The organism is Akkermansia sp. JRP_AM1, from assembly GCF_049262625.1.
GTDB classification, from domain to species: domain Bacteria; phylum Verrucomicrobiota; class Verrucomicrobiia; order Verrucomicrobiales; family Akkermansiaceae; genus Akkermansia; species Akkermansia massiliensis.
The window spans coordinates 1,313,852-1,429,194 of the sequence record NZ_CP118234.1 but is presented as its reverse complement, the minus strand read 5'-3'; the positions used below and the strand labels follow the sequence as shown (position 1 = coordinate 1,429,194).

Annotated in this window: 102 protein-coding genes and 5 pseudogenes (2 of these 107 running past the window's edge); 63 read left to right on the top strand and 44 right to left on the bottom strand. The window is 56.8% G+C overall.

The annotated features are described in order from the left end of the window. Window positions 1-682: the 3' portion of a PEP-CTERM sorting domain-containing protein gene (locus PVA48_RS06770; protein WP_022396325.1), read on the top strand. The gene continues 62 nt to the left of window position 1, outside the view; 682 of the gene's 744 nt are visible here — the last part of the coding sequence; its start codon lies beyond the left edge, outside the window; the stop codon is at window positions 680-682. 170 nt (window positions 683-852) lie between these two features. Here the strand turns inward: PVA48_RS06770 and asnS are convergent, their stop codons facing one another. From asnS to PVA48_RS06750, 4 genes are all read right to left on the bottom strand, one after another. Next, on the bottom strand, window positions 853-2,220 hold the full coding sequence (asnS, locus tag PVA48_RS06765; RefSeq protein WP_180971069.1) for an asparagine--tRNA ligase: 1,368 nt from the start codon (window positions 2,218-2,220) through the stop codon (window positions 853-855). Between the two features lie 107 nt (window positions 2,221-2,327). Further along, entirely contained in the window at window positions 2,328-3,533 is a 1,206-nt protein-coding gene (locus PVA48_RS06760; RefSeq protein ID WP_102721545.1) for a C39 family peptidase, read from the bottom strand. 298 nt (window positions 3,534-3,831) lie between these two features. Beyond that, on the bottom strand, window positions 3,832-4,149 hold the full coding sequence (gene trxA / locus PVA48_RS06755) for a thioredoxin (protein WP_022396328.1): 318 nt from the start codon (window positions 4,147-4,149) through the stop codon (window positions 3,832-3,834). A gap of 38 nt (window positions 4,150-4,187) precedes the next feature. Continuing rightward, window positions 4,188-4,907 (bottom strand): hypothetical protein, encoded by a 720-nt coding sequence (locus tag PVA48_RS06750; protein ID WP_102727961.1) that lies wholly within the window; start codon window positions 4,905-4,907, stop codon window positions 4,188-4,190. 189 nt (window positions 4,908-5,096) lie between these two features. Here PVA48_RS06750 and PVA48_RS06745 point away from each other — a divergent pair, with 189 nt between their 5' ends. The 8 genes from PVA48_RS06745 to PVA48_RS06710 all read left to right on the top strand — a co-directional run bounded on the left by PVA48_RS06745 (window position 5,097) and on the right by PVA48_RS06710 (window position 12,225). Continuing rightward, window positions 5,097-5,777 carry a hypothetical protein gene (locus PVA48_RS06745; RefSeq protein ID WP_102731255.1) on the top strand — a complete coding sequence of 227 codons (681 nt, stop codon included), beginning with the start codon at window positions 5,097-5,099 and terminating at the stop codon, window positions 5,775-5,777. Window positions 5,778-5,792: 15 nt separating this feature from the next. Continuing rightward, the gene (locus PVA48_RS06740) at window positions 5,793-6,389 is read left to right on the top strand and encodes a hypothetical protein (protein ID WP_423232426.1); all 597 of its coding nucleotides are present in this window, start codon (window positions 5,793-5,795) and stop codon (window positions 6,387-6,389) included. Between the two features lie 74 nt (window positions 6,390-6,463). Then, complete coding sequence (locus PVA48_RS06735) at window positions 6,464-7,000, top strand: HlyD family efflux transporter periplasmic adaptor subunit (RefSeq protein ID WP_423232425.1); 537 nt, start codon at window positions 6,464-6,466, stop codon at window positions 6,998-7,000. After that, window positions 6,993-8,219: a prenyltransferase/squalene oxidase repeat-containing protein gene (locus PVA48_RS06730; RefSeq protein WP_022396332.1), complete on the top strand. Its 1,227-nt coding sequence runs from the start codon at window positions 6,993-6,995 to the stop codon at window positions 8,217-8,219. The genes PVA48_RS06735 and PVA48_RS06730 overlap by 8 nt, the downstream gene beginning before the upstream one ends. Window positions 8,220-8,222: 3 nt before the next feature. Continuing rightward, window positions 8,223-9,476: a prenyltransferase/squalene oxidase repeat-containing protein gene (locus PVA48_RS06725; protein ID WP_022396333.1), complete on the top strand. Its 1,254-nt coding sequence runs from the start codon at window positions 8,223-8,225 to the stop codon at window positions 9,474-9,476. Beyond that, window positions 9,473-10,618, top strand: a complete 1,146-nt coding sequence (locus tag PVA48_RS06720) for a glycoside hydrolase family 43 protein (protein WP_102727960.1) — start codon at window positions 9,473-9,475, stop codon at window positions 10,616-10,618. The genes PVA48_RS06725 and PVA48_RS06720 overlap by 4 nt, the downstream gene beginning before the upstream one ends. 21 nt (window positions 10,619-10,639) lie before the next feature. After that, the gene (locus PVA48_RS06715) at window positions 10,640-11,749 is read left to right on the top strand and encodes a glycoside hydrolase family 43 protein (RefSeq protein WP_102721550.1); all 1,110 of its coding nucleotides are present in this window, start codon (window positions 10,640-10,642) and stop codon (window positions 11,747-11,749) included. Between the two features lie 20 nt (window positions 11,750-11,769). After that, window positions 11,770-12,225, top strand: coding sequence for a hypothetical protein (locus PVA48_RS06710; protein WP_102727959.1), 456 nt, complete (start codon window positions 11,770-11,772; stop codon window positions 12,223-12,225). An 18-nt stretch (window positions 12,226-12,243) separates the two neighbouring features. On the opposite strand, the gene PVA48_RS06705 is transcribed toward PVA48_RS06710, so the two are convergent. The 3 genes from PVA48_RS06705 to PVA48_RS06695 all read right to left on the bottom strand — a co-directional run bounded on the left by PVA48_RS06705 (window position 12,244) and on the right by PVA48_RS06695 (window position 14,554). After that, window positions 12,244-12,663, bottom strand: coding sequence for a hypothetical protein (locus PVA48_RS06705; RefSeq protein ID WP_102721552.1), 420 nt, complete (start codon window positions 12,661-12,663; stop codon window positions 12,244-12,246). 340 nt (window positions 12,664-13,003) lie between these two features. Next, the gene (locus tag PVA48_RS06700) at window positions 13,004-13,720 is read right to left on the bottom strand and encodes an ankyrin repeat domain-containing protein (protein WP_102727958.1); all 717 of its coding nucleotides are present in this window, start codon (window positions 13,718-13,720) and stop codon (window positions 13,004-13,006) included. Between the two features lie 15 nt (window positions 13,721-13,735). Further along, window positions 13,736-14,554: a hypothetical protein gene (locus tag PVA48_RS06695; RefSeq protein WP_146021063.1), complete on the bottom strand. Its 819-nt coding sequence runs from the start codon at window positions 14,552-14,554 to the stop codon at window positions 13,736-13,738. 158 nt (window positions 14,555-14,712) lie between these two features. Between PVA48_RS06695 and PVA48_RS06690 the strand changes: the two genes are divergently transcribed. From PVA48_RS06690 to PVA48_RS06655, 8 genes and pseudogenes are all read left to right on the top strand, one after another. Beyond that, the gene (locus PVA48_RS06690) at window positions 14,713-15,612 is read left to right on the top strand and encodes a LysR family transcriptional regulator (RefSeq protein WP_102721556.1); all 900 of its coding nucleotides are present in this window, start codon (window positions 14,713-14,715) and stop codon (window positions 15,610-15,612) included. Between the two features lie 121 nt (window positions 15,613-15,733). Next, entirely contained in the window at window positions 15,734-16,756 is a 1,023-nt protein-coding gene (locus PVA48_RS06685; RefSeq protein ID WP_102727956.1) for a YeiH family protein, read from the top strand. A 303-nt stretch (window positions 16,757-17,059) separates the two neighbouring features. Continuing rightward, window positions 17,060-18,131, top strand: a pseudogene (locus tag PVA48_RS06680) (pyridoxal-phosphate-dependent aminotransferase family protein). Between the two features lie 82 nt (window positions 18,132-18,213). Further along, window positions 18,214-18,657, top strand: a complete 444-nt coding sequence (locus PVA48_RS06675) for a hypothetical protein (RefSeq protein WP_146020055.1) — start codon at window positions 18,214-18,216, stop codon at window positions 18,655-18,657. Window positions 18,658-18,681: 24 nt separating this feature from the next. Beyond that, window positions 18,682-19,935: a DUF1015 domain-containing protein gene (locus PVA48_RS06670; RefSeq protein WP_102727954.1), complete on the top strand. Its 1,254-nt coding sequence runs from the start codon at window positions 18,682-18,684 to the stop codon at window positions 19,933-19,935. Window positions 19,936-19,954: 19 nt separating this feature from the next. Further along, window positions 19,955-21,526, top strand: a complete 1,572-nt coding sequence (locus tag PVA48_RS06665) for a 3-phosphoglycerate dehydrogenase family protein (RefSeq protein ID WP_180975129.1) — start codon at window positions 19,955-19,957, stop codon at window positions 21,524-21,526. A gap of 156 nt (window positions 21,527-21,682) precedes the next feature. Beyond that, window positions 21,683-22,732 carry a hypothetical protein gene (locus PVA48_RS06660; protein WP_102727952.1) on the top strand — a complete coding sequence of 350 codons (1,050 nt, stop codon included), beginning with the start codon at window positions 21,683-21,685 and terminating at the stop codon, window positions 22,730-22,732. A 131-nt stretch (window positions 22,733-22,863) separates the two neighbouring features. Continuing rightward, on the top strand, window positions 22,864-23,547 hold the full coding sequence (locus PVA48_RS06655; protein ID WP_102721563.1) for a 7-carboxy-7-deazaguanine synthase QueE: 684 nt from the start codon (window positions 22,864-22,866) through the stop codon (window positions 23,545-23,547). An 80-nt stretch (window positions 23,548-23,627) separates the two neighbouring features. Here the strand turns inward: PVA48_RS06655 and rho are convergent, their stop codons facing one another. The 3 genes from rho to PVA48_RS06640 all read right to left on the bottom strand — a co-directional run bounded on the left by rho (window position 23,628) and on the right by PVA48_RS06640 (window position 28,065). Beyond that, window positions 23,628-25,598 (bottom strand): transcription termination factor Rho, encoded by a 1,971-nt coding sequence (gene rho / locus PVA48_RS06650; protein WP_423232424.1) that lies wholly within the window; start codon window positions 25,596-25,598, stop codon window positions 23,628-23,630. A gap of 71 nt (window positions 25,599-25,669) precedes the next feature. After that, window positions 25,670-26,425 (bottom strand): YebC/PmpR family DNA-binding transcriptional regulator, encoded by a 756-nt coding sequence (locus PVA48_RS06645; protein WP_022396347.1) that lies wholly within the window; start codon window positions 26,423-26,425, stop codon window positions 25,670-25,672. 422 nt (window positions 26,426-26,847) lie between these two features. Next, window positions 26,848-28,065, bottom strand: a complete 1,218-nt coding sequence (locus tag PVA48_RS06640) for a hypothetical protein (protein ID WP_102727951.1) — start codon at window positions 28,063-28,065, stop codon at window positions 26,848-26,850. A 559-nt stretch (window positions 28,066-28,624) separates the two neighbouring features. Between PVA48_RS06640 and PVA48_RS06635 the strand changes: the two genes are divergently transcribed. Continuing rightward, a complete protein-coding gene (locus PVA48_RS06635; RefSeq protein ID WP_022396349.1) occupies window positions 28,625-30,043 on the top strand; it encodes a cation diffusion facilitator family transporter in 1,419 nt (472 codons plus the stop codon). 42 nt (window positions 30,044-30,085) lie between these two features. Further along, window positions 30,086-30,819 (top strand): annotated as a pseudogene (locus tag PVA48_RS06630) (class I SAM-dependent methyltransferase). Window positions 30,820-30,831: 12 nt separating this feature from the next. Here PVA48_RS06630 and PVA48_RS06625 read toward each other — a convergent pair. After that, a complete protein-coding gene (locus tag PVA48_RS06625) occupies window positions 30,832-32,574 on the bottom strand; it encodes a cation:proton antiporter (protein WP_022396351.1) in 1,743 nt (580 codons plus the stop codon). A 261-nt stretch (window positions 32,575-32,835) separates the two neighbouring features. On the opposite strand from PVA48_RS06625, the gene PVA48_RS06620 reads away from it, so the two are divergent. The 3 genes from PVA48_RS06620 to PVA48_RS06610 all read left to right on the top strand — a co-directional run bounded on the left by PVA48_RS06620 (window position 32,836) and on the right by PVA48_RS06610 (window position 37,773). Beyond that, a complete protein-coding gene (locus tag PVA48_RS06620; protein ID WP_146021062.1) occupies window positions 32,836-34,041 on the top strand; it encodes a hypothetical protein in 1,206 nt (401 codons plus the stop codon). Next, complete coding sequence (locus PVA48_RS06615; RefSeq protein WP_102727949.1) at window positions 34,005-36,791, top strand: autotransporter outer membrane beta-barrel domain-containing protein; 2,787 nt, start codon at window positions 34,005-34,007, stop codon at window positions 36,789-36,791. The genes PVA48_RS06620 and PVA48_RS06615 overlap by 37 nt, the downstream gene beginning before the upstream one ends. 304 nt (window positions 36,792-37,095) lie before the next feature. After that, window positions 37,096-37,773 (top strand): hypothetical protein, encoded by a 678-nt coding sequence (locus PVA48_RS06610; RefSeq protein ID WP_102727948.1) that lies wholly within the window; start codon window positions 37,096-37,098, stop codon window positions 37,771-37,773. A gap of 49 nt (window positions 37,774-37,822) precedes the next feature. Here the strand turns inward: PVA48_RS06610 and queA are convergent, their stop codons facing one another. Continuing rightward, window positions 37,823-38,812 carry a tRNA preQ1(34) S-adenosylmethionine ribosyltransferase-isomerase QueA gene (gene queA / locus PVA48_RS06605; protein WP_102727321.1) on the bottom strand — a complete coding sequence of 330 codons (990 nt, stop codon included), beginning with the start codon at window positions 38,810-38,812 and terminating at the stop codon, window positions 37,823-37,825. A gap of 94 nt (window positions 38,813-38,906) precedes the next feature. Here queA and floA point away from each other — a divergent pair, with 94 nt between their 5' ends. The 3 genes from floA to PVA48_RS06590 all read left to right on the top strand — a co-directional run bounded on the left by floA (window position 38,907) and on the right by PVA48_RS06590 (window position 41,739). Beyond that, window positions 38,907-39,956: a flotillin-like protein FloA gene (gene floA, locus PVA48_RS06600; protein WP_102721569.1), complete on the top strand. Its 1,050-nt coding sequence runs from the start codon at window positions 38,907-38,909 to the stop codon at window positions 39,954-39,956. A 54-nt stretch (window positions 39,957-40,010) separates the two neighbouring features. Continuing rightward, window positions 40,011-40,661 (top strand): hypothetical protein, encoded by a 651-nt coding sequence (locus tag PVA48_RS06595; protein ID WP_102721570.1) that lies wholly within the window; start codon window positions 40,011-40,013, stop codon window positions 40,659-40,661. Window positions 40,662-40,956: 295 nt separating this feature from the next. Continuing rightward, window positions 40,957-41,739, top strand: a complete 783-nt coding sequence (locus tag PVA48_RS06590; RefSeq protein ID WP_102727947.1) for a thiazole synthase — start codon at window positions 40,957-40,959, stop codon at window positions 41,737-41,739. A gap of 44 nt (window positions 41,740-41,783) precedes the next feature. Here the strand turns inward: PVA48_RS06590 and PVA48_RS06585 are convergent, their stop codons facing one another. After that, a complete protein-coding gene (locus PVA48_RS06585; RefSeq protein WP_257228327.1) occupies window positions 41,784-43,088 on the bottom strand; it encodes an APC family permease in 1,305 nt (434 codons plus the stop codon). Window positions 43,089-43,241: 153 nt separating this feature from the next. Between PVA48_RS06585 and PVA48_RS06580 the strand changes: the two genes are divergently transcribed. From PVA48_RS06580 to PVA48_RS06540, 9 genes and pseudogenes are all read left to right on the top strand, one after another. Continuing rightward, window positions 43,242-43,907 (top strand): HAD family hydrolase, encoded by a 666-nt coding sequence (locus tag PVA48_RS06580; protein WP_102727945.1) that lies wholly within the window; start codon window positions 43,242-43,244, stop codon window positions 43,905-43,907. Between the two features lie 59 nt (window positions 43,908-43,966). Continuing rightward, on the top strand, window positions 43,967-45,079 hold the full coding sequence (locus PVA48_RS06575) for an AI-2E family transporter (protein WP_102727344.1): 1,113 nt from the start codon (window positions 43,967-43,969) through the stop codon (window positions 45,077-45,079). 3 nt (window positions 45,080-45,082) lie between these two features. After that, window positions 45,083-46,371, top strand: a pseudogene (gene lysA / locus PVA48_RS06570) (diaminopimelate decarboxylase). 293 nt (window positions 46,372-46,664) lie between these two features. Continuing rightward, window positions 46,665-48,191, top strand: coding sequence for an amylo-alpha-1,6-glucosidase (locus PVA48_RS06565; RefSeq protein WP_180973724.1), 1,527 nt, complete (start codon window positions 46,665-46,667; stop codon window positions 48,189-48,191). Between the two features lie 191 nt (window positions 48,192-48,382). Then, entirely contained in the window at window positions 48,383-50,035 is a 1,653-nt protein-coding gene (locus PVA48_RS06560) for a beta-N-acetylhexosaminidase (RefSeq protein ID WP_102721575.1), read from the top strand. A gap of 87 nt (window positions 50,036-50,122) precedes the next feature. Further along, window positions 50,123-51,154: a class II fructose-bisphosphate aldolase gene (fbaA, locus tag PVA48_RS06555; RefSeq protein WP_102721576.1), complete on the top strand. Its 1,032-nt coding sequence runs from the start codon at window positions 50,123-50,125 to the stop codon at window positions 51,152-51,154. Window positions 51,155-51,553: 399 nt separating this feature from the next. Next, complete coding sequence (locus PVA48_RS06550) at window positions 51,554-52,624, top strand: hypothetical protein (RefSeq protein ID WP_102721577.1); 1,071 nt, start codon at window positions 51,554-51,556, stop codon at window positions 52,622-52,624. Further along, window positions 52,621-53,766 (top strand): hypothetical protein, encoded by a 1,146-nt coding sequence (locus tag PVA48_RS06545; protein ID WP_022396367.1) that lies wholly within the window; start codon window positions 52,621-52,623, stop codon window positions 53,764-53,766. Before PVA48_RS06550 ends, PVA48_RS06545 begins: the two co-directional genes overlap by 4 nt. A 28-nt stretch (window positions 53,767-53,794) precedes the next feature. After that, window positions 53,795-55,108 (top strand): hypothetical protein, encoded by a 1,314-nt coding sequence (locus tag PVA48_RS06540; RefSeq protein WP_146021061.1) that lies wholly within the window; start codon window positions 53,795-53,797, stop codon window positions 55,106-55,108. 43 nt (window positions 55,109-55,151) lie between these two features. Here the strand turns inward: PVA48_RS06540 and PVA48_RS06535 are convergent, their stop codons facing one another. Both PVA48_RS06535 and typA read right to left on the bottom strand, forming a co-directional pair. Beyond that, window positions 55,152-56,210: a polysaccharide pyruvyl transferase family protein gene (locus PVA48_RS06535; RefSeq protein ID WP_180972958.1), complete on the bottom strand. Its 1,059-nt coding sequence runs from the start codon at window positions 56,208-56,210 to the stop codon at window positions 55,152-55,154. A gap of 121 nt (window positions 56,211-56,331) precedes the next feature. After that, a pseudogene (typA, locus tag PVA48_RS06530) lies at window positions 56,332-58,165 on the bottom strand (translational GTPase TypA). Window positions 58,166-58,362: 197 nt separating this feature from the next. Here typA and ilvE point away from each other — a divergent pair. Then, window positions 58,363-59,229: a branched-chain-amino-acid transaminase gene (ilvE, locus tag PVA48_RS06525; RefSeq protein ID WP_102721580.1), complete on the top strand. Its 867-nt coding sequence runs from the start codon at window positions 58,363-58,365 to the stop codon at window positions 59,227-59,229. Window positions 59,230-59,638: 409 nt separating this feature from the next. Here the strand turns inward: ilvE and PVA48_RS06520 are convergent, their stop codons facing one another. Then, window positions 59,639-60,556: a glycoside hydrolase family 16 protein gene (locus PVA48_RS06520; RefSeq protein ID WP_102727942.1), complete on the bottom strand. Its 918-nt coding sequence runs from the start codon at window positions 60,554-60,556 to the stop codon at window positions 59,639-59,641. Window positions 60,557-60,702: 146 nt separating this feature from the next. On the opposite strand from PVA48_RS06520, the gene PVA48_RS06515 reads away from it, so the two are divergent. Beyond that, window positions 60,703-61,251 (top strand): methylated-DNA--[protein]-cysteine S-methyltransferase, encoded by a 549-nt coding sequence (locus PVA48_RS06515; protein ID WP_102727941.1) that lies wholly within the window; start codon window positions 60,703-60,705, stop codon window positions 61,249-61,251. A gap of 25 nt (window positions 61,252-61,276) precedes the next feature. Here PVA48_RS06515 and PVA48_RS06510 read toward each other — a convergent pair whose 3' ends face one another. After that, window positions 61,277-61,513: a hypothetical protein gene (locus PVA48_RS06510; protein ID WP_423232550.1), complete on the bottom strand. Its 237-nt coding sequence runs from the start codon at window positions 61,511-61,513 to the stop codon at window positions 61,277-61,279. Continuing rightward, window positions 61,429-61,875 carry an FHA domain-containing protein gene (locus PVA48_RS06505; protein ID WP_423232423.1) on the bottom strand — a complete coding sequence of 149 codons (447 nt, stop codon included), beginning with the start codon at window positions 61,873-61,875 and terminating at the stop codon, window positions 61,429-61,431. Before PVA48_RS06505 ends, PVA48_RS06510 begins: the two co-directional genes overlap by 85 nt. 275 nt (window positions 61,876-62,150) lie before the next feature. On the opposite strand from PVA48_RS06505, the gene PVA48_RS06500 reads away from it, so the two are divergent. The 5 genes from PVA48_RS06500 (at window position 62,151) to PVA48_RS06480 (ending at window position 66,140) form a co-directional block, all read left to right on the top strand. After that, window positions 62,151-62,615: a DUF805 domain-containing protein gene (locus PVA48_RS06500; protein WP_022396375.1), complete on the top strand. Its 465-nt coding sequence runs from the start codon at window positions 62,151-62,153 to the stop codon at window positions 62,613-62,615. Between the two features lie 129 nt (window positions 62,616-62,744). Then, window positions 62,745-63,797, top strand: a complete 1,053-nt coding sequence (gene obgE, locus PVA48_RS06495; protein ID WP_102727343.1) for a GTPase ObgE — start codon at window positions 62,745-62,747, stop codon at window positions 63,795-63,797. 31 nt (window positions 63,798-63,828) lie between these two features. Beyond that, entirely contained in the window at window positions 63,829-64,986 is a 1,158-nt protein-coding gene (locus tag PVA48_RS06490; protein WP_102727310.1) for a phosphotransferase enzyme family protein, read from the top strand. Window positions 64,987-65,115: 129 nt separating this feature from the next. Further along, window positions 65,116-65,826 carry a hypothetical protein gene (locus tag PVA48_RS06485; protein WP_423232422.1) on the top strand — a complete coding sequence of 237 codons (711 nt, stop codon included), beginning with the start codon at window positions 65,116-65,118 and terminating at the stop codon, window positions 65,824-65,826. Further along, a complete protein-coding gene (locus PVA48_RS06480; protein ID WP_423232421.1) occupies window positions 65,778-66,140 on the top strand; it encodes a hypothetical protein in 363 nt (120 codons plus the stop codon). Before PVA48_RS06485 ends, PVA48_RS06480 begins: the two co-directional genes overlap by 49 nt. Window positions 66,141-66,170: 30 nt before the next feature. Here the strand turns inward: PVA48_RS06480 and PVA48_RS06475 are convergent, their stop codons facing one another. From PVA48_RS06475 to PVA48_RS06450, 6 genes are all read right to left on the bottom strand, one after another. Next, on the bottom strand, window positions 66,171-67,226 hold the full coding sequence (locus PVA48_RS06475) for a glycosyltransferase (protein ID WP_102727939.1): 1,056 nt from the start codon (window positions 67,224-67,226) through the stop codon (window positions 66,171-66,173). Between the two features lie 583 nt (window positions 67,227-67,809). Continuing rightward, the gene (locus tag PVA48_RS06470) at window positions 67,810-68,352 is read right to left on the bottom strand and encodes a hypothetical protein (RefSeq protein ID WP_022396381.1); all 543 of its coding nucleotides are present in this window, start codon (window positions 68,350-68,352) and stop codon (window positions 67,810-67,812) included. Between the two features lie 311 nt (window positions 68,353-68,663). Further along, complete coding sequence (locus tag PVA48_RS06465) at window positions 68,664-69,194, bottom strand: hypothetical protein (protein ID WP_146021059.1); 531 nt, start codon at window positions 69,192-69,194, stop codon at window positions 68,664-68,666. Between the two features lie 20 nt (window positions 69,195-69,214). Further along, entirely contained in the window at window positions 69,215-74,251 is a 5,037-nt protein-coding gene (locus tag PVA48_RS06460; RefSeq protein WP_419002195.1) for an RHS repeat domain-containing protein, read from the bottom strand. Further along, window positions 74,236-74,919 (bottom strand): hypothetical protein, encoded by a 684-nt coding sequence (locus tag PVA48_RS06455; protein ID WP_423232420.1) that lies wholly within the window; start codon window positions 74,917-74,919, stop codon window positions 74,236-74,238. The genes PVA48_RS06460 and PVA48_RS06455 overlap by 16 nt, the downstream gene beginning before the upstream one ends. Before the next feature lie 515 nt (window positions 74,920-75,434). Beyond that, on the bottom strand, window positions 75,435-75,926 hold the full coding sequence (locus PVA48_RS06450; protein ID WP_102727935.1) for a low molecular weight protein-tyrosine-phosphatase: 492 nt from the start codon (window positions 75,924-75,926) through the stop codon (window positions 75,435-75,437). A gap of 192 nt (window positions 75,927-76,118) precedes the next feature. Here PVA48_RS06450 and guaB point away from each other — a divergent pair, with 192 nt between their 5' ends. Further along, window positions 76,119-77,570: an IMP dehydrogenase gene (gene guaB, locus PVA48_RS06445; protein WP_102727934.1), complete on the top strand. Its 1,452-nt coding sequence runs from the start codon at window positions 76,119-76,121 to the stop codon at window positions 77,568-77,570. A 12-nt stretch (window positions 77,571-77,582) separates the two neighbouring features. After that, entirely contained in the window at window positions 77,583-79,106 is a 1,524-nt protein-coding gene (gene guaA / locus PVA48_RS06440) for a glutamine-hydrolyzing GMP synthase (protein ID WP_102727933.1), read from the top strand. 210 nt (window positions 79,107-79,316) lie between these two features. Here the strand turns inward: guaA and PVA48_RS06435 are convergent, their stop codons facing one another. Further along, entirely contained in the window at window positions 79,317-79,850 is a 534-nt protein-coding gene (locus tag PVA48_RS06435) for a helix-turn-helix domain-containing protein (protein ID WP_016412723.1), read from the bottom strand. 189 nt (window positions 79,851-80,039) lie between these two features. Between PVA48_RS06435 and PVA48_RS06430 the strand changes: the two genes are divergently transcribed. From PVA48_RS06430 to PVA48_RS06380, 11 genes are all read left to right on the top strand, one after another. Beyond that, on the top strand, window positions 80,040-80,228 hold the full coding sequence (locus PVA48_RS06430; RefSeq protein WP_016412724.1) for a helix-turn-helix transcriptional regulator: 189 nt from the start codon (window positions 80,040-80,042) through the stop codon (window positions 80,226-80,228). Next, window positions 80,229-81,305 carry a site-specific integrase gene (locus PVA48_RS06425; protein ID WP_016412725.1) on the top strand — a complete coding sequence of 359 codons (1,077 nt, stop codon included), beginning with the start codon at window positions 80,229-80,231 and terminating at the stop codon, window positions 81,303-81,305. Further along, on the top strand, window positions 81,305-81,625 hold the full coding sequence (locus tag PVA48_RS06420; protein ID WP_016412726.1) for a plasmid mobilization protein: 321 nt from the start codon (window positions 81,305-81,307) through the stop codon (window positions 81,623-81,625). The genes PVA48_RS06425 and PVA48_RS06420 overlap by 1 nt, the downstream gene beginning before the upstream one ends. Before the next feature lie 7 nt (window positions 81,626-81,632). Continuing rightward, on the top strand, window positions 81,633-82,787 hold the full coding sequence (locus PVA48_RS06415) for a helicase RepA family protein (protein ID WP_019541683.1): 1,155 nt from the start codon (window positions 81,633-81,635) through the stop codon (window positions 82,785-82,787). Between the two features lie 320 nt (window positions 82,788-83,107). After that, entirely contained in the window at window positions 83,108-84,451 is a 1,344-nt protein-coding gene (locus PVA48_RS06410; protein ID WP_423232419.1) for a plasmid recombination protein, read from the top strand. A gap of 508 nt (window positions 84,452-84,959) precedes the next feature. Further along, window positions 84,960-86,879: a TetM/TetW/TetO/TetS family tetracycline resistance ribosomal protection protein gene (gene tet / locus PVA48_RS06405; protein WP_050625029.1), complete on the top strand. Its 1,920-nt coding sequence runs from the start codon at window positions 84,960-84,962 to the stop codon at window positions 86,877-86,879. A 509-nt stretch (window positions 86,880-87,388) separates the two neighbouring features. Next, window positions 87,389-88,195, top strand: coding sequence for a class I SAM-dependent methyltransferase (locus PVA48_RS06400; protein ID WP_423232418.1), 807 nt, complete (start codon window positions 87,389-87,391; stop codon window positions 88,193-88,195). Window positions 88,196-88,264: 69 nt separating this feature from the next. Next, a complete protein-coding gene (locus PVA48_RS06395; RefSeq protein WP_022396388.1) occupies window positions 88,265-88,867 on the top strand; it encodes a sugar O-acetyltransferase in 603 nt (200 codons plus the stop codon). Beyond that, entirely contained in the window at window positions 88,864-89,511 is a 648-nt protein-coding gene (locus PVA48_RS06390) for an HAD family hydrolase (RefSeq protein ID WP_102727932.1), read from the top strand. The genes PVA48_RS06395 and PVA48_RS06390 overlap by 4 nt, the downstream gene beginning before the upstream one ends. 54 nt (window positions 89,512-89,565) lie before the next feature. Beyond that, entirely contained in the window at window positions 89,566-90,552 is a 987-nt protein-coding gene (locus tag PVA48_RS06385; protein WP_022396390.1) for an AEC family transporter, read from the top strand. Window positions 90,553-90,774: 222 nt separating this feature from the next. Beyond that, window positions 90,775-91,257 carry a hypothetical protein gene (locus PVA48_RS06380; protein ID WP_102727931.1) on the top strand — a complete coding sequence of 161 codons (483 nt, stop codon included), beginning with the start codon at window positions 90,775-90,777 and terminating at the stop codon, window positions 91,255-91,257. 140 nt (window positions 91,258-91,397) lie between these two features. On the opposite strand, the gene PVA48_RS06375 is transcribed toward PVA48_RS06380, so the two are convergent. From PVA48_RS06375 to PVA48_RS06340, 8 genes are all read right to left on the bottom strand, one after another. Continuing rightward, the gene (locus PVA48_RS06375; protein ID WP_102727930.1) at window positions 91,398-92,465 is read right to left on the bottom strand and encodes a 3-deoxy-7-phosphoheptulonate synthase; all 1,068 of its coding nucleotides are present in this window, start codon (window positions 92,463-92,465) and stop codon (window positions 91,398-91,400) included. A gap of 158 nt (window positions 92,466-92,623) precedes the next feature. Beyond that, complete coding sequence (locus tag PVA48_RS06370; RefSeq protein WP_022396393.1) at window positions 92,624-93,265, bottom strand: type II secretion system protein; 642 nt, start codon at window positions 93,263-93,265, stop codon at window positions 92,624-92,626. 165 nt (window positions 93,266-93,430) lie between these two features. Further along, window positions 93,431-93,910, bottom strand: a complete 480-nt coding sequence (gene secG / locus PVA48_RS06365; protein WP_022396394.1) for a preprotein translocase subunit SecG — start codon at window positions 93,908-93,910, stop codon at window positions 93,431-93,433. Window positions 93,911-93,951: 41 nt separating this feature from the next. Further along, window positions 93,952-94,290, bottom strand: a complete 339-nt coding sequence (locus tag PVA48_RS06360) for an aspartate 1-decarboxylase (RefSeq protein ID WP_067569353.1) — start codon at window positions 94,288-94,290, stop codon at window positions 93,952-93,954. A 73-nt stretch (window positions 94,291-94,363) separates the two neighbouring features. Then, window positions 94,364-94,486 carry a riboflavin kinase gene (locus tag PVA48_RS06355; RefSeq protein WP_309557313.1) on the bottom strand — a complete coding sequence of 41 codons (123 nt, stop codon included), beginning with the start codon at window positions 94,484-94,486 and terminating at the stop codon, window positions 94,364-94,366. Continuing rightward, window positions 94,459-95,298 (bottom strand): bifunctional riboflavin kinase/FMN adenylyltransferase, encoded by an 840-nt coding sequence (gene ribF, locus PVA48_RS06350; protein ID WP_309557314.1) that lies wholly within the window; start codon window positions 95,296-95,298, stop codon window positions 94,459-94,461. Before ribF ends, PVA48_RS06355 begins: the two co-directional genes overlap by 28 nt. Before the next feature lie 4 nt (window positions 95,299-95,302). Continuing rightward, window positions 95,303-96,019, bottom strand: a complete 717-nt coding sequence (gene truB, locus PVA48_RS06345; protein WP_022396397.1) for a tRNA pseudouridine(55) synthase TruB — start codon at window positions 96,017-96,019, stop codon at window positions 95,303-95,305. Between the two features lie 14 nt (window positions 96,020-96,033). Further along, window positions 96,034-97,047 (bottom strand): DHH family phosphoesterase, encoded by a 1,014-nt coding sequence (locus PVA48_RS06340; RefSeq protein ID WP_146019302.1) that lies wholly within the window; start codon window positions 97,045-97,047, stop codon window positions 96,034-96,036. Between the two features lie 473 nt (window positions 97,048-97,520). Between PVA48_RS06340 and PVA48_RS06335 the strand changes: the two genes are divergently transcribed. Beyond that, entirely contained in the window at window positions 97,521-98,372 is an 852-nt protein-coding gene (locus PVA48_RS06335) for a metallophosphoesterase (RefSeq protein ID WP_102727927.1), read from the top strand. Between the two features lie 112 nt (window positions 98,373-98,484). Next, entirely contained in the window at window positions 98,485-99,519 is a 1,035-nt protein-coding gene (locus tag PVA48_RS06330) for an SIR2 family protein (RefSeq protein WP_180972956.1), read from the top strand. A gap of 13 nt (window positions 99,520-99,532) precedes the next feature. Here PVA48_RS06330 and PVA48_RS06325 read toward each other — a convergent pair whose 3' ends face one another. From PVA48_RS06325 to rfaD, 7 genes and pseudogenes are all read right to left on the bottom strand, one after another. After that, window positions 99,533-99,805 (bottom strand): hypothetical protein, encoded by a 273-nt coding sequence (locus PVA48_RS06325; RefSeq protein WP_423232417.1) that lies wholly within the window; start codon window positions 99,803-99,805, stop codon window positions 99,533-99,535. Further along, window positions 99,802-100,062, bottom strand: coding sequence for a glycosyltransferase (locus PVA48_RS06320; protein WP_423232416.1), 261 nt, complete (start codon window positions 100,060-100,062; stop codon window positions 99,802-99,804). Before PVA48_RS06320 ends, PVA48_RS06325 begins: the two co-directional genes overlap by 4 nt. After that, entirely contained in the window at window positions 100,053-100,514 is a 462-nt protein-coding gene (locus PVA48_RS06315) for a glycosyltransferase family 8 protein (RefSeq protein WP_423232415.1), read from the bottom strand. Before PVA48_RS06315 ends, PVA48_RS06320 begins: the two co-directional genes overlap by 10 nt. 21 nt (window positions 100,515-100,535) lie before the next feature. Continuing rightward, window positions 100,536-101,561: a glycosyltransferase family 2 protein gene (locus PVA48_RS06310; RefSeq protein ID WP_102727926.1), complete on the bottom strand. Its 1,026-nt coding sequence runs from the start codon at window positions 101,559-101,561 to the stop codon at window positions 100,536-100,538. Next, window positions 101,558-101,821 (bottom strand): hypothetical protein, encoded by a 264-nt coding sequence (locus PVA48_RS06305; RefSeq protein WP_309557315.1) that lies wholly within the window; start codon window positions 101,819-101,821, stop codon window positions 101,558-101,560. Before PVA48_RS06305 ends, PVA48_RS06310 begins: the two co-directional genes overlap by 4 nt. 14 nt (window positions 101,822-101,835) lie before the next feature. Continuing rightward, window positions 101,836-102,531: a glycosyltransferase family 9 protein gene (locus tag PVA48_RS06300; RefSeq protein ID WP_309557316.1), complete on the bottom strand. Its 696-nt coding sequence runs from the start codon at window positions 102,529-102,531 to the stop codon at window positions 101,836-101,838. A 21-nt stretch (window positions 102,532-102,552) separates the two neighbouring features. After that, a pseudogene (gene rfaD, locus PVA48_RS06295) lies at window positions 102,553-103,538 on the bottom strand (ADP-glyceromanno-heptose 6-epimerase). A 301-nt stretch (window positions 103,539-103,839) separates the two neighbouring features. On the opposite strand from rfaD, the gene PVA48_RS06290 reads away from it, so the two are divergent. The 7 genes from PVA48_RS06290 (at window position 103,840) to PVA48_RS06260 (ending at window position 112,011) form a co-directional block, all read left to right on the top strand. After that, window positions 103,840-104,994 carry a glycosyltransferase family 2 protein gene (locus PVA48_RS06290; RefSeq protein ID WP_102727925.1) on the top strand — a complete coding sequence of 385 codons (1,155 nt, stop codon included), beginning with the start codon at window positions 103,840-103,842 and terminating at the stop codon, window positions 104,992-104,994. Window positions 104,995-105,020: 26 nt separating this feature from the next. After that, window positions 105,021-105,827, top strand: a complete 807-nt coding sequence (locus PVA48_RS06285) for a hypothetical protein (RefSeq protein ID WP_102749373.1) — start codon at window positions 105,021-105,023, stop codon at window positions 105,825-105,827. A gap of 452 nt (window positions 105,828-106,279) precedes the next feature. After that, entirely contained in the window at window positions 106,280-106,543 is a 264-nt protein-coding gene (locus tag PVA48_RS06280; protein WP_423232414.1) for a hypothetical protein, read from the top strand. An 11-nt stretch (window positions 106,544-106,554) separates the two neighbouring features. Next, a complete protein-coding gene (locus tag PVA48_RS06275) occupies window positions 106,555-107,553 on the top strand; it encodes a glycosyltransferase (protein WP_418390790.1) in 999 nt (332 codons plus the stop codon). A 122-nt stretch (window positions 107,554-107,675) separates the two neighbouring features. Next, window positions 107,676-108,674, top strand: a complete 999-nt coding sequence (locus tag PVA48_RS06270; RefSeq protein ID WP_102727922.1) for a glycosyltransferase family 10 domain-containing protein — start codon at window positions 107,676-107,678, stop codon at window positions 108,672-108,674. Window positions 108,675-108,766: 92 nt separating this feature from the next. After that, window positions 108,767-110,821, top strand: coding sequence for an acyltransferase family protein (locus PVA48_RS06265; protein ID WP_423232413.1), 2,055 nt, complete (start codon window positions 108,767-108,769; stop codon window positions 110,819-110,821). Between the two features lie 158 nt (window positions 110,822-110,979). Beyond that, window positions 110,980-112,011 carry a glycosyltransferase family 10 domain-containing protein gene (locus PVA48_RS06260; RefSeq protein WP_022396411.1) on the top strand — a complete coding sequence of 344 codons (1,032 nt, stop codon included), beginning with the start codon at window positions 110,980-110,982 and terminating at the stop codon, window positions 112,009-112,011. Here PVA48_RS06260 and PVA48_RS06255 read toward each other — a convergent pair. The 4 genes from PVA48_RS06255 to PVA48_RS06240 all read right to left on the bottom strand — a co-directional run. Next, window positions 111,976-112,563 carry a hypothetical protein gene (locus PVA48_RS06255; RefSeq protein WP_423232412.1) on the bottom strand — a complete coding sequence of 196 codons (588 nt, stop codon included), beginning with the start codon at window positions 112,561-112,563 and terminating at the stop codon, window positions 111,976-111,978. The two genes, PVA48_RS06260 and PVA48_RS06255, sit on opposite strands and share 36 nt — an antisense overlap. An 85-nt stretch (window positions 112,564-112,648) precedes the next feature. Further along, on the bottom strand, window positions 112,649-112,885 hold the full coding sequence (locus PVA48_RS06250; RefSeq protein ID WP_022396413.1) for a hypothetical protein: 237 nt from the start codon (window positions 112,883-112,885) through the stop codon (window positions 112,649-112,651). 123 nt (window positions 112,886-113,008) lie between these two features. Continuing rightward, entirely contained in the window at window positions 113,009-114,874 is a 1,866-nt protein-coding gene (locus tag PVA48_RS06245) for an SLC13 family permease (RefSeq protein ID WP_102727920.1), read from the bottom strand. Window positions 114,875-115,331: 457 nt separating this feature from the next. Beyond that, window positions 115,332-115,343, bottom strand: partial view of a hypothetical protein gene (locus PVA48_RS06240; protein WP_423232411.1) — the end only. Its footprint extends 1,014 nt past the window's final position; 12 of the gene's 1,026 nt are visible here — the last part of the coding sequence; its start codon lies beyond the right edge, outside the window; the stop codon is at window positions 115,332-115,334.

The window sequence follows — 115,343 nt, the reverse complement described above, 5'->3', positions numbered from 1 at the left end:
CTATGTCTGGAGCGGAGCGGCAGGAAACGGGATCTATGGAGATTCCAACAACTGGACGGTGGACGGCGCGCCGAACGGCTACTTCCCGCAGCACAGCACCAATGACAACGCCATCATCGGGGAAAACGCCGGAACTGTTACCTGGTCCACCGCGCAATCCTTCTTCGGCGCCACCAATACGGTCCAGGTAGGGTCCGGAAGCACCCTGGTCTGCACGACTACGATAGGGGATCTCAACGTCAATTCCTTTACCCTGGAAGGCAATTCCCATCTGGTATTTGAATCCAGCAACGCCTTTGGACTGGGCCGTGACTTTACGCTGGATTTCGGCACCTTTACGGCGGCGGAACACGGTTCCTGGACCGCTACGGACCTCACCAACTTCTGGACCAACGGAAAAACCGTCACCTTCACCGGCACGCTGGATATGAACAGCCTTTCCGGAAGCGGAACGATTGAACTGGCTTCCATCAAATCCGCCCAGCAGGGAGGCAACCTCAATCTGGACCTGAGCGGCCTGAACATCGCCAGCAACTCCCAGGTACAGGCGACCGTGACGCAGGTCACGGAAAACGGCGTCACCAAGGTACTGATCAACTATGAAACCGTTCCGGAACCCGCAACGGCCACGCTGAGCCTGCTGGGACTGGGCTCCCTGCTGTTAAGAAGAAAGAGACAGTAGTCTCCGCCCCAGCACCGATTTTACCCCGGCTTGCTCCCCAAAGGGAAAGCCGGGGTTTTCTTTTGCCGGCGGGGTCAATTTTCACAAGCATTTCCCCATTCGCCAACGCGGCCGCTCCGGGGCCGCGCAACGCCGCCCCGAACGGAAAAACGGAAGCTTCCCCGCGCAGGTCAGAACTCGCAGTTGCGCGGCGTGCGGGCAAAGGGCAGTACGTCGCGTATGTTCGTCACTCCGGTCACGAACATCAGCAGGCGTTCAAACCCGGCTCCGAATCCGGCGTGCGGAACCGTGCCGTAGCGGCGCAGATCCGCATACCAGCGGTAGGCTTCCTCATTCATGCCCATGCGGCGCATGTTTTCCTCCAGAATGTCCAGCCGTTCCTCACGCTGGCTTCCCCCTACGATTTCCCCGATGCCGGGCACCAGCACGTCCATGGCGGTAACGGTCCTGCCGTCTTCGTTCAGACGCATGTAGAAAGGCTTGATCTCCTTCGGGTAATTGTAAACGATGACCGGGCATTTGAAATGCTCTTCCGTCAGGAAGCGTTCGTGCTCGCTCTGGAGGTTGATGCCCCAGGAAACGGGGTAATCAAACGTTTTCCCGCTCTTGAGCAGAATATCCACGGCTTCCGTATAGGAACAGCGCACAAACGGCGTTTCCTTCACATGCTCCAGGCGTTCCCGCAGTCCCTTGTCCACAAAGCGGGTCAGGAATTCCACCTCTTCCGCGCTGTTCTCCAGGGCGTCGCCGACCAGGAAGCGGACGAACGCTTCCGCCATGTCCATGTCTCCGTACAGGTCGCAGAAGGCCATTTCAGGCTCCACCATCCAGAATTCCGCCGCATGGCGCGTGGTATTGGAGTTCTCCGCCCGGAAAGTGGGGCCGAAGGTATAAATATTGCTCAGTGCGCATGCGAACGCCTCCCCTTCAAGCTGTCCGCTCACGGTGAGGTAGGCCGCCTTGCCGAAGAAATCCAGGGCTGCGTCACGGGAGGCGGCGTCGCCCACGTCCAGCGTCGTCACACGGAACATTTCACCGGCGCCCTCGCAGTCGCTGGCGGTAATAATGGGCGTGCTGACCCAGGAAAAGTCCCTCTCCTGGAAAAACCGGTGGATGGCATAGGCCAGCCTGCTACGCATGCGGAACACGGCGCCAAACAGGTTGGTGCGGGGGCGCAGATGGGCGATGGAACGCAGGAATTCCGGCGTATGCCCCTTTTTCTGCAAAGGGTAGGAATCCGGAGCGGTCCCCACCAGCTCCAGGGAGGCAGCGCGCAGTTCCCATCGCTGCCTGCCCTGTCCGGCAACCAGAGCCCCGCGAACGCTCACGGCGGAGCCCGTGGTCATTTCCCCAATCCGTTCATAACCGGGAATGCCTGCATCCGCCACCACCTGGAGGGAAGCCACGGAAGAACCGTCATTTACTTCCAGAAAGGAAAAAGCCTTGGAATCACGGCGCGTACGCACCCAGCCCTGAATCAGTACGTCCGGCATTTCCGCCTCACTGTTCAAAGCATATTTCACCAATGTTCTGCTGATCATGGCGCAAGTATAATACAGCGCCTTTCCCATGCCAGCAGAATTACTTTTTCCGGAGAGAATATTCAGGCGCTTCCGGCAGCGGAAGGAGGGCGTGCAGCACGGCTCTATTTGGAGGGCTGCATAACCTGCCGCCCCGTCGTAATGGCGATGGCGTCCGCCAGCGGCATTTCCTTTTCCGTGTGGGCCGCACCCCAGGAATCCGAGAAGATGAGCGTCTTCTTTTCCTCGTCAAAGCCGATGATGAGCCTCAAATGGCCACCGCGCGTCTGGGACAGGCGCAGCGGCTCAGGAACGATGCCCAGTTGAACGGACCACAGCACGGGAATGCCCGCCGTGATGTAGGGCCTGATGGCGTTGAGCCATTTGTCCATCTGGGACGGAGATCCGGCGCGCGCCAGCTTCAGCACCTCCCCGTCCGCATTGTCCCAGAAGCCGGACCAGTCATATTCATTCTCCACCTTCTCCTTTTTTAATTTGGAGGCGGCGCGGTTGTAGGCTTTCAGCAGATTCCGGAAATCACGGGTGTCCGTCAGGGAATCCAGCACCTTGATCCGGATCTGGAAGCGCGCCCCTATCTTTTTCAGGTTCTCCGCCATTGCCGCCGTGCTGGTTCCTCCTTCCGCGGAGGAATTGGCCAGGGAAGCAAGTTCGTGCTGGTCCACGTAATCCATTCCGTAATAGGCAAAAATCCGGGCGGCGGTCGCCACCACGCAATAACCCTTCTGCCCCTGGTCTACCATGGGAATGTCCTGGATGACCACCCGTTTTCCTTCTTTCCTGACGTGCTGCTTGATGTCCGCCTTTCTGGCGCGGGAAGAAGCGTCGCCCCTCGCGATGGAAGCCTCCGTGGGGCCGGCCTTCAACCGGATGAATTCCGCTTCAAATTCCCTGCCCTCCCGCGACGTATTGGTTTCCAGGGTAATCGCCCCCTTGTCCCAAATCCAGGACCAGCCATTGACCTTGACCACCGCCTCCTTCCGGGTGGCCCGGTACTCCCTGGGCTGCACTCCGGTGAGAGCGGTCAGCCCTTCCCTGACGCGGTCCAGGCGTTTTTCAAACTCATCCTTGTCAATGGCCCCGTTGTCCCCCTTGTTGTACATCATGACGGTCATGGACTGGGGAACGCCTTCCTTCCAGTGCACCAGCATTTCCCCCAGGGACATTTCCCCTATTTTGATTGCAGGCTTCGCAATCCGGAGCTGGGTCTTGTCCCTGTCCACCCAGCCTCCGGATTCCCCGTTGAAATATTTCCCAAACAAATCCGGTTGCGGGAGGGTCCAGAACGCGCCGGATTTTAAATCCGGCGCCATGTCGCCAGCCCCCCATGCGGCGGGAAGAAGGCAGCAGGCGGAAAAGACAGAGAGGAATGAAGAGATAAATCGCATAACGGCAAAGGAGTAGAGGAACGGTCCCGCTGCTCGGGGCCCATGCTGACAATGTATTCTTCCATGGCGGTCCTGCCAAGAAAAAATGAATCTTACCCCGGCGGACGGTCCGTTATTAGCCTTCCCTTCACCGGATTCATTCAGACAGGCCCCAGGAACAAAAAAACCGGCCTGCCGCGGTACATTCCGCAGCAGGCCGGCTTGAATGAATAAACCAGTCCGGTTACATGAACGGACGCAAACGCTGCATGATGGCGTCCTTGGAAGAGGCTCCCACCATCGTATCCATGATTTCCCCGTCCTTGATAACCAGAAGGGTGGGAATGGTACGCACGCCATAGGTAGCGGCAAGGCCGTTGTTGGCGTCCACATCCACTTTGCCCACCTTGATCTTGCCGGCCAGTTCCGTGGAAAGCTGGTCAATGATCGGGGCGATCATGCGGCAGGGGCCGCACCATGTAGCCCAGAAGTCGACAAGCACAGGAATGTCGGACTTCAGGACTTCATCCTCAAAATTTGCTTCAGAAAATACGTTTGCCATAGTACCGCTTAGAGTATTTCAACAGTCATTATGTTCACTTATTCTTCTGCATCGGCGCCATCATCGGAAGACTCTTCTGCAGGGGCATCGGAGGAGGCGTCATCGGAAGAAGATTCGGCGGCCGCGTCATCGGTCGCTTCTTCACCGGCGGAGGTGGGAGCCGCGGCAGCGGGCTTGGAGTCGCTCCCCAGCCAGCCCGTCATGCTACGGGCTTCCAGGGTATCCGTGGCGTATTGATAACCAACGAAAATAAGCGCAAAGGCAAGAGCCACGAAGGAAAGAATATTGAGCAGCGTATTGGGAGACGCTTCCGTATCTTCTTCAAACTTCTTGGCCGTAAAGGAGGCGGAAGAAACCGGAGCGGCCGCAGGAGCGGTATTCAGCCCGATGGTGGCCTGCGGAAGCTGGGCGGTCGCCATGCCTGCCCCGGGAGGGGTCAGGGGAACGGTGGGCGCAGCGGCTGCGGGTGCCGCACCGGCGGGAGGAGCCACGGGCGTCGTGGCGGAGCCGAGAGCAACCGTCTTCAACCCGCCGCCAAGCTTGATGCCTCCGCCGAGCCCGGCGGGACGAAGGGGAATGGTGGGCGCAGCAGCAGCGGGCGGCGCGGCGGGTGCGGCGGGAGCCGCAGGAGCGCCGGAGGCGGGAGGGACAGAGGGAGCCGCCGGTGCCTTGGGCACGGAGGGAGCGGCCGGCGGAGTCGGAATGCTGGGCGGAGGCGGAGTACCGCCCGGAATGGAGGGGGGAGGTGGATTACTCATATCGGAAAAAATAGCTGTGCTGAACGATAGCTCTCGCTTATTTCCGACCGTAAATCAAGAAAAAGAATGCGCAAAGCCCAAATTCCGTGCAATTTTTTTTAATTTGGAGCGTATTCCATCCTAAACACGCTGTCCGGACTTGCCCTGAAAAGCGTTCTTTCCTACGCTGTGTATCCGGCATTATTTCATATGAAACCCATTACCAAATTAGCTTCCACCACCTTGCCCGACGGTTCCATTCTCGACCTCTGGGAACGGGACGGCTTCCATTTTCTTCTTCGTGACGGCGTGCAGCTCGCGTCCAGTTTTTCCCATGGGAGCAATGAAGCGGCAGCGGCCATGGCGGCAGCCCCGGTTAAAAGGGCCAACCAGCCCGCTTTTCTCCTGGACGGCCTAAGCCTGGGGTTCACCCTGTTTGCCCTGATGGACCTGGTCCAGAGGGAAAAGGCCCGCTTCATCGTAGCGGAGCCCTGCAAGCCGCTCGTTGACTGGCACCAGGAGCTGATGGACGGGGAACGCCCCGGCTTCCTGCACGATCCCCGCGTCAGCGTGGAATTCACTCCGGCGCTCCAGATCGCCCGCAAAAACCCGAAAAGCTTCCACGCCATCCTGTGCCGTTCCACGCATGAACGCATGAACCTGAGCGTGGCGGAGGCTTCCGACTATTTTGCCGCGCTCAAGCAGGGCGGCCTGCTGGTCATCACCGTGGCCCGGCCGGACGTCCGGCTTGCCCGCACACTCCAAAAAGCGGGTTTTGAAGTGAGCACGGAGGCCGTGCCTGCCTCACATAAAGGAAAGAAAACCACTTTTCACACCGTTATTCTTGGAAAGAAGGGGCGCTTCGTCCCCTTTTCCGCGCATCAATCCTGATTCCATCCTGCCACCATGAACCGCACAACTCTTACAACGGCCGGACTTCTGGCCGCCCTGCTCATCGGAATTCCCGCCCTGGCGGATTCCATTGCCCCGGGCATCCTGCTTCCCAAGAAAAACACCAAGTCCATTTCCTTCTCCCCCAAGGGGAGCTCGGACATTTTCCTGCTCGGCATCATGCCGCAGGGCAGCTCCGTCAAGAAGGGGGAATCCGTGGCGCAGGCGGACTTCCGCATCCTGGACAAGAGCATTGAAGACTACGAACGCACCATCAAGAGCAAAAACCTGGAAGTGCTGAAACTCCGGTACGCCCTGGACCAGCAGAAGGAACGCTCCGCGCTGGCTCTGCAAAAATACCAGACGGCCCTGACCCGGACGGAGGAGGACCAGAAAGACTTCCTGGAAAAGCGGAAGGCCCGCATGCTGGCGGAAGAAGAGGAACGCGTCAACAAGGCCCTGCGCCACATGTCCTACAAGCAGGAGGAGCTGAACCAGCTTACCAAGATGTACAAGGATGACCAGGTGGCGGAGGAAACGGAAGAAATCATCCTCAAGCGCCTGAAAAACGAACTGGGGAAAGCGAATTTGCCGTCCAGGGAGCCAAGCTAGTCGCGGAGCTGGCCAAGCTGCGCAACATCCACCGCCTGGGGGAAGACTACGCCACGGCGGTCAAGGAAAAGCAGATGGATTTGGAACAGGCCCGGAAGCAGGCTGATTTTGACCTGGAACAGAAAAAGATAGCCCTGACGGAGGCGGAGGTGTCCCTGCGCCGCCTTCAGGACAAATACAACGAACTGAAAGCGGACCGGGAAATGGCCGCCTTCAAGGCCCCTGAAAACGGCATCCTGCTGTACGGCGGCTATGTGGCGGACAAATGGGTAGCCATTCCGGTGGCGGAAAAGCTCAAGCCCGGCGGCAAGCTGGAAGCCTTTGACAAAATCGCCACCATCGTCCCGCCGAACTCGGAACTGATCGTGCAGGCCACGCTGCCGGACTCCACCGCCACGCCCAAGGTGGGGGAAGCCGTCGTCATCAAGGTAACGAACATGCAGATTCCCGGCGTCATTACGGAAGCCAGCCCCATTCCGGGGCGGACGGCAAGCGCCGCATCATCATCACGCCCAAGGTTCCCGCCAGCCAGATCTTCGCTCCCGGCCTCCCCGTCCAGGTCACCATCAAGGACCAGCAGGCCTGATCCCCCTACGGACCTCCATGAATAAAGCCGTCTTTTTTCTCGCCGCCCTGGGGGCCAGCACGGCGCTCTGCGCCTCCATTCCGGCGGAAAACGCGGAAAAAAGGGATACCATTCCCATTGCCAGGGTGCCGGACGTTCCGCCGCCCTCCCGGGAAACCCTGGACGCCTCCATCCGGAAGGCGGCGGACTTCCTGCTGAAGGAACAGAACAGGGACGGCTCCTGGGGAAGCCATACGCGCACCAAGGGGCTGAACGTCATCTGCCCCTACCCGGAAGGGCCCAGGTCGTTCAGAACGGCCTCCACCTCCCTGTGCGTAATCGGCCTGCTCACCAGCCCCCTGAAGGAGGACCCCGCCGTCAAGGCCGCGCTGGACAAGGCCGTGCAATACCTGCTAACCACGCTGCCCACCCTGAAACGGGGAGACACGCGCACCGTGCTCGGCGTCTGGGGCCATGCCTACGGCCTCTCCGCCCTGAGCCGGGCGGCCCGCAATCTTCCTGCGGATTCCCCCCTGTATGCGGAACTAAAAAAAGTGGCCGGCCTTCAGGTCAAGGCGCTGGACCAGATGGCGGACGTCCAGGGCGGCTGGGGCTATTATACGTTTGAAACCTTTTCCAAACGTCCCATCGGAGAGCCCACCTCCTTCCTGACGGCTACGGTCCTGCTCGCCTACAAGGACTCGGAACAGGCCTTCGGCCTCAAGCCGGATGCCCGAGTCGTCAAACGCGCCGTCGCCTGCCTGGAAAAACTGCGGACCCCTGCCGGCAGCTACGTCTATTCCCTTTCCCACTCTTTCTATCCCGGCCGGCCCATCAACCGCCACACCGGCAGTCTGGCCCGCACCCCCGCCGGAGACCTGGCCCTGATGCGGTATGACCCGGCTTTCATCTCCAGGCGGCAGTTGGAAGACGGCCTGGAACGCATCTGGAGCCGCGGCGGCTGGCTTTCCCTGGCCGTGAAAAAGCCCATTCCCCATGAAAGCTTTGCCCAGAACGCGGGCTACTTCTTCTACTACGGGTATTATTACGCCGCCCGCTGCCTGGAGGAAGTGGCCCCGGAACATCTGGCGCGCCATGCCTCCCATCTGGCAAGCGACCTCCTGCCCATGCAGGAAAAAGACGGCTCCTGGTGGGACTATCCCCTGTACAACTACCATAAATTCTACGGTACCGGCTATGCCCTGTACGCCGTCTCCCGCGTCAGGGAATCCCTGTACCCTTCCAATGCCGCAACGGCCTCCTGACCCATGTTCCGCCTGCTGACGACCAGCCTTCTCGCGATTCTGTGCCTGCATCTTCCCGCAGCGCACGGGAAACCCGCGCAGGCGGAAAAGGCGGATGCCATCCAGATCGCCAAAATTCCGGACATCCCGCCCGCGAAATCCGAACAATTTGACCAGGCGTTCCGCCGCGGCGTAGACTTCCTGCTGAAAACGCAGAACAGGGACGGCTCCTGGGGCGACCACCGGGTGATCGGCACCTGGAACATCCTCTGCCCCTATCCGGACGGCCCGCTCACCTTCAAGACGGCAAGCACCGCCCTGTGCATTGCGGGGCTTAACGCCAGCCCCCTGCACAACGAACCCGCCGTGCAGCAGGCCATGACCCGCGCGGAAAACTACCTGATCCGTACGATGCCCCATTTGAAGCGCGGCGACTCCCTTTGCGTGTACAACACCTGGGCGCATACCTACGTGCTGGACGCCATGAGCATGCGGGCCGCAAGACTGGACCGGAACAGCCCGCGCTACCGGGAGCTGAAAAGCTGCGCCGGCTCCCAGGTGAAAAAGCTCAATGAGCTGGCTTCCGCCATGGGGGGCTGGGGCTACCTCACCTATTCCGGCTTCAGCAAACGGCCCGCGGCGCAGCCTACCTCCTTCCTGACGGGAACCGTCCTCATCTCCGCCTGGATGGCCGGAAAATCATTCGGCCTGTCGCTGGACAACAAAATATTCAGCCGCGCGTTGAAATTCCTCAAATCCCAGAGGACGCCGGCGGGAACCTACGTCTATTCTCTGGGGCATGCCTTCTATCCCGGCCGGCCCATCAACCGCCACACCGGCAGCCTGGCACGCACCCCCGCCTGTGACTACGCCATCAGGCTCTGGGAGCCGGAGGACATCTCCCTGCGCCAGCTCGTGGACGGACTGGACCGCCTGTGGAGCCGCCGGGGATGGCTGACGATGGCCCTGCACAAGCCCACTCCCCATGAAAGTTTCGCTCAGAATTCCGGCTACTTTTTCTACTACGGATACTATTATTCAGGAATGTGTCTGGACATGCTGGCCCCAAATCAGGTAAAACGCCATGCGTCTCTATTGGCGGACGACATCCTCACCCGTCAGGGAACAGACGGTTCCTGGTGGGATTACCCCCTGTACAATTATCACAAATTCTACGGCACCGGCTACGCCCTTTACGCCCTTTCCCGCGCGTGGGACAAGCTGTACGGACAGCCGGAACCGCCTTCATCCCTTACTTCCACACCATTCCGGCCATGACAAACACCATGAAATCCCTTCTGGCGCTCTGCCTGTTCTGCGGCGCGGGCGCCGTCTCCACCGCGGAAACGCCGGTCCGGCACACGTCCTTCAAGCCCGGTGAAATCTGGACGGACAACAACGGCGTGCACATCAACGCCCACGGCGGCGGCATCCTGTACGACAAGGGCACCTACTACTGGTACGGAGAACACAAGGTGGAGGGGGACGCCGGAAACCGCGCCCAGGTGGGCGTGCACTGCTATTCCTCCAGGGACCTGTACAACTGGAAGGACGAGGGAATCGCCCTGAAAGTGGTGGAAGGGGACAACTCCCACCCCATCGCCAAAGGCTGCATCCTGGAACGCCCCAAGGTGGTCTACAACAAGAAGACCAAAAAGTACGTGATGTGGTTCCATCTGGAGCTCAAGGGAAAAGGCTATGGCGCGGCCTATGCGGGCGTGGCTACGGCCACAAAGCCCACCGGCCCGTTCACGTTCCTGAAAGCCGGGCGCGTCAATCCGGGCAAATGGCCCATGAACATGGACAAGAAGGACCAGACCATGAAAACGTTCAAGGGAGTGCCCGGCCTGACCTCCAGCGCCCTGCCGGAAGGCGTGCGTTCCGAGGACATGTTCAAGAAGGACTTTGAAAAAGGACAGATGAGCCGGGACATGACCATCTTTGTGGATGATGACGGCAAGGCCTACCACATCTATTCCTCCGAGGAAAACAGCACTACCCACATCGCGGAACTGACGCCGGACTACACGGAGCACACCGGAAAATTCGTCCGCGTCTTCCCCGGCCGCTTCATGGAAGCTCCCGCCATCTTCAAGCACAAGGGCAAATACTACTTCATCGCCTCCGGATGCACAGGCTGGGCGCCGAACGCCGCCCGCAGCGCCGTGGCTCCCCGCATTGCCGGACCGTGGACGGAGCTCAAAAACCCCTGCGTGGGTCCCAAGGCCGGGAGCACCTTCGGCGGACAGAGCACCTACATCCTGCCCGTACAGGGCAAACCCGGCAAATTCATCTTCATGGCGGACATCTGGCGGCCCCAGAACGCCATTGACGGCCGCTATATGTGGCTTCCCATCCAGTTTGACGGAGACCAGATCAAACTGGAATGGAAAGACGAATGGAAACTGGAAGACATGTAACCCGATTCACCGCCAACACGCATGAAAACACTGCTGCTCACCTTTTTTGCCGGACTGGCCTGCTGCCTCTCCTCCGTTGCCACGGCTGACGCCCCCGTCAAACACACGTCCTTCAAGCCCGGTGAAATCTGGACGGACAACAACGGCGTGCACATCAATGCCCACGGCGGCGGCATCCTGTACGACAAGGGCACCTACTACTGGTACGGGGAGCACAAGGTGGAGGGGGACGCCGGAAACCGCGCCCAGGTGGGCGTGCACTGCTATTCCTCCAGGGACCTTTACAACTGGAAGGACGAAGGAATCGCCCTGAAAGTGGTGGAAGGGGACAACTCCCACCCCATCGCCAAGGGCTGCATCCTGGAACGCCCCAAGGTAGTCTACAACAAGAAGACCAAAAAGTACGTGATGTGGTTCCACCTGGAACTCAGGGGGAAGGGCTACGGTTCCGCGTACGCGGGCGTGGCTACGGCCACAAAGCCCACCGGACCGTTCACGTTCCTGAAAGCCGGGCGCGTCAATCCGGGCAAATGGCCCCTGAATCTGGACAAAAAGGACCAGACGACCGAGTTCACCAAGGAGATGCCTGACTATGTCCGCATCATCCGCAGGGACTTCCCCGGCGGCCAGATGAGCCGTGACATGACCATCTTTGTGGACGACAACGGCAAGGCCTACCATATTTACTCCTCCGAAGGGAACATCACCCTGCACATCGCGGAACTGACGCCGGACTACACCGGGCATAACGGAAAATACGTCCGCGTCTTCGTCAACCGCTACATGGAAGCTCCCGCCATCTGCAAGCACAACGGGAAATACTACATGATCGCCTCCGGCTGCTCCGGCTGGGCACCCAACGCGGCTCGCAGCGCCGTGGCCCCCCGCATGGCCGGACCGTGGACGGAGCTCAAAAATCCCTGCGTGGGGCCCAAGGCCAATATCACCTTCGGCGGACAAAGCACCTACATCCTGCCCGTACAGGGCAAGCCCGGCAAATTCATCTTCATGGCGGACATCTGGCGGCCTAAAAACGCCATTGACGGCCGCCACATGTGGCTTCCCATGAAATGGGACGGCGACCAGATCATTCTGGAATGGAAGGATGAATGGACCCTGAAGGATCTGTAACCGTTTCCTTCCCCCCTTTCATGCAGGATACGATCTACTGCTTCCACCTCCTGGCCACGAGGCAGAAGCGCACCCTGCTATATGCCCTGTGCTCCATTCCCGTCGTCACGGCAATCTGGCTGCTGAATCCGGAATGGCCTTTCTGGGCCGGTTACATTGCCTGGGCGCTCGTCTGCACGGCAGTTCTGATGATTCAATATGCCGCCCCTCTCCCCATCCGCTGCCCACACTGCGGGCATGCCGGGCTTCGCCCCGCCTCGCAGACGCCGGAGGAACAGGGAAGGCCGGACACAGGCATCATGCTGGAATGCCGGGGCTGCGGCTCCTCCTTTTATACGGACGCCTATCTCCCATGGCCGGGGAAAAGCGTTCGCCGCCGTCCCGTTTCCGCGGATGAATGGGAAGAAAAACCTGCCTGTAAACAAGCCGGGCCTGCTTCCTCCGGAGAGGAAAGCAGGCCGGACAGGTTTTCGTGAATTTAACGGAGGAAAAGATTAACGGGCTTTCTTGGAAGCCATCACATAATTCCTCATGCGCTGGTCAGCGGGAGTGGTGGGGCGCACGCTGGTGACCCAGTTGCCATCCTTGTCCTTCTTCTTGATTTCCGTTCTGTCCCGGTACAGCTTCGCGGAGAAATCGTTGGAATCAAGGATCACCGGGCCGGGGCCCTTGGTGACGATGGGAGTGGGCGGTACTTCCGCCACCACCGTCATGGGGGTAGTAAGGGAATCATACCAGTACACCAGTTCCTGCTGGCCGATGGGGTTGTCCGGATAAGGCGCATAGGCTCCGTTATTGGTGGAAACCTTCACATAGGCCGGTTCCGGGAACGTGGTCTGATAGGAAGAAGGGGAACAGGCCCCCAACAGCAAAAGGCCGGCTCCGCCGACAATGATCATGGAATGCAGTTTCATATAGGCATTTGATTCCCTCCCGTCTCGTTCCGTTCAGACGATGCACGGTTCCGGGAACTTCCACTATGCCGTGAAAACTTTCCAAATTCACTTATTTTCAAACAGAAACGTTTATGAATGACAGAACTTCCGCCCGTTTGTCTTATCTCCGTCTTGAACGCGTTGCTGCACGCCGGAAACCATCGGGACCTCTTCCAGCCCTTGCACCCTCCGGAATATTCCGGACAACCATGCTCCGGGCAGGTAAGGCGGCATTAACAAAAACCATTCCCCTTCCAACAAAAAAACCTGCCGGGAATGACCTCCCGCACCAGCTCTGAAAAACGTTCCCGGCTCCGGCTCAGTCATACGCAGGCGGAGAGGAAGGGGAGGAATGTTCTCTCTCCTTTTTCCGTTCTTCTCCGGTGATGCCTCCGTGACGCCGCAGCAACGCGGCCATCTCCCCATCCCCGCGCTCCAGCGCCATGTCCAACGCCGTACGGCCCCTGGCATCCACCGCATTGAGCAGCTCCCGGCACGAAACCAGAATATCCGCCAGGGGAGCGGATCGGGAGGCAACGGCCTTCATCAGGGGAGTCGTCGTACCGCCCGGAAGCATATCCTCCCCGGACAGGCGAAGCCGGGACATCAGAAAACGAAGCATGCTCTCATCCCCCGTTTCCACGGCCAAAAAAACGGCTGGCCAGGGAGAAACCGAACTGAATAAATCCGTGCGCAGCCTTTCCAGGTTTTCAGACAATTTTCGGTAAGCCGCAGCGGACGATCCTCCGGCCGCTGCCATGCGCTCCACGATCAGACGCGCTTCCCCAAAGCCGGCAAAATTCCGGGCCGGGCTGGTGAAGCCCTCTGATCTTCTCTCCGGTACCAGCCCCGCGACGGCCAGCAAATCCCGGCACCTCTGGCGGTACAGCCACGACTCATGCGCCGTCATGTAAATGCCTATCCCGGAACTCCAGAAATAAATGCCGGGCTGAATTTCATACTCCACGGAAAAAACCACATCACGCCGCCACGCCCGGTCCGCCTCCCGGAGCCTGTCCTCCCATCCGGTACGCATGAAACTGCAGCCATTCTACGGCAAGAAAGCCGTCCGGATACCGGACAACCGGGCCTTCCAGTAATTCCGGTAGGAGCCCAGCAGGAACTTGACGAAGGGATATTCAGAAGAACAAACGGCCTGTTCCACCTTTTGCAGCACGGGGTCATTCTCCTGCCAGCCGGGATCAACGGGCGCAATGTCCACCAGAGGGTAGGCATTCGTCGCGCAGGCCGTATCCGCAATAGCCATCATCCGTTCCATCTTCTTGAAGGCCCGGCGCACATGGACTTCCGCCTCCTCCAGCTCTCCCAATGACCCGGCATCGGGTACGCCCTCCCCCTTCATGGCAGAGCGCCGGTTTTGGTCGGCCAGCATCCACGCCCTGTAAAACCTCTCATCCGCTCTTAAAAATGCCTCCCAAGCCACCTGCGCCTGCACCCAGGATTCCATCACTATTTCATCCTGCAATTCCTGAAGAGGCATTTCCTTAAACCACTTTGATTGATGTTCAATCAATTCCGACTTTACAAACCACCGTGAAGCCAACCAGGCGGCTACGGGAGCATAAAGAGCATCCAGCCGGGACTGCCAATAGGCGTCCAGTGCGGCGGCTTCCTTCAGCGCACGAGCATCCTTCGCCGCCCGGGTGGCGTCTATCGCTTGTTCCAGACGGACAGGCTCCGTCCCCTCCGGACCAGGAACCGCACCTTTTCCATAGGCTGGTATATATTCGGCGAACGCCTTCAACGTTCCGGAAGGCAGTAAAAACTCCCTGGAAGGATCGGACGGCACATCCCCGGAAGCCCACCCGGCCACGCAAAATGCCGCCGCGGCCATAATCCGCCATCTCATGCCCATGCTGCTCCTGTTCTCTTCCTTCCGGCTTCCCCGCACGAGCCGCCATCATGTCATCATCCGGATTTCACGGCCTTTTCTTTTCAACGGGCAACCGCATGAAGGAAAGGAGCTTGCCGGGAACGCGGAGGCGTGGTTGAATGCATGCCTTCTCCATGATTACGGATTTCCGGCTGAAAGTGTTTGAGACCGTCGCGCGGCGCCTGAACTTCACGCGCGCGGCGGAGGAGCTGTTCATCACGCAGCCGGCCGTCACCCGGCATATCAAGGAGCTGGAACGCCTGCTGGACGCCCGCCTGTTCAAAAGGGAAGGCCGCGGCATCGCCCTGACGGCGGAAGGCGTGCGCCTGCTGGTCCATTCCCGCCGCATCCTCAAGGAATATGAAACGCTGGCGGAAGACATGTCTTCCGGCCGGAATACGCCCGTTTCCGGTGAATTGAGCCTGGGAGCCAGCTCCACCATGTCCCAGTACGTCCTGCCTCCGCTGCTGGCCCTGTTCAACCGCCATTATCCGGAAATACGCATACGGCTGAAAAGCGGCAATACGGAGGAAATCGAACAGGCCGTGCAGGATGAAGCCGTGCAGCTCGGCATCGTGGAAGGCACCGCAAGGCGTACGGACCTGCATTACCTGCCCTTCATGGAGGATGAAATCATTCTGGCGGGCGGTTCTCATGCCGCCGCCCCGCGGGAAGGCCTCTCCCTCCCGCAGCTCTCCCATGTTCCCCTGATCATGCGGGAACCGGGGTCCGGCACGCGCCGGGTGGTAGAGGAAGTCCTGAAGAAACACGGAATCGCCGCTTCCGGCCTCCACGTCCTGATGACGCTGGGCAATACGGAAAGCATCAAGATGTATCTGGCGCATTCTCCGGCATGCTCTTTTCTCTCCTCCCTCGCCGTGCGGGAAGAGCTCAAACGCGGGGATTTGAAAAAAATCCATCTCCGCCATCTGGAAATCCGCCGTTCCTTCCACTTTGCCAACGGGCACGGAGACTACAGCAGAATCAATGAATTATTCATCAAATTCTGCCGGAATTATTATAACAAAATCTAATCGCCTATAACAATTTCTGATTAGATTTTATGATGATTGTGGAGTATATCTCCCACGCAGCCGTTCCGGCACGTTCCCCCTCCGGACAAGACGGGCGGCCGCAGCCATCATTCTACAGCCCATGTCCCCCAAACATCTCGCCAATCCGCTCCACGGCATCCTGCTCATCGTCCTGTTCTCCTTTTCCGCCTTCTACATTGCGGACTTTGAATGGGTGAAACACCTCTCCTTCAGTCCGCTGATTGTCGGCATCGTGCTGGGGATGCTTTACGCCAACAGCCTGCGCAACCACCTTCCGGAAGCGTGGGTGCCCGGCATCCAGTTCTGCACCAAGCAGGTGCTGAGAACAGGCATCGTCCTGTACGGGTTCAAGCTGACTTTCCAGAGCGTGATCGACATCGGGGGCGCGGCTCTTCTGATCGACCTCATTGTGGTCTCCCTCACCATTCTGCTGGGCGCGGGACTGGGGCGGCTGCTGAAAATGGACCGGGACACGGCCCTTCTGACCTCCATCGGCAGTTCCATCTGCGGGGCGGCGGCCGTCCTGGGCGCGGAACCCGTCGTGAAAAGCAAGCCTTACAAGGCGGCCGTGGCCGTTTCCACCGTCGTCATCTTCGGCACGCTATCCATGTTCCTGTATCCGGCCCTGTACCGGGCCGGAATGCTGAACCTGACGACGGAACAGATGGGCCTCTTTACCGGAGCCACCCTTCATGAAGTGGCCCACGTGGTGGGCGCCGGCAACGCCATGGGGCAGGCCATCTCCGACCCGGCCATCATCGTCAAGATGATCCGCGTGATGATGCTGGCCCCGGTGCTGGTCATCCTGAGCATCATCCTGGCGCGGCGGGACTCCGCCGCCGGAGGAAACAGCGAAAAACGTAAAATCACCATCCCCTGGTTCGCGTTCCTGTTCCTCGCCGTCATCGGCTTCAATTCCCTGCACCTGCTGCCTGCCGAACTGGTGGACGCCATCAACACCCTGGACACGTTCCTGCTGACCATGGCGATGACGGCTCTGGGCGCAGAATCCAGCTTTGAGAAGTTCAAGAAAGCCGGAGCGCGCCCCTTCCTGCTTGCGGGCCTCCTGTACGTCTGGCTCTTCTTCGGCGGCTACTGGCTGGTCAAGCTCATCAGCTTCTAAACTTTAAAGACCTTTCGCCTGCGGGGGGAGCATGCATCCGCGTCTCCTCCCCGTACGGAAGCAAAAAGGCCGTTTCATCCGCAACGGAACGGTTTCCAACAGAGAAACGGCTACTCAACATGAGTTCCTTGAGATAAAAAGCAGCCCCTGATTCCGGATTTATCATTCGTTTCCCGGCGGATCCGGGCAGTAAACCGCTCCTATTCCCGCTGCTGCGGCAGGTTTTCCCAGCCTGCCCCAACAAAAATTCATAGCCAAACCGTTTGGAGACGCTATAGTACACGTACCCAGTTTTTAAAACAAATGGCAACCAAATTATTCATTCCCGGACCCACTGAAGTAGCACCTGAAGTACTTGCCGCCATGAGCGGCCCGATGATGGGGCACCGATCCAAGGCGGCTTCCGCCCTGCAGCGCCGCATTTCCAACAATCTGCGCCGCATTCTGCTGACGGAACAGGAAATCCTGCTCTCCACTTCCTCCGGTACGGGCTTGATGGAAGGCGCCGTGCGTTCCTGCACCGCCAAGCGAGCCGCCATTTTTTCCGTGGGCGCCTTCGGCGACAAATGGTACAAGATTGCCACGGGCAACGGCGTTCCCTCCGACATTTTCAAGAGCGAACTCGGCCAGCCCACCACCCCGGAAATGGTGGACGCCGCCCTCTCCACCGGCAAGTACGACACTATCTGCATCACCCATAATGAAACGTCCACCGGCGTCCAGAACCCGGTGGAGGAAATTGCGGAAGTACTCAAAAAATACCCGGACGTCGTATGGTGCATGGACGCGGTAAGTTCCGCCGCCGGCTCCCGGATTGAAACGGACAGGCTGGGCGTGGACGTGCTGGTGACCTCCACCCAGAAGGCGCTGGCGCTCCCCCGGCATGGCTGTCTGCACGCTGTCCCAAAAGGCTTATGAACGCACCGCCTCCGTCCCCAACCGCGGTTGCTACTTTGACCTGCGCTCCATTTACGACACTATCCAGAAAAAGGACTACCAGTACACGAACACCCCCTGCGTCTCCATCATGTACGCCATGGACCTCCAGCTCCAGCGCATCATGCAGGAAGGCGTGGAAAACCGCTTTGCGCGCCATGAAGCCATGGCGGAATTCGTGCGCTCCTGGGCGGATGAATATTTCAGCGTCTTCGCCAACCGGGACCATCTTTCCCGCACCCTGACGGTCATCAGCAACACGAGGGACATTGACATCGCCGCCCTGAACAACGTGCTGATCGAACGCGGCATGCAGCTCGGCAACGGTTACGGGGATTTGAAGAACAAGACCTTCCGCATCGCCCACATGGGTGAGCTGACGATGGACGACATGCGCTCCATCACGTCCAACATCGTGGACATCCTGAAACTCAAGTAAGCGTTTTCCCTTCCCTCTTTTCCGGCCCCGCCCGGGAAAGAGGGAAGAACGCCTCCTCCGGAGAATGAACGGAACAGCCGCCATGAACAAGGTTCTTCACACGGCGCTCCAGGCTCTGTTCATCATCGCCTCCGCCTGCGTCCTGACGGCCCTCATCATCGCCGGAGCCTTGAATGAAGCCATGCGCCCCTGGTCCGGAGCCTTCTTTCTAATGCTTGTTCCGTACTACCTGATCCTGGTGAAAAAACGCCTGGACCGGGAACAGGCGGGGGAAATGGCGCGCTCCTGCACATGGAGCATGGCCGCCGCGGCAAGCCTGTTCCTGCTGCTCATCGGGATGCTCCTGCTGTTGAACAGCATTCCGGGAGGCGGAGAGTTTGTCCGGCTTCTCCTGTTCAAGCCCCTGGATTTTCTCAAAGCGGCAGGAGCGCCCATGCGGTACCTGCTGCTGTTCATTGCGGCATGTATTTTGGCGGGGCTTGTCTCCGGCATCCGTGCGCTATATCATTGCTCCCTCCGTCATTAACCTTCTGTACTCTCTCATTTTTCCATGTCCACACTCCATCCCTTCCCCGCCCTCCGTCCGCCCCGGGAACTGGCCGCGCGGGTTTCCTCCCTCCCCTATGACGTCATGAACCACCGGGAGGCCAGGGAAATGGCCGCCGGAAACGACGCCTCCTTCCTCCACATCTGCCGCTCCGACATCGACACGAGCGAAACCGCCATCCACGCCCCGGAAACCTATGCCAAGGCGCGGGAAAACCTGGAAGCATTCGTCCGCAAGGGCTACCTCGTCCGGGATGAAAAACCTTCCTTCTACATTTACCGCCAGATCATGTGGGGCCGCGTGCAGACGGGCATCGTCGGCTGCGCCTCCGTGGATGAATACGCCAGCGACGTCATCAAAAAGCATGAACTGACCCGCAGGGAAAAGGAGCTGGACCGCATTGAGCACTTTGACGCCTGTTCCGCCCAGACGGAACCGGTATTCCTGGCCTACCGCAAGCACGAGGGCCTTTCCGGCATCATCCGGGAATGGATCAAATTCCACAAACCGGAGTACGATTTCACCACGGACGACGGCGTTACCCACATCCTGTGGCCCGTCTCCGATCCCGGCACGGTGGAAGCCATCCGCAAAGGCTTTGAAGAAGTGGATGCTCTTTACATAGCGGACGGCCATCACCGTACGGCGTCCAGCGCCGCCGTTTCCGCCAGGCGGCGCAAGGAGCACCCGGACTACACGGGACAGGAGGAATTCAATTACCTGATGGCCGTCGTCTTCTGTGATGAAGACCTCTTCATCATGGACTACAACCGCGTCGTGCGCGACCTGAACGGCCTGTCCAGGGAAGAATTCCTAGAAAAGCTCCGCGCCTCCTTTGACGTGGCGCCTGCGGACGCCGTTCCCGGAGAAGGCTACGCCCCCCGCGCCAAGCACGAATTCGGCATGTATCTGGACGGCCGGTGGTATTCCCTCACCGCCAAACCGGGAACCTTCCCGGCGGACCATCCCATCGAAAGCCTGGACTGCGCCATTCTCCAGGCGAATGTGCTGGCCCCCATCCTGGGCATTGACGATCCGCGCACAAGCGACCGCATCGACTTCGTAGGCGGCATCCGCGGCCTGGGAGAACTGGAACGCCGCTGCTCCGGAGAAATGGCGCTGGCCTTCTCCCTGTACCCCGTCACCATGGACGACCTCTTCCGCGTGGCGGATGCCGGGGAAATCATGCCCCCCAAGTCCACGTGGTTTGAGCCCAAGCTGCGCAGCGGACTTTTTGTCCATACCATTGAACAATGACATTTTCCACCATACCAACATGAACAAGGTTCTTATTCCCACCAAACTCTCCGACGTAGCGGCCAATACGCTTAAAACGGCCGGCTATGAAGTCGTCCAGGACGCCGACACGCCTCTGGAAGAACAGGCCGCCGCCCATCCGGACACCGTGGCCCTGATCGTCCGCAGTGAAAAAGTCACTCCGGCAATCATGGACGCCCTCCCCTCCCTGAAGCTGGTCATCCGCGCCGGAGCCGGCTACGACAACATTGACATCGTGTACGCCCGCAAGAAGAATGTGGACGTCATGAACACCCCCGGCGCCAACTCCAACGCCGTGGCGGAGGAAGTCATGGCCATGATTCTGGCGTATTACCGCCACATCGTCCAGGCGGACGCCACCACCCGGGAAGGCCTGTGGGAAAAGAAAAAATACATGGGCAGCGAGCTGACCAAAAAAACCGTGGGCATCATCGGCCTGGGCAACATCGGCCGCAACCTCGTCAAGCGCCTCCAGGGATTTGAACCCACCCTGCTGGGCTACGACCACTTTCTGGCCCGCCAGCGCGCCCTGAACATCGGCGTCACCCCCACCAGCATTGAAGACATCTTCTCCCAGTGCGACATCATCACCCTGCACGTTCCGGGCGGTCCCTCCACCCACCACATGGTGAACGCGGAACTTATCGACAGCATGAAGGACGGCGCGGTGCTCATCAATTGCTCCCGCTACGGCGTGGTGGATGAAGAAGCGCTGGCCGCCGCCAAGGCCGCGGGCAAAAACATCGGCTACCTGACGGACGTCCACCCCAAGGACGCGCCAGGAGAAAAACCTTCCGCCGCCATGGCGGACCTCATCCTTCCCCACCTGGGCGCCAACACCCGGGAGGCCAACACGAAGGCGGCCAAGCGCGCCGCGGAACAGATGGTGGCCTATTTTTCTGACGGAGACACCTCCTGCGTGGTGAACGGGGAATCCCCCAACGGTCTCAATCCGGCCCATCTCCAACTGGCTTTCCTGCTCGCTGCCCTGGCCCGCAAAGCCGGAGGCAACAAGCCTATCCGCCGGGTGGAATGCACCTTCTACGGCAACTTGCGCGTCTTCCGCAAATGGTTCACTGCCCCCATTCTGGAAGGGCTGCTGCCGCACGCGGAAAAGGGCCTCATGCCCGCCGCCGCGGAAGAATCCCTGCGGGAGCACGGCATCGTCTTCAAGGCGCGGGAGCCCAAGGACGACAAGCCCTATGAAGATTCCATCACGCTGGACGTGGTGATGGAAGATGAGGGGGAATATTTCAACACCAGCGTGCGCGGCGTGGTGACGGAAGGCATTCCCATGGTCTCCCGCCTGAACAACTTCAACGGGCTGTATGCGGACCTGCGCGGCACAACGCTGTTCCTGCATTACAAGGACCGTCCCGGCATCATCGCCACCATCGGTTCCGCCCTGTACTCCAACGGCATCAACATTGACAACATCGCCGCTCCGGCCGATCACGCCACGCGGGAAGCCCTGGCCGTCCTCAAGACCAACAAACCCGTTTCCGATGAACTGCTGAACAAGATTGCGGAAGAGATAGACGCCATCTCCGCCTTCTCCCTGAATCTTTAACAGGAATTAGACTCATTTCCGGACTCTGCCGGAACCCGCCTTCCAGGCAGCCCGCTTCCTCTCCATTCCCGGAGGGAGGCGGGTTGCCTTTATTTCTGCCATGTTGACAAGGCACACTCCTTTTTGTACTTTTACCCGAATCGTTGGAACACTCTCATGCGCTATGTACTGCTTCTCCTGACCATTTTAACCGCCGGATTCTCCGTCTGGTACTATCAACACCATATCTCCCCGGAAGGAAAGGAACTGGCCGCCCGGAAAACAGCCATGGAACAGGAGGCCGTAGTATTGGAGAAAACCGTCAGCCAGACCCGGAAGAAACTGGATGAAGCCCAGGACGCCACCCGGACGGCGGAAGAGGCCATGGAAAAATTCCAGGAAACCTATCTTGAGCAGAAAAGACAGCAGCAGCAGGAAGCCCAGGTTGCCGCCTACCAAAAAAGCATGGCGGACCAGCAGGAGGAAGTGAAGGAACACGACCAGAGGATTGACCAGTTGCGCCGCCGCATGAGCAGGCAGAGGGAAAACTCCAAGTCCGCCAGGGAAGAACTGCTTCAAAAGAGGGAGGGAATGAAAACCCTGCTTGCGAAGTTGGCCGACAAGCAGAGAAGTATTCAGGCGGAACTGGGGCAGGCCGAACGGGAACTGGCCAAGAACCGGGAGGATGCCAAAGCCAAAAAGAAATTTTCAGGAGCCGCTCCCCAGAAGGAGAACATCTCGGAACTTCAATCGCAAATAGCCTTCATTCGCCTGAAAACCTCCGCCACAAAGAAAAAAATGCAGGCTCTGGACGCCGCCCTGGAAGCCCTGGAAGAAAAAACCGGCAAGCAGCAGCTACTGATGCAGAAAGCGGAGGAAAAACTCACCGAACAAAAAAACAAGGCCTTAACCGACGATGACCGGGAAGAAACCGCCGCCCCGGACCCGGGAGATGACGATTTGCTGGCTACAGCCGGATACAGGGAGCAGTCCAAAGCCGTCCGGAACGCTCTGGAACAAGCCCGGAAAGAAGAGGAACAGGCGTCCCGGACCTATGACGAGGCCCGAGCTGAAATGCGCAAGTCTTCCAGAGAAGAAGTGAAAAAGCTGGAGAAGGAGGAAAAAGACCATGCCTCCTTCCAGAAGCTGTTCACGGGCGCTGCCTCCGTTGTGGGATTCATCCTCCTCCTGTTCACGGTGGGGGCCTTCCGCCGCAGCAACGGCTGAGCGTGTTCCTGAAAACTTGAGGGCACGGAATGAAGAAAAGCTCCTGCGTCCCGTTTGCCGCTCTTCCGGCGCCCTCCGCAGGGAGGCGTTGACGGGCGGCAGGGATATGGTAGTCTCAGGCCTGCCTGATCATGCTCACACTGGCCCAGCTTCACGGACAACCGGAAATTTTCCATTCCATCCAGGGGGAAGGCGTCTCCCAGGGGACTCCCTGCGTCTTTCTGCGCCTGGCAGGCTGCAACCTGGCCTGTTCCTGGTGTGACACGGCGTACTCCTGGAACGGGACAGTTCCCGGAGTGCGGCTCACGCCTGAAAAGGCGGCGGAACTGGCGCTCCGTTATCCATGCCGCCGCCTGGTACTGACCGGGGGAGAACCGCTCATTCAGCAAAAAGCCCTTCCCGCCCTGCTGCGCCTGCTGCCGGACCATGCCGTGGAGCTGGAAACCAACGGCACCATTATGCCGGATGCGGAACTGCTGGAACGCATCACGCAATTCAACGTGTCTCCCAAACTCCCCCACTCCGGCAATGAAACCGCCAGAACATGGAAACCGGACATCCTGCGCCGTCTGGCTTTCACGGAAAAAGCGTGGTTCAAATTCGTAGTGGCGTGCGAGGAAGATGTAAAAACCGCCCTGCGGCAGGCTTCCGGGGCAGACATTCCCGCAGAACGCATCCTGCTCATGCCACTGGCCTCCACACGGGCAGAGCTGGACGCCATGCGCGCGCAGACGGTGGAATGGTGCCTCCGTTATGGCCTCCGCTTTTCAGACCGTCTGCACATCGCCATTTGGGACAGCAAAAAGGGCGTTTGAAAACGCCCTTGTATAGTCAAAGGAAAATATTCCCTGGCAGGCATCCTGCGTGGAGCTCTTCGCCCCATCATTCCGGCAGCTTATGCCTTCTGCTTCAGGTCCAGCAGCATCTGGGCGTTGCTTGGGTACTTGTTCAGGAAAAACAGGAAGCGTTCCATGGCCTCTACAGGCTTGTGCCCCGCCAGCGCGCGGCGGATCAGGTTCATCTTGTACAGCCACGCTTCCGGCATGATGAGTTCTTCCCGGCGCGTTCCCGATTTCAGGATATCCACGGCCGGGAAGATATACTGCTCCGCAATGCGGCGGTTCAGGACAAGCTCCATGTTGCCCGTACCCTTGAACTCCTGGAAAATCAGGTCATCCATACGGCTGTTGGTTTCCACGAGTGCAGTGGCGATGATGGTCAGGGAACCGGCCTGGCGCGTATTGCGGGCGGCGGCAAAAAGACGGCGGGGCATTTCCAGTGCACGGGCATCAATGCCGCCGGACATGGTGCGGCCGCTTCCCTTGTCCGCGTTATTATAGGCACGGGCAAGGCGCGTGATGGAATCCATCAGCAGGAAGACATGCTGGCCGGCTTCCACAAGCCGCTTGGCGCGCTCAATGCAAAGCTCCGCCATGCGGCAGTGGTCACGCACCCTGCCGTCATTGGAAGAAGCGTATACCTCGGCTCCGGGAAGGGAACGCTTGAACTCCGTCACTTCTTCCGGGCGCTCGTCCACCAGCAGCACCATCAGGTGGATGGAATCCTTGTAATTCTCCAGAATGGCTTCCGCCATGTGCTGCAGCAGCGTCGTCTTCCCCGCGCGGGGCGGAGAAACGATCAGGCCACGCTGGCCGCGCCCGATAGGCGCAATCAGGTCCAGCGTGCGCGTGGTATAGCGCTCCGGACGGGTTTCAAAGGAAATGCGCTTATTCGGATTGACCGCCTTGAGCTCTTCAAAATGCGGGCTCTTGCGGGCCTTCTCCGGAGCATCTCCGTTGACGGCGGATATCTCCGTCAGAAGAATGCCGCGGTCATGGCGGCAGGCTTGTCCATGCACCCAAACGGCGGGACGCAGGCCGAACTTGCGGATCATGTCCTGCGGAACGTACACGGCTTCCGCAAAAGCGTCAAAATCATTATCCGGCTTCCTTAAAAAGCCGAATCCCTTATTCGTGATTTCCAGCAGGCCGTCCACCGGTTCCGGAGGCGCCAGCTCACGGGGAGCATTATTCTGGGGAGCATTCCCCTCCTGGTGATTATTGTTCCAGCGGTTTTTAACCCGGTCATTGCCGTTCCTGCCATTGCGGCCGTCCTGCCGGTTGTTCCGGTTCTTATTGAAACGGTCGTTGTTATTGCGGCGGTTCTGTCTCTCAAAACGCTGCCTTTGCGGTTCATTCGTCCGATGGGATTCCCGCGCGGCATCTCCGGAGAAATCCGTAGCGCCTTCCTGTACCACCTTGATGGACGGAGCGGCAGAATCCGCATCCGGCCCTGTCTCCTGTACCCGCGGTTTTCTCACAAACCTCTGGCGGATCACCTTCGGCCTGCCTCCTTCGGACTGTTCCGGAGCAGAATCCGCAGGACTGGCGGCCGGTTCGGCAGGCGCCATGGAAACGGCAGCGTCCGTTTTGGCGCCCTCTGCGGCATCGTCTTCAGGCGCAATGGTCTTGGCGGAACGCCTGCGCACCGGCTTGACGGGAGCTTCCGTTACGGGAACATCAGGGGAACCGGCAGTTTCCGGAACTTCCTCCACGGGCTTCTTGCGGGGACGTCCGCGCCGGGGCTTGGCAGGAGCTTCCTCCGTCCCTTCCGCCGCCGGAATTTCAGCGCTGCTTTTGCGGGCGCTCTTCTTCTGCGGCGCATCCGTGCTCTCCATCCCTTCACCCGCCAATTCCGGAACCTTCTTCCTTGCCGTCCGCTTGCGGGGGGCCGGGGAAGAACCCTGTTCCGTCCCGGAAACTTCCGCAGCGGCGTGGGACTCTGCCGGAGCTTCCGCCGCAGACTTGGCTCTGCGGACAATACGTTTTTTGGGCGATGGCTCCGGAGAAACCTGTTCCGGAGTCAAATCTGGGGGGTATCAGACATGGAAAAGAAAATTGGACTGCAACAACAGGCGTCTCCTGAAAGACAACGGCGTTAGTCAAGCTGTTCGAGGATTTCTTCCGCCACGTCGAAATTGGAGAAGACGTTCAGCGCGTCATCGTAATCGTCCAGCGCTTCATACAAGCGCAGGGCGGCCTTCGCCGTCTCCAGATCGTTAATCACGGAAACGTTCTGCGCCACGGAAATCAGCTTCATGGAAATCACCGTATGCCCGGCCTCGCGCAGGGCGGCGCACACATTGTTCAATTCCGTCGGGTCCGTAACAAACACCCATTCATTGTCGGAATCACCCTGCTCCACATCGTCCGCGCCGCATTCCAGCGCCAGGTCCATCGCGGAATCCTCCGTAAGGCCTTCCGCCATGATGCGGGCTTCTCCCTTGCGTTCAAACTGGTAGGCCACGGAACCGGGAGTGCCGATGCTGCCCCCGTTCTTGGTAAACAGAGTGCGCAGCTCGGAAGCGGAACGGTTCGTGTTGTCCGTCGCCACTTCAATCAGGAAAGCCGTGCCCGCCGGGCCGTAGCCTTCATAAGTAATCTCCTGGATGGTGGCGCCGCCCAGTTCCCCGGTGCCTTTCTTGATGGCGCGTTCAATATTCTCCTTGGGGGTGGACACGGCCTTGGCCCCGTCAATGGCGGCCCTCAGGCGAGGGTTCAGATCAGGATCTCCGCCGCCGCTCTTGGCGGCCAGCATGATTTCATGGGCAAAGCGGGCAAACACCTTGCCCTTCTTGGCATCTTCCTTAGCCTTAACGTACTTGATCTTAGACCATTTATTATGTCCTGACATAGAATTGGGAATAATAGTAAGTGTATGTGAAAAGAGACAAACTAACAAGTGGAACTGTTCTTCAACCCGGGCGAACACATTGTCTTTCGCAAATACCACGCAGGAAGGGAATCAGGGTGCGGCCATCCGTAAATAGGTTACAGGGACCGGATACTCTGCCGGGGAACACGCCGCACTCCCTTAAGGGGCTCCGGCTACCGCTTGGCAGTCACTCTCAACACACGCAAAATAACGTATTCCCCAGCATTGGCAATACTTTTTTAGGTCACGGAAGCATGGAAGCAAACCCCAGGGAACCGGATAAACAATTCCTCCCACAGTCTGGAGTAATCATTCTACGGAAAGACTGCCCGTCTTATTTAATTTGATGAAAGCGCGAGCATCTCCAGGAAAAGATGGACGGCCGCTTTATCCTCTCTCCGCTAGTCCGCCTCACGCTCTATTATTTCCCCTTCATCCCGGTTGTCGGGCTCATAGCAGGTAACATCTTCGTTTAACATGGAATAGTAACTATATGGCTCTTCCTTTTCCAAAGGCCCTTCCCTTGCTTTTTGAAAATGCTTCAATTCCCTGCCATGCTCATCAAAATAGCTGATTTGCTGGAATCCATGTTCCGGATAGGAAAAACGGATAATAGCACACTTCATTAAATGATCGGAACTTAACTCTCCGTTTTCGTCGTAATAGCGGATTTCCTTCACGGCGCGGCCTCCTCCCAAATCACTCCCAGGTTCATAATGGTCTGCACAACGCCGGGCCCACCCCTGGAGGCCACGAGTCAACCGGCCAAACTTGTCCGTATATTCCGCTTCAGCTACATCATAAGGGTCCAGATAATACTTTGCTTGAAGCAAATCTTCAGGAAGAAGTAACCGCAATTGATCGATATCGTTCCAATCACCAAATCTTTCTTTTAAATAAAAGGTTTTTCTTGTGGAAGCCGTCAATTCCGCTTCCCATCCTTGATGAACTTCCAGGCAGGCAACGCCCGCCTCCACGGCAGGCGTTGCCTTGTACTGATGGTAACGGATCATTCGTCCTTTCGGAAAAATAGCCGGACGTTCCACATCCACAGGCTCCTGGCTTACGACATTTCTTGAATCATCTCCTTTTCCAAAAAAGGATTCCCTGAAAATGAAAGGACCATTGAGAATCCCTGCCCCTTCCTGGCAAATAACCTCTCCCCGGTGATAACCATTTGCACAAAGGGCATCTTCTCCCCGTACACCATAAAAAGTGACGCACCTGCGTCCCCTATTCTCTTCCACCACACGCATGTGATAGCCCTGATCGTCAAGGTCACAGATTTTCCCATCCGCGGTGAAATAGGTGTAAATGCACAACGCATATTCCTGAATGTCCGTCCATTCCCGGTCGTTCGTTTCATCATAATCCTTTTTGGGGTAGAATCCGGACAGGAGATTCAAAACCCCTCCCTGCTTCCGGTTTGTTCCGCGGGGCGCGTCGATCCATTCTTCACAATTAAGAATCAGTTTCCATTGCAGATATTGATGATCATTGAATTCGATCAACTTTTGTTCAATCCATCTTCCATTGACGGGAGGATACTTCCGGTCGGAATAGCCGGGGTTGAGGGGCTCCCATAAATCCATCACAGGATGCCCAACCGGGTCAATCATTCGCCTCGCCCCTTCCGAAAAAGTTATCCCGCCTGAAACTGCTATTAAAAAAATGTATAAAGAACACCTCATAACATGATCCATATCATTACCCTGAATGATGTATCCTAATATGATGTGAAGGATATATCAATTATTTCAATAAACCGAACCCTCTTTATTTGATCTTTTAGAACCATTTTCGGAAAATGTCACGACCATCCGGACGTGGAGCATAACCACTTTTGCCGGCCCCTTCTCCGCCTTTTCCTGACACAGTCCATCAGAGGGAGGACAGGATGGCATTTCCACTTGTTGAAAGAACCCCCGTAATCATTTTTACACGGAAAAAAGGATTCCGCCACACGCCCGGCATGTTCCGGCTTGATTAGAAATCCATTCAAAAAATATTCAAGATAATAATAAACATTAAAAGTATCCGCGATATTCTGTCCCGCATTTTCCCGGGAAAACCTCTATTCCGTCATGGAACGGGACCGAAGTTCAACGCCGTCTGTGTTATCATTGACTAAGAAAGGGAGGCGGGCTTAGATATGCTCCTCTTCCTTTTCTCTGTCTTATGGAACAAGCAGCGCACCAAGAAAAATCACATGCGGCCTTTTCCTCCGTCCTGTGGTCCGCCTTTTTGACGGGCATCAAGCTCTGGGCCGGTATCGTGACGGGCAGCTTGGGCATCATTTCCGAGGCCCTGCACAGCGGCCTGGACCTGATGGCTGCGGCCATGACTTTTTACGCCGTGAAGGTGGCCGCCCGTCCTGCCGACGAGAGCCACCCCTACGGGCATGAGAAGGTGGAGAATCTTTCCGCGCTTGCGGAAACTGCCCTGCTCCTGATTACCTGCGCATGGATTGTATGGGAGGCTGTGGACCGGCTGTTTTACAATGAGGCGGAGATCACCCTCACCTGGTGGGCCTTCGCCGTGGTGGCCGTTTCCCTGCTGGTGGACGTGAACCGCTCCGCCATGCTCCGCCGGGTGGCCAAGAAGCACAAGAGCCAGGCGCTGGAAGCGGACGCCCTTCATTTTACCACGGATATCTGGTCTTCCGCCGTCGTGCTGCTGGGCCTTTTCTGCGTATGGCTGGCGCACCTGGTTCCCGCAGATTCCGTCTGGCACGGCTTGCTGGAGAAGGCGGACGCCATCGCAGCCCTGTTTGTGGCGGCCCTGGTTTGTTCCGTGGCCTTCGGCCTTGCCAAACGTTCCATTCACGCCCTGATGGACGGCGGTTCTTCCGCCCTGACGCAGCAGGTTCTAACCGCCATGAAGAAGAACGCCCCGGATTACCCGGTCAAGCGCATCCGTCTGCGCGACGGCGGCGCCCGCATTTTTGTGGAGCTGGACGTGGAAGCGCCCGCGGAGTTGCACGTGGACGACGCCCATGATGTGGCGGAGTCCATCGAAGGCATTGTCAAGTACGAGCTGCCGGAAGCGGACGTGATCGTCCATATCGAACCGGCCCGTGAGAATTTTTCCAACATGGAGCCGGACACGGTCGTCCACCGGCTGGCCCTGCGCCACCATGTCCGCATCCACGGGTTCTATGCAGGCAGCGGCAAACATGCTCCCTGTTATTTCATGGATGTGGAGATTCCCGCGGACTGGCCTCTGGAGCGCGGCTACCATGTGGTGAAGGCGTTCCGGGATTCCGTCCAGCATGCGCTCAAGCCGGAGAAGGTGATCTGCCGCATTGAGCCGGACTGCCGCGATATGAAGGCGAACGCCATTCCGGAGCACGTTCCGCCGGAGGAAGTCCGCCTGAAGGTGAACCTTATCCTCCAGCAGCACAGGAATATCTGCAAGGTTCTCAAGCTGGACCTGGCACGGGAGGACAATTTCCCCACCCTGACTTGCGTATGCTCCGCGGATGCATCCCTGACCATCCGGGAATGCCACCAGATCGCCTCCCAACTGGAAGACCAGATAGAAAATGCCCTGCACCACCTGGGCCGCGTTACCGTCATTCTGAAACCGGCCAAATAAAACAGCATTTTATTTCCACGCAACGTTCATTTCCTCCCCATCATGAAACAAAACAAGTACGACGATAACGTCTTTTTTCAGAAATACAGTCAAATGGACCGTTCCGTAAAGGGGCTGGAAGGGGCCGGAGAATGGAAAACACTGGAACGGCTGCTGCCGGATTTCCATGACAAGCACGTTCTGGACCTGGGATGCGGATTCGGCTGGCACTGCCGGTATGCGGCAGAGCACGGGGCGGCCTCCGTGCTGGGCGTGGACATTTCCGCAAAGATGATCGCCAAAGCCAGGTCCATGGGAAACGAAGGCATTATCGAGTACCGCTGCATGCCCATGGAGGATATCCTGCTTCCCGAGGCTTCCTTCGACATTGTCCTCAGCTCCCTGGCCTTCCATTACACGCCGGATTTCCAGGCAGTCTGCCGGAATGTCTCCCGCTGGCTCAAGCCGGAAGGCGCCTTTATTTTCTCCGTGGAGCATCCCGTTTTCACCGCCCAGGGAACGCAGGACTGGCATTACGATGAATCCGGCCAGATCATGCACTGGCCCGTGGACGGCTATTTCATGGAAGGACCGCGGCAGGCCGTTTTCCTGGGGAGGAAGTGACCAAGTATCACAGGACGCTTACTTCCTATCTCGGCGCTCTGGCCGCCGGCGGATTTGAGGTTACCGCCATGGAGGAACCGAAGCCGTCCCGTGAACTTCTGGATTCCGTCCCCGGCATGCAGGAAGAGCTGCGCCGCCCCATGATGCTGATTATCTCCGCCCGCAAGAAGTAGCGCCCCCGGTCATCAGTGCCCCGCGGCGGAAGCTCCGGGCACTTCCCTGTCCAGTTCCGCACGGATGCGCTGGCGTTCGGAAACGATCTGTTCGTCGTCCGCGCCGCCTTCCCGCAGGAAGTATTCCGCCATGGACAGAGCCACTTCCGATTCCGAGGAGAAGACCTGGGAGGCGCCGGCTTCCTTAAGCACGTCCACGTCCCTCATGTACTTGGTGTGGATCATCACGTCAATGTGGGGGTTGAGCTCCAGAGCCACCCCCACGATTTCCTTGGCATCCGGAATGGAGGCGGAGAGAATCAGGCTTTCCGCATATTCAATGCCCGCATGGCGCAGGATTTCACGCTGGCTGGCATCCCCGTAAACGATGTCTCCGCCCTGTTCACGTATGGCGGTGACCGTGTCTATGTTCATCTCCACGATGATGACTTCCACCCCGTTGTCATTCAATATTCTTTTAAGAATGCGCCCCGTAGGGCCAAACCCCACCAGCACCACGCGCCGCGCGTCCGGCGACGGGAGCGCCAGGCTGTTCACTCCGCCCAGATCCGTAAGGCCGATGCCGCGCTTTTGCAGCCACTTGACCACAGGGCCAATCTGGCGGTACAGGATGGGATTCAGGGAAATGGAGACGACGGCCGCCAGAATGATGGCCTGGTTGGCGTCCGGCGGCAGAATGTTGTACATGAGCCCCATCCCGGCTAGGATGAAGGAGAATTCACCCACCTGCGCCAGGGCTACGGATACGCTCAGCGCCAGCGGCAGCGGACGCCGCAGGCACCGCACCACCGCATAGGCCGCCAGCGGCTTGCCGATCATTACCACCCCCAGCGTCGCCAGGGCCAGCGGCCAGCAATCCCCCACGGACATCGGGTCAAACATCATCCCCACGGAAACAAAGAAGAGCACGGCAAAGGCATCCCGCATCAGCATGGCCTCCGCCGCCGCGCGAGCGCAAAAGTCCGACTGCCCCACAACCATCCCCGCCAGGAACGCTCCCAGCACCATGGAAGCGCCGAAGAATTTCGCGGAGCACACCGCTACGCCCAGAGCAATGACCAGCACCGCCAGCGTAAACAGGTCCCGCGCTCCCGTCCGCGCCACGTAGCGCAGCACCAGCGGAATGATTTTTTTTCCGGCAAACAGCGTCAGGGCCACCAGCAGGGACAGCTTGACGAACATCCAGCCCAGTTCGTAGAGAATGCCGCTCCAGTCCCCGGCACCGCTCTGGCGCGCCTCCATCACGGCGGGGATGAGCACCAGCAGCAGAATGGTGAACAGGTCCTCCACCACCAGCCACCCCAGGGCCACATGGCCGCTCGGCGTATGGAGGTTCTGGTTGTCTTCCAGGACTCGTGTAAGCACTACGGTGCTCGCCACGGAGATCGCCATGCCGAACACCAGCCCGGAAATCGTGGACCATCCGAACATCCAGCCCACCAGTACCCCCAGCACCGTAGCCACGGATATCTGCACCACGGCTCCCGGCACCGCGACCCTCTGCACGGCAATCAAATCCTTCAAATGAAAATGGAGCCCCACGCCGAACATCAGCAGAATAACGCCCAGCTCCGCGAACTGCTCCACCGTGTGGGAATCCGCCACAAATCCCGGCGAATACGGCCCTACCACTACCCCGGCCAGCAGGTACCCGACCAGCGGAGACAAATGCAGTTTTCTGGCAATAAGGCCGAAAAGGAGAGCGGCGGTCAATCCGCCGACAAAAGTGAAGATGAGGCTGAAATCGTGATCCATACGCGCGTGACAAGTCTAAGAGGGTATCTTTGACCACCAGGTCGTTCCTACGCTATCGCGTTTGATTTCCCCTCACAAGAACGCATTGCGCCGCACTGGAATGCAGTCGCATTTTTCTTGCCGGGGGGAATCTGCGGCAGGAAAAACGGGGCCTGGCAGGATTCTATCATATTTTTATTTTTATTAAAAACTCCGTTTTTATTGTATTTTCAATCGTTTCTAATTGACTTTACGCATACGGGATTCCTATAAAGCGTGTTGATGAAACTCACCCTATCTATCCTATCCTGTCTGACGGGCCTCTCTACCCTGGCCCCCATGGGCTGGGCAGCCACCCATGAAATCACTACCAAGAACTTCCACATCACGCTCCTCGGCAACGGGGACGGTCCGGCGGACTGGATGGGGACCCGTGACTGGAGTGACGACCAGATAGCCGCCGTCACCACCACCCTCAATATCTGGGACGATACCTTCCGCAACACCGCTTCCCGGAAGATTGAAGCGACCATTTCCTGGGGGGCCCTTGAAGAAGGCGTCCTGGCAGGTTCTTTCTCCAATTACGTCGAATACGACGGGGAAAACTACAATGCGGCCACTTCCACGGAAGTCATCTGGAAAGAAGGGGAAGACGTCGTGATGGAGGAAGGGGAAATGGATTTCAGGCTCCAATTCAATCCCGTCTACGGTTTCAGCACAGGCAATACCACGCCCCAGAACGCCACAGACTTCATCAGCGTCCTTCTGCATGAAATCGGGCATAACGTCGGCTTCAACTCGCTGAATGATACAGGAACATACGGAGAATACTACACGATTTGGGATTCCCTGATCACGGATGCCCAGGGCAACCATCCGGGAGATGCGGGCTTCAATTACCAGACCGGCGTTTCCTACACGATTGGTTCCGGAGGCCTCACTGTTTACAATCCCTTTGTTTTCGCTCCCGGTTCCAGCATGTCCCACGTGGACGCTGCAAGCGACCCGAACGCCCTGATGCAATATTCCATCGGGGAGGGCATCCAGAGGAGAAACCCCAGCGACCAGGAAAAAGCCCTCCTTGCGGAGATGGGCTGGGTGCTCAAGGATGACCCCACCTATTATGCGTCCGTGGACGGCGCTTCCATCACGGACCAGATTGACCTGAATTTCTTCACTTCCGTTCTCGTCAACCGGAACATGACCATTGATCCGGGTGAAGGCGCTACTATCGTCCTGCCCTCCCTCAGAGGAGACAAGGCGGAATACAACGTCACCATCACTGCGGGGAAAGCGCTGACCGTCAATCTCTCCAACACCGCCATGGACTCCATCTGCGCCGGAGAGGTCATCGGCAATGACGCCAATTTCATCAAGACGGGGGCTAAAAACCTGGTGCTGGGCGGCGGCTTTTCCACCAGCGGAGCTCTGGACGTACAGCAGGGGGACTGGTGCTTTCCGGCGCTTCCAACACCATCGGGGAGCTGAAGATGAACGGAGGAACCTTCGGCGTGTCCCAGCTTGCCAGGGAGGAAGCCACAGCCAAGGTCGGAAAGCTGACCGGCACCCGGGGCTCCATCAATCTTCTCCATTCCACCCTTACTCTGACCGGAACGGACAATACCATTTCCAGCGGCCTCAAACTGGTAGGCTCCGGCACCGTCGCCCTGGCGGAAGGAAAGTCGCTTGCCTTTGACGGCAGCAACACCATTGGAGACGCCATCTACATTGACGGTACCCGGAACGGTACCCTGCACATCACCCAGGGAACGCTGGCCTTCACCAACCAGGCCCGGATGGAAATAGCTACGCTGGCCCTGGATTCCGCCGCTTCCACCCTGAACGCGGGAGCCACCCGGAACATTGTCATTCATTCCATCACGGGAGACGGTGTTCTGGCCGCCCAGGGCGGCCAAATCACCCTGGATACGGCCAATCCCCTCACGTGGAACGGAACTCTCCAGGGCACGGGCACGCTCAGCAAGAAAGGAGCCGGCGCCCTGACGCTGGGAAGCGCCGGAAACGCGGGGTTCCATCTGGATTCCACCAGCGGAGCCATCATCCTCGCTTCCGAATCCTCCGCCTACGGAGCCATGATGCTGAACGGAGGCGGCATTTCCATCTTCCATGCGTCCTCCACCACCCGTTTCTCCGGGCAGGAAGGCGCTCTAACACTGAATGACGCCACCCTGGAGATGAGCGGAACGGCCAATGTCCTGACGGAAAACGCCTCCATCACCGGCACCGGCATCCTGCGGCTGAACGCGGATTCCATGCTGGCCATCCGCAACGGCAACAAGCTGGACACGGACATCACTATTGCCGGCTCCGGCCTGCTGGCCGTCCAGGAAGGAACCTTCACCCTGTCCGGAAATGCCAGGTTTGACGGAGCGGCGGTCGCCGTGGGTCCGGAATCCGCTGCCGCCGCGCTGGACCTGGGCTCCACACGCAATTCCATGGTGGGCGGCCTGCTGGGGAAAGGCTCCGTGATCTTCAACAACGGGGAACTCGCCCTCCATGCGGAAAAATCCTCCGTTTTTTCCGGCTCCTTCCAGGGGAACGGCACAATCAACAAGGCGGGGAAAGCGGCATGGACCTACACCGGCGCGGGGTCAGACACCCTGAACCTCAACATTACGGAAGGGGAAGTGGCCCTGATCCGTGATTCAGCCAATCCCATTCTGCTCCATTCCCTGACGGTTGATGCCACCGGGACGCTTACGCTCGCCATGGCCTCCGCCGGAGCCGCCCATAATACCACGCTTCTCCTTAACGGAACAAGCCAGTTCATGAACGGTTCCACCATCACGCTCGTGATTAATCCCCTGCTGGCGCAGACCAATACTCCCTTCATTTCCACGGAAGACGGAGCCACGCTGACCATTCAGGGAGACCGCAACGGGACCACCCTCAATATTGAATCCAACGTCGCCGCGCCGGAAAGGATGCTGGAACTGGTTCTCTTTGAAGGGAACATGGTGGGCAGCTACCTCAATATCAACGCTTACGGCGCGCTGGGCACCTATTATTCCGAGCTGCATGCGGAAAACCGGGACGGCCAAATCGTGCTGACAGGAACCCGCAAGGCGGACAACGCCCTGCTCGCCACGGCTGATACCTCCAATTCCGCCGCCGGGGCCGTCCTGCTCTGGAACTGCGGGGAGATCAAGGACGGAACGGAGCTGAGCTCCCTGAACCGCGCCGTTTCCAACGCCTGGAACGACGGAGATTACGCGAGGGCCAACCGCCTTCTGAGCGCCTCCGCCGGAACGGCCATTCCCGGCATCCTGGCCGCGCAAAGGTCCGGCCTGCGGAGGGAAATGACCTTCATCCGCAACCGCGCGGAAACCATGGGCCTCAATCCCGACTACATTCAGGGAGACCTTCCCCAGGTGAACGGCTGGATTGAAGCCAACGGGGGCAGGGATTCCCTGGACGGTTCCAATGAAGGCAACGGTTTCACCCTTAACTCCTGGGGAGGCACCGCCGGGCTGGACGTCAACTGCTCGGAGAATTTCACTTTGGGCGCGGCCTTCTCCGCCAACTATGGGGATTACTCCTCTGACGGGGCTGATTCCGCCTCCGGCGACCTGGACACCTACTACGTGAGCCTCTTCGGCCACTACCGCCACAGGAAATGGGGCCACTCCCTCATTCTCTCCGGAGGCTGGTCAGATGCGGATATTACCCGCAGCGTACGCCATGAACTGGGAAGCTACCAGGCCAGCTTCAGCACCACCGGCATGAGTTTCGGAGCCATGTATGAGCTCACTTATGACCTGGTTCTCAACAAACGCCGGACGGCCATCCTTCAGCCGGTCGCCAATGTCAGCGTCATGCACTCCTCCGTGGACGGCTTCAATGAAGCCGGCGCAGGCGGAGCGGGACTCCGCGTGGATGACATGGATATTACCACCGGAAGCGTGGCCGCCGGTCTGCGCCTGAAAGGCGTTCTGGGTTCCAACCTGACCGGGCGTGATATCACGGGAGAATTCCGCGTTCTGGTTTCTCAGGACTTCGGGGAGGACAAGGCACAGGCCAACGTGGCCTACCTGGCCAATCCGGGCCTTGTCCAGACCATCAGGGGAGCCAAGCTCGGCCGCACCGGCGTCCAGCTGGGCGCAGGCCTCAGCATTCCCTGCTCCGACTACGGCGCCGTTTATGTGGACGGCAATGCGGATCTCCGCTCCGGAGACACCTCCATCGGCGGAGCCCTCGGCTACCGTTACAACTTCTGATCCGGCTCAGGCCTGATTTGACAAGCGCCATGCCTGCATGTCCGGGCATGGCGTTTTCATTATCCGCGGCATCCACATCTCAAGCCGTCGTGCACGGGCTTACCACCTCCCAGGCTGTTTTTCCGGACGCAGGTGTTTCTCGTACGCCTTTGCGCCAGGCGGTTACCGTGTTACCGCCCCATCCGCAGGAATTCCTCTCTTTTTCCCCGGATTATTTTGATAAACATTGATAATGATTGTTATTTTATTTGAATTTCATGGTAACATAATTTATATTTATTAAAAATAACCTCTTCCCAAATTCATGGCTGAAAATTCAACATTCGAGGAACAGTGGACCCTTCTCAGGAAGGAAACGGGAATGGAAGACGCTCCCCTCCGGCAAAAGCTGGAACACTTCATTTTCCGGCAATATGGCCGGGTGGTTTTGGTGCATTACGTAAAAGCCTTGTCGGCCCTGGAACTCAGCCATCATTTCTACCTGCGGTTCCGCAGGCGGAGCCGTTCCGTGGCGGAACCTATTCTTTACTGGACCGTCCTTGCGGAAACAACCATCAACATGACGCTTGAAGGAGTAAAGGATGTCCAGCCGTCCATCACTCCTCCTGCACGTGCCGGTGTTGTCTCCCAGCTCGACATGTTAAAAGACTGCTACCTCCTTTATTTGAGGGACCGGCAGCATCCCTGCTGGCCTCCGGCATCCCGCAGAAGCCGCATCATTCGGGACAAATGGAATGCGCCGGAGCTGGAAGCCTCCTATTTTCCCCGGCTGTGCCTGAAAAACACGGACTGCCACTATGCCAACGTCATGAACATACTGCTGGGGGAAACGCTGCACTTCCTGACTGCCCTCCAGCAAATCAGGGACCACGGAAAAACCCTGCTGGAGCTTAAAAAAGAGCAGCACCCGGACGCTTCCCCGGACGGCGCTCCGTCTTCATCCCCTCGCAGCCCGGAACAACTTCCGTGCGGCAAGCGTTGAAGGCAGCCTGCGCTTCTTCCGCCAGAGGGAAGGAAAGGCCGCCGGAACCCTACAGAATCAGCATGCAATCCCCGTAGGAAAAAAACCTGTACCGTTCCCGGATGGCTTCCAGGTAGGCTTTCATGACCAGCTCCTTGCCGGCAAAGGCGCTGACAAGCATGAGCAGCGTGCTCTGGGGCAGGTGGAAATTCGTAATCAGGGCATCCACCACCTTGTACTTGTAGGGTGGATAAATAAAAATGTTCGTTGACCCGGAGCACTCCCTTAACGGCAGTCCTTCCGCGGTAGCCACATGCTCCAGCACGCGAACGCTGGTGGTGCCCACGGCAATCACCCTCCCGGCCTCATTAATCGCCCTCGCGGTGGCTTCAGGCAGGAAAAAATGTTCCGTGTGCATCTGGTGGTCTTCAATCCTGTCCGCCTTCACGGGACGAAACGTTCCCACGCCCACGTGCAGCGTCAGAAAATCATGGGGAACGGCCGCCAGCAGCTCCGGCGTAAAATGCAGCCCGGCCGTGGGAGCGGCAATCGCCCCTTCATGCCTGGCGTAAACAGTCTGGTAGCGCTCCTTGTCGGACGGGTCGCTCTCCCGGTTCATGTAATGGGGAAGCGCCAGGCGGCCGTACTTTTCCTCATCCACCTCCCGGTCAAACCGGATGAGGCGGTAGCCTTCCCCGTCAATGCCTTCCACGGTGCCCACCGCATCACCGATGGAGACCGTACGCCCCAGCTTCATCTTGCGCCCGGGGCGCACCATGCACTTCCACAGCAGGGGGTTGAGCACCTCTGCACGCACCACTTCAATGGCGCCGTCATTGGAAAAATACCTTGCGGGAACCACCCTGGTATCATTCAGGATGAAATGGTCCCCTTCCCGCACATATTCCGGCAGGTCGCAAAAATGCCTGTGCTCAATCAGGCCGGTATCCCGGTGGATGACCATCATCCGGGAGGCGGCGCGGTCCGGGAGGGGGCGGTCCGCTATCAACTCTTCCGGCAGCGGATAATCAAAATCAATGGTGCGCACGGCCAAGTGCATTGCCACGAATCCGCCGAAAGGTCAATACCTTTAAACCATAGGTAACACAATTATATCTTTACCCTGCTTCGGTTAATATGGTATGGAAGGATACATGAACAATTTGCTGTTAGCAAACATCTCCAACGCCACCGCCTGGGGGACCATCCTGGTGATCGTCCTCGTCATCTTCCTGGTCATCTTCTTCGCCATCATCGCCAAATTCTTCAAGACATGGTTGCGCGCGCGCCTCGCGAAAGCCCCTGTCTCCATGAGCAACATGCTGGGAATGTGGCTCCGCAAAGTGCCCTACCCCCTGGTAGTGGACACCCGCATCACGGCGGCCAAGGCCGGACTGGACATCAGCACGGATGAACTGGAAGCCCACTTCCTGGCCGGCGGCGACATCGTGGACTGCGTCCTCGCCCTGATTGCTGCGGAAAAAGCCGGCATCCCGCTGAGCTATGACCGTGCCTGCGCCATTGACCTGGCCGTGAAAGGCACGTCCAAGACCGTGCTGGAAGCCGTGCGAACCTCCATCAACCCCCGCGTCATCGACTGCCCGAACCCCAGCTCCGGCCAGACGCGCCTGACGGCGGTGGCCCGTGACGGCATTGCCGTGGCAGTGCGTGCCCGCGTGACGGTGCGCACCAACCTGGACCTTTTCGTAGGCGGCGCCACGGAAGAAACGGTGGTCGCCCGCGTCGGGGAAGGCATCGTCTCCGCCGTAGGCTCCGCGCCCTCCTACAAGGATGTTCTGGAAAAACCGGAGGTAATCTCCCGCACCGTGAGCGACAAGGGCGTGGACGCCGCCACGGCGTTTGAAGTGCTTTCCATTGACATTGCAGACGTGGACGTGGCCGGCAACGTGGGCGCGCGCCTCCAGGCCGAACAGGCGGAAGCGGACAAGCAGATTGCCCAGGCCAAGGCGGAAGTCCGCCGCGCCGCCGCCGTAGCCACGGAACAGGAAATGGCCGCCAAAACGCAGGAAATGCGCGCCAAGGTGGTGGAAGCGGAAGCCCAGATTCCCATGGCCATGGCGGAAGCCTTCCGCAACGGCAACCTGGGAGTGCTGGATTATGCCCGCTACCAGAACGTAGTGGCCGATACCAAGATGAGGGATTCCATTGCCAAGCCGGATGCTTCCCCCTCTTCCATTAAATAAATTCTCAGGCCACCGGAGAGACCGGATTTTCTCTCCGGTGGCCCTTCCTCCTTTATGGATTCACTGGCATACATGCTCGCCTCCGGCGGCGATGACGACAGCCTGAAGCTCTGGTTCTGGCTGATCGTGGGGGCGATCTTTCTCATCAAGAAAGTAATTGAGTTTTTGAAACCAAAAGAAAAAGATGAGGAAACGCCCGTCCTGGACACGGAAGACCATCATGAAAAACGCGTGAAGGAAGTCATTGCGGAAATGCGCCGGACCAATCCGCAGCCGCGGCAGCCACAGCCGGCACGGCCACAGGCTCCGGCGCGCGCTCCGCGCCCCTCCGCCCCACCCGTGGAGCTTCCCACTCCCGCCGTGGCCCGCAAGCGCCGTCCTGAACCGGAACCCAAGCCGGAGTGGACGGCGGAAACCGCCCAGCAAACCGCCCAGAACGTGCTGGAACGCTACGTAAAGGCCACGGAAGAAGCCCGGCAGTCCATGCGTTCCCTGTCTGACGCGGAACAGGCCGCCCTGCATCGTTTGCAGGAAAGGGAAATGAAGGAAAGCCGGCCTGAACCGCTTCCCACGGTCGCCGCGTCCGAACCTCTTTCCCTGAAAAACTCCCTGCGCCGTTCCCAATCCTTGAAAACGGCCATTCTTTATCAGGAAATCCTGGGCAAGCCCAGAGCGCTCCGGGGCATTTCCTTCAGCGGGGAATAATAGAGGGGAGGAGGGGGTTTCTCCCTCCGTCCATTCAAAAACCGGTTTTTCCTGGATTTGAAGGAAAGTTTTCAGAATATTTTTTATCGGGAAGGTTGTATGAAGGCCGGGAAACCGGACAAGTCCGGCTGGATGGAAAGCTCATCTTGAAGCCCGCAGGGCGGGTAAATCTGGAAGATGGATGAATCAACCTTTCATTCCCAGTCGGAGGCGCTCGTCCATGCCGCGGCAACTCCTGCCTTTTTCTTCATTCCCCCTTGCCTGGAAAGGAAAGGGGAGGTACCCTTCACCCGCAATGACAGATTCACCTTTGCAGATAGCCGGACGCCAATTCACCTCCCGCCTGATGGTGGGAACGGGAAAGTTTTCTTCCAATGAGAGCATGAAAGAAGCTCTGGAAGCTTCCGGCTCCCAAATTGTGACGGTGGCTCTGCGCCGGGCGGACCTGACGGGCTCCCATGACCCCGCCGCCAATATTCTGGATTTCATCAACCCTGAAAAATACCTTATTCTCCCGAACACCAGCGGAGCGACAACGGCGGAAGAAGCCGTGCGACTGGCGCGACTGGCGGCGGCAGCCGGACTCCCCAACTGGATCAAGCTGGAAATCCATCCGGACGCCCAGTATTTGATGCCGGACCCCATTGAAACGCTGAAAGCGGCGGAAATCCTGGTCAGGGAAGGCTTCACGGTGCTTCCCTACATCAATGCGGACCCCGTGCTGGCCAAACGCCTCCAGGAAGCCGGAGCGGCAGCCGTCATGCCTCTGGGCGCTCCCATAGGCACCAACAAGGGCGTGCTGACCAGGGAGCTGATCAACATCATCATTGAACAGGCCGTCGTGCCCGTAGTGGTGGACGCCGGGCTGGGAGCCCCCAGCCATGCGGCGGAAGCCCTGGAGATGGGGGCGGACGCCGTGCTCGTCAATACGGCCATCGCCGCCGCCGGAGACCCCGCCTCCATGGCGGAAGCGTTCGCGCTGGCCTGCCGCGCCGGGCGCATGGCCCATCTGGCCGGCCTTCCCGCCGTTTCCGTCCGGGCTGCCGCCACCAGCCCCCTCACTTCCTTCCTGCATTAAAAGTGCAACGGGAGGGAAAGCGTTTCTTTCCTAACCCCCACAGCCTAGGAAGCCTTGGAAGCCCCCTTCGCCAGCTTTTTGCGAATGAAAAATTCCAGAATGAAACAGGCGGCCACAAACAGGAGGATCAGCGGAATCAGATAAGGCTGGCTGAAGAACATCTGGTAGAAAAAGGCTCCCAGAATAAACAGCATCAGCAGGAACCCGAGGATGATCAGCAGCGCGTTCCCCTGCGTCTCTTTCCGGAGCCGCCAATGGGCAACGAACACCGCCAGGTAGCTGATCAGGAAACAGGCCCCCGCCAGATTGGCGATGGCTACCAGGTTAAAGGCATTCGTCATCACCAGAATGCCCAGCAGAAGATAGAAAAAGCCTTCCGTGCCGCTGCCCCAGAAAGGCTGCTTGAAGATGGCTCCCAGCTGGCCGTTGCGCGCCAGTGCCCGGGAAATGTCCAGCATGCTGAACATGGTGGCGTTAATGGCTGACGCCGTGGCAATGAGCGCCGCCACGGATACGGCCATGAAGCCCCACACGCCCAGCACGGGATAGGCGGCCTGCGCCACGGCGGTTTCCGTGTGGCTTTCCAGGGAAGTGGCGGGAACGTTGGTCAGCACTACGTAGGAAAGCACCAGGTACAGAACCAGCACGATGCCGATAGCCAGGAAAATGGCCTTGGGCAATGTTTTGGAAGGATTTTTCAGATTGCCCGCCGTATTGGCCATCATGCCGTAGCCGGCAAACGCGAAAAACGTCAGTCCCACGCTCCCCAGCAGCCCGTCCAGTCCTTTCACCGGAATGGGGTCCGCGCCCACTGGCACGGAAGAACCGAAGCTGGCAAGCATCAGAACCGTCAGAATAAGCAGCTTGAACGCCACCATCACCACCTCCGACTTCCCTACGGCCTTGGCTCCTCCCATGTTCAATGCTCCCAGCAGCAGAATGGCCACGCTGGCGAAAAGGGCGGTGGAATAGATGTTGGTTAATTCGTCCGGCAAAAACAGGCGGGACGCATAGGCCCCGAAGGACTTGGCGACCAGGGCCACGGTAATGACCAGCGTTCCCAGGTAAATCAGCGTCAGCGCGCCGGAGAGGGTCTTATGGGAAAAAGCCTCGTTGAAATAATCCATGATTCCTCCGGAACCGGGATAACGGGAACCCAGCTTGGCGTAGGTATAACCGGAAAGCAGGGCCGCGACGCCTCCCAGCAGGAAGGACCAGTACACGTTTTTGCCCGCCATCAGGGTCGCCTGACCCATGAGGGCGAAAATTCCCGCTCCTACCATGGAACCTATTCCCAATGCAATCACGCTCCACAGGGATAAATATTCTTTTGGAGCCTTCCCGTGCATAAGGGAATTAGAGAGCTTACAGGGACGGAACGTTGACCTTTCCATACGAGATGACACGTCCTGCCGGTCCGGAACGCCCCGCAGCGTCATCATGACTATTCAGGCACGGCTTTCCCCTTGAACCGTCCGCAGGCGGCATGTAGGGTACGGCTGATGATCAAAACCGCCATTTTTGATTTTGACGGAACGCTTGCGGATACCATACCCCTGTGCCGGGAAGCCTTCCGCCGCGCCGTCCGGGAACTGGACGGCAGAACGTTGACGGATGAGGAAATCGAACGCCAGTTCGGGCCGGACGACCTGGGCGTCATCCAAAGACTGCTTCCCGGAAAGCCGGAACTGCACGAAAAAGGCAGGGAACTGTTCCTCCGCTATTACCATGAGCTGCATCCGGAACTGGCGCCCACTCCCTTCCCCGGGGCGGCCGGACTGCTGCACGCCCTGCGCAGCCGCGGCATCCGTCTGGCCATGGTCACCGGCAAACGCCTGGAAAGCGCGGAGATTTCCCTTCAATTTTTCCATCTGGCCGAGTTCTTCCCCATTCTGGAAACAGGCTCCCCTGAGGGCGGCGTGAAGCCGGACCGCATCAGGCGGGCGCTGGACCGCCTGGACTCTTCCGCCGGGGAAGCCATCTACATCGGGGATTCCCCCACGGACGTGGACGCATGCCGCGCCGTTCCCATCCGCATTCTTGCCGCAGGATGGGCCGCGGAGGCGGATGTAAAGGGGCTCGAAGAACGGAAGCCTGACTACCTCCTGACCCGCTTTGAAGACCTGGACCGCTTTTTCCGGGAACATGATGGGAATGAGGGCCTTTAATATTGCAATCCCGCAGGAAATCGGACACCATTACTCACCCCGTTAACACCAATCCTTCCATGACTCCCCAGAAAGAATCCGGAAAAGAGGGCCTGAAAATCCTGCTCATGCTCGCCAGCGTCATCGTCATCACGGCCGGGCTGCAGGCGGGGAAGCCGGTGCTGCTCCCCATCGTCCTGTCCGGCTTTCTGGCGATCGTCAGTTACCCGCTGACCACTTTTTTCAAGGGCCGTCTTCGTTTTCCGCACTGGCTGGCGGTAACCTTCACGGTGATCATGGACTTCGGCATTCTTGTGGGCCTGGCCTATCTGGCCCAGTACCTGGGGCAGGACCTGGCCCGGACGGTCACGGTCAAATACCAGCCCCTGATGATGGAGAAAATCCACGAACTCCGCGCCTTCCTCATTGAACGTGACTGGAACAATCTGGCGGACCAGATGCTTCAGGAACTCCCGGACCTGCTCAACGGGCAGCGCATCGTGGCGTTCTCCACGGGGGTGATGGGGCAGCTCGCCTCCATGCTGACCTTCACCACCCTGATTCTGATCCTGATGACCTTCTTCCTGGGGGAAGCCCCCCGCTTCCGGATGAACATCAACAAACTGGGCAACAACAGCGACACGGGAATCCGCAAATTTTCCAAAGCTCTGGCCGGAGTACAGAAATACCTGATTATCAAGACCTTCATTAGCGCAGCCACCGGACTGCTGGCCTTCCTGCTTTGCTACTACATGAAGGTGGACTTCCCGCTGCTGTGGGGCATCGTGGCCTTCGCGCTCAACTTCATCCCCACCTTCGGCTCCATCATCGCGGCCATTCCCCCCACCTTGCTCGCCATGCTCCTGATCAGCCCCACCGCGGGCATCATCGTAGCCGGCGGCTACCTGGTGATCAACACGGTCCTGGGGAGTTGCCTGGAACCCATGCTGCTGGGCCGCCAATTCGGCATCGTGACAAGCATGGTCCTGCTTTCCGTCATCTTCTGGGGCTGGGTATGGGGCCCCATCGGCATGCTGCTGGCCGTCCCCATCACCATGCTGATCAAGCTCGGGCTGGAAAGCTCCAAGGATCTCGCCTGGATCGCCCAGCTCATCGACAACCCCCCTACGCCCAGATTCCCGCTCCCTCCTCTCCATTCCGGGAAAACCAACGAAAGCACAACCAAGGAATAATCCATGCATTCATTCGCATATAAAAACGGCACGCTCTACTGTGAAAACGTCAACCTCCAGGAACTGGCGGACAAGGAAGGCACCCCCCTGTACGTCTACAGCAAGCAGACCATTCTGAACCATTTCCACCGCCTCAGGGAAGCCCTGGCGCCCCTTAACGCGGAAGTGGCCTACGCCGTCAAGGCCAGCTCCAACATCGCCATCCTGAACCTCATGGCCCGCAATGGCGCGGGGTTCGACATCGTTTCCGGCGGAGAACTCTTTCGCGTCCTCAAGGCCGGGGGGACCCTTCCAAATGCACCTATGCCGGCGTGGGAAAAACAGAGGCGGAAATCCGCTACGCCCTGGAACAGGGCATTTACTGCTTCAATGTGGAATCGGAGACGGAACTGCGCGCCATTGACGCCATCGCCGCGTCCATGGGAGTAAAGGCTCCGGTAGCCGTGCGCGTCAATCCCAATGTGGAGGCGGGAACGCACAAATACATCACCACCGGGAAGGCTGAAAACAAATTCGGCGTGGACTTTGAACTCATTGAACCTCTTTACGAGATGGCGGCCCGCGAACTTCCGAACCTCCAACTCAAGGGCCTGCAGATGCACATCGGCTCCCAGCTCACCCAGGCGAAACCCTTCCTGGAAGCCGTCAGGAAAGTGGCTCCGCTGGCCGCCGCGCTGAAAGAAAAGCACGGCATCGAATTCTTCTCCATCGGCGGCGGCATCGGCATCGTTTACCAGGATACGCTGGATTCCGGCGTCAAGGAATGGTGGAATGAAGACTGCGCCCAGCTCACGCTGAGCACTTACGCCCAGGCCGTCGTTCCCACCCTCCAGCCTCTGGGCCTGCATATCATCGTGGAACCGGGACGCCTCATCGTGGGAAATGCGGGCGCGCTCATCACTCGCTGCCTGTATGAAAAGACTGGAAAGGCCAAAACCTTTAAAATCGTGGATGCGGGCATGAACGACCTCATCCGCCCCGCCCTCTACCAGGGGTATCATGAAATCATCCCGGTCAGGGAACACCTCTCCGAATCCTGCATTACCACGGACGTCGTCGGCCCCATCTGCGAATCCGGGGACTTCCTGGCCCAGAACAGGGACATGACGGACGTGCGCCAGGGAGAACTCCTGGCCGTGCTGTCCGCCGGCGCCTACGGTTTTTCCATGTCCTCCAACTACAATTCCCGCCCCATGGCGGAAGAAGTGCTGGTGGACGGAAACCAGTGGAACGTCATCCGCAGCCGCCAGACCTGGGAAGACCTCATCCGGGGGGAATCCATTCCGGAATAACCTCCCGCGCTTCATCTTTCCCCACTTTCAAAGGGGCGTCTCACGAAGATAAAAACCGGAGGAGGGACGTCCCTTTTCCTATTATTCCATGTTGACGGAAAAAATCATTTTCCCTTTCCTCCACGCTGTCGCTTCACTTTCATCCTTCCGGCGGCAGCGCCGCCTTCAGTAATACTAATTCGGTTCCATGCCATCATTGGCCTGCCAGGGGAACATGACGGCATGGAAAATCCTTCCACCCGGTACGGGACGAGAAAAAGATATTTTCTCGCCTCCCTGGCCGTATACTGGAAATGAAATACTACCTGCGGACAGCATGCGGCATCATCCTGGGAACAATGGCCTGTGTGCAAGGCCTGGGAGCGACGGCCCATCATGACAGCTGCATTCAGGAAGGCTGGAAAGAAGAAATTCCCCAGCCGGTTTACCCTGACAAAGACCTCGTGGATCTTTACCATAAAACATGGGAAATCACGGCCGGACGGGTAAGAAAAGGCCCTGAGGGCCTCCCCGGGTCGCCCTACATGGATGAAAACTGTTACGAAGACCAAATCTGGATTTGGGATACCTGTTTCATGGTGCTCTTTGCCAAGTATGCGCCGAACTCATTCCCCGGAGAGGGAAGCATGGACAATCTGTACAAACCCATTTGGGATAAGGAAAAAACTCCGCTTCGCATTCACCTCGTGGACAATCCTCCGTTGTTCGCATGGGTTGAAAAGGAATACTACGACTTTACCGGAAACAAAAACCGCATCCATGAAATCCTGAATCGGAAACAGTACCTTCAAAAACATTTTGACTGGTTTGCCAATGCCAAAGCGGGAGAACGTTTCGAATGCTCTCCCCAAAACATCCACCTGAACGCCATTGGTGAAGATGGTTTTACATGGACGGGGGGCGCCAGCGGAATGGACAACACGCCCAGAGGCCGGGACGCAGGCGGCTACAATAAGATTCTATGGATTGACGCCATTTCCCAGCAAGCCCTGAGCGCACGCTGCATGGCCCAATTGGAACAATCACTGGGCAATGCAGGCGCAGCCGGGAAATGGGAGGCCGTCTACCGCAAGCTGAAAGACAAAATAAACGAACTGTACTGGGATGAGCAGGACGGGTTCTACTATGATGTGGCGATAGAAAGCAGGCAGCCCTGCCGCATCAGGACAATGGCCTCCTACTGGCCGCTTTTAGCCGGAGTTGCTTCGCCGGCCCAGGCGGAAAAAATGGTAAAATACCTTCGGGACCCGCAGGAATTCGGTGGAAACTACCCGACGCCCACCCTTTCCCGCAGGGATAGGGATTACCATGACCAAACCGGGGATTACTGGCGCGGCGGCATCTGGCTGCCCACCACGTACATGACTGTCAAGGCGCTTGAAGAATACGGCTACCATGAGGAAGCCGACATGATCGCTGAAAAAATCATCCGCCAGCAGCTTGCCGCTTACCACGGCATCAAACCGCACACGATATGGGAATGTTACAGCCCCAGTGCCAACGAGCCGTCTACCGAACATGGCCGCAGGGCCCGTCCGGAATTTTGCGGCTGGTCGGCGCTGGGCCCCATTTCCCTCTTTATTGAAAACGTTCTGGGATTCCATAAGGTTTCTGCACTCCGGAATGAAATCCAGTGGAGATTGAAAAGGGAGAAAGGCAGGCACGGATTAAAAAATCTTCATTTCGGGACGACTACCACCGACATCGTTTTTGACGGCAAAAACACCGTTGACGTCACAAGCAACAACCCTTATTCCCTGGTGATTAACGGTAAAAAATACGCCATCAAGCCCGGAACCGCCTCCATCACCCTGAAATAACACACCCGGCCGGACATTCCCGGATCTCCAAAAAAATCCGTGCCACGGCCTCAGCCCTGCAGCTTTCCGGTCCACCCCGGCACCGGAGACAGGACTTCTTTATTCCCTCCAGGGCAAATCCCGTAAAGCCGCCTTGTAAACACCCGCGGAATATACTATTTACGTTAAAATTTTCCCTCCCTTTTTTCCTCATGTTTTCCAAAAGCCTCTTTCTAGCCGCAGGCCTCCTGTCCGCGTCCGCCGCCTTCTCCCTGCCCTCCAAACCCGTACCGGGCGACCCGGCCATCATCCCCCTCCCATCCGCGCTGGACGTGGAAAAAAACAAGCCGGGATTTCTGGTCAGCAACACGCTGCCTGTTTCCAAAACGGGAGACAAAAGCTGCATTGCCTCCTTCGTGACGGGGTTCTCCAACAACCTCCGGCAAATCAAGGTAAGCCCGGCTCCTTCCGCGGCCAATGCCGTACAAATCATCCTGAAAAAAGACGCTTCCCTGTCTCCGGAATGGTACTCCATCAAGGTCTCCACGCAGGGCATCACCGTCTCATGCACGTCTCCCGCCGGAGCTTTCTATGCGGCGCAAACCCTCAAGCAGTCTCTGGAAAAGGATGCCGCCGGCCACTGGGCCCTTCCCTGCATGACCATCACGGACAGTCCGCGCTTCACGTGGCGCGGCATCATGATTGACAGCGGCCGCAATCCCCGTTCCATCGCGGAGCTGAAAACCATCATCGACCTGCTCGCCTGCTACAAGGTAAACACCATCCACTGGCACCTGACGGAAGACCAGGGCTGGCGGCTGGAAATCAAAAAATATCCCAGGCTCACCTCCATCGGCGCCACCCGCCCGGAAAGCCCCATTCCCGGCAACCGCAACAAGGGAGACGGCAAACCCTTCACCTTCTTCTACACCCAGAAGGAAGTAAAGGAGCTGGTGGACTACGCCAAACGCAGGCACGTCACCATCGTGCCGGAAATAGAAACGCCCGGCCACGCCGCGGCCGCCATCACGGCTTATCCCGAATTCGGCAACAAGGACATCCCCGGCTACAAGCCCCGGGTGGCGACGCGCTGGGGGATCCTCCCTTTCACGTTCAGCCCCACGGAACCCACCTTCAAATTCATTGACGGCATCCTAGAAGAAGTCTGCCAGCTCTTCCCGGATTCCCCCTACATCCACATAGGCGGAGACGAAGCCCCCAAACAGCAGTGGAAAAACTCCCCCCAGGCCCAGGAAGTGATGAAGAAAAACGGCCTGAAAAACGAACAAGAGCTCCAGAGCTACTTCATCCACCGCGTGGAAAAGCTGGTCAACGCGCGCGGCAAGCAAATCATCGGCTGGGATGAAATCCGGGAAGGCGGCCTTTCCAAGACGGCCACCCTGATGGTCTGGCATGATCCCGGCATTGCCCGGGAAGCCATCAAGCACGGAAACAAGGTGATCATGACTCCCTTTGAAAGCACGTACCTGATCCGGCAGGAAGGGCCGCATCCGGAAGGCCCCGAATATGAAATGGCGACTTTCTCCACCATTCCCCTGCAAAAAGTCTATAACATGAATCCCGTTCCGAAGGGGCTCACCCCGGAACAGGAAAAAAACATCCTGGGCGTGCAGGGAAGCTGCTGGAGCGAATACATGACCACACTGGCCAAATGGCAGTACATGGTATTTCCGCGCATGTTCGCCATCGCGGAGCTGGGCTGGACGCAGCCTGGCCGCAAGGACTTCACAGACTTCAAGGAACGCCTGGACAGGCACAAGCCCTTCCTGGACGCGCAGCGCGTCAACTACCGGACGGACTCCGGAGAACCGGCGCAGCCGGAGGCGAAAATGATCCGCGAATGACCATGTCCCGCAAGAGCTCTGCAACCCCTGCGCGCGCCTGAGTTCAGCCTTGCCCTCCCGAAAAAAAACACCTATCATGTCCCCGTTATGCCAATAGCCACACCAGAACAATACATTACCATGCTTGAAACGGCCAAGAAGGAAGGCTATGCCTATCCGGCCGTCAACGTGACCACGATCGAAGTGATCAACGGCGCCCTCCGCGCCTTCTCCGAAGCCAAGAGCGACGGCATCATCCAGGTTTCCATCGGCGGCGGCAAATTCGCCTCCGGCACCTCCATCGGCAGTTCCGCCCTTGGCGCCATTGTTCTGGCGGAAGCCACGCGCCGCCTGGCTGAAAAGCACAACGTGCTTGTAGCCCTGCACACGGACCACTGCCAGCCCGAACACGTGGACACCTTCCTGCGTCCCCTGATCGCCGAATCCCGCCGCCGCGTGGAACGCGGTGAAGCCCCCCTCTTCAACTCCCACATGCTGGACGCCTCCACGCTGCCCATGGCTGAAAACCTCAAGCTTTCCCGTGAACTGCTGAAGGAATGCGCCGAACTGGGCATCGTCCTTGAAATTGAAATCGGCGTCGTGGGCGGCGAAGAAGACGGCGTGGACAACTCCGGCCACCCCGCTGACAAGCTCTACACCTCTCCGGAAGACATGCTGATGACGTATGAAGCCCTGGCCCCCCTCGGCAAATTCATGCTGGCCGCCACCTTCGGCAACGTGCACGGCGTGTACAAGCCCGGCCACGTCAAGCTGAAGCCCAGCATCCTGCGCGACGGCCAGGAAGCCGTGGTCGCCAAGCACGGCGAAGCGGCCCGCATGCCCCTCGTTTTCCACGGCGGTTCCGGTTCCGAACTCTCCGACATCCGCGAAGCCGTTTCCTACGGCGTAGTCAAGATGAACATCGACACCGATACGCAATACGCCTTCACCCGCCCGATCGTCTCCCACATGTGCGAACACATCAACGGAGTGCTCAAGATTGACGGTGAAGTGGGCAACAAGAAGGACTACGATCCCCGTTCCTACCTCGCCAAGGGTGAAAAGGGAGTCGCCGCCCGTCTCCAGGAAGCCGCAGACAACCTCATGTCCGCCGGCAAGACCCTCTTCGGCAAGATATAAACAGCCCTTCAACGGCTTTGATGCAATGCCCGGTTTCCCCAAAGGAACCGGGCATTTTTTTCGCTCTTCGGACTGCGGATAAGAAATCCGCCAACTGGACGACAGCGGAACATTTTCTTTGAACCATCCATTTAATGGGAGGTTTGGAAGAAAAAAAAGCAGGGGCGTTCTTTTCCCATCGCTCTGCAATCCTCCTTTCTCCTGCTGCTACCCTTTCTGCCTCAAAAAAACATGTTGTCTGCGGATTTCTTATTCGTTAATGTTCGTTCGACTTTAAGACTGACTCCTTTTCGACATGAGCAACGAACTCCGCATTTTTCCCCCGAGGTCCACTCTCCACACAAAACAACGCTGAAAGCGGTCCTCTCCACAGCTGCAGGCCGGGAATTCCATCAATACATGGATATTGAATCCACCGGAAACGTGGACATTGACAAAGACGACTTGGCGGACGCCTGGTGCATCTTCTTCATCCATAAAATGATGGAAACGGGCGGCGAATTCTCCGTTACAGGGCCGGGGCGCCTGTCCCGTTCCCTGCTGGTCAATCTGGACCGCTACGCGGAAGCCTGGAACCGCTGGATGCCCAACGTCTTTCACCGCGTCACCATCCATGCCGCCGAGCGAGACGACTCCGCTGTTCCCCAACGGGACGAAGCCATTTCCTGCTTTTCCGGCGGTCTGGACGCCTGCTTCACCGCCTACCGCCACCGGAAAGGCTTGGCAGGCCCCCAGACCCTTAATCTGACGGCCTGCGTGATGTTCCAGGGAGCGGACATTGCGGAAAACAACCAGGAACACTTTGACAAGGCTTTCTCCAAGGCCAGAGAATTGCTGGAAGACATCGGCATCTGCCAATTCTACCGCATCCGGACCAATTTCCGGAACATGGGGATGGATTACGAAATGACCTACCATACCATGCTGATGGGAGGAATGCGCGTTTTCACCTCCCGCTTCGGTTACTTCATGGCGGGCAGCGAAGGGTCCTATGACTCCTTCTCCTACCCCTGGGCCTCCAATCCCATCACGGACCACTATCTAGGCTCCCACAGCAAGGAAGCCGTCACGGACGGCATGGGGCATGATCGTACGGAAAAAGCCGGACTCATCGCGCAGTGGGATAAGGCCATGGCCCTGCTGAGATGTTGCTGGGAAGGTAAAGACGCGTCCGGCAACTGCGGCGTATGCACCAAATGCCGCCTGACCATCATGAACTTCATGGCCATGGGAGTGCCCAGGGACAAAATAACGTGCATGCCGCGCAACGCCATGAATGAAGATATCTCCCAAATTCAGTTTAACCGCCCTTTCCGCGTCCTCTATGCCCAGGAAATACTCAAGCATGCCAAGGCCAACGGACTGGGGCAGGAGCCCTGGGCGGTCACCTTGGAACGGCGGCTGGCGGAAAGGGATCTTCCGCCAACCGGCATGAGACATAAAATCCGCCAACTCTTCCAACACTCATGATCACGATTAACCATCCATCCGTACAGACAGAGGGAAATGCGGTTACCATCTCCTATCCCATTCTTCAGGACGGCCACGCGCCGCGCACGCTTTCGTTTACGGTAGACTCCCGTTTCCGTGACTTTTTGAATCCCGGCAGGGCGGATGGAGCCCTTGTGGCCCTGCTTCCATGGATTTCCCAGCAGGGCGGTCAGGTTCGCGTTCTTCCCGCCATCTCCGCGCACCTGTACCACTTCGGCATACGGCTCCTCTCCCATATCCTGACAGGAATAGGGCCTTTCCTGAAACCCGTTGAACTGGCGGGAGAAGTTCACGCGGAAGTTCTTTCCCCCATTCCCGGCTGCCGCATTGGTACGGGCGGGTCCCTGGGGGTGGATTCCCTGTGCACTATCGCGGAGCTGGAAAAGGCGGGGACGCCTGTCACCCACCTGTTCCACAATAACTGCGGCTCCCATTGGGGAAACCGGGAACTGCTTGAAGGCAGACGAAAGCTCAGCCGGAATTTTGCTGAAAAAAACGGTATGGAATTCGTCTGGATGGATTCATCCCTGTACGATTTTTATGGCAACGAGGGATATTTGAACTGGTTTCCCTTTTTGGATTCCGGCAGTGTGCTTGTCCTGAATGGATTAATGAATTCATACTGGACTTCCGCCACCTATCATATCAATCATCCGGATTTCACCACCAGGGACCGGAGGGATTACTGTGAATTCCATCTTCAATCCCACATTCTATCCGCGGCGGAAACGGAACAGGTACGTTTCCACCTGCATGGCCTGGATTTGGCAAGGTATGAAAAAACAGCCATCCTTGCCAATTATCCTCCTGCCTGCGACTTCCTCAATGTTTGCCTGGAACGCGCTTTCAACTGCGGCACATGCTTGAAATGCCGCCGTACGATTTCCCAGCTTTATCTGCTTGGTCATTTGCAGGAATTTTCCAAGGTTTTCAACTTGAGGGCTTTTCAAGACAAGCCGCTGCGCTTCCTCGCAAAAACGATTGTTCATTCAGGCCACTTCCAGCAGGAAATGCTTTATCTCTTGAAGCATTCCACAGTCCTTTCCCCATCTGAAAAACGGCAGGTATGGTTCCACTGCATCAGAAAGCAGCCTTCCCTGTTGTCCCGAAGTTCCCAGTAACCCAACCTCCTTCCGATTCCGGTTTCCCATGGCTACTTCCCAGCTCATTCCACAACAACAGGTCGATATTCAACCCAATGGGACTTCCCGCCTGTATTGCGATTTTATTTCTCCCGGTTATAACTGCCGGGTATGGGTAGACCTCGCACCCTTCGACCAGGCCCCCACAGTGGAAAACAATTTTGCAGACGCATGGATCAGGATGCTCATTTTTGAAATGATGCATGTCGGAGGCCGTTTTGAAGTGAAAGGGGCCGTCAGTCTTACTCTGCTTCGGAATTTGGAGCATTTCATGGAAGCCTGGTCGCAAATGCATCCTGAGTATCTTAACGTGGTAGATATCAAGCCGGACCGGATTATAGACGACAGAAACGCGCCGGTGGACGATTCTGCGGTTGCCCTCTTTTCCCAGGGGCTGGATGCGACCTTCGCCTTGTACAGGCATGCATCCCCACATCGGAAACCGCGGTATGATTCCCTGGATGTGAAAGCCTGCCTGCTGGTACAGGGCGGAGACCGGGGACTTTACGAAGAACCCCTGTTCCTGCGCTGTTATGAAAAAGCTCTCTCTACGATTGAGGAACTGGGCATCACGCGCCTTCTGCGCTGCGGAAGCAATTATCCTGAAATTTTCCCTCTGGATACATTCTGGAACAACCAGCTTAACTGGGGATTTCACTGGCAACTGGTTCATCTGGCGGCTTTGACAGGCATGGCATCCTTTTGGCAAAGGGATTATGGCAATGTACTGGTGGGGAGCACCTATCCCTATTCATCCGGCGTAGTGGATTTTGGCTCCAACTTTGTGACGGCCCCCCTCCTTTCTTCCCGGCGATTCCGTGTGTATGAAGAAGGCTGGGGATTCACCCGGAGCCAGAAGGCAAAATTGGTCAGCCAATGGGAAAGAGGACTGCGCAACCTGAGAGTATGCTGGCACTCCAATCCGGATCAGGACAATTGCGGAGTATGCGAAAAATGCTTCCGGACCATCCTGAATTTCAAGGCCTCCGGAGCTTTTTATTTACGCGATATATCTTTGGATGAAATTCGCGACAAGGAGATATGGAATGAACACATCTTTTACGAATACCAGACCATTCTGGAAGATGCCGAAAAATGGGGAACTTCTCAGGAACCGTGGGCTCAGGCATTAAAGGAAAGGCTGTCCCTGGGTGTGTACCCGGCGCCCAAGCCATTGACTTTCCCTCAACGGATGGGAAAGAGAATCAAACACTTCCTGTACTATAAAAAAGAAGATGCGGCCAGCGTCCGCATCAAGATTCTTGGCCTTCGGATCTATAAACGTAAAAAAGAGGGTCCCCTGCATCAAAGCCGCGAATGATAAAGCCTGTCGCCATGCAAGCGCGCGGCGGCCATAAATATCCTCAAACCACCCGCTTCTTGCAAATCCGCAAGCCGCAGACCTTGACACGGAGCACTCCGTTCTCCTCCTTGCGGTAATAAAGGTACTTGGACAAAGCGGCGGCTTTCCCTATCTGCCGCGCATGCTTCGCCTTCCTTTCCCGGCAGCGGTCGAGGTCCGGTACAGTCAAAACCTTCTCCAGCCAGGGAAATTCACTCAACTCATTCAACAGATGTACGCGGGGAAAACGCTCCCGCAGGGACAACTCATAAATTCCGGAAATTTTGCCGTAAACATTGTCCATCAGAAAAACCTCCTTGCCCAGAAGAGCTCCGGAAATGCCCAGATGGAGCCTGTCCGTCAAGATGGCGTCAGGCTGGTCCAGCGCCTTCAAAAGCCAGCGGGTATAGGCAAAAGCGTGTTCCACCTCATCAATCACGCGTACGGAATACACGGAAAGGTCCGTATTCAAAGGGAGTTCCTTCAACGCTTGAGCGTGGCCGGTACTTTCCGGATCATCTCGCAGGCAAACGGCAAGCTTTCCGGCGCCGGGCAACGCTACCAAGGAAGTCTTGACATCCCTTTTCATGCGCTTGCCCCACGCCCGTTCCTCCATCTCCAGAAAAGGCAGCCTGACGGGCCGCTTCTTCAGCATCTCGGGCTCCGCGGCCACGGCCATGTCATCCGCCAGCAGGAATCGCGCCTTCCCATTCCTTGACAGGCAGTAGTCATAACTAGCCCGTTCCCGGCAAAACACGGTAAAACGTTCATCCAGCACATCCACCAGTTCATCACAATCCCTGAAGCTCTGGGGCAGGATCACGCACTTCCGGAGGCGCGGATCCGAAAAAAGGCGTACATAATGAGGCAGCATGCCAAAATAGGGGACAAAACCTCCCCCGCCGCCGTAAACCAGCGTTATTTCCTCCTTTCCTGCAGGGAGTTCCGGGCCGCATGAACTGAAATTCAGCTCTTCCCTTTCAAACAGGGCGACCGTGGAAGCGGCAATCAGGGCATCCCCCACATTCCCCTGGTTCATCATGTAATGGAACGGCCCCAGCTCACGCAGAAGCTCCATCATCGCGTGAACAGGGACAGGGGAACAGGAAATCCGGCTACAATCCATCGCCCTGATTCTACCTTACCGGCCATCAGGACGCAACTACATAGGACGGGGTCGCCTCTCCGGCGTTCCGGCACCTCTAGTTGCCAGCTTTGCGGGACTCCCTCACGCGGTCATTGGCGTTCAGGATGCGCTTGCGCAGGCGGATGAAATGGGGGTGGCTTCCACCAGTTCATCAGGCTCAATGTACTCAATGGCGCGTTCCAGGGAAAAGGCGACGGGAGGGGAAAGCTGGATGCCGTCCCCCTTCGTGGCGGACCGGATGTTGTTCAGGTGCTTTTCCTTGCACGGATTGACCGGCATATCCATCTGGCGCGGGTTTTCACCAACGATCTGGCCTTCGTAAATATCTTCCTGCGGCCCTACGAACAGACGTCCGCGTTCTTCCAGCGCCACCAGCGCGAACGGCGTGGAAACGCCCGTTTCCATGGAAACCAGGGTGCCGGTGGTACGCGTGGTGATATCCCCGGCGTAGGGGCCGTAATCCCGGAACAGGTGGGAGAAAATGCCGTGGCCGGACGTCAGGTTGACCAGCTCAAACTCAAATCCGATGATGCCGCGGGTGGGAATATAGGCCTGGATGAAGGTGTGGCCCGTGCCCTCCTTGGAAATCATGTCTTCCATCTGTCCCTTGCGGGCGTGCAGAAGCTTCATGACGCCGTTGGCGTGCTCATCCGGAACTTCCACGTAAATCGTTTCATACGGCTCCGTAAGACGGTCACCTTCATCCCTCTTCATGATCACGGTGGGACGGGAAACGCACAGTTCGTAATTCTCGCGGCGCATGGTTTCCACCAGCACGGCAATCTGCATGGCCCCGCGGGCGGAAACGGAGAAAACGCCGGCCTTGTCCGTATCCTCCACCTGGATGGAAATATTCGTCCGCATCTCTCTCATCAGGCGATCGCGAATCACGCGGGAAGTTACATTCTTGCCGTCGCGTCCGCCGAAAGGCCCGTTGTTGATGGAAAACTCCATGGAAATGGTGGGCGGGTCAATCGCCACAAACGGGAGGGGCTCCGTATCCGCGGAACCGCCCAGGGTCTCACCGATGTTCACGTTTTCAAACCCCGCCACGCCTACGATGTTGCCCGCCACGCCGATGGCCGAATCCGTGGTGCCCAGGCCGGAATATTCAAACATGCGGGTCACCTTGCCGGAAATGCAGGTGCCGTCGCTCTGGTGAAGCCATACGGTATCCCCCTTCTTCACGGTGCCGGAGGTGATGCGGCCAATGGCCACGCGGCCCACGTAGTCGTCCCAGTCAATATTGGAAACGAGCATCTTGAACTCCCCTTCCGGATCGGCATCCTTAGGAGCGGGGATGTGCTCCACAATCTTGAACAGAAGAGGCGTGCAGTCCACAGGAGGTTCCCCCTCCATGGAATTCATGAAATAGCCGTCGCGGGCGGACCCGTACACAAAGGGAGCTTCAAATTGTTCGTCCGTGGCGCCCAGTTCCAGGAAAAGCTCCAGCACCTGGTCATGCACGGCGGCAGGGTCGGCATGGGGGCGGTCAATCTTGTTAATGACCACAATGGGCATCAGCCCTTCCTGAAGGGCCTTGCGGAGCACGAAACGCGTCTGGGCCTGCGGACCTTCAAAAGCGTCCACCACCAGCAGCACGCCGTCCACCATCTTCATCACGCGCTCCACTTCCCCGCCGAAGTCCGCGTGGCCGGGGGTATCCACAATGTTGATCGTGTAGCCGTTCCAGAGGATGGAAGTATTCTTGGCCTTGATTGTGATGCCCTTTTCACGTTCCAGGTCCATGGAATCCATGGCGCGTTCCTGCACGGCCTGGTTGGCCCGGTAGGCTCCCCCGCCTGCAAAAGTTGGTCGACCAGGGTCGTTTTCCCATGGTCAACGTGAGCGATAATGGCGAGGTTGCGGAACTTGGAAGGGTCTGACATTGCGCGCGAGAGCTAAAAGCACTGGAAAATAAATGTCAAGCCTGCTCCATGAATACCTCCATATATTTTTAACGCGCGCGTGCCTCTCCCGTTGCAGGTGACGGAACTTTTGTTCTCTCCGGTGAATTTATAGCTTCCCCCTCTTCAAATGGGGCTATCCTGCTCTGGCATAAATAATTTCTAAATTCTAGACAACGATGAAGATTTGGTTAGATGGAAAGCTGGTGGAACAGGAGGAGGCCAAGACCTCCGTTTTTGACCATGGTACGCTCTATGGAGACGGCATTTTTGAAGGTATCCGGTTTTACAACAAGCGCGTCTTCCGCCTGGAAGACCACATGGACCGCCTGTACAACTGCGCCCATTATCTGCTGCTGGACATTCCCTATACCCGGGAGGAACTCTCCAACGCGGTATGCGAAACGGCGGCGGCTTCCGGCCTGAGCGACGGCTACATCCGCCTGGTAGTTACCCGCGGCATTGGCAACCTGGGGCTCAATCCCTTCAACTGCAAACGCCCCAGCGTCTTCATCATTGCGGATAAAATCTCCCTGTACGATCCCGCCGTGTATGAAAACGGGCTGCCCCTGATCACCAGCTCCGTGCGCCGCAACCGTCCGGACGCCCTCTGCCCCCAGGTCAAATCCCTCAACTATCTCAACAACATCCTGGCCAAGATGGAAGCTGTGCGCCAGGGCGTAGCGGAAGCCCTGATGCTGAACGATCTGGGCAACGTGGCCGAATGCACGGGAGACAACATCTTCATCGTAAAAGACGGAGCCGTCTTCACGCCGCCCGTCACGGACGGCTGCCTGGACGGCATCACGCGCCGCGTGGTGCTGGAAATCTGCCGGGAACTGCAAATCCTGGCAGAAGAAAAAACCATGAACCGCTTTACCATCACCTGCGCGGATGAATGCTTCCTGACCGGCACGGCAGCGGAATGCGTCCCCGTCACCAAACTGGACGCCTACCAGCTGGGTTCCGGCAAAATCGGTCCGGTGACCGCCCGCATCCTGGCCCGCTTCCAGGAACTGACCCAGACCACGGGAACAGCCTTCTAAAGCCTGGCATTTCCTTTTTGATAGCAAAAACGGCCCCTCCTGTCCGACGGGGCCGTTTTTTTGCGCCACTGCATCAAAACCCGAAAGCGGCGCAACGCCATTCCATGAAATGTTCAGCTTGAAATCCACAGGAGGAGTGAAGCCGGAACATGAACGGATCAAACGCCTGTTTTTACAGTACGGACCATCAGGAAACACGGTAAAAGAACACATCACCCCGGCATAAACGGAATGCGCTCACCCGGGAATGAATGCCTCCCGGCCTTTAGGGCATACTCCACTCCAGAGCGAAGCGAAAGGATTCTTTAAAAAGCCGTCTCCGCCTTATCTCCCACGCACAAGGACAAAACCGGACACGTTCCGCTTCTGCCCCCATACCGGAACCGTTCCAGCCAGGAAAAAGGCGGGATTACTTCTTCTTCGGCAATCCGGTTTCCGGATCAAACTGCTTGGCCTGCTGGGCGTGCTCCTTCGTCTGGTAGAAACGGACGTAATCAATCAGGAACTTCACGGGATAACCCTGGCCATCCTTCGGAGCCTTTTCACACCAGTTGCCGCCCACGGCGGAATTGAGAATGAGGTAAAACGGCGTACGGAACGGATTGCCCGCCTCATTGGCATAATTAGTGGTATTCAGATCAATGGATTTCACCAGCTTGCCATCCACCATCAGCTTGATGGAATCCTTGTCCCACTCCATGACATACGTATGAAAATCATCGGAGAGGTTATCAATCTTCACCGTGCCTCCGCGGGAAGCATCCTTCTTGGACACGCCGTCCGGGCTCAAATGGAAGGTGGAATAAACCACATCCGGCTGCTGGGAAATATTCTCCAGCATATCAATCTCTCCATTGACGGGCCAGCCCCACTTGTTCTTGCCAAGCAGCCAGATGGCAGGCCAGATGCCCTTGGTTCTGGGAACCTTGGCCCGAACTTCCAGTCTGCCGAACATGAAATTCTTCGTCTTGATCGTCGTCACGGAACCGGACGTGTAGGGCATGAATTTGGTATTCTTAATCCAGTCCGACGGACTCTTCTTGTAATTGATATTGGCGAACTTCTCAAAGTGGGTCTCCAGGACCAGGCAGCCGTCTTCCAGCCTCATGTTCTTGGGCCGTGCTGTATAGGTCTGCTGGGACCCCTGATTGCGTATCACGCCCAGCTCCGGCTTCCACTTCTTGGCGTCTATCTTGGACCCGTTGAACTCGTCACCCCAAACATAAACCCATCCGCCGGGAAGGGTCTTCGGAGGCTTGGCGTCTTCTCCCTTTACGGACATGCACAGGCATGCGGCCAACAACACGGCAAACAGGCTCTTCTTCATACGGACCAATACTGTACTTGGAACCGCAGCCTTTCAAACAAAATACGTCCGGACGGGCGCCTTTTCCCTCCCTTCCCTTGCAGGATGGCGGAAATACCCTGTAAAATGGATAGAAACTCTCTTCCGCCGCATGCTATGATTACGGTATGAAGACCACTCCTTCACCCCGTGGCCGGGCCCTTCTTCATCAAACCCCCGTGGGGGCCATCGTCATCGTGGAAAACGGAACGGCCGTCACGCACGTTTTCTTTAGCCGCTTGGTGCAACCGGAGCATGTGGAATGGGAGGAAACGCCCCTGCTGCGCCAAACAGCCAGCCAACTGGACGAATACTTTCAAGGTGCCCGCCGCATGTTTGACGTGCCCCTTTCTCCGCAGGGAACGGAATTTGAGCAAACGGTCTGGAAGGCCCTTCAAACCATCCCCCATGGGGAAACCAGAAGCTACGGCGATATCGCCCGGCAAATTGGACAGCCATCAGCCGGCCGGGCCGTGGGGCATGCCAACAACCAGAACCCCATCAGCATCATCATTCCCTGCCACCGGGTCATTGGAGCCAATGGAAAACTGACCGGTTATGCGGGCGGCCTGACTATCAAGCAATATCTGCTGGAACTGGAACAGGGTGCCGTGGCTCCCTTCATGCTGTTCCCGGATGCGGAACGCGCCCGATGGAATACCCCTGCCAGCTCGTGAAAACGGCGGAAAAGCTTGAATTGGCCTACTGCTGCGCGGCGTCCGCCGCCTGCGGAGGCGTCATGGACTTCAAGGCAGCCTTGGGAGACTCAATGCCGAGCCACTGAAGGGGCAGCAATTCTCCCGTCACCTTGTAATGCTTGTAAGTCAACCCGGCAAAAACGGCCAGGAAAAACATCAGGACGGCATACAGGGCCATCCACAAATAATTCTTCCGCGCCGTACGGGTGGCCTCGTCCGCCAATTGCTGCAAATTCCGCATGGCGGCGGAAGGAGCTGCCTCTTCCTCCCCGCTTCGGTCGGCTCGGGAATGAGTCCCGGAGAAGGCTCTTCGGCAAACCGGAGCCTGGCATCTCCCAGGGCAATTTCGTCGCCATCGTAAAGAGAGGCGGCGCCCATGGGCGTGAGCCCGTTGATCTTGATTCCATTAGTTGAACCCAGGTCTTCCAGAACATACGCGCCCTCCTTGAACTGAAGCAGGGCGTGTTCTCCGGACACGGACTGAAAAGGCAGCACTATTTCACAATGTTCGTCGCGTCCGATGCGGGCGAAATATTCGCCGTTCTTCGGAAGAACGATGGTTTTCTCGGAACCGTCGGGCAATTGGATGGAAAGGCGGGGCATGATTCACGGGCATCATGCCATGCCGACGCTGATTTTCAATCCAAAAGACCGTTTGCCCGGCATGCCCGGGAAAAAAGCGGTTGCATGCGCCTCTCCTTCAGAAGGCGGATTCCATGAAGTTCCATCATGCGGCTCCATTTTTCCAGACTTCTGACCAGCAGGAGTTTCCCAAAAGATATTCTTAATAGATAATTCACACACTTTAAATCCCCTATATAAAACGTCCCTCCGGATAGGGAATTGACATCCCGGACCCGCGGCGGCTAACATCAGGCATGAACGCCACGCAAGCATCAGCTTTCAAGGGATACAATCTGCTGACGGCCGCCAAATCGGTAATTTCCAAATACGCTGTATTTTCCGGGAGGGCTACCCGTTCGGAATATTGGTACTGGGTATTGGGGCAGACTGCCGTCCTGCTCCTGTTGGACATGGCCTTCACCATCTTCATGATCATCCTGTTTGCCTGCCATCATCCGCAGCAAATGTCATCAACTGAAACTTTTACCTATGGCATGGCAGGTGCCGTTCCCCTTCTGCTATGGAGTCTATTTACCGTGATTCCTTCGCTGGCCGTCACATGCAGGCGCCTGCATGACACCAACAAAGGCGGAATTATGCTGCTGCTTTATCTGGTTCCGCTGATAGGGAGCATTATTCTTCTCATTTACTGCTGTGAAGACAGCCAGCGGGGAACGAACCAATACGGACCGTCGGAAAAATACCCGGGGTTGCCGTAATTTTCCGGAATTTCCTTTTGCCAAACAGCTTTCCGGTTCACTGGAAAAGTTAGCGGCACATGCCATGGAAAAGCCGTACAGTCCTGCACTTGTCTTGCGTTTTGGGGGGAAATGCTTCATATTCAGAACATGTTTGTTGACAACATCCGCATATTTGCCAGGGCAGGAAAGGGAGGAAACGGGCTGGTCAGCTTCCGCAGGGCCAAATTCGTGCCCAAGGGCGGTCCGGACGGAGGAGATGGCGGCGATGGCGGAAGCGTCATTCTGGAAGTGGACCCGCACACGAATGATCTGCGCTCCTTTTTCTACGACCCCAAATTGATCGCCACGGATGGAGTAGGCGGACAAAGCGCCAAAAAGCATGGCAAAAACGGCAAATCCGTCATCGGGAAAGTTCCTCCCGGCACCATCATCTACCGCAGCAATGCCTCCTCCATGGCGGAGGCGACCTGGCTGGAACGGGAAGGCGAAGGCATCGAGCTGGAAAAAATTGCGGACCTGACGGAAATCGGCACCCGGTTCACGCTGTGCCAGGGCGGCATCGGCGGCAAGGGCAACTGGCATTTCCGCTCTGCAACCAACCAGGCGCCTACGGAAGCCGAGATGGGAACGGAAGGGGAGGAAGGCGTCTTCTTCATGGAACTGCGCCGCATTGCGGATGCCGGACTGGTGGGCTACCCCAACGCGGGCAAAAGCACCCTGCTGGGAGACATCTCGGAAGCCAAGCCCAAAGTCGCCAACTATCCCTTCACCACGCTCCAGCCCATCATCGGCGTAGTGGAATTCGACAGCTTCCGCCGCTGCGTTGTGGCGGACATTCCCGGCATCATTGAAGGCGCGCACAACAACCGCGGCCTGGGGCATGAATTCCTGCGCCACATCACGCGCTGCAAGGTGCTCGTCTTCGTTCTGGACATGGCCGGCAGCGAAGGCCGCGACCCCATTGAAGACCTTCAAAACCTCCGCACGGAAATCAAGCTGTACAGTGAAGACCTGGCCAAACAGCCCTGGTTCGTCGTCGCCAACAAAATGGACCTGGAAGGGGCGGAAGAAAACCTGGCCAACTTCCGCATGCGTTTTCCTAAGGTGGACGTCATCCCCCTTTCCGCGCTCAACGGAGAAGGCATTTCCCGGCTCAAGAGCAAGCTTGACGAACTTGTAGGCTATAAATTCGTTCGTTAAAACCATCCGTTCAACCCTCTCTCCCTTCCACATGACCGCTCCGCTTGCCGCAACGACAGACCCCGACCAGCTCTTGTGCCGTATCGCCGGAATTGGAGACCTCTTCGCCATTGAAGGGGAATTCGTCACCGGCAAGGAAATCCCCAGCGGCCACATCAACACCACTTACAAGGCCACCTACCGCAAAAGCGACGGGACGGAAGACTCCTACATCCTCCAGCGCATCAACGACTATGTCTTCAAGGACCCCAGAGCCGTCATGCGCAATGTGGAGAAAGTCACGCGGCACATCAACTGGAAAGTCCTGCGCCGCCTGAAGGACTCCGCCGGGCAGACCCTCAACCTCTATCCGGCACGCGGCGGCCGCAACTACATCGACATTCCCGGCGACGGCATCTGGCGCTGCTACAATTACCTGGCAGGCACGCATACCTACGACGTGGTGGAAAACACCCGCCAGGCGTACCAGGCCGGATTTGCATTCGGATCCTTCCAGGACTTGATCAGCGACATGAATCCGGACGACATCGTGGAAACCATTCCCGGATTCCACCACACCCGGAACCGCTTCAACCGCCTGATGGAAGTGGCGGCGCAGGATCCGCAGGAACGCCTTTCCACCTGCCTTCCGGAACTGGACTTCATCAAGGCGCGCGAGCAGGACGTGGACCGTCTGCTGGACCTCCAGGCCGGCGGCGTGCTTCCCACCCGCATCACCCATAACGACACCAAAATCAACAACGTCATGCTGGACGAAGATACGGACCACGCCGTCTGCGTCATTGACCTGGATACGGTCATGCCCGGCCTTGTGCTGTACGACTTCGGCGACATGGTGCGCACCGTTACCCCGCCTACGGAAGAAGATGAAGAAGACCTGGACAAGGTGCGCATGCGCATGCCGATGTTCCAATCCATTGTGGAAGGGTATCTGGCCGCCGCCCACGGCTTCCTGACCCAGGCGGAAATAGACCAGCTTGCTTTCTCCGGAAAACTCATCACGCTGGAAATCGGCATCCGGTTCCTGACGGACTACCTGGAAGGAGACCAATACTTCAAGGTTTCCCGCCCGGACCACAACCTCATCCGCTGCCGCACACAGCTCAAGCTGGTGGAATGCATTGAACAGGAACTTCCGTCCATGGAGCAATATGTCAAGCGCGTGGCCAAGGGGATGTCCAGAAAATAGAGTGGGAGCTCTCCCTCCTTCTTTTCCATTCTCTCCGGGACGGCTATGCCGTCCCTTATTATTTATATTATTTGAACACTGCGGCGATTTCCATAATCCAAGAAACATTCCACGCAATCGCCACAGACCATGTTTGAAATACCGGATATTCAACTCAATCAATATGGCAAGCCGGCAAGGATCATGTATCTGGCCCCGTATGCCCCCGACGCTCCCGATTTCTCCAAAAAACCCTACACGGGCAACGGAGGCTATCCCCAGTACCACTACAACATTTACAAGGCCATTCAGGACATCGGCTATGACGTCGTCTCCTCCTCCAAGCCCTATTCCGTGCAATTCGCCAAAGGAAACGTGGACTATGTATTCTCCCTGATGAACAGGTTCGGCATGTCCAAGCCTGAAATATTCATCTCCTCGTACTGCGAATTCATCCAGATCCCCTATTTGGGCGCCCCGCCCAACATCCGCGCCATTGCGGAAGACAAGCTCCTGACCAAGCTGGTATTCCGCTCCCTGGGCCTGAACATGCCGGAGGGCATCGGGCTTTCCGGGGAAAAAGGCATTCCGGACAAAGCGCCCTTTCCCGGCCCCTACTTCGTCAAAAAACGGTTTGGAGCCGCTTCCGGCGGTATCCGGGAAGACAGCATCTGCGGCTCCTGGGAGGCGGTAGCCGCGTGCGCCCGGCGCCTGATGGAGGAAGGGCATGAAGTGCTCGTGGAACAATACTGCGAAGGCATTGACGTCACGGTTCCCGTGCTGGGGGTGAAAAACCCGTCATCCTGGGATACGTGCAGCCGAAATCCGACAAACCGGGCAGCATCATCACGGAAGACCTGAAACTGCATGACCACCTGGGCTACCAGATAGTCTCCGTGCACGACCTGGAACAGGACATCGCCAACGACGTGCAGAAAGTCTGGGACGCCCTGGGGCCGATGGACTATTTCCGCATCGACTACCGGATTGACTTTGAAAAAGGCGAACGGCGCATCCTGGAAATGAACATCTGCTGCCACCTGGGCAAAAGCGGCTCCATCTGCCTGGCGGCCGCAGAACACGGCTACTCCCAGGCGGACCTCCTCAAATACATCATCGGCTACAGCATGAACAGGCAGAAAAACCTCTGCCAATACGGCACGTGGCTCATCTGACCCGTATGGAGGCAGCAAGCCACGCTCCAATCATGGCAGAAATGGAAGGGATTCATCCGGTATCCGGCTGATTGCTTCAAACACTCCCTGCCAGCTTTCCCTGGACGCTTCCAGCCCTCCCAGAGCCATGCCGCGTTCCCGGGCAGCGGAGGCCATATCCTCCCGGTAATGCGGTTCCCACGCCATCTTGGTGGCGTATGTGATGAAATCCCCCGGGCTTTCGCACAGCCATCCGGTCTTCCCGTGTTCCACCATCTGTTCCCAGCCTCCGCGCTTGTCCACAATAAGCACGCTTCCGCTCGCCATGGCCTCAAAGCCCACGCGCGGCCAATTCTCCGTCGTATCCGTGGGTTGCAGAACGATGTGGCATCTTTGGTAAAACTCCTGCTGGGATAGAGACCTCTGGTCATGGAACGTCTCCACCCAGTCGGGCGGCCTTCCGGTCTTCGCCTCACTCCGCTGATCAAAGCCAAGAAAAGTTCCTCTCTTCCGGACGGGTGAAGCAAAATGCTCGTAAATGTGCCACGTGTCCTTGCTGAATTTGTCCTCATCCTGGCGGGAAATGTGCCCCGCGCCAAACCAGTCCGTGGATCGCTGGACAATGAAGGGAAAATCAGTCGTGTCAAAATACGGCTTGAACGTCATGAACCGGATGGACGGATCGGCATTCAAGGCTCTCAGGCGCGGCATCACGCTCTCCCTCACCTGGTCATTCTGATAAAGAAACAGGGAAATATCACCCCTCTTCATGGCTTCCTTTTCCCGTCCGAAAAGCCAGGTCATGCAATTGACAAACACTGTCTTTCTTGTCCGTTTCCGTATCTCCGGCAGCGCAGCCAGGAACTCTTCATTGCAAAAACTGATAACGGGCGCGCCTTCCGGAATAGCTGACCAGTCGTACCCCTCATGTACCGTGACGCCCTGCCCAACCATTTCCGGATAGAGCTCGGCACGGTGCACGTTTTTTTGGGTGGGAATGAGATGAATATCCACACACATGTGCCTCCAAACCTTAATCTGGTGGTAAAGCTCGGCTCCCGCCCCTCCATAGAGGGACGGAAACCCGATGATGTAGAGAGAGTCCATAGTTAGTTATTCCATTGTAGAGGACATATCCCTAAGAATTAACATATGAATTGTTACTTATTGCCATGTCTAATATTTTTAAGGCATTATCACATCCATCAGTAAAATAATTATCCTTATTTTGAAATAATATCCATTTCCTAACGATGCTGAGTTGATCTTTTGTATAGGAATGATATATATAATCTACTTCTTTTTGTACGTAGTCCCGTATTCTTTCTGAAAAACAAATTATAATAAGTTTATTCATCATCCATTCCTCAGTGTCTATCATATAATTATTTGCTCCTGATATTTCCTCCATTAGGAATTCCTGATAATAGAAGGGAAAAAATATGAAAGGGCACAGGTCGATGAAAAATTGATAAACTCTGCATTGTGATACCATTGAATGGCAGGAACATCAATCCAACGTTTATTTAAAAATGGTTTGACACATTCTGTTGCTTCATCATCAGGATAATCCGGATTTCCAATGAGCTCCCGAATGTTGGTTGTCGGAAAAAAAAATTTCCAAGAGGAAACTCTTTTTCCACTTCCTGAATCATATTATTCAGACTCTCATGGGAATAATAAGCCATATTTATATTAATTTTTTTGCTGCCCTATCTACCAAGTCAAGAGCATGAGTACAACCGGATTCATCGTTGTGCTTTCTATTTTCGAATAAAATCCAATTTCTGACTAAGTCAAGTTGTTTTTTTGTATACGAATGATAGATATCATTTGTAGTTTTTATCCGCCAATGCACTTCTTCTCCCCAAAAATTAATTCCAGTTAGTACATTCATCATCCATTCCCTCGTGTCACTCATGTACCTTTTTTCATTTGCTATTTCCTCAAGATAAGAAAGCCTTATGATTGACGGGAGAAAATAGGCAAGAGCACTACTTGCAGCAAAACTCACAAACTCGGCGTTATAGTACCATTGTATAGCAGGAACATCAATCCAGCGTTGGTTCAAAAACGGTTCGCCGCATTCTCGCCCTTCATCATCCGGATGGTCGGGGTTTTCAATGAGATCGCGAATACTACTTGTTGGAAAAACAGGAGTTTCCAACGGAAATGCTTTTTCCACTTCGTGGATCATATTATTGAGAATCTCGGAAGGATAAATCATAGCCATGTTAATTTACGCTTTTTCTTTATTCTCATGCAATAATAACTCTCCGATTCATGCTAGGGCCAGTTTCCTGCCCACAGTGCAGACTTCCTGCCTAACTATTGGATCCATATTTTGCAGGCAAATGTACTTAATATCATCATATCTCTGCCTAGGGGAAAATAAAAGAACAGGTCTAGCATTGATTGAATTAAACTTTAATCAAACATGTAACAAGCTTATGAACTGTATTCTATAAAGGCTGCTTCCATTCTACTTTAAAGGATAGAAGATAGAAATTATATTTATGTTTAGTACTTAAAACATAATACTTGTTACAGACCTCGAACCAAATCCTGCTTTTTCCGATCCACTTTTTCAAAATGCCATCGATATTCATCAAACCGAAAGCACTGTTCTTCATCAAACGATGTGACTGGTGGGCGATACGGTTGGAAAAACAAATACCATATCCATTCATATTTTCCGTCTTCCCTTTCCTCTGGCCACAGAACAGGATAATACAGATAATCTTTATTATTCCATATGTTCAAACCGATCTGCTTTCCCAGCAAATGAAATAAAAATTTCACGCATAATAATTCTGGTCGAGAGAGTTTTCCTACGCCTTCTTCTTCAAAAGATTCTTTCGATTCAAATCCAAGGATACCTAAATCCGATTCACCGATAGAACGCGACCAGAAAAATCCGGCCCCATCTGTCACGCCATCTGCAACAAACACCTGTTTAGCCTCTTCTTCCGTGACAATACTTATCACTTTGCGTACATTCACACCCTCATTATTCCACACTATATCGCCTGTTCTAACTGGCAAGCCTTCGGGATAATAAATAGTTTTTTGCATAGAATTATTTTTGTTCTATATTATAAAGGGCCTCCGCCACCAGCGGGATTAGGAGGGGGAGGGCCATCCGGGGCACTTCCTTCTGGTGGAGTTTGTGTGTTTTCCAAAGTAACAGGACCATTCCAATTGCATATGCATGATGGAAATGGAGCCTGATTCATCGTCCATACTTTAACGTGACCTACAGTATCACACTTGTGAGCTCCTCTTTCTCTGGATCCTGGTTTGGCAATGTCATGCCGTTTCGATCCAGCCGGGGGCTTACAGGGTTTACAGCCTTTCCGGGTAGCGATGACAACAGCCGCAGCCGCAGCCGCAACTCTTGCAGCTCTTCGAGATATATTAGATGATGATGTAATGCCTCGAGTCGCTCTTGCTATATCCGCGAGATAAGAAGGAGAGTTGGTCATCGCAGCATCCGGTGTTTTCACTGGGATACTCCCAGTATAATCGATAAACGTGAAAAGATTATTATAAACCATTCTATATAAATTGAAATTACCATCCTCTCCAATGGGCTCCCTATTCAACCATCTACCGTTTAAAATATTATAATATCTGTAATTATAATATACCAGACCTAATTCATCATCCGCATATTCACTGGAGAAACGGAAGGGATTATCCTTCGCCATATTGCCTTCCATCCTGAGAACATTGCCGTATGGACCATATTCATACAGGGCGCGGCATTCTCCCTGGGTATCGAATAGGCCTGTAGTATTTTTCAGCAGGTCATGCGTATAAAAAAGGTTTTCTACATAGGTTCCCGTTTCGTCGAATGTGGTCATTGCCAGGATTCGTGTTGCCGTGGACTCCATAGGATCCCATAGATAGGTTTTCCGAAGAACGGGTTGCACCGTTTCCGTTGCATTGGCTGCATCCAGTTCCGCAAGTTGGAGAAAACCACAGTAAATAAACCGTTTCCGGGACACCAGCATTTCTCCTTCATAGACTGTTTTTTCCACTCTCCTGTTCAGGTAGTCGTAACGGCATTCCACCCGCTTGGTATCCTGCGTGAATCTGACCGCCTGGTTCAGGGCGTTATACTTTACCTCCCACTCGCCTGTAGAGGTTTTTACCTTAATCTGGTTGCCGTCTTCGTCGTACTCCCGTATCAAAGGCCTTTCTTCTCCATCCGTAATGGAAGTGTACTGGTTGAGGCTATTCGTCTCATAGACGATTGTAATTTCTCCCGTTTCTTCCTGTGAGGGTTCCCGATCACCGGAAATGTACTGGTTGAGATTATTTGACAAATAAACGGTGGGAGCCGCTTCCGCTCCTTCCTGTGAGGTCAACCGGTTACCGATATTGTCATAGGAGTAGCTGTACGTTCCGCCCCGGTTCATCACGTCGGCAACCAGTTCGTCCCGGTCATTATACGTGTAAACATGAGTAAGATCGGGATTGGGAGTATTAAAGTAATCCTTCTTTTCCAGGGGGCGCCCCAGTGCATCATAAGTATAGTCGACTTTAGCTAAATAGTCGGCGCTCCCGGGACGCTGGTAGGCTATTTTAGTCAGCAAGTCACGCTTTTCCTCCCGGGTATACCATCTCTTGAGGGCGTTGGGATAGGTGAGCGTTTCCAACAGTCCATGAACTGCATGATAGCCGTAGGTAAACCGGTCGCCTGCATGCCTGAGGGAAACAGTGCCAAGGCGTTTGTACATATCATAATTCCAAATGGTTTGAAAAACAACATCACCTTTGTATTGCAAACTATAGCCAGGAAATCGACCCAGACTGTCCCTTTGATAGTCAAGCCGACTGGCCACCAAACCTGCCGTATTTTCCTGTACCGCTTCATTGTATTGGTTATAGGAAAACGTGCGCGTACCGGAATCATCCGTTACCTGCGTAAGGAGATTGAGATGGTTATACGTGTAACCTATGGCCGGCGTGGCATCATTGTGGGTGACAGAGAGCAAATTCCCCGTCAACTCATCATAGCCGTAAGTCGTCATAAGATGAGTTCCCTGCTCATCAACCGTCCGGGCTTGTGATTTGGTCACCAGCCTGTTCCACCCGTCATAGGAATAGGTTTCCCCATGCCCGTCAGCATAGGTTTTTGCCGTCATGAGGCCGGAGACTTCATCATAGCTCCACACGGTGGTATCGCCATCCGTCCGTTCACGCGGATCACCTGCAATGGTTTCTTCCGGAGCCCGGAAAGTTTTGAGTTCTATCAGCCTGTCTGCATCGTCGTAAGCAAAAACAGAGGGCTGCGCTGCCGTACCATATTCAGCAGTCTTGCGTCCGCGCAAATCGTAAGCATAGCAAGCCGTTTTCCCCAGTGCGTCCGTGATGCAGGAGGGCAATGCCGTCGCCGGATCATAGGCAGTCGTAACCGTATTGCCGGCAGCGTCTGTTCTCCCGGTTTCGCGTCCGGCAAGATCAAACATGATCGTGGTTTCATTGCCGCGTGTGTCCGTCAGGATTTCCTTTTTCCCCGTGGCCGTGTAGGAACGCGCCGCGGTCGTAGTCATGTTTGCGAAATCCTTTTTGGAGACTTCATACCCGTCAATGACAAGTGCTTCTGCAATGACTATGGAATCAGGAACCTGTTTCCTGATTGTACGTTTGCCGGGAGCCGTATATTCCATCCATTCCGGAATCTCATTGCCTCTCGTATCCGAAGAGATGATCTTTTCAGCAACGACTGGGGACAGGAAAGAGACCAGCGTAGACGTGCTTTTCGAGTAAGGCAGCCCGTAACTATTGTAGTTAATTACGGTCTTCACACGGTATATGCCGTCTTCCCTCCGTTCACAGGCATAGGAGTATTCTGTTATACGGGAGTTAGCCGGGGCAGGTTCTTCCGCCAACTTCCATGTCTCTTTCACTACGTTGCCGAAGGAGTCATAGTCGTAAAGCATCGGGGCCATGCCGTCCGTCCCTTTCCGCAACAGCCTGTTCTTTGTATCAAAACTGTACCGTTCATGGATGAGGCCGCCGCTGGCACTGGCCCGGGAAAGACGGACCACGTTGCCCCAGCCATCCGTTACAGATTGTTCCATGAGGACCGGTTCCCCGCCTTCCTGCGGTATAAGGGTGGAATGGAGAATCCCTTCTTCCATGCATTCCGTTTGATAAAGCAAATGCCTCTGTCCCGTTCCGCTTTGTTCCAAAATGGTTCCATCCGCATGGCGGCGGGTGACAAGCGTAGCTCCTGCCGGCGTGGTAGCGGTTTTCGTCAATCCATTCTCACTATAGGCATAAGTATGGTCTCTCCCAAGCACGTCCGTTTCACGAACAAGCTGCCCCAGCAGGTTGTATTCCCGCCCTTCACTGGCGGCCATGGGACCAACGTCCCGCCGTATCGCCAGGGTTCTGCCAAAAGCGTCCCGCGTGTAGCTGACAATGGTTTCCGGAGTAGTTTCCGTAGCCGAACGAATGGTTTCCACAAGCTGGCGGGCCGTGTTATAGGCATACGTAGTCATCACTCCGTCTTCATCCTTTTCCCACAAGGGGCCGCAACACATCATTTCACGTTCCGTCACGCGTCCGTTGCCGCGCGTGCGCTTGATCCATCGCCTCTCCTTGTCATATTCGTAGTCCGCCGTATCTGTCAATGCCCAGGTTCCATCCATCAGAAAAGCGTATTTTTCTATCCGGGTGTTGGTGCCCTGTGCGGACACGTAAGTCAATTTGCGCTTGCTCTGCCCCGGCACAGCTTCTCCCCCAACCCGGGTTTCCGCCGTAATCCTGTACAGGGCGCCGTATTGACTGTCTGCTTCATACTCGTAAGAGGTCTGTACCCCATTGACGGCCTGCCGCATCTTCAACCGGCCCCTTGCATGGACATTGGAAGCTGAGGGCATCCATGTTTCCGTTATTTCCACTTGCTCTCCTTCCGCACCCAGGGCAGCCGTCCGCTTGGTCACACGGCGCACATCATTGGCTTCCTCATAGGTGTAGTGCGTGTCCCTTAACCGTACAGCTTTGATGGTAAGAACGACATATTGGTGGATGATATCCGGATCCGGACGGTCCGAGTACCGGTAATAGGTGTAGGTGCCTTTTCTTTCCCCTCCGGACCAGGGTTCCATGCGAACTGTTTCACGACCAAAAGCGTCGTAGGCCCACGTCTTGACACTCCCGTCGGGAGCAGTTTCCCGTGACAGTTTTCCTATGCTGTTATAATCGTAAGTGGTTTCCCGGGCATAATCAGTGCCGTAGGCTTCAATTCGGCTGGTGCAAAGGTTCCCCTTGGAGGTCTGTTCATAAGTTTCACACACGCGAGAAATGGGTGTTCCTGTTTCTCCGCGCTGAACGGTAGTGATCAATTTCCATGTGGTGGAAGTGACAGTCTGTTTTTCCCGCAGGGTGTAAATGGCGTCTTCTTCTTCACCCTGGGACATGCACCAGGCGCCTCCCGTTCCCTGCCAATAACGGGTGACATAGGGGGAACGGCCTTCAGCCTGTTCCGTGACCGTGAGTTTGCTGGTTGCCGTATCTCCGGAAATGGAGAAAGTCTTAAACGGAATACCCGTGACGGGATAAACGCCATTCGCTTTTTCCCCCGCCTGCTCCGGCAGATAAAAGGCAATCACATAGCCGTCAGCCGTCACATTTTCTATACTGGCAAGGCCATCCCACAGGTTCCATATCTGGCGGATGTTTCCGTCACTCCCCCGCACGATGTCCAGATATTGGGAAAAATCCTGCGCCGTATAGGAAGAACCAAGCTTGGAAACATACCCGGTAGCGTTCTTTAGGGAAGAGAGTGAAGCCCCTCCGTACAGAACGGAATTTCCCCTGTTATTGCTCACGCGCATTTCCGTAGAAAAAAGAGAAGCTGCATTGGCAGTACGGCTGCTCTCTTGGGCGTAAGTCATGGAAACGGAGCCACCCCGTTTCTTGGACCCGCCACTGGCCGCGCCAGCATAGCAGTAATAATTGACATTGGTACCCCCATTCCTGATCTGAAAAGCCGTGTCCGCTCTCAAGCTGCCTCCGGGAGGCGGCTGGATACTGCTTGCCATCGGGTGCAGGTATTGAAGAGCGGCGGGCGTCCATAATTTGGAAGAAAAGTTGTAAGCTACAATTTCCAGCATGCCATAAGGCATTCCTTCCATCCCCGGAAAGCTCCGAAATTGGTGCGCCACACCATGCTGGTTTTCCTGGTCTGAGTGGTTACGCGCTTACCGGCGGAAGAAATGCTGCCGTACAGGGAGGCGGAAGAAAACCTGTTGCGAGCTGTGGGAGGGGGTTCCGCTCCTCCCGTGTTATCCATGCATCCGTCTGAAGAGGAAGGATTGCCCACCGGCTCATCACCGTCTTCATCTCCCCCATTGTTGCCGTCCGGACATGGATTGCTGGAGCTGCTGTTGGGAGAACTGCTGCTCCCTCCGCTGCTGGAACCGCATGGATCGTCTTCGCCTTCGTCGTCATTGTCCACCGGTTCCGTTTGCGTATCCGGAGGGACATAGGAAGAGGAAGAACCAGTCTGATGGTCAGTGACGACCACGTTCATATCAAAGGTAAGCTTGGCAACATTCTTCTTATGGTCTTTGAGGGTAATGTTTTGATATTCCAAATGAGCCTCATGCTTCCCTCCCTCGATGTCAAATGAGGTTTCCTTCGGATCATAGGTACCGCCTCCTTCCGGCCCGCGCGGACCGAGGTTCATGATCTCCTTTTGATCCACCGTCAGCGTCGCCAAATCATCGGCGCCCATGGTGACAAAGCATTTGGCCGTTTCAGAAGGCCCCAGCGGGCGCACCTCAAATTCCCAATTCCAATTCCGGTCAAAAGCATCCGGAGCGCTTTCATCGATGGGCGTCGGTTTTCCTCCGCTGTCGGAACTGCGCGCCCCTGTAGGGAATTGATATCGTCGTTAAATTGTTCTTTCATGGTTGAAATAGATTAATCATTGATTATCAATCATTGATTGATTCCAACACGGGAATGCCAGCAATAACTTTATCAATTCATTACCTATGCCAACTAATTTTTACTCTTCAACACGCCCAAAACGGAATAGACGCTATCCAGGGGCCATAAGAATATCTGCCATTTCATTCACTCTGGCAGCCAAACTACTTCTTTCCCATGAGAAAGAGGGGATTTTCCCCACTACTGAGGAAGCTTCATTGAATACCGGCTGACTTCCCATCGCCCGGAATAATGACCAATCCTCATTCCGGGCATAAACCGGTCCTTTCCCAGCAGAACACAGCACGGGAATCGCTTGAGACGAAAGGGAAGAATAACCTTCCCTCGATACATTTTTATCATTCAGGAGAGCTGCTCCTTCAAGTTCTCTAAAAGGTTGGCGCAGCCGTCCTGGAGTAATTCCACCACATGGTCAAAGCCTTCCTGCCCTCCATAGTAGGGATCCGGCACTTCCTCATCCAGAAAACGGGTGGTGAAAAAGCACATGGGAACAATCTTTCCTTCCCATTGCCCTCTTTTGTCCAGCCGTTTCAAATCCCGCAGATTCTCCCGGTCCATTCCCACAACCAGGTCGAACTGTTCCAGATCATCCTTCCGCACGGGGCGTGATTTGACTCCCGGATTCTGATAACCGTATTTTTCCAGGGCCTGGACCATCCTGGCATCCGGAGGACAGCCGCGATGATAGCCGATCATGCCGGCGGAATCGCTTTCAATCAGGCTTTCCAAACCTTGTTCCTTCACCATCTTCTTAAAAATGATTTCCGCCGCAGGAGAACGGCAGATGTTGCCCAGGCAGACAAACAGGACTCGGTAGGGTTCGGAAGCATTCATGAGGGACAATTCTTTTTTTCAGGATAGGCAAGACGTTTCCCCGGATCAAGAGGGAAGAGTTTCCTGTACGGAAAACAGACACACGCCGGGACAACGCAGGGAGCAAAGCGCAGAACGCCGCCGTGCCGTCCCAAAATAAGATTCCCCTGTGTTTCGGCTTGCGTCAGAGGGTGTCTGGCTGTAGATTATCGCATGGCAGATCTCCCTCTTGGATTAAGTTTTGATGACGTGCTCCTGCTGCCCCGCCTGAGCGCGATTCTTCCCGGTGATGCGGACATCAGTTCCCAGCTTGTTCCCGGTTTTGACATGAAAATTCCCGTGCTGTCCGCAGCCATGGATACCGTTTCCGAATCAGAACTGGCGATTGCCCTGGCACGGGAAGGCGGCCTGGCCGTCATTCACCGCAATAATCCCATCGACATCCAGGCGGCCATGGTTTCCCGCGTGAAGCGTTTTGAAAACGCGGTCATCCCGAACCCCGTCACGGTGAACAAGGACATGACGCTGGAAGAAGTCCATCAGATCATGATGGACCAGGGTTACTCCGGCTTCCCCGTGGTGGACGCCAGCCGCAGGCTGGAAGGCATCGTCACCGGACGCGACATGCGCGGCGTGGACGATTACCAGAACATCCGGGTCAAGGACGTGATGACCCCCCTTTCCCGCCTGATTACGGCGGCTCCCACCACCACCATTGAGGAAGCGCGCCACATTCTTTACACCCACCGCATTGAAAAGCTTCCCCTGGTGGATGAAAACGGCGTGCTGGCCGGCCTCATCACGGAAACGGACATCCAGAAGCGCGCCATGTTTGCAGACGCTTCCAAGGACGAGCACGGCCACCTGCGCTGCGGCGCCGCCGTGGGCGTGGGCCCTGATTACCTGGACCGCGCCAAGGCGCTGGTTTCCGCCGGAGCGGACGCCCTGTTCATTGACGCCGCCACCGGCCACACCACCCGCGTCATGGACGTGGTTTCCAACCTCCGCAAGCTGACGGACCGCCCCATCGTGGCCGGCAACGTGGTGACGGCGGAAGGAGCCTCCGACCTCATCAAGGCGGGCGTGCAGGCCATCAAGGTGGGCGTGGGCCCCGGCTCCATCTGCACCACCCGCGTTATTTCCGGCGTGGGGATGCCCCAGTTCACCGCCATTCAGGAGGTAGCCTCCGTAGCGCGTCCCGCGGGCGTCACCGTCATTGCAGACGGCGGCATCCGCTATTCCGGGGACATCGTGAAAGCCCTGGCCGCCGGCGCTGACCTGGTGATGCTGGGCGGCCTGCTGGCCGGCACGGAAGAAAGCCCCGGCAAGGTGGTCCACTATCAGGGCCGCCACTTCAAGCAATACCGCGGCATGGGCTCCCTGGGCGCCATGCGCCGCGGCTCCGGCGACCGCTACGGGCAGAACAGTTCCGGCAAGCTCGTTGCGGAAGGCGTGGAAGCGCGCGTTCCATACAAGGGCATGCTGGCGGACGTGGTTTTCCAGCTCATGGGCGGCCTGCGTTCCGGCATGGGCTACCTGGGCGCACACAGCCTGACGGAACTCCGGGACAAGGCCCGGTTCGTCCAAATCACCTCCGGCGGCCTGAAGGAAAGCCATCCCCACGACATCACCATCACGGAAGAACCCATCAACTATTCCTGTTAAACCCTCTCTCCCATGGACGACAAGCACCTCGTAGCCGTCATTGACTTCGGCTCCCAATACACCCAGCTCATTGTGCGCCGCGTGCGCGAACTGGGCTACATGGCCAAACTGTACGCGCTGGAAGACCTGGACCAGATTCACGAACCCGGCGCCGTCATCCTTTCCGGAGGCCCCAAAAGCACCACGGACGCAGACGCTCCGGACATTGACTTTGAATGGCTCAAGAGCCTGAACGTCCCCGTCCTGGGCGTGTGCTACGGCATGCAGCTGCTGAACATCAAGCACGGCGGTTCCGTGAAGGCCAGCAACAAGCGGGAATACGGCCCCGCCGCCCTGCTTCCGGAAGCCTGCACAGGCCTGTACCGGGACATGTCCCCCTCCTCCCAGGTATGGATGAGCCATTCGGATACGGTGGACCACCTGGCGGAAGGCTGCCAGGTGATCGCCCGCAACGCGGAAGGCGTCCCCGTCTCCCTCCAGTGGGGAGAAGCAACTTTCGGCATCCAGTTCCATCCGGAAGTGACCCATTCCCATGAAGGGCGCACCATCCTGCGCAACTTCCTCTCCTGCGCCGCCAACCTCAAGAAATTCGATATCGGCGACTTCAAGAGGCAGCTCATCCGGGAAATCCGGGAACGCGTGGGCAGCAAGCAGGTGGTCTGCGGCGTCTCCGGCGGCGTGGACAGCACCGTGCTGGCCGTCCTGCTGCATGAGGCAGGCGTGAACATGCGCGCCATTTTCGTGGACAACGGTCTGCTTCGCAAGAATGAGGCCGATGAGGTACGCGCCAATTTCGCCCGCATGAACGTGGAAATTGAAACGGTGGACGCTTCCGAACGCTTCCTGACGGCCCTGGCCGGGGAAGGCGACCCGGAAAAGAAGCGCCGCATCATCGGCGGCCTGTTCATCGACGTATTCTGGGACGCTGTGGGAGACGCGGAAATGCTCGCCCAGGGCACCCTTTATCCGGACGTGATTGAAAGCGCCTCCAACGCCAAGTCCAAGGCCTCCGTCATCAAGACACACCACAACCGCGTGGAGCGCGTGCTGGAACTCCAGGCGCAGGGGAAGGTGCTGGAACCCCTGGCGGAATTGTTCAAGGACGAGGTGCGCGAACTGGGCGCCTCCATGGGCATCCCTCACGACATCCTGTGGCGCCACCCCTTCCCCGGCCCCGGCCTGGCCGTGCGCTGCCCCGGCGTAGTCACCAGGGACCGCCTGGACATCATCCGGGAGTGTGACGCCATCTTCATCGGCAACCTGAAGAAATACGGCTGGTATGAAAAGGTCTGGCAGGCCTACGCCGGCCTCATCCCGGTGAAAACGGTGGGCGTGAAGGGAGATGAACGTTCCTATGAATGGGCCACCAACCTGCGCGCCATCGTGTCGGAAGACGCCATGACGGCGGACTGGGTAGAACTGCCCCCGGCCCTGCTGCGTGAAACCAGCAACCGCATCCTCAATGAAGTGAAGGGCATCAACCGCGTCCTTTACGATATTTCCACCAAGCCCCCGGCCTCCATTGAGTGGGAGTGATTTTTTGAAACTCCGAACCCGTTGTGGCACAACGATTTTACGGTTTTATATCTCTCTTTTGATAACGATTTGATAACGCTCCCCATATACCGTATCATTCTATATTCCCACTGGATTGCGGGTAAAGAATGCTTTTTTACGGCTTATAAGTGAGGACAACCATATTAGAAAGCCCTTACCGATGGCAACGTCGGTAAGGGCTTTTGCTGTCTATTCGTCTATGTCAAGCCTGTCCCGGAACGCTTCTACCAGAAAATCGCTCAACTCTTTGGAGGGGACTTTGGCCCAGCGGTGAGTGGTGTCGTACTTGGGGTAGTTGTACCGCCAGCGGTCATAGTCTTCCCTGGTGATCTCCCCGGCCTCCAGCTTCTTGGCCTGCTCCGCCCAGGCGGACAGCATATCAAGCATATTGGTATAGGTCTTGCCTTTGGATTTGTCCAGACGCAGACAAACCTCGCCGTCAATCTCCCCAATAGTCAGCCCCCGAATATCCTCCAAAGCAAAGAGGGTGTGCATCAGGCCGATGTCGGTATCTATGTCAGGGACGGTCAGGGCATCAGGGGAAATATCAAAGAAGTCAGCCAGTGTCTTTGTCAGGTCGGCCTTGGGGGTGCGGCTCCCGGTTTCATACTGTGCCATACGCACATCGGCGGAGCGTTCCGGGAAACCCACCACCATGCCAAGATACTTCTGTGTGATGCCCTTCATGTTGCGGAAGAAACGAATACGTTCACCAATCGCCATAACTGCCAACTCCAATCTATGTAATGGGGACACTTGAAGTATAACAGATATGTTTAGACCAGTCAAGAGAAAAATAAATAAATTTGTTTATATTTTCTCGTTGGAAGGTCTTGACATAACGGAATAGAGTTAGTATAATAGGACTACGTTAAGCAAATAGCGTTAAATCAAAAGAAAGGAGGAATCCATATGGAGAACAGATTCATCCGGGCGGAAGAAGTTGCGGACGAGCTGGGTGTATCGAAGCCCTACGCCTATAAACTCATCCGGCAGCTCAACGAAGAATTGAAGGACAAGGGCTTCATCACCATCGCAGGGCGGGTCAACCGCCAGTATTTCAACGAACGGCTCTACGGGGCCAGAAAGGAAGGGAACTAAATGCCAGTCTTTAAGGACGAAGCAAGAGGAACATGGTACGTCATGGTGCGGTATCAGGACTGGACGGGGGAGCGCAAACAGAAGTGCAAGCGTGGCTTTGCCACCAAACGGGAGGCCCAGGAGTGGGAGCGCAGTTTCCAGATGCAGACCTCCGGCGACCTGGATATGACCTTTGAAGCCTTTACCGAGCTTTACACCAAGGATGTGAAACCCCGGCTCAAGGAGAACACCTGGCTGACCAAGGAGAACATCATCCAGAAGAAAATTCTGCCCTACTTTGGCAAGCGGAAGATTAGCGAGATCACCACCAAGGACGTGATCGCATGGCAGAACGAGTTGCTGGCCTACCGGGACGAGAAGCGCAAGCCCTATTCGGCTACCTATCTCAAAACCCTGCACAACCAGCTTAGCGCCATCTTCAATCACGCCGTCCGCTTCTATGAGCTGCGCTCCAATCCCGCCGCCAAGGCTGGAAACATGGGGTCAGAGGAACGGAAGGAAATGCTGTTCTGGACGAAAGCGGAGTACCAGAAGTTTGCGGACGCCATGATGGACAAGCCCGTTTCCTACTACGCCTTTGAAATGCTCTACTGGTGTGGTATTCGGGAGGGGGAACTGCTGGCCCTGACCCCGGCAGACTTTGACTTTGAGGCCGGGACGGTGAAAATCAGCAAGTCCTATCAGCGGCTCCACGGCAAGGACGTCATTACCACGCCAAAGACGAAGAAAAGCAACCGCACCATTAAAATGCCCAACTTCCTCTGTGACGAGATGAAGGACTACCTGGGGATGCTCTACGGCATCAAGAAGAAGGAGCGCATTTTCACCATCACGAAAAGCTATCTCCACCATGAGATGGACAGAGGGGCGAAGTCGGCAGGGGTCAAGCGTATCAGAATCCACGACCTCCGGCATTCGCACATCTCACTTCTGATTGACATGGGCTTCTCCGCTGTGGCGATTGCTGACCGCGTGGGGCATGAGAGTATCGAGATCACCTACCGCTACGCCCACCTGTTTCCGTCCAAGCAGACGGAGATGGCGGACAAACTGGACTTTGAAAGGATGGGAGCGTAATGTCAGCTAAGAATTTGGACACTCACAACCGCTGGAGGAACAAGACCGTGGCCTTCCGGGTATCCCCGGAGGAAAACGAGCAGATTGACGCCGCTGTGCGGCTCTCTGGCCTGACGAAGCAAGACTACATCACCAAGCGGCTCCTGTGCCGGGACGTGGTAGTGCAGGGCAATCCCAGGGTGTATAAGGCCCTGCGGGACGAACTGGCCACTGTGCTGGCCGAGCTGTGGCGGATCAGGGACGGGGCCAACGTGGACAGCGAGCTGCTGGACACCATTCGGATGATTGCCGCTATCATGGGCGGCATGAAGGAGGATTGATAGATTGATGGATTCCAGAGAAACGAAAAGGACTGTCCCGGTTCCGTCTGCGCCAACAGACGGGGAACAGCCCATTTCACAAACAACTGCCAAAAGTATAGCAGAGGAAACGGCTGAAAACAACCCCCAAGAGGAAAGTTTGGAAGAAATGCTCCGAGATATGCGGCGCATGAGCGACCCGGCCTACCTCCACACGGTTTCTATGAACGACCTTTACCAGAACATCTACCAGAGCAGACCGCCCGTCATTGACGGTCTGCTCTACCCTGGGACATACCTCTTTGCGGGAGCGCCCAAGGTGGGCAAGTCGTTCCTGATGGCTCAGCTTGCCTACCATGTCAGCATGGGCCTCCCCCTGTGGGGCTATCCTGTTCACAAGGGGACTGTCCTCTACCTGGCGTTGGAGGACGACCACCGCCGCTTGCAGGGGCGGCTATACCGAATGTTCGGCACAGAGGGCACCGACAATCTGCTCTTTGCGGTCTACGCCAAACAGCTTGGCGTTGGCCTGGAGGAACAGCTAAAGAAGTTCGTCCGGGAACACCCGAACACCAAGCTGATTATCATTGACACTCTCCAGAAAATCCGGGAGGCTGGCGGGGATAAGTACAGCTATGCCAATGATTACGAAGTGGTGGGGAAACTGAAACGCCTTGCCGATGATTGCGGCGTCTGCCTCCTGCTGGTACATCACACCCGCAAACAACAGGCCGATGATAAGTTCGATATGATTTCCGGCACCAACGGCCTGCTCGGAGCGGCGGACGGGGCCTTTCTTCTTCAAAAGGAGAAGCGGACAGACGGCAGCGCCGTTCTGGACGTGGCCGGGCGTGACCAGCAAGACCAGCGATTCTATCTTACCAAGGACAAGGAACGGCTGATATGGACGCTGGAGCGTACGGAAACGGAGGCATGGACAGAGCCGCCCGACCCGGTGCTGGAGGCCATAGCCGCCCTTGTGACGGTGGAGAAGCCGACCTGGGGTGGTACGGCCACCGAGCTGGTAGCGGCGCTCCAGACTGACATGAAGCCCAACGCCCTGGCGATGCGGCTAAACGTCCGGGCCGGGAAGCTGCTGACAGACTACCACATCCGCTATGAGAACAGCAGGAGCCACGCCGGGAGAAGTATCAGCCTGACGCTGGAACCGTCCCAGGCGTGACGACCGTGACGGCTGTGACGGCTTTTTTGAGAGTGGCGGCGGTGTCTGAAACATCGTCACGGTCGTCACGGCTGTCACGGGGAGCAGCAAAGTTTAGGCGGGGTGCAGGGTGCCCTTTTCAAAGGGCGGCCCTGCTGGGGGAGGCAACCGCAGTTGCCGGGGGCAAAGCCCCCACACCCCCTCGGAGAGCCCACGACACTTTGCAGACCGAAGGGATGAAAGTGTCATAGTGGGTTATTACACTTCCCGCAGGAAGTGCCTCCCCCGAACCCCCGTCCTCTTTCAACAACCCAACATCTGAAACAGGAGGATTTTTGCCTATGGCGAGAGGCGACGGTATTGACCGTACCAACGCAAGAAATATGAGGCTGACCGAAACCAAGATCGGTAACACCCAGCAGCACAACGAGCGTGAGAAGGATTCCTATGTCAATCAGGACATTGTACTGGAGCGGACGCCGCTCAATGTCCATTTCAAAACCCCGTCTGCCGGGTATCGAGAGATGTTTGCTCGAATGGAGGCTGATGGCGTGATTTCCACTCGTGGTATCAAGGAGGATGCCTTTCGATATGGTGAGCTGGTCTTTGACGTAAACTCCGCTTACTTCTACAACCACGGCGGCTATGACTTTGCAAAACAATTTTACACCGAAGCATACAAAGCCGCAATCAAAATCGTGGGCGGAGAGCAGTATATTTTGTCGGCGGTCATGCACGCTGACGAGCGCAACCGGGCCATGTCCGAGGCGCTGGGGGAGGACGTGTACCACTACCACCTCCATGTGGTTTATATCCCGGTAGTGGAGAAGGAGATACGCTGGACAAAGCGGTGCAAGGACAAGTCCCTGGTGGGCAAGGTCAAGGAAACGATCATGCAGGTGAGCATGAGCAAGAAGTGGGCGTCCAAGCCCATTCTGGACGAAACCACCGGGGAGCCGTTACGCACAGCTAAGGGCAAACCCGTTCTACGAAAGTCGTACAGTGTCCTGCAAGATGATTTCTTTGAGCATATGCGCTCCGCTGGCTATGACGATGTAGAGCGTGGGGAACGTGGTAGTTCCGAAGAACATTTGACTGTTACGCAGTTCAAGACGGAGCGTGAGCAGGAACGGCTTGCACAGCTTCAAGAGGTGTCGGCGCTGGCCCAGGTTGAGGCCGACAAAAAGAATAAGGAGGCAGCATCAGCTGAGAAGAAAGCGGCCCAGGCCAGGGCTAAGCTGGACGATGTAGCGCCCTTGCTCAAGGGCATGGAGAAACTGGCGGCGGACTTCTCCGACGACCCGGAGCGGACGCTGCCGGAGGCGGGGCCGCTGGAATCGGCCAAGTCCTACCGGGAGAAAAAGGCCAAGCCCCTTTGGGAGAAGATTGTCAAGGTGCTGCGCTCCGTCTACCGGGCCTACTTCGACCTCAAGAGCAAGTTTGAGCGGTTGCAGAGCGCCTATGATTGTGAGGTCAGTAAGAACGGCTCCCTGTCAGCCAGGATTTATGAGGTTTGTGCCGAGAGGGACGGCTTGAAAGGGCAAGTCAGGGACTATGAGCGGGTCAGACGGGCCATTGGCCCGGAACAGGCGGACAGGATACTGGAGGCAGCTTACCAGCAGGAACAGGTCGAAAAGGAGCGGAAATGGGGTGCAAGGTCAAAAATGAGGGTAGGCGCACGATAATCACAAAAAATGGAGGTAATTTCATGGAAAAGTACATCTTTGACGAGGGCAACGGTCTGTGGTATGAGTTGCAGAGGGACTAACAATATTCGGGCGTGTGCGGCGGAAATCGTGGACACAGAAATTATTTGCGCATGAGGCCCCAAATCGGAGGGTGTCCCGGTGAATGCCCTCCTGATTTATTTGGGACAGCGGGTAAAAACTTCTTGCATTTTAGAGTGTGCTATGCTATACTGCTGTCATCCTGATTTGAGGAGTCTATTCAACATGCGGCAAGGTATTCTTAAATAAAATTTGATAATGGGCACAAAAATAATTGCCCCTTGCAGGGGCTTGGTTTTTGTACCCAATTTAAGAATGCTTTTGCCTTTTTATCAAATATCGTGACGGATAACGGCTCATGTTAGCTGAATGCGTTTCTATGTATCCGAAGTCATGATCCCCAGCGGTAAAAGTATTTGCCGCTGGGGATTTTTGCGCCCTTTTGGGCCTTGTATGGAGGATAGACATGAACATTATCAATATCGGGATTCTTGCCCATGTAGATGCGGGCAAGACGACACTGACAGAAAGCCTGCTGTATGCCAGCGGAACCATTTCAGAGCCGGGGAGCGTCGAAAAAGGGACAACGAGAACGGACACTATGTTTTTGGAGCGGCAGCGTGGAATTACCATTCAAACGGCAGTCACTTCTTTCCAGTGGCACAGTTGTAAAGTCAATATTGTGGATACTCCCGGCCACATGGATTTCTTGGCAGAGGTATACCGCTCTCTGGCTGTTTTGGACGGGGCCATCTTGGTGCTCTCCGCTAAAGATGGCGTGCAGGCCCAGACCCGTGTTCTGTTCCATGCCCTACGGAAATTGAACATCCCCACCATTATCTTTATCAACAAGATCGACCAGGTTGGCATTGATTTGGAGAGCGTATATCAGTCTGTTCGGGATAAGCTCTCCGCTGATATTATCATCAAGCAGACAGTGTCGCTGTCCTCGAAAATAACTCTGACAGAAAACACTAGTGCAGAGGTGTGGGATTCGGTCATCGAAAATAACGATGAGTTATTGGCAAAGTATATCGCAGGAGAATCAATCAGTCAGAAAGAACTTGCGCAAGAAGAACAGCGGCGAGTTCAAGACGCCTCCCTGCTCCCGGTCTATCATGGTAGCGCCAAAAACGGCCTTGGCATTCAACAGTTGATGGATGCGGTGATAGGGCTGTTCCAATCGACCAAGGAACAGGGGAGCGCCGCCCTGTGCGGTAGAGTTTTTAAGGTGGAGTATACAGATTGCGGCCAGAGGCTTGTCTATCTGCGGCTATACAGCGGAACGCTGCGTCTGCGGGATACGGTGGCCCTGGCCGGGAGAGAAAAGCTGAAAATCACAGAGATGCGTATTCCATCCAAAGGGGAGATTGTTCGGACAGATACCGCCCATAAGGGCGAAATTGTCATCCTTCCCAGCGACAGCTTGAGATTAAACGATATATTGGGGGACAAAACCCAACTTCCTCGTGAAATGTGGAGTGATGTTCCCTTCCCTATGCTGCGGACGACGATTACGCCAAAAACGGCAGAGCAAAGAGACCGGTTGCTGGACGCTCTTACGCAAATTGCGGATACTGACCCGCTTTTGCACTACGAGGTGGATTCCACCACCCATGAGATCATTCTTTCTTTTTTGGGTCGGATGCAGTTGGAGGTTGTTTCCGCTTTGCTGACGGAAAAATACAAGATTGAAACAGCAGTGAAGGAACCCACCGTCATTTATTTAGAGCGGCCGCTCAAAGTGGCCAGTCACACCATCCATATCGAGGTGCCGCCTAACCCGTTTTGGGCATCTATCGGACTGTCTGTTACACCGCTCCCGCTTGGCTCCGGTGTAAAATACGAGAGCCGGGTTTCCCTGGGATACCTGAACCAGAGTTTTCAAAACGCTGTCATGGATGGTATCCGTTACGGTTTGGGGCAAGGCTTGTGTGGCTGGAACGTAACGGACTGTAAGATTTGCTTTGAATATGGACTTTACTATAGCCCGGTCAGTACGCCGGCGGACTTCCGCTCATTGGCCCCGATTGTATTGGAACAGGCATTGAAGAAATCTGGGACGCAGTTGCTGGAACCTTATCTCTCCTTCACCCTCTATGCGCCCCAGGAATACCTTTCCAGGGCTTATCATGATGCGCCGAAATACTGTGCCACCATCGAAACGGCCCAGATAAAAAAGGATGAAGTTGTCTTTACTGGCGAGATTCCCGCCCGTTGCATACAGGCATACCGTACTGATTTGGCCTTTTACACCAACGGGCGGAGCGTGTGCCTGACGGAACTGAAAGGGTATCAGGCCACTGTCGGCGAGCCAGTCATCCAGCCCCGTCGTCCAAACAGCCGTTTGGATAAGGTGCGCCATATGTTCAGTAAGATTCCTTGATACGCCACAGCAAGGATGGTTATTGCATTTCCCTGCCTTTCGTGGTAAAATGTAGTTGTAAACCACCAGAGAAAACAACAACCCTGCTACCCCCCGTTATCACCACCGATAACAATTTGATAACAGCCCATCGTATAGGCTGGATAATATGGACACATCAAATAATCAAAAAAATGAGGTATCAAATTTATGAAGCAAAATCCGTTAAACACGATGCCCAACAACGAGTGGGAGTAATACTATACCGCCCCTAAAAGGGAGGCTGTAAAGTCCCATGAATACAGGTCTTTCGATCTCTATTGCATGGCGAGAGGATAAACCCAGCGAGGTTAAAGTTTAGTTTATCCTTAACCTTTTGTTTGCCACAAAGCGCAGGCACCGTTCCTTGCCAATGGCAAGGGGCGGTGCACCGCTGCTCCCTGCTGGTAATTTGCAGAATAGCATCGTATATCACTTCCTGCGATGGAGGAGTAAAAAAGGTATTTATAATAACAAGAAGGCAATATTGCATGATTGAAATTGAATCTAACAAGCAGGCTTGGGGTAAAATATCAGAAGAGCATTATCATCACTTTAAAGCTTTACTAAGTGATGATAATCTTCACTTGAACTATTATATACAGGAAGAACTGGGTGACATATCAGGCAAGGAAATAATCCATTTACAGTGTAATACCGGTGCAGATACATTGATACTTGCCAAAACAGCTAAAAGCGTGGTCGGGGTAGATTTAGTTCCTGACAACATATTTTTTGCAAATAAACTTGCCGGCGATCTTAATTTTAAAAACGTAAAATTCATTGAAGCCGACATCATGACTTTATCAAAAGTTCATGGTGAAAAATACGATATTGTCTTTACCTCGGAGGGAGTATTGGGATGGCTTCCCGATTTGAATGTATGGGCGAATACCATTCGCAGTCTTTTAAAGGATAACGGCTATTTGTATGTATTTGATTCACAACCATTTTTTCTTTCCTTTGATGAGAGCAAACTGGACAAGGAAGTTTTCGAGATTAAATATCCCTATTTCAGTAAAATTCCCTCTGTGGATAGTTCCATCGGCGGATACGCCTGTGAACCGAAAGATGGCGTAAAATCCTATTTCTGGATGCATACGGTTTCGGATATTATTAATTCATTGACGAGGGCCGGTCTGCACATTGAATATTTTAATGAACATGCTGAAAACTTTTATGATTCTGGAAATATGCAGGCTTCTTCTTCAAAGAAAGGGCTATATGCGTATAGCTGCAACAGGGACAAGTATCCCATGTCATTTAGCTTGAAAGCATCTGCATACCCTGCAAAATGAGCATTCATTCACGATCGCTCGGCAGAATGGCTGCCACAGTCCATAATCAACAACAAAGGGAAAAAGACAATGACTGAACTGGAAAAATGCATGGCGGGCGAATGGTATGACTGCCATGACCCGGTATTTCTGGAATTCAAGAGCAAGACCCACCGGCTCCTGATGAAGTACAATTCCCTGCCTTACGACCATAAGGAGGAAAAGCGCCAGGTGTTGAAGGAAATGCTGGGCAGCATCGGCGCCAAAGTATCCATCGGTCATTCCTTCACCTGCGACTACGGGCGCAACATCCACATCGGGAACAACGTCACCGTCAATACGGGCTGCACGTTCGTGGACTGCAACAGGATCACCATCGGCAGCAATGTGCTCATCGCTCCCAATGTGCAGATTTACACCGCTACGCACCCCATTGAGCTGAATGAGCGCCTCACTCCCGTGGAAACGGCGGAGGGCATGGAATACATTCGCCATACCTTCGCCCTTCCGGTGACGATAGAAGACGGCTGCTGGATTGGCGGCGGCGTCATCATCCTGCCGGGAATCACGATCGGAAAAGGCAGCGTCATCGGCGCCGGAAGCGTGGTCACCAAAAACATTCCCCCCGACAGCCTGGCGGCGGGAAACCCCTGCAGGGTTATCCGTAAAATCAACGGGAATCGCGAACAATGATTAAACTGATCGCTTTTGACCTGGACGGGACGATAGGGGAGACGGTCCCCATGTGCATCCGGGCGTTTGAAAAAGCAGTTTCCCCCTACGCGGGCCGTACACTGAGCGAACGGGAAATTACGCAGACCTTCGGCCTGAATGAAGTAGGAATGATTAAAATGGTCGCCGGGGAAAAATGGCAGGAAGCCCTTCATGATTTTTACCCGGTTTATGAAAAGATGCATGAGGAATGCCCGGAACCGTATGAAGGCATTCGCGAATTGATCAACACCTTGAAAAAGGAGGGAATATTGATTGCCCTGATTACCGGAAAAGGAGAAAAGAGCTGCCGCATTACGCTTGAACAATTCGGCATGCAGGATCTGTTCTGCTCTGTCAAGACCGGCGCGGAAGACAGGCCGAACAAGGCGGAAGCCATTGGGGAACTGCTGCATGACTGCCACCTGGCAAAGGATGAATTTTATTACGTCGGGGATGCGGTATCGGATGTAACCGCCTGCAGGAAAGCGGGCGTGACCTGCCTGTCCGCCGCCTGGGGAACTACCGCGGACATCCGCGGCCTGGAAGAAGCCAACCCTTCAAAAGTATTTTTCAGCATCAGGGACCTGTCGCATTTCCTGCTCCGGACGCGGGAAAACACATAACCTGTTCCGTTTTTTTATTTGCCTTAATCAATCGCGCCCTGCAATCCTGCCGCCATGGACACCGGTTCCATCATCCTCACTTCCTTCCTCTCCACCATTCCCGTTTATCTTTTCTTCGCCACGGGTTTCTATCTGCGCCACAAGCAGGTCATCCAGGCGGACCATGACGCGCCCATCATGCGCATCGCGATGGATGTGGCCTATCCCTGCCTCGTCTTCCACAGCATCATGAAGTACATGGTGCTCTCCGGGAATGAAACGCTCAGCAGCGTTTCCTTTTCCCTCCAGGCTATTGCAGCCGGAGCGCTGGAACTTCTGCTGGGCATCGCGTCCGCATGGCTGGTCGCCAAAATGCTGCGCATGCGCATCGGCACGGGCCTGCGCACCTTCACCCTGACGGCGGGGGTGCAGAACTACGCCTTTTTCGTCATTCCCATTATCCAGATGCTGTTCACGGCCAGCAATGACCCCACGCTGGGCGTCCTTTTCGTCCACAACGTGGGGTGTGAACTGGTCGTATGGAGCATCGGCGTCATCATCATCGCAGGCGGTCCGGGCAACCTGAACATGGGCGTCTTCTTCCGCGGCCCCCTGCTGGCGGTCATCGTGGGCCTGGCACTCGCCTGGTCCGGCCTGGGAACCTATGTAGCCCAGCCGCCTCTCATGAAAACCTTTGAAATGATCGGCAACTGCGCCACGCCCCTGTGCCTGATCCTGTTCGGCTGTTCCATGAGAGACCTGTGGCACAACATGAAGTGGGAGCCCAAACCCATCATCTGCGGTCTGCTGACGCGCCTGGGACTGGCTCCGGCGCTGCTGCTCCTGATGGCCTATTTCCTGCCGGTGGACGACTATATCAAGCGCGTCATCATCATCCAGGCGGCGATTCCCTCCGCCGTCATCCCGGTCATTCTGGCCAAACGCTTCGGCGGCCATCCCGACCTGGGCACCCAAATCCTGCTGACCACTACCGTGGCTTCCTTCCTTACGCTGCCCTGCTGGCTGGCTCTGGGTTCCTCACTGGTCGTACCGTTGTATTAAAGGCGGCGCGGCAGCGTCATCGCCCGGCTGGGACACGGGCCAGCTCCGTGCTTCCGGAACCTTTCCCGTTCATGGATGCGGTTCCCTTGTTGGATACTCCATCAGCAGAACCATTCCAGTCCTGGAACGCCTTTATTCTTTCTGGGCCCCACCACATTTCCATGCTGAAGCTTTCCCACCTTTGTGTTGACTCCCCCGGCGGATGTGTATTGAATGGGCTCCATGAAGTTTCCTGCTCCCCTTTGCACTGCCGCCGTACTGCCGGTCCTGTTTTCCTGTGCGGAGCAAGTTTCCCGGATTGAACATGTGCGGGAGGTTCCCTTGAAAACCACGGTGGTTCCTGCAGAAGATGTAGGCATGCACCGCTCCCAGGCTACTTACCTGCTGCACGGCGCCGTCTCCCAGCAACAACGCCTCCAGCGTCTGGGCCAATACTACTTCGTCACCTGGAATGATGCGAACCCGGAACAGGCGGCCACCCTGGTCATGATGTACCGACAGGGAAAAACAGGTTCAGCCGTCCTGACAAAATCCATTTCCTACCCTGCCGGGAGAAAGGGAGGCACGCAAAATTCCGTTTTTGAATTCATCGGGGATGAAGCCAAAACAAAAGGGGAGATTCTCGCATGGAAGCTCGTCCTGAAGGACAACCACGGCAAAACAATCTCCGAACGCCATTCCTACCTGTGGGGAGACGACCATTGACCCTCCGGCAAAAACGCCGAAGGGCCAATGAAAAGTAACCGGATATAAAGGATTGGAACTACGGCTTCCGGGTACAATCACCCAAGGCGTACCCCCTGGTCCTTAATCCCTAGGAATGTCTTCCGCCAACACCGGAAGACTTACGCTTCCTGCCGTTTGGCACGGCGCTTGCGGACGGCGGCGGCAAGGTTTTCCAGCACTTCCACCGTACTGTCCCAGCCGATGCACTGGTCCGTGATGCTCTTGCCGTACACCAGGTCGGAGCTCAGCGGCTGGGCCCCTTCCACGATGTTGCTCTCAATCATCACAGCCACCACCTGGTCGGAACCGTCGGAAATCTGTTCCGCGATGCTGGCGGCCACCGCCGGCTGTTTGCGGTAATCCTTGCAGCTGTTGCCGTGGGAGCAGTCCACCATAATGCGGTTGTTGATGCCGGCCTTCTGCAAGGCTTCCGCTGCTTCCTTCACATGTTCGTCATCGAAATTCGGGCCCAGGGAGGAACCGCGCAGAATCAGGTGGCAGGATTTGTTGCCCGTGGTGGAAACGATGGCGGAAACGCCCTGCTTGGTCACGGAAAGGAAGCAGTGCGGGCAGGAGGAGGAAATGATGGCGTCCACGGCAATCTGGAGACTGCCGCTGGTGCCGTTCTTGAATCCCACGGGCATGGAAAGCCCGGAGGCCAGTTCACGGTGCACCTGGCTTTCCGTGGTGCGCGCGCCAATGGCTCCCCACGTAATCAGGTCCGCGATATATTGCGGGGTGATGGTGTCCAGGAACTCCGTGGCGGCGGGAATCCCCATGTCACCCAGGCGCAGCAACAGCCCGCGGGCCATGTGGAGGCCGCGGTTGATGTCAAAGGTATGGTTCATGAACGGGTCATTGATGAGGCCCTTCCAGCCCACCGTGGTGCGGGGTTTTTCAAAATACACGCGCATGATGATCACCAGATCCTTTTCAAAGCGCGCCATCTGCTCCTTCAGGCGGGAGGCATAGTCCACTGCGGCCTGGGGATCATGGATGGAGCACGGCCCCACCACCACCAGCAGGCGGTCGTCGTGGCCGGAAATGATGTTCTCCGCATTCTTGCGGGTCGTAGCCACCATTTTGGCGATTTCCGTGGTCGCCGGATAATCCTTGATCAGGATGGCGGGGGAAATCAGGGGCTCGATGTCTTGAATGCGTACGTCGTCTGTTTTGAACCAGTTCATGTCTGGGACTTATTGAGGGGTTTTTGAGAGTGGTTGAAAAGAAAAAAATACGGTTTGGAGGCAATATGCCTGAATATATCGCGGGGCCTCGCGGCCATAAGCCGGAAGCCCCGCAAAATAAATCGGTCCCGCCTCTCAACAGGCGGTTCCGGAATGCGTTACCAGGAAGTCACGTTGTCTTCCGTCATTTCCGGATTGTTGATGTGGCCATCCTCCGTGCTGCCCTGCTTGTCCTTGCCGACGCTGTAAACGGCCACGTTCTTGGTCACCATGCGGGAACCGACCTGGACGCGGGGGGTGCGGTCGTCGGGATTGGCATTCAAAATGATGTGGTAGGGGGATTCCCACGGGTCCATCAGGCCCACGCGGCCACGGCTTTCAAAGAACAGGCCGGGAGAACCTTCCACATCCGTGGTCGTGGTGTTGAAATAGGCCGTTTTCTTGGGATTCAGCTTCCTGTCTTCATCCCCGCGGTCCATGTAGTTGGTCAGGATGCTCATGATGCGGCTGTCGTCGTCCACGGCGGTCGTCATGTAATACTGTCCGTCCTTGCGGGCCTGCTTGGCCATTTCCCGTCCGCTCCAGGCTACGGGAACGCGGCCGTTGTCCAGCATGTAGTTCTCAACGGCTGTCTGCAAACCGTTGCAATCGCTCCGCGCCGTGGTAACCCGTGATTTTTCCATCACGCCGTTCACCACCGTCATGGCAATGCCGGCCAGCGTCAGGATAATGGCGATCACCACAAGCAATTCAATCAACGTGAATCCCTTGGATTTACGGTTCAAAAAAGGTGCCTTCATACTTTGCCAAGAGTAGCGCAATTACGGTTCAGGGCAAGCGGAAAACAACCGGAACCGCCAATTTCAAAGCGCGTTTCCGGAGCGGCAAACATGCGGCGCATGGCCCCGGCATGCAAACGCCCCGGCTGTCGGAGGACGGCCGGGGCGTTTAAAAAGAACATTCTTTTAATTAGCGGGAGCGGGAGCTTCCGGAGAGACAGGAGCGGGAGCTTCCGGCACAGCGGGAGCCGGAGCCTGTGAAGAAGCGGCTTCCGCCTCAGCGGCGCGCCTGCGCAGCTCCTCCTGCTGGAGTTCTTCCGGCGTCTTGGCGGGAACGGAGGCTTCCTGCTTGGCGGCGGCCTTCATCATTTCCGGGCTCAGCAGGCTTTCCGAGCTCTTGACGTGCTGGCGGTTGATCAGCATGCCCAGCACCAGGCAAAGAATCATGAAGGCGGAGCCGAAGTACACCGTAGCTTTTTTCAGCACATCCGTAGTCCGCGCGCCGAAGGCCTGGTCCGTGATGGCGGCGCCGAAAGCGGCTCCCAGCCCTTCCTGCTTGGGTCTCTGCATAAGCACCACGCCCAGGAGGAGAAGTGACACAATCACCAGAACGGCAAAGAGTAACTGAATGCTGATATTAAGTGAATTTGCTAAAAAAAGGTTCATGAACGCGGGGAGTATGTGTGAATTCAGATGGTTTGTAAAGTCTAGGAAATGATTTCGTTATGCTCGTTGCAAACGATTTTCTTGGGAACGATGGGCTTGTCCGACAGGGCAAAGCTCATGATAACCACCCGTTCGCCCGTCTTGATCAAATGGGCCGCGCCGCCGTTCATGATGATGTTCCCCGTACCGGCAGGCCCCTGCAGGGCATACGTTTCCAGACGGTTTCCGGACGTGACGGACGCCACGAGGACCTTTTCTCCGGGCCACAGGTCCACAGCGGCCATCAAATCGGCAGGAATTTCAATACTGCCTTCATATTGAACATCGCCACGGGTAATCATGGCGCGATGGATTTTTGATTTTAACTGCTCAACCAACATGACGTCCGAACAACAAACCCCCGATCGCTCTTTCGGTCAAGCCGTCATCCTCCATTTTACGGTTTTCTGTGTCTTACTTATCCCGTCTCAACACCTCAGCGGCCTGGGCGGCGTCCAGCGCAAGCTGGCTTTTCAGTTCTTCCAGGGAGGGGAATTTGGTTTCCGCCCTCAGGAACCGGACCGGCACCACTTCCATTTCCTGCCCGTAAATGTCCCCCGGCTGGCCGAACAAATGCGTTTCCAGCAACAGTTCCCCCCCTCCCCTTCCACCGTGGGACGCACCCCCAGGTTGGCGACGCCCCCATATTCCGCGCCGTTCACCCGGGCGCGTACGGCGTAAACGCCATGAGGAGGCTGCAACCCGCAGCCGGGCTTCATATTGGCCGTGGGGTAGTCCAGCAGGCGTCCCAATTGGCGTCCATGAATCACCGGGCCCCTCCAGCGGTAGGGACGGCCCAGCATGCCGGCCGCCTGTAAAAAATCCGCCGCACGCACGGCTTCGCGAATCCGGGTGCTGCTCACGCGCTCCCCGTCCCGCAGGATGGGCGGAACGGCCGTCACCCGGAACCCGTAGCGGCCGGACAAAAGGCGCAGGGTTTCCACATCGCCCGCGCGGCCTCGGCCAAAGTGCCAGTCTTCCCCCACGGCAATCTCCGCCACGCGGCAGGAGGCGCAGAGCTCCCTGATGAATTCCTCCGGGCTCATGGAAGCCAGCCGGGAGGAAAATTCCAGCGTCAGCACCATCTTCACCCCCAGCTCTTCCATCAGGGCGAACTTTTCCGCATCCACCGCCATAATGGCAGGCGGCACGCTTTCCGGGCGGACACGGGCCAGCGGATGAGTGCGGAACGTCAGCACGGCGGCAATGCCTCCGTCACGGGCCGCGCCTTCCACCGCTGCGGCAATCACTCCGGCATGCCCCAGGTGCAGCCCGTCAAACATCCCCATGGCCCAGTGCACGGGGGAAGAAACACCCTTCAGTTCCTTAAACTCCCGGTAAATGACCATGCTGCTACCTGGCAATCAGAATGTCCGCCAGCTCCTCCAGGGAAAGCATGGCCCGGAACAGCTCTTCCCTGGGGGCGGTTTTCAGGGTATCCACCGTAACGGCGCGCTCCAGCGTAAAAGAACCGGACCTGATGCGCCGGAGGGCGCTCAAATGCGCTCCGCAGCCCAGCGCCTTCCCGATGTCATACGCATAGGAACGCACGTAAAAACCCTTGGAGCATTGAACGGTAAAGTCCACTTCCGGAACGGCCACGCGGGAAATTTGATGGCCGAACACCTCCACGGGCCGCGGCTCCCGCACAACTTCCTGCCCCTTGCGGGCCAGCTTGTACAGCGGGACGCCGTCCTTTTTAATGGCGGAAACCATCGGGGGAATCTGCTCAAAAGCGCCGTCAAACCGGTCAAACGCCTCGCGCACGGCCTGTTCCGTCACGCCGTCCACGGAATACTCCGCCACCACTTCCCCCATGGCGTCCTGGGAAGAGGTCTCCACTCCCAGCGTCAGGGTTCCGGCGTATTCCTTGTGTTCGCACATCAGCTTGTCCTGAAGCTTGGTCGCCTTTCCCACCACCAGCATCAGCAGCCCCGTAGCCATGGGGTCCAGCGTGCCGCAGTGGCCGATCTTCTTAATCCCCAGGGAGCGGCGCGCAATCGCCACCACGTCGTGGGAGGTCATGTCCTGCGCCTTGTCAATCAACAGGACGCCCGAGGGAGCTTGCATGGAATCTGAAGCGTTCATGAAATCTGCTGTTGGAGCACGCGTTCCACTTCCTCCTGCATGGCCTTCAGGATGGTGAGGCGCACTTCTTCAATGGGTCCCCTGATGCGCACTCCGGCGGCCATGGCATGTCCGCCGCCTCCAAAACGGGAGGCAAGCTCCGCCACGGATATTTCAGGGGTCTTGGACCTCAGGGAAATGCGGATACGGGGATCGTCCTCCGCCTCCTCCAGATAAGCGGCCAGCCAGACTCCCTGCACGGAACGCAAAAGGTCAATCAGGCCTTCCGTGTCCTCCGGACGGCTGCCGATCCGTGCCTTCGCCTCATTCGTCAGGCAGAACGTGCAAATCCTGCCGTCCGGCGTCAGCCTCATGCCGTTCAGAGCCTCGCGCATCAGCTGCATCTTCACCCAGGGCTTTTCCTGGTAAAGCTGGCGGTTGATGTCCTGGACGTCAACGCCCATCCGGATCAAATCCGCGGCCAGCTCCATCACGGCCGCCGTCGTCATCTGGTACTGGAAGGAACCCGTATCCGTGCTGACGGCCACGTATAGGGCGTCACGCATTATCGGGGTAACGGGAACGCCCAGATACTTGAAAAAATAATACAGCACCGCACCCGTGGCGCACTCGTCCGGCAGAACGCATTGCACGTCCCCGAACAATTCATTAGTCTGGTGGTGGTCGATGTTCGCCCACACCTTCACTCCCGCCAGGGCCTTCAGACTGCGTTCGCCCAGCCTCTTGAACGCGCCGTTGTCCACGGAAACGGCCACTTCCACGTCCACCGGCTCATCGGGCGTGGGGATGATATTTTCCACGCCCGGCATAAAGGCCAGATTGGAAGGCACGCCGTCCTCGTTCATCATCACCACCTTCTTGCCCATCTGCTTCAGGGCTTCCCCCAGCGCCAGCGTGGAACCGATGGCGTCACCGTCCGGATGCACGTGCGCAATTACCGCAAAGCTGTCATGTCTGCGGAACAGGTCCGCCAAAGGCGCAAATTCGGGACAATGTTTCCAATCTTCCATATGTTCTGCCGCATTTTTATAGAAAAAGCCGCACTTGGACAATCACCAAGTGCGGCTTGAAAAGTCGTACCTAATCCCGGAAGAGGATTACTTCTTGGACTTCATGACCACCGGAGCCACATCCACGGCGGGCTGGTTCAGGTCATTGAACTTGGGAAGGGGGGTCAGGGGGAGCACCCTGATCCTGACAGCAGCAGGAAGCCATGATGCTCGCCGCAAAAGCGGCAAGAGCCATAACGGTAATCTTCTTCATATGCGTGGTTAAATGATGGGTGATAAAGGATATGGAAATATCTTGGAGCATAAAAGCATACCATGCGGGCGCCCGTCAATCAAATTTGCTAAAATCTCCCAAGGGGGCGCCTTTCCGCCTGCTTCTCCCCGCAATCGGGCCTTTCTCAAATGGCAAGACGCATAAATCGCTCGCCTGCGGTCCTCAGGAATTATAGTCTCTGCCAAGCCGCTTCCCTTCCATGCCCTTCTCCGTCAGAATACTCCGGCTTTTCGGCACCCTGCTGCTGGGCGTCTGCGCGCTCGGCGTAGCCGGCATTACCTGGGCGTACCTGATAGAACCCAATCTTCTGTTCGTCCGGAAGGTGGACTACCGCGTCCCCCAGTGGAACGGCCGCGGAAAACCCGTTAAAGTCGTCATTGCCGGAGACCTTCACCTGATGCCCACGGCCTTTGATGAAGTGAGGGCGCTGCGCTACGTCCGGAGAATCATGCAGCTTCAGCCGGACTTGATCCTGCTGGTAGGGGATTATGCCCGCGGCGCCAGCAGAAACGCCAGCATGAGCCCCGCCGCGGCCGCCCGGCTGCTGCGGGGGCTGGCAGCGCCCTGCGGCGTCTTCGCCATCCAGGGGAACCATGACTTCACCTTCGGCTGGGACAACTGGCGCAAGGAACTGACCCGGGCCGGCATCACGGTGCTGGAAGACCAAAGCGCGCTTGTCACGTTCAAGGACGGCAGGCAGCTCCAGCTATCCGGAATGCTGGACACCTCGCGCAATTCCAAAAAACGGCTCCCCAAGCGCCAGTCCCCGGATATACCCCATTTCCTGCTTTCCCACCGTCCGGAAGCGGATCACATGCTTTCCCATGGGGACGCGGACATCGTCATCAGCGGCCATACCCACGGCGGCCAGATACGCCTTCCCTTCAATCTCCTGTGGTTTGAAGCCAGCCCGGAACACGCCCAGCCCTACACCTACCCCTGGCATATTTCCGGCGGCAACACCTATCTGATTACCAAGGGGCTGGGAACCAGCACGCTCCCCCTCCGCTTCAACTGCCCTCCGGAGATCTATCTGCTGGAACTGCACTGACGCCGGCAGCCCTTTTCATGCCGGACTAGACGGCGGCGGGAAAAGGATTTTTCTTTGTTTCTTGATTTTTCGCGGCCATGGACCAGCATGGAGAATGGTTCCGCTGTTTTCCATGATGACTACTTCCACCAATACCAAATCCACCCTCAGAAAGAACGCCGTCCTGTTTGGCAACGGTTTGATCCGCACACTGGGAAGCCCAAGCAGCATTGACCTGCTCAAGGAAACCGTCTGCCCTCCCTGCAACGGCGGTGAAGGCTGCAAGCAAGACATCTATTGCCCGTTCAGAGACCAGGGGGACTATCTGCCTTTTCCCCTGATTTACGAGTATTTGATCCTGAAAAAACAAAAACGGCATCCGGAAGCCGACATGGGCAAAGTATCCTCCGATGTGCGTGACCGGCTCAAGAAGAAACTGGAAGAGTTCACCCCGCAGAAATATCCCGGCTCCGTTTTACACCAGCTTGCCGCCCTTCCAATAGACGACTATCTGACCACCAATTACGACACGTTCCTGGTGCAGATCCTGGAATCACAGCATTACAAGACAAGCCAGCGCCGGAATTCGGAAACCAAATACAGCATCCGCCGCCATGTCTGCATGGAGAAGGAACGCCGCTCCCTCCGCATCTGGAACATTCACGGCACCTATAATGAAAAACCCTCCTCCTTCACGATTCAATACGGGTATGAGCACTATTGCGGCTGCATCGGTAAAATTGACAGCTATTTAAAGGGAACCTACACTTACTGGGTCCAAAAACAGAAAAAAGAAATAGCGGGCATCCCGGAAAAGCTGCGCAAGCCGCAGCTTCAACTGGAGGAATCATGGATTGACCTGTTTTTCTTTTCCAACGTTTACATCATGGGGCTGAATCTTTCTTCGGAAGAAATAGACCTGCTGTACATCCTGAACCTCCGGTCACGATGGCTGCGCGATTCAAAAAAGGCGCGCTGCATCCAAAACCGCATCGTTTTCTACGGCCAGCCCGCCAAAGCCATGAAAGCCCTTCTGGAAGAATTTGATGTGGAGGTTTGCTCTTCTTCGCCCACGCCTCCCGGAAAAAACGCGAAAGGTACGGATTACGAGAAGTATTACCGGGCGGTTTTACGTGATATCCAGTACAGAATAAAACAGGCACATTAACCCGCATCCGGCTTCAGGAGCATGTGCCATCCTCCTTCTCAAACTGCTTTTGCAGCCTGAGAATTTTATTCCTGGTCATCCGGTAAACAGGCCGGTAAAGGTGCTTTTTCAGGATGGCCGGGAGGGTTCTTCCGGGCAGCGGGCCATGCAGCAGCCCGGCTTCACGCATGGCGCGTTCGTAACGTTCCCCTTCATAGCGCCAATTATACCGCCAGGGCTTGTGCACCCCCTGGTAATGCAGAATGCCCGGTTCCAGCGCCGCTTCCACCGCCTGGCGCGGCGTCACTCCTCGCCAGAACCGTTCCCTGGGTCGTTCTTCAGGATGCGGCGCGTCAGGCCGTCATGCCAGTTCCAGCGCGGATGCAGCGGCACGGTCAGCTCGCACAGGGCGCCGTTCAGCGCGTCCTGGTCCGGACAGGTCAGCCTGTCCCGGTGACTGACGGCATAATCCAGCACGGCCCTGACCAGGTTCTTTTCCCGGAAAACGTCCACATTCATCAGCAGCACGCCGGAATTGAAATACCCCGTGCAGGTCAGCGGCATCTCCAGGCGCTCGTTGAAATGGGAGCCGGGCCTGGAAAATTCTCAAACACCACTCCCACCGCGTTGCCGGACATATCCGTCCGGAACAGCTCCGTCAAATCCCGGCAAACCAGAACGTCAATGTCCAGATACAGGATGTTGCCCCGCTCCTCCTTCAATAACTCCGGGATGAACACGCGGCCCCAGGCGGGCACGGGCCACTGTTCCGTATGGGGAAAGTCGTGCTTTTCCAGAATGCCGGAAACGTCTATGAACTCCAACCGGCACTCAAACGGGGCCGCCAGGCGCTCAACGCTGTTCCGGTTCTCCCCGTCAATGCCGTCGGAAAGGATGTAAATCTTGTAAAAGGTTTCCGGAGCAGCGGTGCTCAGCAGGGAAAAGACGGTAACGCTCAAAGGCAGGATGCCCCGGTTGTCACTGGCCAGGACGACGGCAAATTCATTCTTCTTCATCGGTCGATCGTTCGGGTGGTGTCAGCGGCGCAGCAGCCGGGCGCCCGCTTTGCGCATTCTCTTCCAGTAATAGGAAAAGTCCAAGCCGGATTTTCCGGCCAGCCAGGTTTTCAGCAGTTTTTCTTCCCGGCGGGACAGGCGGGAATCCTCCTCTCCGGGACGGTACAGGTTTTCTTCACGGAGCATTCGGGACACTTTCCGGGTGACCTCTTTCTGGACGGCATGGGGGGCGTACTTGCGGATATTCCGCACGCCCATCACCAGCATTTTCAGAAAAGCCGCCCTGTATTCCTCCAGGATTCCGGCTCGTTTCCACTCTTCCAGCACCAGTTGCGCCACCGTCAGGTAATCCAGCGACTGAAGGGAACTGCCGGACGCAAAGCCGCTGGTGATGGACCCGGCGCGCTTGCGGTAAACGTACGCCGCCCTGCTGACCACACAGGCCCTTCTGCACCGCGGAAAGGCGGCATAGTGGAAATACAGGTCCTCGCAGGCAACGCCCTCGGGGAACCGGATGCCGTGCTCCTCCACAACGGAACGCCGTATCATCATGCCGCCCGCTCCATGGTGTATTTTACCGATGGTTTCCGGCGTACAGGGAATCCATCCCTTTCCGGGGGGCGCGATGTCCTCCGGCAGGAACCGGTCCTCCCTTCCGGGGTCGGACTCATAATAATACCGGAACCCGCACACCAGCTTGTCGGCGTCCAGCGCCTTCGCACGGCTGTACATCTCCTCCAGCAAATCCGTTTCCAGCCAGTCGTCTGAATCCACCAGCACCAGGTATTCTCCCTGCGCATGGCTCATCGCCAGGTTCCGGGTGCGGGAAAGGCCGCCGTTTTCCGGGGCCTGCACCACTTTCACCCGCTGGTCCCGCTCCGCAAACTCCCGCAGGATGGACAGGGACCCGTCCGTGGAAGCGTCGTCCACGCAAACCACTTCCAGCTCCCGGAGCGTCTGTGCGCAGATGCTTTCCAGGCACTGGGCCAGATACGGTTCCACATTGTAAACCGGAACCAGCACGGAAATGTTCACGGGAGCCATCATGACGCCTGCGGAGTGGCCGCCATTTTTGCAGGTTCAAGCTCTTCCTGCGGGGGCAGGAAGGGCTCCAGCGTGGACCACGCCTGGTCCACCGTAATTTCCTCAATGGAGCCGGGGGAAATCAGGTTGGAAATGCACCGGGCCGTAATGGCGGACTTGCGCGTCCGGTGGCAGAAAATAGCGGTCACCGGGACCCCGGCATAGGCGCACATGTGCGTAGGCCCAGTATCATTGCCCACACAGGCCAGAGAACGGAGCGCCATCTGGGGAATATCCATCAGGGTGGACTTGCCCAGAAAACTGACGGCCAGGGGGAGCTGGCGGCAATGGCCTCCACCTCCGCGGCCTCCGCCCGGGTGCCGATCACGACGGAGGAAATGCCCCTTTCCGCCAAGCGCCGGGCCAGGGCGCAGAAATTCTCCACGGGCCAGCGCTTGTAGGGATGGCTGGGGGAACAGCCCGGAATCATCATCACGTAGCGTTCCGGAAGCTCGTCAAAATGCAGCCCTTCCCCGTGCATGAAAGAGAGGTCCGTCAGGACGCGTTCCAGGTGGAACGGTTCCTTCACCACCCTGCCAAACCGGAAGCCGCCTTTTTTCAGCAGCCTGCGCCGTTCCCCGGAATTGCAGGCCACCCAGTCCATGTCATGGTCCAGCAGGAAGCGCACGGCGGGATAATAACGCTTCCTGGTGCGGGAAGATTCCTGGAGGTCGTACACCACGTCAAAATTCCCTTTCACGATGGAACGGATGGCCCCCCACGTGGCGCCCAGCTTCCGGTAGGGCAGGCGGTTGTCCACAATGAAATCGTCAAACACCCCGAGCTGTTCCGCCATGGGAACAAACATCCCCATGGTCATCAGGGTGATATGCGCCTCCGGATGGAGCTCCCGGAGCCGCTTCATCGTCCCCATGGCAAGCACCACGTCGCCAAGGGCGCCGTGCTTGATCATCAGAATGCGCTGTGCGGGCATGGGCGGAAAAAGGAATGCGGGTTAAACGTAGCTGTCCTCCCTGTCCAGATACTTCTGCACGTACTGGCGCACGCCGTCCTCCAGGGAAGTCATGGGAGCTGCATAGCCGGCGGCGCGCAGCCTGGAAAGGTCCGCCTGCGTATAATACTGGTACTTGCCCTTGAGTTCTTCAGGCATCTCCCGGTAGGCAATCTTTTCCTGGAGCCCCAGCGCATTGAACGCCGCCTTCGCCAGATCGTAGAAGGAGCGCGCCTCCCCGGACCCCACATTGAACAATCCGCTCACCTCCGGATGGTCCAGCAGCCAGAGCACCACGTTCACGCAGTCACCCACCCACACGAAGTCCCGGAGCTGCCAGCCGTCCCGGTAGTCGGGATGGTAGGACTTGAACAGCTTCACCGTTTCATTCACCTTCACCTGGGGGAAAATGTGGGCCACCACGCTCTTCTGCCCCCCTTGTGGTATTCATTGGGGCCGTACACGTTGAAAAACTTGAGCCCGGCGTACTGGGGAGGAACCGGCCGCCCTTCCTTCACCTCCCGGGCCACCTTGCGGTCAAACAGGGCCTTGCTCCAGCCATACGCGTTCAGGGGGCGCAGGGCATTGACGTGCTCCAGGGAGGAGTCATCGTCAAACCCCATGGAGCCGTCCCCGTACGTGGCCGCAGAAGAGGCGTAAATAAACTGCTTGCCGTACAGGGCGCAGAACTCCCACAGGCGCCAGCTCAGCGTGAAATTCGTCCGGATGATCAGATCAGCGTCCGTCTCCGTGGTGGCGGAAATGGCCCCCATGTGAATGACGGCCTCAATCTCCTCCGCATGCGCCTCCATGTAGTCAAGCATGTCCTCCGGAGGAATCACGGCGCACAGCTCTCTCTTGGCGATGTTTTTCCACTTGTCGGAAGAGCCCAGCTCATCCACCACCACAAGATCCTTTTTACCGGCCTTTTCCAGAGCGGCGACAATGTTTGAGCCGATGAAGCCGGCCCCACCCGTGACAATAATCATAAGAGAAGAATAAATGAAGAAGTTGTACGGCCTTTTGTACCACATCCACCCGGCCCTAGGCAACTGCCATTTGAGGCGTTCCCGAACTCCAAATTCTCAACGAATTTACAATCCGGATACTCCAACCCCTGGCCGGTCCACGCGGAAAACCGTTGGAACGCAATCCCTGCGCATCCCGCGGAATCCCCGGCCTTCATCCCCTCTTTTCATGCTGACAACGTTAAAAACCTTCGGTAATATTTATCTTGCAAAAATTATCATTGACCACGGATTGTAAATCCGTTACATACATTATAAGCTTATGCGTCCCGACGTTTCCATCATCGTTCCCTGCTACAATGTAGCCGCTTATGTGGACGACTGTCTGGACAGCCTGGTTCGGCAGACCCTCCGGAACATTGAAATCATCTGCATCAATGACGGCTCCATGGACGATACCTGGGCGCACCTGCTCCGCTGGAAGGAAAAGGACGGCAGAATCATCCTCCTGAACCAGCAGAACGCGGGCGTTTCCGCCGCAAGGAACGCGGGGCTGGATGCGGCGCGGGGCCTTTACGTCGGCTTTGCGGACCCGGACGACTACGTGGACCCGGAAATGTACTCCCGCCTTTTTTCCGCGGCCCTGGAACATGATGCGGACATCGTGGAGTGCGGCAACCATGTCTTCGAGGACTCGTCGGACCGGCTCATTGAGGCCAGAAGGAGGTCGCCCTCCTGGCATTTTGAAAAGGACGCCTCCCCGGCCAGCTTCTTCCGGGACTCCATCTGGGGTAAAATGGACATCTGCGTATGGAGCAAGCTGTTCCGGAAAAGCATGCTGGACGCCCACCGCCTCCGCTTCAATGTGAACCTGAAATCCGGCGCGGAGGATGAAACCTTCCGGCTGATGGCCGTCCCCCACGCCTCCCGCCTCCTGTTCATTCCGGACTGCCTGTATTACTACCGCCTCATGCGGAGCGGTTCCCTTTCCCGCCGCTGCAATGACCCCACCTACTTCAAATGCGTGCAGGAATTCCAGCGTCTGCTGTACATCGTGGACTACTGGAAGGAACACGGATGGCAGAATGAAGGCCTGTTCGCCTATGGCGTGCGGAAAATCAGGCCTTTCTTCGTTTCCAAGCATCCTCTTTTCCACCAGATGACCGCCGTTCAGCAACAGTCCCTGCTGGACTGGTGGCACCTGTTCTACCGGAACGCGGAAGGGGCTCGGTTCCTCTCCGTCCTGCCGGGCCGGGACAGGCAATTGGTGGACCTGCTGAACTCGGCGCAGCCGCCATCCAACGGCTGGGGCCGCATCCTGCTGGCGGCCTGTTCCCTGCTTCCCGGACAGAAGGGACGCTATTACTCCTGCAAAAGAATGCTCGCGGAACATTTTTCCCAAGCGCATTCCAACGGTTTCCAAGGGAAAAACGCCTCGCCGGAAGAGCCGTTTGACACATCGCCGCCTTCCCTGTAAATTGCCTTATCCCTACCTTCCGGACAATGAACCGCTTTCTCTCATTCGCAGACTCCCGCATGGCGGCCGCCCTGGAACGGCTGGGCAGGCAGGCGGAAGCGCTGGAATTTTTCGATGAGATCACGCTGTTCACGGAACATGACCTTTCCGCGGAATTCACCGGCCGCATGGGCAAATACCTGACGCCGTCCTGCCGGGGATTCGGGTACTGGTCCTGGAAACCCTGGGCCATCCACCACGTCCTGCAGGACATGCAGGAAGGCGACCGCCTCCTGTACCTGGATGCAGGCTGCCATATCAACATTAACGGAGCGAAGCGTTTCCGGGAATATGTGGACATGCTGGACCGGGACAGCCGCGGCATGCTGGTTTTCACCAACGGGCAGCCGGAATACAAATGGACCAAGGGGGACATCCTGCGCCACTTCGGCGTTTCCGGGGAAGATGTCCATGTCACGCACACCCAGCAAATTGCAGGGGGCCACGTCTTTCTGAAAAAGAACCCGGTCACGGAAAGCCTGATCCGGGACTGGCTCCATGTCTTTTACGACCATCTGCACCTGGCGGACAATTCTCCCTCCGCCTCTCCCAACCTGCCGGGCTTTGTGGAAAACCGGTATGACCAGAGCATCTTCTCCATCCTGTGCAAGCTGCAGGGCATCACCGCCCTGGACGGTACGGAAACCTATGCGGAGGACTGGGAACAGCTTTCCTCCTTTCCATTCCAGGACAGGCGCGACATGGGAATCCCGCGGACCGCAAAAAAAGGCTGGCTGCAAAAATGCAGGCAGCTTCTTCTTCCCGCCAAAAAGGGCGGATTAGGAATCCGGTAAGGATGCCACAGCTCGGAAAAGCTCTCCTTTTCCCCCCTCCGGGATGGTCCAATTGCCGCTCCATCAACATTCTCCCCATCTCCCTTTCATGGTCGCGTACCTCCCGGGAGCCACGGCCTCCCGGCCCTGATACCTATCGCCTCCGGAACGCAGCAACGGCTATTTAATATTATTTATACTATTATATACAATGAGTTATATCTATTATAGCCAGAAATCTTCCGCTCCCAGGCGCCGAAGCCGCAAAACACCGTCAATCAAAATATCCTTTCACAGCCGCGGCCCCTCCGTGAGCCAGCTTCCCCTGCTTCTTGTTGAAAGAAGAAGCCTCCCTGACATCAGGGCCAGCGTCTGCCGGTTCACGGAATAACGGCAAGCGAAATCTTCCCAAAACGTTTTTCTTTCAGATTTGCAGGCTTGACGCCGGATTCCTAATCCTCATACTCCCCTATGTGACTTCTCCTCAACGCAGGACAGTATTCCAAGTCTCCCACAGCGTATCGGCCAGCTCCGCTCCCTACCGGTTGAATGATGCCCTGAACCGGAATATTTCCGATATGGAATCCGTCCTTCTGCTCAGGAGGCGCAAGGGAATAGACGGCCTGGAAATCAGCAGATCCGCCGCCAGAAGAGCTACGGACGCGCTGCGCCGCCATCTGGCGCATGGATTTGACGCCCTGCTGCCGGAAAAAGGAGGGACCTGCCCTTCTCCCTGAACGTGCTGGGCATGGGGTTCGACACCGCCCAGATGGAGAAAGCCGACCTGGTGCACCTGCACTGGATAGGCGGCCGAACGGTGGATTTCACGCGGCTGAGCCACATCCGCCGCCCGCTGGTCTATACGCTGCACGACATGTTTGCCTGCACCGCGGGGTGCCACTGCACCATGGACTGCGACCGATTCCGGGACGAATGCCGCGGCAGTTGCCCCCAGCTCGGCACTCCCCGCCTCTTCCGCGGCCTTCCGGCGTGGCTGTTCTCCCGCAAGCGCCGCTCCTTCGCCCGCATACCGTCCCTGACGCTGGTGACGCCCTCCCTCTGGCTGAAAAGGGAAGTGGAAAAAGGCTGCATGTTCCCCGGAAGAAGGATTGTCCAGATTTACAACCCCGTGGATACGGACCTCTTCCGCCCGGCGGAAGACCGGGAGGCCATCCGTGCGGCCCTGGGCATCCCGTCCGGAGCCTTTGTCATTGCCTGCGGCGCAACCGGCCTGTTCAATCCGGTCAAGGGAGGCCATTTCATCCCCCTGGTGCTGGAGGAACTGTACCGGCGCGGGCACAGGAACCTTCATCTGCTGCTCTTCGGCAACCAGGAAAAGAACGTGGAATTCCCCTTCCCCAGCACAAATGCCGGCTTCATTACGGACATGAACAAGCTGGCCGGGCTTTACAGCGCAGCGGACATCTTCCTGAATCCCACGCTTCAGGACGTCCTTTCCAACGTAGCTCTGGAATCCATGGCCTGCAAGACCCCCTCCGTCACCTTCCGGACGGGCGGAGTTCCGGAAGTGGTCCTGGACGGCAGGACGGGGCTGGTGGCACCCCAGGGAGACCTGAATCAAATGGCAGGCCACTGCGAACGGCTCATCCGGGACGGAAAGCTCCTGCTGGCCCTGGCGGAGGAAGGCCGCCAACACGCCGAACAAACGTTTTCCTACCCCGTCATTGCCGCGCGGCACGCCGCCCTGTATGAAGAAACGCTCCGGGAATACCGTCGCGAAGGGTGAAAAAGGCTGATGTTTAACCGCCGGGCAACCTTCCCCCAACACGCCCGGCCGGCCCCTGCCTTTGTCATTGACAAGAAAGAGCCGCCCCATACACTCTCAACCACTCCGACCCGCCTTCTCCCATGAAAACGCTTAAAATCTCCTTTTTACAGTCCACTCCGGATTTCGGCAGGGAAGGCATTTACCAGCTCCTGAAAGACCGTTACCGCGTGGTGGAAGACGATTCCGACTTCGACTACCTGATCGCCACCCCCTGGTTTTACGTCAACCGGGAAGCGTTTTACGATTTTCTGGAACGGGCCCCCGGCCATATCACCGTCATGTACGGCTGCCATGAAGCCATCGCCCCGGACTTCATGCTGTTTGACTACTACATCGGGCTGGATGCGGTGCCCGGAAGCGACCGCACCGTCAAACTCCCCTTCCTGCGCCACCATTTGCAGGAAGTGCACGGCGGCAAGGCAGGCCTGGACGTCCGCGCCCTCCTGGCCTCCAAAACGGGCTTCTGCAACTTCATTTACGCCAACCGCAAATCCCATCCCAACCGGGACGCCATTTTTCACAAGCTCTCCTCCGTCCGGTTCGTCAACTCCCTGGGGCCCCACCTCAACAACACGCCGGGCGACGGCCACCGGTCGGAAGACTGGTACGCCTCCTCCATCCGGATGAAAAAGCCGTACAAATTCTCCATTGCCTTTGAAAACGCTTGGTACCCCGGCTACACCAGCGAGAAAATCGTCACCAGCATGCTTGCGGGCACCATCCCCATTTACTGGGGCAATCCGGACATCGGAAGGGAATTCAACTCCGCCGCGTTCATCAACTGCCACGACTTCCCCACCTTGGACGACGCCGCGGCCTACGTGAAGAAAGTGGACGAAGACGACGGCCTGTGGTGTGAAATCATGTCCCGCCCCTGGAAAACCCCGGAACAGGAAGCCCTCTTCCTGGAAGAAACGGAACGTGAAACAGCCAAACTCTACCGGATATTCGACCAGTCTCCGGAAGAAGCGCGCCGCAAGGGGGACGGCACATGGATTGCCTACTACCAGCGCTTTTTAAAACGCGGCCACAGGCTGCGCCTGGCATGGCGGCGGCTGAAGAACCGCCTGCGCCACTGATCCAGGCTCCCGGACAGTTCAACTCCATCCCGGCTTCTCTCGCTTCCTCTTCACTTTCTCCCCCATCCCTGTATTTTCCTCCTTTCCGCCTCATGAACAAATGCCTTTCTGAAAACTTTTGTTCACCTTCCCTCCATCAGGCCGGAAATGCCGCCCACGGAACCTACTTTCCGCACATCGACGGCCTGCGCACCTTTGCCGTGCTGGCCGTCGTCCTGTACCATTTGCAGGAATGGATCTGCCCGGGAGGGTACACGGGCGTGGACATCTTCTTCGTCATCTCCGGCTACCTGATCGGCAGCGGCCTTGTCCGCAGCCTGAAGGAAGGGAACTTCTCCCTGTCCTCCTTTTACTACCGGAGAATCAGGCGCATCATGCCCGCCTATTTCTGCCTGATTGCGGTCGTGCTGGCCTGCGACGACCTGCGGACCCTGGGGCGCACCGTGAGGTCAAGCGCCCTCTTCATCACCAACATTTATTTCAGCAGGACCGCAGGAAACTATTTCAGCCCGGCCGCAGAAGAAAACCCGCTGCTGAACCTGTGGTCCCTGAGCGTGGAGGAGCAATTCTACCTGACGATTCCGCTCGCCCTGTGGCTGCTCTGGAAATTCAGGAAAAACGCCGTCAAGCCCGTTCTCTGCGGAGCCCTGGCGCTCTCCCTGTTCGCCGCCGTCTACCACATGGGGAATCTGGAGCATAACAAGGCCTTTTACCTGCTTCACTGCCGCGCCTGGGAACTCCTGGCAGGCTGTCTCCTGGCCCTGGCTCCCGTCGCTGCGGAACAGGGCCGGGGAATACGCTGGCTGCGGCTGGCGGGGTGGGCCGGCATTCTGCTCCCCTTTGCCTGTTATTCCTCCTCCACGCCCTTTCCGGGTTATACGGCCATTCCTTCCGTCGCGGGGGCGGCCCTTCTGATCCGCTACGGAAGCCACGGCTGGTCCGGGCGCATCCTCAGGCATCCGCTCAGCACGGGCATCGGCAAAATCTCCTACTCCCTGTACCTGTGGCACTGGCCCGTCATCGTGTACTGGACCTACTTCTGCTTCAATGAATGCGGTCCGCGGGACTATGCGGGCATGTTCCTTCTCTCCCTTCTTCTCGGTTTCCTTTCCTGGAAATTCGTGGAAACCCCCTTCAGGACAGCCGCCGCATGGCGGAAGCCCGCAAAAGCGTTCCTGCTCACGGCGGCAGGGTGCCTCACGCTGGATTTTGCCGGAGAATGGCTCAAATGGACGGACGGCGCACGGGACTACTGGCACGTGGCCGCCAACAACATATCATTCCCGGAATACTGGAAGGGGCCGGCCTTCCCGCCCTCCTTCGGCATCACGCCCCCTGACCGTGCGGTGGTGGAAAAGGGAAACGCCATCCAGCCCCATCATCCGGAGCTGGGAGACGTGACGGACTACCCCTTTGTACTGCTGGGTAAAACCGGGCAGCCCCCTTCCTTCCTGCTTATGGGAGACAGCCATGCCATGGCCAGCTCTCCGGGCTTTGACGACGCCGCCCGGCTCCTCAACCGGTCAGGCCTGTTCTACCGGGCGCGGCTATGCCCCCTGAGCGGCATTTCCGAGTCCGGAGACGCGGATTCCCTCACGCTGCTGCGCATGATGTACCCGCACTGGGAGCACAACATGGACCTGATTCTGGACTGGCTGGAAAACACTCCCCAGATACACACCGTATTCATCCACAACCGCTGGATTGAACTGGTCAACAGCCACCGGGACATGCGCCTGAAACAACTGGTTGCGGACGGCCTGCTCCACACCTGCGCACGCCTTCGCAAGGCCGGCAAGCAAATCGTGCTGCTGGGTCCCGTGCCTGAATGGACCTTCGGCCCGCGCAAACTCATGCGGCGCAATGCGCTGCTGAACGCCAACCGCGCGGACCGCCTGCTGGGCGGAGACTTCATCACGCGGCAACGCCCCGTATTCGCCCTGCTGGAGCACATGGAATCCACGGGCCTGTGCCGCTTTATCCCGCTGCACGGCGCCTTCCATAAAAACGGGCGGTGGCTGGAAGAAGACGAGGGGCACCTGATGTACTGTGACGACAACCACCTTTCCCCCTACGGTTCCAGGAAAATGGTTTCCGGCATCCTCGACCAGCTTTTTCCGGGGATGGAAAGCACGGTGTCCAACTGACGGAAGCTCCGCACGGAAAAACGCCCAATCCTTTGACATTGACAAGGAAGGAAGGCCCCCTACACTGACGTCATGCAGCGCCGCCGCCGCGATGCTTCCGGACGGGTTGCCCGACGTACGGCGGAAAGCCCGCGCGCCGCTTCAACGCCTCCATTCCCATGACGGATTCCTCCCGCCCCATACGCATCAAGGTCATCAGAAAATCCACCAAGGCCTCCCCGGATAAAACGGAATCCCTGCTGTGGGGCGACTGCCTGTTCTGCACGGACGCCGCCATGACGGACTATGACTGGGTACTAGTATACGATGAATTCCCCAGGAACTCCATAGGCACCATCAAGGATGAAACGGAACCCCTGCTCTGTCCCCCGGACCAGACCATCCTGATCACGGTGGAACCCCCTTCCATTAAAATCTACAGCCGGGCATACACCGGCCAGTTCGGCACCGTGCTGACTACCCACTCCGTCCGGGACCTCCCGCACCCCAACCATACCCTGGGCCGCGGATGCCTGGAATGGCTGTACATCAAGCCCATGCAGGAGATTCTGGACCAGACGGAATTTCCGAAAACCAAGATGCTTTCCACCATCTGTTCCGCCAAGCAGCACACGCATACCATGCATAAAATGCGTTATGACCTCACGCGCTACCTGGCGGACCGCCTGCCGGAGCTGGACTGGTTCGGGCATGGCATTCAGGAAATAGAAAACAAAACCGTCGCCATGGACGGCTACAAGTACCATCTGTGCGTGGAAAACCATCTGGAACCCCATCACTGGACGGAAAAACTGTCCGACGCCTTCGTCGCCATGACCCTTCCCTTTTACGCCGGGGACCCGCTGGCGACGGAATGCTTCCCGCAGGAAAGCTTCATCCCCATCCCCCTGGACGATCCGCAAAAAGCCTTTGAAATTATCCGCAAGGCCATGGACGGCGGGGAATACGAAAAGCGGCTTCCCGCCATTCGCGAGGCTAGACGCCTGGTGCTGGAAAAGTACAACATGTTCGCCCAGACAGCCGCCGTCATCCACAACCACCGGGGAACGGGAACCGTCCGGCCCGGCGCCACGCTGAAAGGGCGCCACGTCCTGCGGAAAAACCCGCTCAACGCCCTCCGGGAGCTGGCGGATACGCTGGCCTATAAAATCAGGTCACGCGGCAGGCGCGGGACCGGAGCCGGAGTGTAGCCCGGCTGCCGTCCCCAGGATAAGGGCCAAAACTCCCCCCCTACCAGTAAATGGAAGTGCTGGACGGCATTTTGCCGATGGCCTTGCGGCAGGCGGACCGGGCCGCCTCCATGCGGTGGAAGGATTCGGAAGGAACGCTTTCCCCTGGTATTCAGCCAGCTTCCTGCCCGCCAGATTATGCACGGTCACGGTAACCTTCGTCCTGTAGCCGGGCCGCGTATTGGGACCGGGCAGCGTGGTGAAATAATTCCCGTTGCGAATCAGCACATGCTCCTGCGCCGTCTTGCTGACGGTCGCCACGGCTCCGTAGCCGTCTTCTCCGGGGTACATGACCCGGAAACCCTTGGACGAGAGGGAGGCGGCAGCCGTATCCGCCATCTCCCAGTCGGAGCACTGGACCCTGATCTTGCGGTATTTGACCCGGCGTTCGGCGGCGGCCCGCTGATTCTGCTCCATCTCCTTGTTAAACTGCGCCCATTCTTCCGCCGTACATGCAGCCAGGGAGGCAAACACGGCCGCAGCGGCCCATCTGGTCCAAATTCCGTATCTCATCGCTTTAACAGGCATACGTTCTCCCTTCAGCCTGAACCCGGTTCAAGCCGTCTGAAAAACAGATTGTCAACGAAGCCGTAAAACCTTAATCGGATTTGCGGGAGGCGTGCTTCCTGGCCCGTTCCTCCTCCTTCTGCTTCTTCAGGTCCTCCTTCATCTTGGTCTTCTCCTCGGAATCCAGCTTGCCGTCCTTATTGGTATCATACTTTTCAAGGAGGGCGGCCTTCTTTTCCGCGGAAGTCATTCTCTTGGGAGCGTCTTCCTCCGCCATGGAGGGCATGGCGAACGCGGCGGCCATAATAATAAGCAAGTACTTCATCATTAAATGGGGGTTCTTAAACAATCCTCTTCTACTCCCACGCGCTTCCCTTGTCTCTCTTTTTTTAGTAATGCATGTAAATTACACTGCCATGCGCCCTTTCCTCCTCGTGAACGGCTCTCCGGCCTAGGCTTTCACGAACGGGAAAAACAGAGGGATCACCACCACCATGACCAGCCCCATGATCACCTGGAGGGGAACCCCTACCTTCACGTAATCCATGAACGTGTACTTGCCCGCCGGCATGACCAGGGCATTGGGCGGCGTGGAAAAGGGAGAGGCAAAACACATGCTGGTGCCCACGGAAACCGCCAGCAGCAGCGGATAGGGGCTGATGCCCATGCTCACCGCGGATTGCAGGGCGATGGGAGCCAGCAGCACCGCCGTGGCCGTATTGCTGATGAACATGGTCAGCAGGGAGGCCGTGAAATAAACGCCCGCCATCAGGGCGAACGGCCCGAATCCCCCCAGGCCGGCCACCAGGCCGTGGGAGATGGCCTCCGAGGTGCCGGTCTTCTCCAGCGCCACGGACATCGGCAGCATGGCGGCAATCAGCACGATGCTCTCCCAGTTGATCGTCCGGTACGCCTCCTCCACGTTGCGCAGGCATCCGCACAGCACCATCAGGACGGCGGCGATCAGCACCGCGGCCACCGCGGGCACCCAGTTGAACACCATGGCCGCAATCATCAGCAGCATGATGCCAGCGGCCAGCGGAGCCTTGTGCGTCAGGGTCACCTTGGACGCCTCCGCCAGCGGCTGGCCCACCACGACCCATTCAAAGGTTTTCTCACTCAGGCGCGCAATATCCGCCCAGGTTCCCTGAATCAGCAGCGTATCCCCGTACTGGAGCTTCACATCCTTCAAATTGTGGAAAATGTAATGGTTGTCCCGCTGGATGGCCAGAATGTTGACCCCGTACTTGGCGCGGAGCCCGGAAGACTTCACGGGCATGTTGATGAGGTCCGAGTTGCGCATGAGCAGCATCTCCGCAATGCCTATCTCGTCAAACTTCAATTTGCTCTTCAGCAGGGAATCCGTATCTTCCGACGTCTTCCGGTTAATCATCACCGCCCCGTATTCCCGGGCGAAACGGTCCACGTCCTCAAACTCCCCCATCACGTAAATGACGTCTCCCCGCGCCACGCGGGTGTCCGAGCCCGCCATGGTCTGGCTGACCGTTTGCAGGAAGGAATGCCGGCTGGAATGCCTGCGGCGCACTTCCACGATGTTCACGTGGTAGCGGTCCGGTATCTGGAGGTCGTGCAGGGGGTTCTCCGTCAGGGCGGAATCCTCCAGCACCCGGAGACGGTAAAGATTGCTGATGATCTGGTACTCGTCTATCAACTGGCTGAGGGACTTGCCCTTGGCCTCGTGTTCCGTCTTGTCGTCATGACGGCCCAGGAACTTCCTGCTCAGGGGAATCAGCAGCAGGACGCCCGTCACGATGCAGATGAGGCCGATGGGGGTGAACGAGAAAAAGCCCAGCCCCTCCATTCCCGCCTCCTGAAGCTGGTTGTTGATGACCAGGTTGGGGGGCGTGCCGATCAGCGTCAGCATGCCGCCCATGCTGCTGGCAAACGCCATGGGCATAAGCAGGCGGCTCGTCTGGATGCCGCCGTCCGCGGCCAGGCTCACCAGAATGGGCAGCATCAGCGCCACCGTTCCCGTATTGCTGACAAACGCTCCGATTCCGGCCGTAACGAGCATGGTCAGCACCAGCAGGCGCAGCTCGCTCTTGCCGGCCAGCTTCATGATCCTGCCGCCCAGCATCTTGGCCAGTCCCGTCCGGAAAATGGCTCCCCCCACCACGAAAAGCCCCACCATCATGACTACGATGGAGTTGGAAAAGCCGGAAAGCGCCTGCTCCGGGCTTAAAATCCCGAACACAATCAGGCACAGCAGGGAACACAGCGCGACAATATCTGAACGGATTCTCCCCTGGACGAACAAAACGGCGGATACTCCCAGAATGAGCAGCGTGGTCAACATGTCAATAAACGGCAGAGATGAAAAATCGGCAAGAGAGAATATCTAACATGTCCTGCGCGCCTTGTCGATAGGCTGAACAAGTCATCCGCCTCCCCATCCTCCGCGCGCATGCTCGTTTCCTGCTTCTCCTACAGGGCGGCGATTCCCTTTTCCCGTTGAACATCACGAACCCGCAACCGCGGAAACAATAAAAAACGCGTTCTTCCGGAGAACGCGTTATGAAAGTAAAAGTGGTGGTAGAGAACCATTCCAAATATTGGTATTCAATAACTTTAGTTCTATATGTACACTTTTATGTACACTTGAGCGTCATTTTTCCATAATCTCGCTATCTGTGATGGCCTGTGATAGCCCATGAAACATATATTCTTATCTTTCCGATGTCCAGAAGATGAAAAACGCCCCCGCCTATTTGGTCGGGGGCGACACTCCATGAGGTTGAAGTTCCTTCAGAATATTAGTGCATTGC

What these genes read in the sequence shown, in the direction of transcription:
- PVA48_RS06760 (WP_102721545.1), bottom strand. Translation starts at nt 3,533, where the DNA reads ATGGCGCCGGATTTAAAATCCGGCGCGTTCTGGACCCTCCCGCAACCG.
- trxA (WP_022396328.1), bottom strand. Translation starts at nt 4,149, where the DNA reads ATGGCAAACGTATTTTCTGAAGCAAATTTTGAGGATGAAGTCCTGAAG.
- PVA48_RS06750 (WP_102727961.1), bottom strand. Translation starts at nt 4,907, where the DNA reads ATGAGTAATCCACCTCCCCCCTCCATTCCGGGCGGTACTCCGCCTCCG.
- PVA48_RS06745 (WP_102731255.1), top strand. Translation starts at nt 5,097, where the DNA reads ATGAAACCCATTACCAAATTAGCTTCCACCACCTTGCCCGACGGTTCC.
- PVA48_RS06740 (WP_423232426.1), top strand. Translation starts at nt 5,793, where the DNA reads ATGAACCGCACAACTCTTACAACGGCCGGACTTCTGGCCGCCCTGCTC.
- PVA48_RS06735 (WP_423232425.1), top strand. Translation starts at nt 6,464, where the DNA reads ATGGATTTGGAACAGGCCCGGAAGCAGGCTGATTTTGACCTGGAACAG.
- PVA48_RS06730 (WP_022396332.1), top strand. Translation starts at nt 6,993, where the DNA reads ATGAATAAAGCCGTCTTTTTTCTCGCCGCCCTGGGGGCCAGCACGGCG.
- PVA48_RS06725 (WP_022396333.1), top strand. Translation starts at nt 8,223, where the DNA reads ATGTTCCGCCTGCTGACGACCAGCCTTCTCGCGATTCTGTGCCTGCAT.
- PVA48_RS06720 (WP_102727960.1), top strand. Translation starts at nt 9,473, where the DNA reads ATGACAAACACCATGAAATCCCTTCTGGCGCTCTGCCTGTTCTGCGGC.
- PVA48_RS06715 (WP_102721550.1), top strand. Translation starts at nt 10,640, where the DNA reads ATGAAAACACTGCTGCTCACCTTTTTTGCCGGACTGGCCTGCTGCCTC.
- PVA48_RS06710 (WP_102727959.1), top strand. Translation starts at nt 11,770, where the DNA reads ATGCAGGATACGATCTACTGCTTCCACCTCCTGGCCACGAGGCAGAAG.
- PVA48_RS06705 (WP_102721552.1), bottom strand. Translation starts at nt 12,663, where the DNA reads ATGAAACTGCATTCCATGATCATTGTCGGCGGAGCCGGCCTTTTGCTG.
- PVA48_RS06700 (WP_102727958.1), bottom strand. Translation starts at nt 13,720, where the DNA reads ATGCGTACCGGATGGGAGGACAGGCTCCGGGAGGCGGACCGGGCGTGG.
- PVA48_RS06695 (WP_146021063.1), bottom strand. Translation starts at nt 14,554, where the DNA reads ATGAGATGGCGGATTATGGCCGCGGCGGCATTTTGCGTGGCCGGGTGG.
- PVA48_RS06690 (WP_102721556.1), top strand. Translation starts at nt 14,713, where the DNA reads ATGATTACGGATTTCCGGCTGAAAGTGTTTGAGACCGTCGCGCGGCGC.
- PVA48_RS06685 (WP_102727956.1), top strand. Translation starts at nt 15,734, where the DNA reads ATGTCCCCCAAACATCTCGCCAATCCGCTCCACGGCATCCTGCTCATC.
- PVA48_RS06675 (WP_146020055.1), top strand. Translation starts at nt 18,214, where the DNA reads ATGAACAAGGTTCTTCACACGGCGCTCCAGGCTCTGTTCATCATCGCC.
- PVA48_RS06670 (WP_102727954.1), top strand. Translation starts at nt 18,682, where the DNA reads ATGTCCACACTCCATCCCTTCCCCGCCCTCCGTCCGCCCCGGGAACTG.
- PVA48_RS06665 (WP_180975129.1), top strand. Translation starts at nt 19,955, where the DNA reads ATGAACAAGGTTCTTATTCCCACCAAACTCTCCGACGTAGCGGCCAAT.
- PVA48_RS06660 (WP_102727952.1), top strand. Translation starts at nt 21,683, where the DNA reads ATGCGCTATGTACTGCTTCTCCTGACCATTTTAACCGCCGGATTCTCC.
- PVA48_RS06655 (WP_102721563.1), top strand. Translation starts at nt 22,864, where the DNA reads ATGCTCACACTGGCCCAGCTTCACGGACAACCGGAAATTTTCCATTCC.
- PVA48_RS06645 (WP_022396347.1), bottom strand. Translation starts at nt 26,425, where the DNA reads ATGTCAGGACATAATAAATGGTCTAAGATCAAGTACGTTAAGGCTAAG.
- PVA48_RS06640 (WP_102727951.1), bottom strand. Translation starts at nt 28,065, where the DNA reads ATGATTGACCCGGTTGGGCATCCTGTGATGGATTTATGGGAGCCCCTC.
- PVA48_RS06635 (WP_022396349.1), top strand. Translation starts at nt 28,625, where the DNA reads ATGGAACAAGCAGCGCACCAAGAAAAATCACATGCGGCCTTTTCCTCC.
- PVA48_RS06625 (WP_022396351.1), bottom strand. Translation starts at nt 32,574, where the DNA reads ATGGATCACGATTTCAGCCTCATCTTCACTTTTGTCGGCGGATTGACC.
- PVA48_RS06620 (WP_146021062.1), top strand. Translation starts at nt 32,836, where the DNA reads ATGAAACTCACCCTATCTATCCTATCCTGTCTGACGGGCCTCTCTACC.
- PVA48_RS06610 (WP_102727948.1), top strand. Translation starts at nt 37,096, where the DNA reads ATGGCTGAAAATTCAACATTCGAGGAACAGTGGACCCTTCTCAGGAAG.
- queA (WP_102727321.1), bottom strand. Translation starts at nt 38,812, where the DNA reads ATGCACTTGGCCGTGCGCACCATTGATTTTGATTATCCGCTGCCGGAA.
- floA (WP_102721569.1), top strand. Translation starts at nt 38,907, where the DNA reads ATGAACAATTTGCTGTTAGCAAACATCTCCAACGCCACCGCCTGGGGG.
- PVA48_RS06595 (WP_102721570.1), top strand. Translation starts at nt 40,011, where the DNA reads ATGGATTCACTGGCATACATGCTCGCCTCCGGCGGCGATGACGACAGC.
- PVA48_RS06590 (WP_102727947.1), top strand. Translation starts at nt 40,957, where the DNA reads ATGACAGATTCACCTTTGCAGATAGCCGGACGCCAATTCACCTCCCGC.
- PVA48_RS06585 (WP_257228327.1), bottom strand. Translation starts at nt 43,088, where the DNA reads ATGCACGGGAAGGCTCCAAAAGAATATTTATCCCTGTGGAGCGTGATT.
- PVA48_RS06580 (WP_102727945.1), top strand. Translation starts at nt 43,242, where the DNA reads ATGATCAAAACCGCCATTTTTGATTTTGACGGAACGCTTGCGGATACC.
- PVA48_RS06575 (WP_102727344.1), top strand. Translation starts at nt 43,967, where the DNA reads ATGACTCCCCAGAAAGAATCCGGAAAAGAGGGCCTGAAAATCCTGCTC.
- PVA48_RS06565 (WP_180973724.1), top strand. Translation starts at nt 46,665, where the DNA reads ATGAAATACTACCTGCGGACAGCATGCGGCATCATCCTGGGAACAATG.
- PVA48_RS06560 (WP_102721575.1), top strand. Translation starts at nt 48,383, where the DNA reads ATGTTTTCCAAAAGCCTCTTTCTAGCCGCAGGCCTCCTGTCCGCGTCC.
- fbaA (WP_102721576.1), top strand. Translation starts at nt 50,123, where the DNA reads ATGCCAATAGCCACACCAGAACAATACATTACCATGCTTGAAACGGCC.
- PVA48_RS06550 (WP_102721577.1), top strand. Translation starts at nt 51,554, where the DNA reads ATGGATATTGAATCCACCGGAAACGTGGACATTGACAAAGACGACTTG.
- PVA48_RS06545 (WP_022396367.1), top strand. Translation starts at nt 52,621, where the DNA reads ATGATCACGATTAACCATCCATCCGTACAGACAGAGGGAAATGCGGTT.
- PVA48_RS06540 (WP_146021061.1), top strand. Translation starts at nt 53,795, where the DNA reads ATGGCTACTTCCCAGCTCATTCCACAACAACAGGTCGATATTCAACCC.
- PVA48_RS06535 (WP_180972958.1), bottom strand. Translation starts at nt 56,210, where the DNA reads ATGATGGAGCTTCTGCGTGAGCTGGGGCCGTTCCATTACATGATGAAC.
- ilvE (WP_102721580.1), top strand. Translation starts at nt 58,363, where the DNA reads ATGAAGATTTGGTTAGATGGAAAGCTGGTGGAACAGGAGGAGGCCAAG.
- PVA48_RS06520 (WP_102727942.1), bottom strand. Translation starts at nt 60,556, where the DNA reads ATGAAGAAGAGCCTGTTTGCCGTGTTGTTGGCCGCATGCCTGTGCATG.
- PVA48_RS06515 (WP_102727941.1), top strand. Translation starts at nt 60,703, where the DNA reads ATGAAGACCACTCCTTCACCCCGTGGCCGGGCCCTTCTTCATCAAACC.
- PVA48_RS06510 (WP_423232550.1), bottom strand. Translation starts at nt 61,513, where the DNA reads ATGCGGAATTTGCAGCAATTGGCGGACGAGGCCACCCGTACGGCGCGG.
- PVA48_RS06505 (WP_423232423.1), bottom strand. Translation starts at nt 61,875, where the DNA reads ATGCCCCGCCTTTCCATCCAATTGCCCGACGGTTCCGAGAAAACCATC.
- PVA48_RS06500 (WP_022396375.1), top strand. Translation starts at nt 62,151, where the DNA reads ATGAACGCCACGCAAGCATCAGCTTTCAAGGGATACAATCTGCTGACG.
- obgE (WP_102727343.1), top strand. Translation starts at nt 62,745, where the DNA reads ATGTTTGTTGACAACATCCGCATATTTGCCAGGGCAGGAAAGGGAGGA.
- PVA48_RS06490 (WP_102727310.1), top strand. Translation starts at nt 63,829, where the DNA reads ATGACCGCTCCGCTTGCCGCAACGACAGACCCCGACCAGCTCTTGTGC.
- PVA48_RS06485 (WP_423232422.1), top strand. Translation starts at nt 65,116, where the DNA reads ATGTTTGAAATACCGGATATTCAACTCAATCAATATGGCAAGCCGGCA.
- PVA48_RS06475 (WP_102727939.1), bottom strand. Translation starts at nt 67,226, where the DNA reads ATGGACTCTCTCTACATCATCGGGTTTCCGTCCCTCTATGGAGGGGCG.
- PVA48_RS06470 (WP_022396381.1), bottom strand. Translation starts at nt 68,352, where the DNA reads ATGGCTATGATTTATCCTTCCGAGATTCTCAATAATATGATCCACGAA.
- PVA48_RS06465 (WP_146021059.1), bottom strand. Translation starts at nt 69,194, where the DNA reads ATGCAAAAAACTATTTATTATCCCGAAGGCTTGCCAGTTAGAACAGGC.
- PVA48_RS06460 (WP_419002195.1), bottom strand. Translation starts at nt 74,251, where the DNA reads ATGCTGGAAATTGTAGCTTACAACTTTTCTTCCAAATTATGGACGCCC.
- PVA48_RS06450 (WP_102727935.1), bottom strand. Translation starts at nt 75,926, where the DNA reads ATGAATGCTTCCGAACCCTACCGAGTCCTGTTTGTCTGCCTGGGCAAC.
- guaB (WP_102727934.1), top strand. Translation starts at nt 76,119, where the DNA reads ATGGCAGATCTCCCTCTTGGATTAAGTTTTGATGACGTGCTCCTGCTG.
- guaA (WP_102727933.1), top strand. Translation starts at nt 77,583, where the DNA reads ATGGACGACAAGCACCTCGTAGCCGTCATTGACTTCGGCTCCCAATAC.
- PVA48_RS06435 (WP_016412723.1), bottom strand. Translation starts at nt 79,850, where the DNA reads ATGGCGATTGGTGAACGTATTCGTTTCTTCCGCAACATGAAGGGCATC.
- PVA48_RS06430 (WP_016412724.1), top strand. Translation starts at nt 80,040, where the DNA reads ATGGAGAACAGATTCATCCGGGCGGAAGAAGTTGCGGACGAGCTGGGT.
- PVA48_RS06425 (WP_016412725.1), top strand. Translation starts at nt 80,229, where the DNA reads ATGCCAGTCTTTAAGGACGAAGCAAGAGGAACATGGTACGTCATGGTG.
- PVA48_RS06420 (WP_016412726.1), top strand. Translation starts at nt 81,305, where the DNA reads ATGTCAGCTAAGAATTTGGACACTCACAACCGCTGGAGGAACAAGACC.
- PVA48_RS06415 (WP_019541683.1), top strand. Translation starts at nt 81,633, where the DNA reads ATGGATTCCAGAGAAACGAAAAGGACTGTCCCGGTTCCGTCTGCGCCA.
- PVA48_RS06410 (WP_423232419.1), top strand. Translation starts at nt 83,108, where the DNA reads ATGGCGAGAGGCGACGGTATTGACCGTACCAACGCAAGAAATATGAGG.
- tet (WP_050625029.1), top strand. Translation starts at nt 84,960, where the DNA reads ATGAACATTATCAATATCGGGATTCTTGCCCATGTAGATGCGGGCAAG.
- PVA48_RS06400 (WP_423232418.1), top strand. Translation starts at nt 87,389, where the DNA reads ATGATTGAAATTGAATCTAACAAGCAGGCTTGGGGTAAAATATCAGAA.
- PVA48_RS06395 (WP_022396388.1), top strand. Translation starts at nt 88,265, where the DNA reads ATGACTGAACTGGAAAAATGCATGGCGGGCGAATGGTATGACTGCCAT.
- PVA48_RS06390 (WP_102727932.1), top strand. Translation starts at nt 88,864, where the DNA reads ATGATTAAACTGATCGCTTTTGACCTGGACGGGACGATAGGGGAGACG.
- PVA48_RS06385 (WP_022396390.1), top strand. Translation starts at nt 89,566, where the DNA reads ATGGACACCGGTTCCATCATCCTCACTTCCTTCCTCTCCACCATTCCC.
- PVA48_RS06380 (WP_102727931.1), top strand. Translation starts at nt 90,775, where the DNA reads ATGAAGTTTCCTGCTCCCCTTTGCACTGCCGCCGTACTGCCGGTCCTG.
- PVA48_RS06375 (WP_102727930.1), bottom strand. Translation starts at nt 92,465, where the DNA reads ATGAACTGGTTCAAAACAGACGACGTACGCATTCAAGACATCGAGCCC.
- PVA48_RS06370 (WP_022396393.1), bottom strand. Translation starts at nt 93,265, where the DNA reads ATGAAGGCACCTTTTTTGAACCGTAAATCCAAGGGATTCACGTTGATT.
- secG (WP_022396394.1), bottom strand. Translation starts at nt 93,910, where the DNA reads ATGAACCTTTTTTTAGCAAATTCACTTAATATCAGCATTCAGTTACTC.
- PVA48_RS06360 (WP_067569353.1), bottom strand. Translation starts at nt 94,290, where the DNA reads ATGTTGGTTGAGCAGTTAAAATCAAAAATCCATCGCGCCATGATTACC.
- PVA48_RS06355 (WP_309557313.1), bottom strand. Translation starts at nt 94,486, where the DNA reads ATGGAAGTGGTGCCGGTCCGGTTCCTGAGGGCGGAAACCAAATTCCCC.
- ribF (WP_309557314.1), bottom strand. Translation starts at nt 95,298, where the DNA reads ATGGTCATTTACCGGGAGTTTAAGGAACTGAAGGGTGTTTCTTCCCCC.
- truB (WP_022396397.1), bottom strand. Translation starts at nt 96,019, where the DNA reads ATGCAAGCTCCCTCGGGCGTCCTGTTGATTGACAAGGCGCAGGACATG.
- PVA48_RS06340 (WP_146019302.1), bottom strand. Translation starts at nt 97,047, where the DNA reads ATGGAAGATTGGAAACATTGTCCCGAATTTGCGCCTTTGGCGGACCTG.
- PVA48_RS06335 (WP_102727927.1), top strand. Translation starts at nt 97,521, where the DNA reads ATGCCCTTCTCCGTCAGAATACTCCGGCTTTTCGGCACCCTGCTGCTG.
- PVA48_RS06330 (WP_180972956.1), top strand. Translation starts at nt 98,485, where the DNA reads ATGATGACTACTTCCACCAATACCAAATCCACCCTCAGAAAGAACGCC.
- PVA48_RS06320 (WP_423232416.1), bottom strand. Translation starts at nt 100,062, where the DNA reads ATGCCGCTGACCTGCACGGGGTATTTCAATTCCGGCGTGCTGCTGATG.
- PVA48_RS06315 (WP_423232415.1), bottom strand. Translation starts at nt 100,514, where the DNA reads ATGAAGAAGAATGAATTTGCCGTCGTCCTGGCCAGTGACAACCGGGGC.
- PVA48_RS06310 (WP_102727926.1), bottom strand. Translation starts at nt 101,561, where the DNA reads ATGATGGCTCCCGTGAACATTTCCGTGCTGGTTCCGGTTTACAATGTG.
- PVA48_RS06305 (WP_309557315.1), bottom strand. Translation starts at nt 101,821, where the DNA reads ATGGCGCTCCGTTCTCTGGCCTGTGTGGGCAATGATACTGGGCCTACG.
- PVA48_RS06300 (WP_309557316.1), bottom strand. Translation starts at nt 102,531, where the DNA reads ATGCCCGCACAGCGCATTCTGATGATCAAGCACGGCGCCCTTGGCGAC.
- PVA48_RS06290 (WP_102727925.1), top strand. Translation starts at nt 103,840, where the DNA reads ATGCGTCCCGACGTTTCCATCATCGTTCCCTGCTACAATGTAGCCGCT.
- PVA48_RS06285 (WP_102749373.1), top strand. Translation starts at nt 105,021, where the DNA reads ATGAACCGCTTTCTCTCATTCGCAGACTCCCGCATGGCGGCCGCCCTG.
- PVA48_RS06275 (WP_418390790.1), top strand. Translation starts at nt 106,555, where the DNA reads ATGGGGTTCGACACCGCCCAGATGGAGAAAGCCGACCTGGTGCACCTG.
- PVA48_RS06270 (WP_102727922.1), top strand. Translation starts at nt 107,676, where the DNA reads ATGAAAACGCTTAAAATCTCCTTTTTACAGTCCACTCCGGATTTCGGC.
- PVA48_RS06265 (WP_423232413.1), top strand. Translation starts at nt 108,767, where the DNA reads ATGAACAAATGCCTTTCTGAAAACTTTTGTTCACCTTCCCTCCATCAG.
- PVA48_RS06260 (WP_022396411.1), top strand. Translation starts at nt 110,980, where the DNA reads ATGACGGATTCCTCCCGCCCCATACGCATCAAGGTCATCAGAAAATCC.
- PVA48_RS06255 (WP_423232412.1), bottom strand. Translation starts at nt 112,563, where the DNA reads ATGAGATACGGAATTTGGACCAGATGGGCCGCTGCGGCCGTGTTTGCC.
- PVA48_RS06250 (WP_022396413.1), bottom strand. Translation starts at nt 112,885, where the DNA reads ATGATGAAGTACTTGCTTATTATTATGGCCGCCGCGTTCGCCATGCCC.
- PVA48_RS06245 (WP_102727920.1), bottom strand. Translation starts at nt 114,874, where the DNA reads ATGTTGACCACGCTGCTCATTCTGGGAGTATCCGCCGTTTTGTTCGTC.